Annotated in this window: 105 protein-coding genes, 5 tRNA genes, 3 rRNA genes and 1 riboswitch (2 of these 114 running past the window's edge); of the genes, 62 read left to right on the top strand and 51 right to left on the bottom strand. The window is 45.6% G+C overall.

Going from position 1 to position 115,343, the window contains the following annotated elements:
- A protein-coding gene (locus J4N40_RS22105) for a lytic polysaccharide monooxygenase (protein WP_136976759.1) crosses the window boundary here: on the top strand, window positions 1-217 show its end. The gene continues 962 nt to the left of window position 1, outside the view; only the last 217 of its 1,179 coding nucleotides appear in the window; its start codon lies off the left edge, out of view; its stop codon occupies window positions 215-217.
- 116 nt (window positions 218-333) lie between these two features.
- Here the strand turns inward: J4N40_RS22105 and J4N40_RS22100 are convergent, their stop codons facing one another.
- Genes J4N40_RS22100 through J4N40_RS22090 form a run of 3 tightly spaced genes read right to left on the bottom strand, consistent with a single transcriptional unit; the run spans window position 334 to window position 1,964 of the window.
- Window positions 334-954 carry an HAD-IB family hydrolase gene (locus J4N40_RS22100; RefSeq protein ID WP_062730856.1) on the bottom strand — a complete coding sequence of 207 codons (621 nt, stop codon included), beginning with the start codon at window positions 952-954 and terminating at the stop codon, window positions 334-336.
- Window positions 955-992: 38 nt separating this feature from the next.
- Complete coding sequence (locus J4N40_RS22095) at window positions 993-1,304, bottom strand: cupin domain-containing protein (protein ID WP_005383281.1); 312 nt, start codon at window positions 1,302-1,304, stop codon at window positions 993-995.
- 9 nt (window positions 1,305-1,313) lie between these two features.
- Entirely contained in the window at window positions 1,314-1,964 is a 651-nt protein-coding gene (locus tag J4N40_RS22090; RefSeq protein ID WP_005374358.1) for a Qnr family pentapeptide repeat protein, read from the bottom strand.
- A 495-nt stretch (window positions 1,965-2,459) separates the two neighbouring features.
- On the opposite strand from J4N40_RS22090, the gene ompW reads away from it, so the two are divergent.
- The 3 genes from ompW (at window position 2,460) to J4N40_RS22075 (ending at window position 5,831) form a co-directional block, all read left to right on the top strand.
- Window positions 2,460-3,104 carry an outer membrane protein OmpW gene (gene ompW / locus J4N40_RS22085; RefSeq protein WP_064354457.1) on the top strand — a complete coding sequence of 215 codons (645 nt, stop codon included), beginning with the start codon at window positions 2,460-2,462 and terminating at the stop codon, window positions 3,102-3,104.
- 214 nt (window positions 3,105-3,318) lie between these two features.
- Window positions 3,319-4,344, top strand: coding sequence for an HlyD family secretion protein (locus J4N40_RS22080; protein ID WP_064376359.1), 1,026 nt, complete (start codon window positions 3,319-3,321; stop codon window positions 4,342-4,344).
- Window positions 4,341-5,831, top strand: a complete 1,491-nt coding sequence (locus J4N40_RS22075; RefSeq protein ID WP_017634371.1) for an MDR family MFS transporter — start codon at window positions 4,341-4,343, stop codon at window positions 5,829-5,831. The genes J4N40_RS22080 and J4N40_RS22075 overlap by 4 nt, the downstream gene beginning before the upstream one ends.
- 96 nt (window positions 5,832-5,927) lie before the next feature.
- Here J4N40_RS22075 and J4N40_RS22070 read toward each other — a convergent pair whose 3' ends face one another.
- Window positions 5,928-6,173, bottom strand: a complete 246-nt coding sequence (locus J4N40_RS22070; RefSeq protein ID WP_005374351.1) for a Rho-binding antiterminator — start codon at window positions 6,171-6,173, stop codon at window positions 5,928-5,930.
- 181 nt (window positions 6,174-6,354) lie between these two features.
- Here J4N40_RS22070 and J4N40_RS22065 point away from each other — a divergent pair, with 181 nt between their 5' ends.
- Window positions 6,355-7,491 (top strand): MBL fold metallo-hydrolase, encoded by a 1,137-nt coding sequence (locus tag J4N40_RS22065; protein WP_054576493.1) that lies wholly within the window; start codon window positions 6,355-6,357, stop codon window positions 7,489-7,491.
- A gap of 77 nt (window positions 7,492-7,568) precedes the next feature.
- Here J4N40_RS22065 and J4N40_RS22060 read toward each other — a convergent pair whose 3' ends face one another.
- From J4N40_RS22060 to J4N40_RS22040, 5 genes are all read right to left on the bottom strand, one after another.
- Window positions 7,569-7,994 carry a VOC family protein gene (locus J4N40_RS22060; protein WP_017634369.1) on the bottom strand — a complete coding sequence of 142 codons (426 nt, stop codon included), beginning with the start codon at window positions 7,992-7,994 and terminating at the stop codon, window positions 7,569-7,571.
- 174 nt (window positions 7,995-8,168) lie between these two features.
- Window positions 8,169-8,654: a VOC family protein gene (locus tag J4N40_RS22055; protein ID WP_025768760.1), complete on the bottom strand. Its 486-nt coding sequence runs from the start codon at window positions 8,652-8,654 to the stop codon at window positions 8,169-8,171.
- Window positions 8,655-8,793: 139 nt separating this feature from the next.
- Window positions 8,794-9,123, bottom strand: a complete 330-nt coding sequence (locus tag J4N40_RS22050) for a DUF4144 domain-containing protein (RefSeq protein ID WP_033907198.1) — start codon at window positions 9,121-9,123, stop codon at window positions 8,794-8,796.
- Between the two features lie 24 nt (window positions 9,124-9,147).
- The gene (locus J4N40_RS22045; RefSeq protein WP_250654517.1) at window positions 9,148-9,684 is read right to left on the bottom strand and encodes a DUF924 family protein; all 537 of its coding nucleotides are present in this window, start codon (window positions 9,682-9,684) and stop codon (window positions 9,148-9,150) included.
- Window positions 9,685-9,753: 69 nt separating this feature from the next.
- On the bottom strand, window positions 9,754-11,601 hold the full coding sequence (locus tag J4N40_RS22040) for a M3 family metallopeptidase (RefSeq protein WP_205391299.1): 1,848 nt from the start codon (window positions 11,599-11,601) through the stop codon (window positions 9,754-9,756).
- Window positions 11,602-11,877: 276 nt separating this feature from the next.
- On the opposite strand from J4N40_RS22040, the gene J4N40_RS22035 reads away from it, so the two are divergent.
- The gene (locus J4N40_RS22035; protein ID WP_017634365.1) at window positions 11,878-12,240 is read left to right on the top strand and encodes a hypothetical protein; all 363 of its coding nucleotides are present in this window, start codon (window positions 11,878-11,880) and stop codon (window positions 12,238-12,240) included.
- A gap of 70 nt (window positions 12,241-12,310) precedes the next feature.
- Here J4N40_RS22035 and J4N40_RS22030 read toward each other — a convergent pair whose 3' ends face one another.
- Window positions 12,311-12,484 carry a hypothetical protein gene (locus tag J4N40_RS22030; RefSeq protein WP_005374332.1) on the bottom strand — a complete coding sequence of 58 codons (174 nt, stop codon included), beginning with the start codon at window positions 12,482-12,484 and terminating at the stop codon, window positions 12,311-12,313.
- A gap of 234 nt (window positions 12,485-12,718) precedes the next feature.
- Here J4N40_RS22030 and J4N40_RS22025 point away from each other — a divergent pair, with 234 nt between their 5' ends.
- The 3 genes from J4N40_RS22025 to J4N40_RS22015 all read left to right on the top strand — a co-directional run bounded on the left by J4N40_RS22025 (window position 12,719) and on the right by J4N40_RS22015 (window position 16,525).
- Window positions 12,719-13,861 (top strand): sugar diacid recognition domain-containing protein, encoded by a 1,143-nt coding sequence (locus J4N40_RS22025; protein ID WP_213904683.1) that lies wholly within the window; start codon window positions 12,719-12,721, stop codon window positions 13,859-13,861.
- A gap of 158 nt (window positions 13,862-14,019) precedes the next feature.
- Window positions 14,020-15,372: a GntP family permease gene (locus tag J4N40_RS22020; protein ID WP_005391886.1), complete on the top strand. Its 1,353-nt coding sequence runs from the start codon at window positions 14,020-14,022 to the stop codon at window positions 15,370-15,372.
- Window positions 15,373-15,388: 16 nt separating this feature from the next.
- Window positions 15,389-16,525 (top strand): glycerate kinase, encoded by a 1,137-nt coding sequence (locus J4N40_RS22015; protein ID WP_042522351.1) that lies wholly within the window; start codon window positions 15,389-15,391, stop codon window positions 16,523-16,525.
- A 95-nt stretch (window positions 16,526-16,620) separates the two neighbouring features.
- On the opposite strand, the gene J4N40_RS22010 is transcribed toward J4N40_RS22015, so the two are convergent.
- Window positions 16,621-18,057 (bottom strand): aminotransferase-like domain-containing protein, encoded by a 1,437-nt coding sequence (locus J4N40_RS22010; protein WP_250654516.1) that lies wholly within the window; start codon window positions 18,055-18,057, stop codon window positions 16,621-16,623.
- Window positions 18,058-18,149: 92 nt separating this feature from the next.
- Between J4N40_RS22010 and J4N40_RS22005 the strand changes: the two genes are divergently transcribed.
- The 3 genes from J4N40_RS22005 to J4N40_RS21995 all read left to right on the top strand — a co-directional run bounded on the left by J4N40_RS22005 (window position 18,150) and on the right by J4N40_RS21995 (window position 20,147).
- Window positions 18,150-19,049 carry a DMT family transporter gene (locus J4N40_RS22005; RefSeq protein WP_017634359.1) on the top strand — a complete coding sequence of 300 codons (900 nt, stop codon included), beginning with the start codon at window positions 18,150-18,152 and terminating at the stop codon, window positions 19,047-19,049.
- Window positions 19,050-19,115: 66 nt separating this feature from the next.
- Window positions 19,116-19,403: a hypothetical protein gene (locus J4N40_RS22000; protein WP_005374318.1), complete on the top strand. Its 288-nt coding sequence runs from the start codon at window positions 19,116-19,118 to the stop codon at window positions 19,401-19,403.
- A 216-nt stretch (window positions 19,404-19,619) separates the two neighbouring features.
- A complete protein-coding gene (locus tag J4N40_RS21995) occupies window positions 19,620-20,147 on the top strand; it encodes a hypothetical protein (RefSeq protein WP_005374316.1) in 528 nt (175 codons plus the stop codon).
- Window positions 20,148-20,184: 37 nt separating this feature from the next.
- On the opposite strand, the gene J4N40_RS21990 is transcribed toward J4N40_RS21995, so the two are convergent.
- From J4N40_RS21990 to J4N40_RS21970, 5 genes are all read right to left on the bottom strand, one after another.
- Window positions 20,185-20,712 carry a GNAT family N-acetyltransferase gene (locus J4N40_RS21990; protein WP_005374314.1) on the bottom strand — a complete coding sequence of 176 codons (528 nt, stop codon included), beginning with the start codon at window positions 20,710-20,712 and terminating at the stop codon, window positions 20,185-20,187.
- A gap of 33 nt (window positions 20,713-20,745) precedes the next feature.
- Window positions 20,746-21,213, bottom strand: a complete 468-nt coding sequence (locus tag J4N40_RS21985; protein WP_042522353.1) for an HAD family hydrolase — start codon at window positions 21,211-21,213, stop codon at window positions 20,746-20,748.
- Window positions 21,214-21,332: 119 nt separating this feature from the next.
- On the bottom strand, window positions 21,333-21,803 hold the full coding sequence (locus J4N40_RS21980) for a GNAT family N-acetyltransferase (RefSeq protein WP_250654515.1): 471 nt from the start codon (window positions 21,801-21,803) through the stop codon (window positions 21,333-21,335).
- 1 nt (window position 21,804) lies between these two features.
- The gene (locus tag J4N40_RS21975) at window positions 21,805-22,536 is read right to left on the bottom strand and encodes a glucose 1-dehydrogenase (protein WP_042522357.1); all 732 of its coding nucleotides are present in this window, start codon (window positions 22,534-22,536) and stop codon (window positions 21,805-21,807) included.
- Between the two features lie 9 nt (window positions 22,537-22,545).
- Window positions 22,546-23,061, bottom strand: a complete 516-nt coding sequence (locus tag J4N40_RS21970; protein WP_025768771.1) for a GNAT family N-acetyltransferase — start codon at window positions 23,059-23,061, stop codon at window positions 22,546-22,548.
- Window positions 23,062-23,331: 270 nt separating this feature from the next.
- Between J4N40_RS21970 and J4N40_RS21965 the strand changes: the two genes are divergently transcribed.
- Together J4N40_RS21965 and J4N40_RS21960 are read left to right on the top strand one after the other, a co-directional pair.
- Window positions 23,332-24,426: a NapC/NirT family cytochrome c gene (locus J4N40_RS21965; RefSeq protein WP_005374302.1), complete on the top strand. Its 1,095-nt coding sequence runs from the start codon at window positions 23,332-23,334 to the stop codon at window positions 24,424-24,426.
- Window positions 24,427-24,448: 22 nt separating this feature from the next.
- Window positions 24,449-26,896 carry a trimethylamine-N-oxide reductase 2 gene (locus J4N40_RS21960; protein WP_042522361.1) on the top strand — a complete coding sequence of 816 codons (2,448 nt, stop codon included), beginning with the start codon at window positions 24,449-24,451 and terminating at the stop codon, window positions 26,894-26,896.
- Between the two features lie 70 nt (window positions 26,897-26,966).
- On the opposite strand, the gene J4N40_RS21955 is transcribed toward J4N40_RS21960, so the two are convergent.
- From J4N40_RS21955 to thiD, 8 genes are all read right to left on the bottom strand, one after another.
- Entirely contained in the window at window positions 26,967-27,692 is a 726-nt protein-coding gene (locus tag J4N40_RS21955; RefSeq protein WP_005374297.1) for a phosphatase PAP2 family protein, read from the bottom strand.
- Window positions 27,693-27,902: 210 nt separating this feature from the next.
- Window positions 27,903-28,517, bottom strand: coding sequence for a thiamine phosphate synthase (thiE, locus tag J4N40_RS21950; protein ID WP_005374296.1), 615 nt, complete (start codon window positions 28,515-28,517; stop codon window positions 27,903-27,905).
- Window positions 28,518-28,578: 61 nt separating this feature from the next.
- Window positions 28,579-29,370, bottom strand: a complete 792-nt coding sequence (gene thiM / locus J4N40_RS21945) for a hydroxyethylthiazole kinase (RefSeq protein ID WP_042522363.1) — start codon at window positions 29,368-29,370, stop codon at window positions 28,579-28,581.
- A 12-nt stretch (window positions 29,371-29,382) separates the two neighbouring features.
- The gene (gene tenA, locus J4N40_RS21940) at window positions 29,383-30,051 is read right to left on the bottom strand and encodes a thiaminase II (protein WP_025768777.1); all 669 of its coding nucleotides are present in this window, start codon (window positions 30,049-30,051) and stop codon (window positions 29,383-29,385) included.
- A 54-nt stretch (window positions 30,052-30,105) separates the two neighbouring features.
- Window positions 30,106-31,056, bottom strand: coding sequence for an ABC transporter substrate-binding protein (locus J4N40_RS21935; protein WP_025768778.1), 951 nt, complete (start codon window positions 31,054-31,056; stop codon window positions 30,106-30,108).
- 47 nt (window positions 31,057-31,103) lie between these two features.
- Window positions 31,104-31,904, bottom strand: a complete 801-nt coding sequence (locus J4N40_RS21930) for an ABC transporter permease (RefSeq protein WP_009706843.1) — start codon at window positions 31,902-31,904, stop codon at window positions 31,104-31,106.
- Complete coding sequence (locus J4N40_RS21925) at window positions 31,897-32,652, bottom strand: ABC transporter ATP-binding protein (RefSeq protein WP_171345581.1); 756 nt, start codon at window positions 32,650-32,652, stop codon at window positions 31,897-31,899. The genes J4N40_RS21930 and J4N40_RS21925 overlap by 8 nt, the downstream gene beginning before the upstream one ends.
- A complete protein-coding gene (gene thiD, locus J4N40_RS21920; RefSeq protein ID WP_171345582.1) occupies window positions 32,642-33,514 on the bottom strand; it encodes a bifunctional hydroxymethylpyrimidine kinase/phosphomethylpyrimidine kinase in 873 nt (290 codons plus the stop codon). Before thiD ends, J4N40_RS21925 begins: the two co-directional genes overlap by 11 nt.
- Window positions 33,515-33,618: 104 nt before the next feature.
- Window positions 33,619-33,729, bottom strand: a riboswitch (TPP riboswitch).
- A gap of 356 nt (window positions 33,730-34,085) precedes the next feature.
- Between thiD and J4N40_RS21915 the strand changes: the two genes are divergently transcribed.
- Window positions 34,086-35,471: a TldD/PmbA family protein gene (locus tag J4N40_RS21915; RefSeq protein WP_250654514.1), complete on the top strand. Its 1,386-nt coding sequence runs from the start codon at window positions 34,086-34,088 to the stop codon at window positions 35,469-35,471.
- Complete coding sequence (locus J4N40_RS21910) at window positions 35,471-36,814, top strand: TldD/PmbA family protein (protein WP_238844245.1); 1,344 nt, start codon at window positions 35,471-35,473, stop codon at window positions 36,812-36,814. Before J4N40_RS21915 ends, J4N40_RS21910 begins: the two co-directional genes overlap by 1 nt.
- Before the next feature lie 77 nt (window positions 36,815-36,891).
- On the opposite strand, the gene trmY is transcribed toward J4N40_RS21910, so the two are convergent.
- The gene (gene trmY / locus J4N40_RS21905; protein WP_138940961.1) at window positions 36,892-37,491 is read right to left on the bottom strand and encodes a tRNA (pseudouridine(54)-N(1))-methyltransferase TrmY; all 600 of its coding nucleotides are present in this window, start codon (window positions 37,489-37,491) and stop codon (window positions 36,892-36,894) included.
- 158 nt (window positions 37,492-37,649) lie between these two features.
- On the opposite strand from trmY, the gene J4N40_RS21900 reads away from it, so the two are divergent.
- The 10 genes from J4N40_RS21900 to J4N40_RS21855 all read left to right on the top strand — a co-directional run bounded on the left by J4N40_RS21900 (window position 37,650) and on the right by J4N40_RS21855 (window position 46,379).
- A complete protein-coding gene (locus J4N40_RS21900; protein ID WP_238844247.1) occupies window positions 37,650-38,174 on the top strand; it encodes a DUF3087 domain-containing protein in 525 nt (174 codons plus the stop codon).
- A gap of 481 nt (window positions 38,175-38,655) precedes the next feature.
- Window positions 38,656-40,208, top strand: a 16S ribosomal RNA gene (locus tag J4N40_RS21895).
- Window positions 40,209-40,297: 89 nt separating this feature from the next.
- Window positions 40,298-40,373: transfer RNA gene (locus J4N40_RS21890), tRNA-Glu, on the top strand.
- Window positions 40,374-40,375: 2 nt separating this feature from the next.
- A tRNA-Lys gene (locus tag J4N40_RS21885) sits at window positions 40,376-40,451 on the top strand.
- Window positions 40,452-40,479: 28 nt separating this feature from the next.
- Window positions 40,480-40,555: transfer RNA gene (locus J4N40_RS21880), tRNA-Val, on the top strand.
- A gap of 359 nt (window positions 40,556-40,914) precedes the next feature.
- Window positions 40,915-43,804, top strand: a 23S ribosomal RNA gene (locus J4N40_RS21875).
- A gap of 94 nt (window positions 43,805-43,898) precedes the next feature.
- A 5S ribosomal RNA gene (gene rrf, locus J4N40_RS21870) occupies window positions 43,899-44,015 on the top strand.
- Together the 16S, 23S and 5S rRNA genes with 4 tRNA genes alongside form the textbook arrangement of a ribosomal RNA operon.
- A 99-nt stretch (window positions 44,016-44,114) precedes the next feature.
- A tRNA-Ser gene (locus J4N40_RS21865) sits at window positions 44,115-44,205 on the top strand.
- Between the two features lie 277 nt (window positions 44,206-44,482).
- The gene (locus J4N40_RS21860) at window positions 44,483-45,244 is read left to right on the top strand and encodes a hypothetical protein (RefSeq protein ID WP_005374276.1); all 762 of its coding nucleotides are present in this window, start codon (window positions 44,483-44,485) and stop codon (window positions 45,242-45,244) included.
- 103 nt (window positions 45,245-45,347) lie between these two features.
- Window positions 45,348-46,379 carry a hypothetical protein gene (locus tag J4N40_RS21855; protein ID WP_005374275.1) on the top strand — a complete coding sequence of 344 codons (1,032 nt, stop codon included), beginning with the start codon at window positions 45,348-45,350 and terminating at the stop codon, window positions 46,377-46,379.
- A gap of 163 nt (window positions 46,380-46,542) precedes the next feature.
- On the opposite strand, the gene J4N40_RS21850 is transcribed toward J4N40_RS21855, so the two are convergent.
- Together J4N40_RS21850 and J4N40_RS21845 are read right to left on the bottom strand one after the other, a co-directional pair.
- A complete protein-coding gene (locus tag J4N40_RS21850; protein ID WP_005374274.1) occupies window positions 46,543-46,899 on the bottom strand; it encodes a YibL family ribosome-associated protein in 357 nt (118 codons plus the stop codon).
- 85 nt (window positions 46,900-46,984) lie between these two features.
- Window positions 46,985-47,980 carry a 2-hydroxyacid dehydrogenase gene (locus J4N40_RS21845; RefSeq protein WP_054579202.1) on the bottom strand — a complete coding sequence of 332 codons (996 nt, stop codon included), beginning with the start codon at window positions 47,978-47,980 and terminating at the stop codon, window positions 46,985-46,987.
- Between the two features lie 241 nt (window positions 47,981-48,221).
- Between J4N40_RS21845 and J4N40_RS21840 the strand changes: the two genes are divergently transcribed.
- Window positions 48,222-48,704, top strand: a complete 483-nt coding sequence (locus J4N40_RS21840; RefSeq protein WP_017819702.1) for a L,D-transpeptidase family protein — start codon at window positions 48,222-48,224, stop codon at window positions 48,702-48,704.
- A gap of 35 nt (window positions 48,705-48,739) precedes the next feature.
- Here the strand turns inward: J4N40_RS21840 and J4N40_RS21835 are convergent, their stop codons facing one another.
- Entirely contained in the window at window positions 48,740-49,450 is a 711-nt protein-coding gene (locus J4N40_RS21835) for a glycerophosphodiester phosphodiesterase family protein (RefSeq protein ID WP_017819703.1), read from the bottom strand.
- 230 nt (window positions 49,451-49,680) lie between these two features.
- Here J4N40_RS21835 and J4N40_RS21830 point away from each other — a divergent pair, with 230 nt between their 5' ends.
- From J4N40_RS21830 to J4N40_RS21790, 9 genes are all read left to right on the top strand, one after another.
- Window positions 49,681-50,346, top strand: a complete 666-nt coding sequence (locus tag J4N40_RS21830; RefSeq protein WP_005386018.1) for a response regulator transcription factor — start codon at window positions 49,681-49,683, stop codon at window positions 50,344-50,346.
- Complete coding sequence (locus J4N40_RS21825) at window positions 50,346-51,719, top strand: sensor histidine kinase (RefSeq protein WP_054701940.1); 1,374 nt, start codon at window positions 50,346-50,348, stop codon at window positions 51,717-51,719. The genes J4N40_RS21830 and J4N40_RS21825 overlap by 1 nt, the downstream gene beginning before the upstream one ends.
- A gap of 207 nt (window positions 51,720-51,926) precedes the next feature.
- Window positions 51,927-54,020, top strand: coding sequence for a TonB-dependent siderophore receptor (locus tag J4N40_RS21820; protein WP_042523425.1), 2,094 nt, complete (start codon window positions 51,927-51,929; stop codon window positions 54,018-54,020).
- Window positions 54,021-54,094: 74 nt separating this feature from the next.
- Entirely contained in the window at window positions 54,095-54,862 is a 768-nt protein-coding gene (locus J4N40_RS21815; protein ID WP_005374260.1) for a DUF3450 domain-containing protein, read from the top strand.
- A complete protein-coding gene (locus J4N40_RS21810; RefSeq protein ID WP_042523423.1) occupies window positions 54,863-56,230 on the top strand; it encodes a MotA/TolQ/ExbB proton channel family protein in 1,368 nt (455 codons plus the stop codon).
- A complete protein-coding gene (locus tag J4N40_RS21805; RefSeq protein ID WP_017819708.1) occupies window positions 56,230-56,784 on the top strand; it encodes a MotA/TolQ/ExbB proton channel family protein in 555 nt (184 codons plus the stop codon). The genes J4N40_RS21810 and J4N40_RS21805 overlap by 1 nt, the downstream gene beginning before the upstream one ends.
- The gene (locus J4N40_RS21800) at window positions 56,781-57,185 is read left to right on the top strand and encodes an ExbD/TolR family protein (protein WP_005374257.1); all 405 of its coding nucleotides are present in this window, start codon (window positions 56,781-56,783) and stop codon (window positions 57,183-57,185) included. The genes J4N40_RS21805 and J4N40_RS21800 overlap by 4 nt, the downstream gene beginning before the upstream one ends.
- Complete coding sequence (locus tag J4N40_RS21795; RefSeq protein WP_005374256.1) at window positions 57,185-57,805, top strand: energy transducer TonB; 621 nt, start codon at window positions 57,185-57,187, stop codon at window positions 57,803-57,805. Before J4N40_RS21800 ends, J4N40_RS21795 begins: the two co-directional genes overlap by 1 nt.
- Window positions 57,802-58,974, top strand: coding sequence for a tetratricopeptide repeat protein (locus J4N40_RS21790; protein WP_017635539.1), 1,173 nt, complete (start codon window positions 57,802-57,804; stop codon window positions 58,972-58,974). The genes J4N40_RS21795 and J4N40_RS21790 overlap by 4 nt, the downstream gene beginning before the upstream one ends.
- A 66-nt stretch (window positions 58,975-59,040) precedes the next feature.
- Here J4N40_RS21790 and J4N40_RS21785 read toward each other — a convergent pair whose 3' ends face one another.
- Window positions 59,041-59,529: a hypothetical protein gene (locus J4N40_RS21785; RefSeq protein ID WP_042523421.1), complete on the bottom strand. Its 489-nt coding sequence runs from the start codon at window positions 59,527-59,529 to the stop codon at window positions 59,041-59,043.
- Between the two features lie 379 nt (window positions 59,530-59,908).
- On the opposite strand from J4N40_RS21785, the gene J4N40_RS21780 reads away from it, so the two are divergent.
- The 10 genes from J4N40_RS21780 (at window position 59,909) to J4N40_RS21735 (ending at window position 67,511) form a co-directional block, all read left to right on the top strand.
- Window positions 59,909-60,538, top strand: coding sequence for a PepSY-associated TM helix domain-containing protein (locus J4N40_RS21780; protein ID WP_021035904.1), 630 nt, complete (start codon window positions 59,909-59,911; stop codon window positions 60,536-60,538).
- A gap of 21 nt (window positions 60,539-60,559) precedes the next feature.
- Entirely contained in the window at window positions 60,560-61,099 is a 540-nt protein-coding gene (locus J4N40_RS21775; RefSeq protein ID WP_054576196.1) for a DUF2271 domain-containing protein, read from the top strand.
- Between the two features lie 15 nt (window positions 61,100-61,114).
- Complete coding sequence (locus J4N40_RS21770; protein ID WP_025768070.1) at window positions 61,115-61,945, top strand: DUF4198 domain-containing protein; 831 nt, start codon at window positions 61,115-61,117, stop codon at window positions 61,943-61,945.
- Window positions 61,946-61,987: 42 nt separating this feature from the next.
- Window positions 61,988-62,308: a hypothetical protein gene (locus J4N40_RS21765; RefSeq protein ID WP_005374251.1), complete on the top strand. Its 321-nt coding sequence runs from the start codon at window positions 61,988-61,990 to the stop codon at window positions 62,306-62,308.
- Window positions 62,305-62,856, top strand: coding sequence for a DUF6162 family protein (locus J4N40_RS21760; protein ID WP_250654513.1), 552 nt, complete (start codon window positions 62,305-62,307; stop codon window positions 62,854-62,856). The genes J4N40_RS21765 and J4N40_RS21760 overlap by 4 nt, the downstream gene beginning before the upstream one ends.
- A 22-nt stretch (window positions 62,857-62,878) precedes the next feature.
- Window positions 62,879-63,805 carry a metal ABC transporter solute-binding protein, Zn/Mn family gene (locus J4N40_RS21755; RefSeq protein WP_005374249.1) on the top strand — a complete coding sequence of 309 codons (927 nt, stop codon included), beginning with the start codon at window positions 62,879-62,881 and terminating at the stop codon, window positions 63,803-63,805.
- On the top strand, window positions 63,805-64,533 hold the full coding sequence (locus J4N40_RS21750) for a metal ABC transporter ATP-binding protein (RefSeq protein WP_154204146.1): 729 nt from the start codon (window positions 63,805-63,807) through the stop codon (window positions 64,531-64,533). Before J4N40_RS21755 ends, J4N40_RS21750 begins: the two co-directional genes overlap by 1 nt.
- Window positions 64,533-65,408 (top strand): metal ABC transporter permease, encoded by an 876-nt coding sequence (locus J4N40_RS21745; protein WP_250654512.1) that lies wholly within the window; start codon window positions 64,533-64,535, stop codon window positions 65,406-65,408. Before J4N40_RS21750 ends, J4N40_RS21745 begins: the two co-directional genes overlap by 1 nt.
- 22 nt (window positions 65,409-65,430) lie before the next feature.
- Entirely contained in the window at window positions 65,431-66,300 is an 870-nt protein-coding gene (locus tag J4N40_RS21740; RefSeq protein ID WP_137282878.1) for a metal ABC transporter substrate-binding protein, read from the top strand.
- A gap of 215 nt (window positions 66,301-66,515) precedes the next feature.
- The gene (locus tag J4N40_RS21735; RefSeq protein ID WP_031780879.1) at window positions 66,516-67,511 is read left to right on the top strand and encodes a porin; all 996 of its coding nucleotides are present in this window, start codon (window positions 66,516-66,518) and stop codon (window positions 67,509-67,511) included.
- A gap of 218 nt (window positions 67,512-67,729) precedes the next feature.
- Here the strand turns inward: J4N40_RS21735 and J4N40_RS21730 are convergent, their stop codons facing one another.
- From J4N40_RS21730 to speA, 4 genes are all read right to left on the bottom strand, one after another.
- On the bottom strand, window positions 67,730-69,895 hold the full coding sequence (locus J4N40_RS21730; RefSeq protein ID WP_154204148.1) for a S9 family peptidase: 2,166 nt from the start codon (window positions 69,893-69,895) through the stop codon (window positions 67,730-67,732).
- A gap of 310 nt (window positions 69,896-70,205) precedes the next feature.
- Complete coding sequence (emrD, locus tag J4N40_RS21725) at window positions 70,206-71,411, bottom strand: multidrug efflux MFS transporter EmrD (RefSeq protein ID WP_017635532.1); 1,206 nt, start codon at window positions 71,409-71,411, stop codon at window positions 70,206-70,208.
- 409 nt (window positions 71,412-71,820) lie between these two features.
- Window positions 71,821-72,741 carry an agmatinase gene (gene speB, locus J4N40_RS21720; RefSeq protein ID WP_017635531.1) on the bottom strand — a complete coding sequence of 307 codons (921 nt, stop codon included), beginning with the start codon at window positions 72,739-72,741 and terminating at the stop codon, window positions 71,821-71,823.
- A gap of 1 nt (window position 72,742) precedes the next feature.
- On the bottom strand, window positions 72,743-74,653 hold the full coding sequence (speA, locus tag J4N40_RS21715) for an arginine decarboxylase (protein WP_054701946.1): 1,911 nt from the start codon (window positions 74,651-74,653) through the stop codon (window positions 72,743-72,745).
- Window positions 74,654-74,976: 323 nt separating this feature from the next.
- On the opposite strand from speA, the gene J4N40_RS21710 reads away from it, so the two are divergent.
- Window positions 74,977-75,702 (top strand): MBL fold metallo-hydrolase, encoded by a 726-nt coding sequence (locus J4N40_RS21710; RefSeq protein WP_195723061.1) that lies wholly within the window; start codon window positions 74,977-74,979, stop codon window positions 75,700-75,702.
- Between the two features lie 66 nt (window positions 75,703-75,768).
- Here J4N40_RS21710 and J4N40_RS21705 read toward each other — a convergent pair whose 3' ends face one another.
- The 3 genes from J4N40_RS21705 to J4N40_RS21695 form a co-directional block, all read right to left on the bottom strand.
- A complete protein-coding gene (locus tag J4N40_RS21705) occupies window positions 75,769-76,197 on the bottom strand; it encodes an ATP-dependent zinc protease family protein (protein ID WP_005384193.1) in 429 nt (142 codons plus the stop codon).
- A gap of 65 nt (window positions 76,198-76,262) precedes the next feature.
- Complete coding sequence (rimK, locus tag J4N40_RS21700) at window positions 76,263-77,168, bottom strand: 30S ribosomal protein S6--L-glutamate ligase (RefSeq protein WP_005374224.1); 906 nt, start codon at window positions 77,166-77,168, stop codon at window positions 76,263-76,265.
- Between the two features lie 329 nt (window positions 77,169-77,497).
- Window positions 77,498-78,112 carry a TetR/AcrR family transcriptional regulator gene (locus J4N40_RS21695; RefSeq protein WP_154204151.1) on the bottom strand — a complete coding sequence of 205 codons (615 nt, stop codon included), beginning with the start codon at window positions 78,110-78,112 and terminating at the stop codon, window positions 77,498-77,500.
- A 155-nt stretch (window positions 78,113-78,267) separates the two neighbouring features.
- Between J4N40_RS21695 and J4N40_RS21690 the strand changes: the two genes are divergently transcribed.
- A complete protein-coding gene (locus tag J4N40_RS21690) occupies window positions 78,268-79,281 on the top strand; it encodes an MBL fold metallo-hydrolase (protein WP_213879698.1) in 1,014 nt (337 codons plus the stop codon).
- Between the two features lie 95 nt (window positions 79,282-79,376).
- The gene (locus J4N40_RS21685) at window positions 79,377-79,721 is read left to right on the top strand and encodes a DUF5329 family protein (protein ID WP_005384187.1); all 345 of its coding nucleotides are present in this window, start codon (window positions 79,377-79,379) and stop codon (window positions 79,719-79,721) included.
- On the opposite strand, the gene J4N40_RS21680 is transcribed toward J4N40_RS21685, so the two are convergent.
- Together J4N40_RS21680 and J4N40_RS21675 are read right to left on the bottom strand one after the other, a co-directional pair.
- Window positions 79,689-80,588: a LysR family transcriptional regulator gene (locus J4N40_RS21680; RefSeq protein WP_005384184.1), complete on the bottom strand. Its 900-nt coding sequence runs from the start codon at window positions 80,586-80,588 to the stop codon at window positions 79,689-79,691. The genes J4N40_RS21685 and J4N40_RS21680 overlap by 33 nt on opposite strands.
- A gap of 1,331 nt (window positions 80,589-81,919) precedes the next feature.
- Window positions 81,920-82,258, bottom strand: coding sequence for a YggL 50S ribosome-binding family protein (locus J4N40_RS21675; RefSeq protein WP_213879699.1), 339 nt, complete (start codon window positions 82,256-82,258; stop codon window positions 81,920-81,922).
- A 266-nt stretch (window positions 82,259-82,524) separates the two neighbouring features.
- Here J4N40_RS21675 and J4N40_RS21670 point away from each other — a divergent pair, with 266 nt between their 5' ends.
- Entirely contained in the window at window positions 82,525-84,561 is a 2,037-nt protein-coding gene (locus J4N40_RS21670) for a PhoX family protein (RefSeq protein ID WP_137282873.1), read from the top strand.
- Between the two features lie 99 nt (window positions 84,562-84,660).
- Here J4N40_RS21670 and J4N40_RS21665 read toward each other — a convergent pair whose 3' ends face one another.
- Complete coding sequence (locus J4N40_RS21665) at window positions 84,661-86,052, bottom strand: glycoside hydrolase family 1 protein (protein ID WP_213879701.1); 1,392 nt, start codon at window positions 86,050-86,052, stop codon at window positions 84,661-84,663.
- Between the two features lie 147 nt (window positions 86,053-86,199).
- Entirely contained in the window at window positions 86,200-88,260 is a 2,061-nt protein-coding gene (locus J4N40_RS21660; RefSeq protein WP_250654511.1) for a sensor histidine kinase, read from the bottom strand.
- A gap of 178 nt (window positions 88,261-88,438) precedes the next feature.
- On the opposite strand from J4N40_RS21660, the gene J4N40_RS21655 reads away from it, so the two are divergent.
- The gene (locus J4N40_RS21655; RefSeq protein WP_053349389.1) at window positions 88,439-89,788 is read left to right on the top strand and encodes a sigma-54-dependent transcriptional regulator; all 1,350 of its coding nucleotides are present in this window, start codon (window positions 88,439-88,441) and stop codon (window positions 89,786-89,788) included.
- Window positions 89,789-89,831: 43 nt separating this feature from the next.
- On the opposite strand, the gene J4N40_RS21650 is transcribed toward J4N40_RS21655, so the two are convergent.
- Both J4N40_RS21650 and brnQ read right to left on the bottom strand, forming a co-directional pair.
- Window positions 89,832-91,040: a GGDEF domain-containing protein gene (locus J4N40_RS21650; protein WP_005374203.1), complete on the bottom strand. Its 1,209-nt coding sequence runs from the start codon at window positions 91,038-91,040 to the stop codon at window positions 89,832-89,834.
- Window positions 91,041-91,143: 103 nt separating this feature from the next.
- Window positions 91,144-92,454, bottom strand: coding sequence for a branched-chain amino acid transport system II carrier protein (gene brnQ / locus J4N40_RS21645; protein WP_104980348.1), 1,311 nt, complete (start codon window positions 92,452-92,454; stop codon window positions 91,144-91,146).
- An 836-nt stretch (window positions 92,455-93,290) separates the two neighbouring features.
- Between brnQ and J4N40_RS21640 the strand changes: the two genes are divergently transcribed.
- From J4N40_RS21640 to J4N40_RS21620, 5 genes are all read left to right on the top strand, one after another.
- Window positions 93,291-94,301, top strand: a complete 1,011-nt coding sequence (locus tag J4N40_RS21640) for a TAXI family TRAP transporter solute-binding subunit (protein WP_017635521.1) — start codon at window positions 93,291-93,293, stop codon at window positions 94,299-94,301.
- An 88-nt stretch (window positions 94,302-94,389) separates the two neighbouring features.
- Entirely contained in the window at window positions 94,390-96,513 is a 2,124-nt protein-coding gene (locus J4N40_RS21635; protein WP_115386448.1) for a TRAP transporter permease, read from the top strand.
- Between the two features lie 8 nt (window positions 96,514-96,521).
- Window positions 96,522-97,754: an L-2-hydroxyglutarate dehydrogenase gene (gene lhgD, locus J4N40_RS21630; RefSeq protein ID WP_064354485.1), complete on the top strand. Its 1,233-nt coding sequence runs from the start codon at window positions 96,522-96,524 to the stop codon at window positions 97,752-97,754.
- 195 nt (window positions 97,755-97,949) lie between these two features.
- Window positions 97,950-98,645: a glycoside hydrolase family 19 protein gene (locus tag J4N40_RS21625; RefSeq protein WP_005374179.1), complete on the top strand. Its 696-nt coding sequence runs from the start codon at window positions 97,950-97,952 to the stop codon at window positions 98,643-98,645.
- Window positions 98,590-99,117, top strand: coding sequence for a hypothetical protein (locus tag J4N40_RS21620; protein ID WP_250155878.1), 528 nt, complete (start codon window positions 98,590-98,592; stop codon window positions 99,115-99,117). The genes J4N40_RS21625 and J4N40_RS21620 overlap by 56 nt, the downstream gene beginning before the upstream one ends.
- Before the next feature lie 46 nt (window positions 99,118-99,163).
- Here J4N40_RS21620 and J4N40_RS21615 read toward each other — a convergent pair whose 3' ends face one another.
- From J4N40_RS21615 to J4N40_RS21605, 3 genes are all read right to left on the bottom strand, one after another.
- Entirely contained in the window at window positions 99,164-99,556 is a 393-nt protein-coding gene (locus tag J4N40_RS21615; RefSeq protein WP_250654510.1) for a cystatin, read from the bottom strand.
- A gap of 174 nt (window positions 99,557-99,730) precedes the next feature.
- Window positions 99,731-100,729: a cytochrome d ubiquinol oxidase subunit II gene (gene cydB, locus J4N40_RS21610; RefSeq protein WP_005374173.1), complete on the bottom strand. Its 999-nt coding sequence runs from the start codon at window positions 100,727-100,729 to the stop codon at window positions 99,731-99,733.
- 10 nt (window positions 100,730-100,739) lie between these two features.
- Window positions 100,740-102,128, bottom strand: coding sequence for a cytochrome ubiquinol oxidase subunit I (locus J4N40_RS21605; protein ID WP_017635517.1), 1,389 nt, complete (start codon window positions 102,126-102,128; stop codon window positions 100,740-100,742).
- A gap of 159 nt (window positions 102,129-102,287) precedes the next feature.
- Between J4N40_RS21605 and J4N40_RS21600 the strand changes: the two genes are divergently transcribed.
- Both J4N40_RS21600 and J4N40_RS21595 read left to right on the top strand, forming a co-directional pair.
- Window positions 102,288-103,532, top strand: a complete 1,245-nt coding sequence (locus tag J4N40_RS21600) for an NADH:ubiquinone reductase (Na(+)-transporting) subunit B (protein WP_250654509.1) — start codon at window positions 102,288-102,290, stop codon at window positions 103,530-103,532.
- A gap of 297 nt (window positions 103,533-103,829) precedes the next feature.
- Window positions 103,830-105,230, top strand: a complete 1,401-nt coding sequence (locus tag J4N40_RS21595; protein ID WP_005384172.1) for a tryptophanase — start codon at window positions 103,830-103,832, stop codon at window positions 105,228-105,230.
- A gap of 78 nt (window positions 105,231-105,308) precedes the next feature.
- Here J4N40_RS21595 and J4N40_RS21590 read toward each other — a convergent pair whose 3' ends face one another.
- The gene (locus J4N40_RS21590; RefSeq protein ID WP_005374167.1) at window positions 105,309-105,920 is read right to left on the bottom strand and encodes a DUF2913 family protein; all 612 of its coding nucleotides are present in this window, start codon (window positions 105,918-105,920) and stop codon (window positions 105,309-105,311) included.
- Between the two features lie 32 nt (window positions 105,921-105,952).
- Window positions 105,953-106,036 (bottom strand) — tRNA-Leu (locus J4N40_RS21585).
- Between the two features lie 559 nt (window positions 106,037-106,595).
- Between J4N40_RS21585 and J4N40_RS21580 the strand changes: the two genes are divergently transcribed.
- Window positions 106,596-107,804: a NupC/NupG family nucleoside CNT transporter gene (locus J4N40_RS21580; RefSeq protein WP_171345934.1), complete on the top strand. Its 1,209-nt coding sequence runs from the start codon at window positions 106,596-106,598 to the stop codon at window positions 107,802-107,804.
- Between the two features lie 54 nt (window positions 107,805-107,858).
- Here the strand turns inward: J4N40_RS21580 and J4N40_RS21575 are convergent, their stop codons facing one another.
- Together J4N40_RS21575 and J4N40_RS21570 are read right to left on the bottom strand one after the other, a co-directional pair.
- On the bottom strand, window positions 107,859-108,947 hold the full coding sequence (locus J4N40_RS21575; RefSeq protein ID WP_250654508.1) for a DUF3541 domain-containing protein: 1,089 nt from the start codon (window positions 108,945-108,947) through the stop codon (window positions 107,859-107,861).
- Window positions 108,948-109,016: 69 nt separating this feature from the next.
- Window positions 109,017-109,622: an alpha-ketoglutarate-dependent dioxygenase AlkB family protein gene (locus tag J4N40_RS21570; protein WP_053349380.1), complete on the bottom strand. Its 606-nt coding sequence runs from the start codon at window positions 109,620-109,622 to the stop codon at window positions 109,017-109,019.
- Between the two features lie 132 nt (window positions 109,623-109,754).
- Between J4N40_RS21570 and J4N40_RS21565 the strand changes: the two genes are divergently transcribed.
- On the top strand, window positions 109,755-111,110 hold the full coding sequence (locus J4N40_RS21565; RefSeq protein WP_042523392.1) for a diguanylate cyclase: 1,356 nt from the start codon (window positions 109,755-109,757) through the stop codon (window positions 111,108-111,110).
- A 387-nt stretch (window positions 111,111-111,497) separates the two neighbouring features.
- On the opposite strand, the gene J4N40_RS21560 is transcribed toward J4N40_RS21565, so the two are convergent.
- Window positions 111,498-113,054, bottom strand: coding sequence for a DUF3612 domain-containing protein (locus J4N40_RS21560; protein ID WP_080773721.1), 1,557 nt, complete (start codon window positions 113,052-113,054; stop codon window positions 111,498-111,500).
- Window positions 113,055-113,228: 174 nt separating this feature from the next.
- Here J4N40_RS21560 and J4N40_RS21555 point away from each other — a divergent pair, with 174 nt between their 5' ends.
- The gene (locus tag J4N40_RS21555) at window positions 113,229-113,807 is read left to right on the top strand and encodes an aldolase/citrate lyase/malate synthase family protein (protein WP_250654507.1); all 579 of its coding nucleotides are present in this window, start codon (window positions 113,229-113,231) and stop codon (window positions 113,805-113,807) included.
- A 90-nt stretch (window positions 113,808-113,897) separates the two neighbouring features.
- On the opposite strand, the gene gefA is transcribed toward J4N40_RS21555, so the two are convergent.
- Window positions 113,898-114,911, bottom strand: coding sequence for a diguanylate cyclase GefA (gene gefA, locus J4N40_RS21550; RefSeq protein ID WP_047102820.1), 1,014 nt, complete (start codon window positions 114,909-114,911; stop codon window positions 113,898-113,900).
- Between the two features lie 349 nt (window positions 114,912-115,260).
- Between gefA and J4N40_RS21545 the strand changes: the two genes are divergently transcribed.
- Window positions 115,261-115,343, top strand: the 5' portion of a protein-coding gene (locus J4N40_RS21545; protein WP_250654506.1) for a DASH family cryptochrome. It continues 1,270 nt past the right edge of the window; only the first 83 of its 1,353 coding nucleotides appear in the window; its start codon is at window positions 115,261-115,263; the stop codon falls past the right edge of the window.

Raw genomic sequence — 115,343 nt, 5'->3', positions numbered from 1 at the left:
GAACCAAGTATTAGCGCCAAGTGCAGACTTCAGTTATGCGTTGTCACTGATCAAAGCGGATGTAACGCCACCAGTTGAACCAACCAACTTGTGGGACAAGACGGCCGTATACAACCAAGGTGATGTGGTGACGCACAACGGCAAAGAATGGACTGCCCAGTGGTGGACGTCTGGTGAGGAACCAGGCACAACAGGCCAATGGGGTGTATGGCGTTAAGCCAGTTATTCGGGCTCTGAACAATAAAACCCTTCTCATGTTAGAAGGGTTTGTTTTTTTAGCCTAAAACGATCACTTTGGTCGAGTGGTTGTCTTGAAAATCAGAGCACATATCGTTATTCGCTTGCTCTCCACTCGCTCCAGTTGAGCATCGCGTAGTCTGCCAGTTTTAGCATCGGAATGTCTTCGTGTGTATCACCGTAGGCATAAACAGACGCAAATTCGTCGAGCGAAAACGTGGCCCTAACGCGCGAGACTTTTTTTTCTAAACTACAATCACCTTGCTGGTAAAAGCCACTCAGTTTTGGCTGTTCTGAGATCAGTTCACTGCACAGCAAGTGGTAACCGTTCGCTTCACACCAAGGCTTGAGATACGCATTGAGTGATGCCGACACCACCACAATGGTATCGCCTCTGTGCTGATGCCACGCCAACCTTTCCATCGCTTCTGGCCGTAAGTACAGCGGGATCACTTCATGGGCAAACTGAGTGCCAATCGCTTCAATTTTCTGCGTTTCTTTCCCTGAAAATGCAATAAAACTGCTGAGAGGACGCATAACACGAGCGGGTAACACTCCGAGTTTGTACAGCGCATAAAATGGCATGATAGCGACCTTTCCTACTCGTTTGCGCAGGCCATAAGCAGAATAGTGGAGGAAAAGGCTAAACATATCCTCTCGGGTGATGGTGCCATCAAAATCAAACAGTGCCAGTGACGGCTTAGTATTATCGAGCAAATTCAGCGCCTATTTTTTGGTTTAAGATCGTTTTGTGTTTATTGATAAAACACCGCCAACCAGATGGTTTCTTGCGTTGGGTCAGTCCAGCTCACTTTGTGTTTGGTATGAGCTGGAATCGTAACGTGATCGCCTGCCTCAAGTCGTTGCACTACACCTGATTCAAAAGTCAGCTCTCCTGCTCCTTTAAGAACCAAGACCCATTCATGTTCTTCTTGATCGTACCAGCCACTTTCGGGCGAGGTTTGCCCCGTTGAGACAATGCGTTCTATACGCAGGTTTTTGTGGGTCAGCAGGTCTTCGAACACTTCCTCGTCGAGGTTATTCGGTAAGTCTTTAAACAGGTTCATGGCCTTTCCTTAGAGAATGATCAGTCCAAAAGGCGCAAGCAATTGCTCTTGTTGCCAATCACAAATTTTAACACCAAACAGAGAAACGCGGCGAACATCTAGCCCGTCTAGTTCGACATGAGTCAGATCACACTGCTCAACGTTAAAGGTTCCCCATTGTTCTGGCGAGAATTCGCAGCGAGATAAATCCGAGCCTTTGAGAGTTGCCCCTGCGAGGTTCGCACCGTTCCAACGGTTTTCAAAGAGGTCACATTTTTCTAGTAACACTCGTTCGAAGTTACAGTAGGTGAGGTTGCAGCCAGTAATAAAAGCAGAACAGAAAAACATGGTATTGCTGACGCGATTAGCAAAGTTCGCACCTTGGAAGTTTGCCCCTTTGAGATCGCACTTACGCAGCTCCAAGCCCATACAATTGGCGCCGTTAAACAGGCTCATCGCCAACATGCAGTTCGTAAAGCTAGCGTCTTTTAAGTTCGCGAAGCGAAAACTACACCCTTCTAGCGCTTTGGATTCGATAAAGCGACAGTCGATGAACTTAGCATCGCGCAGATCGGCATGGTCGAAACAGCACATATAAAAGTGGCAGTTTTTAAAGGTAGCATTCTGAAAATCGTGATGAGAAAAGTTTTCTCGTTCAAAAATGAGATCGGTTTTTAACATGTCTTCTCCTTAGCTGCGAGCAGACTAGCACTCCAAGTGACTGATTTTCCAGAAAAATAACTTCTTGTATTTCAGTGTTTTACAAACCCCTCAAATCGCGATTTTAAGGGGTCAAACGAGCGTTTTAAGTGGGTTGTTTTTTGAAAATAGAAGACGTAGAGGAAGAAAAAAGTTTTTGCTGGCTACGGATCTTAGCGAGAGGATTCGTGTTTTTGAGCATGCATAGCTTCTCACACGCACAGTTTGCATTACAGAATTGTATCCGATTTGCATAATTTGTTGATCGGTATGGCGTTTCTCCATACAAAAAACCTATATTTTTCACAAATTGATTTCCATCAAAATAGTAGGGTTTCTATGTGCTAGATTGCGCACAGCTCAAAAAGATATAGATACCCGTGTGCTTCAAGGCGCTGAGTTTACTTGAAATCTCAGATCAGTTAGCAGGCACCCCTTTGGGTACGACATAACGAAGCCCTACGAAAGGAAATAAAAATGAAAAAAACAATCTGCAGTCTAGCAGTGGTTGCTGCACTCGTGTCACCAAGTGTTTTCGCTCATAAACAAGGTGACTTCGTTCTTCGTGTTGGTGCGGCGTCTGTCGTTCCAAACGACAGCAGCGATAAGATTCTTGGTTCTCAAGAAGAATTGAAAGTGGATTCAAATACGCAGCTTGGTTTGACGTTTGGCTACATGTTTACAGACAACATCAGTTTAGAGCTTCTAGCAGCAACACCATTCAGCCACGATATTTCAACAGACTTGTTAGGTCTTGGTGATATCGCGGACACCAAACACCTTCCACCAACGCTTATGGTGCAGTACTACTTTGGCGAGCCACAAAGTAAGTTCCGTCCATACGTGGGTGCAGGTCTGAACTACACCATGTTCTTTGATGAGGGCTTCAATAGCACGGGTAAAGGCGCTGGTCTTTCAGATCTTAAGTTGGATGACTCATTCGGTCTAGCAGCGAATATTGGTGTGGACTACATGATCAACGATCAATGGTTCCTCAACGCTGCTGCGTGGTACGCAAACATTGAAACAGAAGCAACTTACAAAGCAGGTGGAGAGAAGCAAAAAACCGACGTCAAAATTAACCCTTGGGTATTTATGATCAGCGGCGGTTACAAGTTCTAAGAAAAACCAGTAGTTACACGCACATTACTATTATTGGCATGACTTTGGGGGCGGTTACGGGGACTGCCCCTCTTTTTTATCCTCGTTTTGATTGCACATCATTTACTCCACTTAGCAACATGCAAAATTGGATCTTTACCTTGCAGATCATTTTATTGTCGGAAGATCGAAAAGTCCTACACTGATCACATAATTGAACAAGTGGACAATATAAATGAGCGACGACATCGCAAAGCATTCCTCCTCCAGATCTAAGCTGGTAAAAACTCTTTTCTTTACTCTCTGTGTTATCGCATTTGGTGCGATGTATTGGTCTTGGCAGTATTCAGACAGTCACCCAAGCACAGAAGATGCCTATGTTAGGGCAAAAATTTTGTCGGTAGCGCCTCAGGTAAAAGGCCAAGTGGTTTCTGTGGATGTCAAAGACTTCCAATCTGTTAACAAAGGTGACCTACTGCTGAAGATAGATTCACGCCCATATTTGTTGGCAGTGAAGCAAGCAAAAGGGGCATACCAATTGGCGGTCCAGCAACATGACGTTGCTGATAAGCAGGTAACTGAAGCCGTTGCGGGCTTAGATGCGGCGCGATCTAACCTGACAGAAGCGCAAGTGGAGTACAAACGTACGGATTCTCTAGTGAAACGTAAACTGGCGTCAGACCAAGATTTAGATACGGCGAAAAACAAACTAGCCAATGCCCAAGCGAGCCTAGAGCAAGCGCGCGCGACGGTAGAAAAAGCCATTGCGAACCGTGGTGAAGAAGGCGCAGAGGCTGCGGTCGTTCAACAAGCTGCAGCACAGTTAGCGCAAGCGGAGCTGAACTTGAGCTACACCGACATTACGTCACCAGTGGATGGCATTGCCGGTGAAATCAATACGCACGTAGGCTCGGTCGTTAGCGTGGGTCAAACGCTGTTCCCTGTGATTTTAAAAGACAGCTATTGGGTACGCGCGAACTTTAAAGAAACCGATCTTACTCATATTAAACCTGGTATGCATGCGGATGTGGTGATTGATATGTACCCAGACGTGGTGTGGAAAGCAACGGTAGAGCAGCTGTCGCCTGCGAGTGGTACATCGTTCTCCTTGATGCCACCAGAAAACGCAACGGGTAACTGGGTTAAAATCAAACAGCGTTTCCCTGTACGTTTGGCATTAGAAGTACCGGCCGATGCGCCGCAACTTCGCGTGGGTGCGAGCTCAGAAGTCACCATTGATTTGCAAAGTAGCGTGCAATGAGCCATCAAATTACGGCAGACAAACGGGGGATTGCCACCGTCGCCGTGATGCTTTCTGCCATCATGGTGTTAATCGATATGACCGTTGCGAACGTGTCGCTATCGCACATGATGGGCGCGTTGGGCGCAACGGCAGACCAAATTACGTGGGTGCTGACGGGTTACAGCATGGCGGAAGCGATCTTCATTCCGATGACCAGTTTCTGGGTGTCGCGCTTTGGTGAACGCAAAGTCATGCTGGTTGCCGTGGTCGGTTTTGTGATTGCCAGTGCGCTTTGTGGGCAAGCACAGTCTCTTGAAGAGATGGTGCTATTTCGCATTATCCAAGGCGCTTTCGGCGCGTCGGTGATTCCATTGGCGCAGTCGACGTTAGTGCAGATTTATCCGTATGAGCAAAAAGGCAAAGCGATGGCGATTTTCTCCATCGGCATTTTGCTTGGTCCTATTTTGGGCCCAGTTGTGGGTGGTGTGATCACCGACAACATTAACTGGCGCTGGATTTTTTACATCAACTTGCCATTCGGTTTGATCTGTACCTCTTTGATTTATCGCTATATCCACATCGACAACAAATCCAAACCTAACTTTGACTGGTGGATCATCGGTTACATGGCGTTAGGTGTGGGCGCGTTGCAGTTTGTGTTGGATAAAGGGAATGAAGAAGACTGGCTCGACTCACGCATGATTCAGACGGCGATATTGCTCGCAGTCATGGGATTGGTGATGTGGATCTATCGCAGTTGGAAAACCAAAAGTCCAATAGCGCCATTGTGGCTGCTGAAAGACCGAAACCTTATGGTCTCGTCATTGATGATTGCCGTGGTGTCGATGGCGATGTTTGGCCTGACGACTCAACAACCAATGCTGTTGGAAAGCTTGCTGGATTATCCGGTCTCAACCACTGGTTTATTAATGGCACCGCGTGGGTTGGCGTCAGCGGCGATGTTGATTTTGGTGATTAAGCTCAATCCGCAATTCGATCCCAGAATCAAAATAGTCTTTGGCTTGAGCTGCATCGGGATTGGTAGCTATTTGATGACGCAGTACTCACTGCAGATCGATACATTTTGGATTGTGATGCCGAGTATGATTCAGGGGATGGGGCTTGGTTTAACCTTCTCGACGCTATCCACCTTGGCGTATTTAACGATTCCGAAAGAGCAATCTGTTGCGGCGGCGAGTATTTACAATCTGTTCCGTACCATTGGTAGCTCGTTTGGTATTTCTATCGCCACCACGTTCCAATATCGTGATAGTCAGCAGCAATGGCATGCGCTGGGAGAGGGTATTAATCCTTATAATCCTAACTTGCATGACTGGGCGGCCAATCAGGGGCTTTCTATTACCGACCCGGTTGCGTTAGACCAATACCAACAGATGTTGCAGCAGCAATCGCAAATGGTCGCGTTTGTGCACACCTTCCAGCTTGTGGGAGTGATGTTCGTGATCATGATGCCGATGCTGGTTTTCATTCGGTCGCGTGAATAACATGAAGTTCCGGTGAATAGTGTAAGAGAACGCCTCTCAAGTTGTGTCAGCTTGAGAGGCGTTTTTTATTGGACAGTGCCAGTGAAAGAAGGACGTTTACTCAAATGTCACTTCGTCAAAATGCGGATTGGTTTTGAGCGCGCGCATTGCGACTAATTGTTCAGTCGGGAAGGCGGTGTGCTCACCATCCATATCTAAAAACAAGCACTCTTGTCGCTGCATGTCGTAGCCTGTGTCGAACGCGTTGCCCTGATGAGTTTCACCATTTTTTAGTGTGATCTCGATAGGGAGCTTAAACATACAGGCGATTTCAATAAAATCGTATTGGCTGCAAGTCACCATAGCTTTCTCCTTTCAAACCGACGCAGTATTCAGAAGGTTTGAGAACCGCTTCCTTAATATAGAAAACGTTTGATTGAAACTGAATCTTCATCTTACACCTCATTTTGGTCACGAAATAGACATACACGCACGTTTTAATAAACCTACTGTTGAGCGTTCGCAAGCGAGACAAAACTACGATATGTCTGAAACGATACTTAAGCGCACATACCTAACGAGTGAACAAAAGACACAAAAGCCAAGTTCACTGATTTCCCCTCAAACCTACCATGCGCAGTTGGCGCACCGTGTTCACCACTCGCCTCAATTTGAAAACGGCCGCGTTAAAAACGAGATGCCAAATATCCCTAGCCCGCAATCATTCTGGCAGGTGTGTTGGAGCTATCTTGGTGGTAGAACGCCATTGAGTCCTAACGAACATCTGCCACATTTCCCAATTCAACCTACGCAGTTTGCGCAGAGAAGTGAATCGATGCGCGTTACTTGGCTGGGCCATTCCACCATGCTGGTGGAGGTCGATGGCATTCGAATTCTGACTGATCCGGTATTTGATTACGCTTCTCCGTTCATCGCAAAAGCGTGGTTTGAACGCAATATTCCCAATACCCATGCCAGAGATTGTTTGCCGATTCCTGAAATTATCGTGATTTCGCACGATCATTACGACCATTTAGAAGCATCGACCATACGTTTCTACGCCGATAAACCCGTGACTTTTTATGTACCCTTAGGGGTTGGCAAGCATCTGATAAAGTGGGGCGTTTGCGCAGACAACATCGTGGAATTCGATTGGTGGGATAGCGTGCACTATGCCGGAATCGAACTGATTTGTACGCCTGCTAACCATAATTCGGGTCGTACTTATTTCGATAAAAACTCGACCCTGTGGGCTTCTTGGGTCATCAAAGGCAAAGAAGAGACGCTCTATTTTAGTGGCGATTCAGCTTACGATTCGCACTTTTCCGAGATCGCACTGCGATGTGGACCAATCGACATTGCCTGTTTGGAAGTGGCTGCTGATGTGAAAGGCCAAGGTTATCCGGTCGAAAACTGGGGGCACATGCAGGCTCATCATACCGTGCAAGCGTTTCGCGATTTAAATGCGAAAAAACTGTTGCCCGTGCATTGGGCTACATACGAGCTATTTACTCACCGCTGGGACGAACCGATTTTAGATTTGCTTACCCATTGTCAAAAAGAACATATAACGCTGCTGACGCCAATGCCGGGGGAGAGTTTTTACGTTCATCAAGAACATATAAATAAACAATGGTGGCGAGAAAAAGAAATAGGTGAGCCAGATATAATTTTGACTTAATAATATGTTCTTACTTCAATAATTATTTTAGAAGTTAACCTTGTTATTTTCAGAATATAACAAGGTTTTTTACTCGCTTACTCATCAATCACTTGAGGTTTTAACTCGACGACATTTCCTTCCGGATCATGTATATAGAGTGATCTACCGAACCCTTGTGCGCCATACCGCTTCGCAAACTCTTCGGTTTCAATGCCGCGCGCACGCAGATATTCCAGTAATTCATCCTCGGAAAAAGGCGCCAATTGCAGGCAAAAATGGTCAATATTACGACCATTTTGAACTGGTGGCTTACCGCCGAGTTGGCCCAATTCGCTGTCTACCGTCACTACATCAATCAATGCGTTACCTGCCCTAAGTTGAGTTAAACCAAGTTCCGTTACTTCGCGTTCGACAGGGCAGCCCAAAATGTCTCGATAGAAATGCAACATAGCATCGAGGTTACAGGTCCTTAAAACAACATGATCAAGCGCTTTGATGGCGATTGGATTTTTGGTGGGCATGCTTCACTCCTTTTTGCATTGTGTTGAGGTAAGTATAAAGTGACCTTAAAAGTGGTGAGAGAAATGATCAAATTCCAGATGTTTTTTTGCTAGAGCGAGTGCAGAAACACTGCAACTCAAAGCAAACAAAAAAGGCTAGCGTATTGCTAGCCTTTTGGGATATGGATGGGGCTATTACTCGTAATCAGAAGCGTAAGTTTCTTCGTAAGAGTGTGAGTAAAGCTCGAATAGGTTGCCGAATGGGTCTTCTAGGTAAACCATTTTCGCAGGCTTATTATCGTCTTCTGGGTGGTAACGCATGATGTCCATGCGAACTTTGCCACCTAGTGCTTCGGTGCGTTTGATAGCACCTTCAAAATCGTCTGTCTGTAAACAGAAATGGAATATACCGATGCGAGAAAAATCCACTTCATGGCGCTCTTGACGTTCTTTCATTTCGAATAACTCAAGGCCGATGCCATCACTTGTCACAAGGTGCGCAATGTTGAAGCCTTTAAAGCCTTCCCCAAAGACCGCAATACACATTCTGCCAATTGCCGTTTCGCGTTCTTCAATCACTTTCGTGTTGCCCATAACGACTTTTAGACCTAGCGCTTGCGTGTAAAACTCAACCGCTTTGTCCATATCTCCGACCATAATACCGACATGATTCATTTTCATTTGTTTGCTCCCAACATGTGTGTTTGAACGTTGTCTTGTTTCGATGTGGGAGAGTATATGGCGTGATATTGATTACATGAAATTATCATAAATTATAAAAATGATAATTTTATTTAATGATGTGCGTATTGGGATTGATTTAGTGAGCTAAGGCCTCAACAGCTTGCCTCACCGAGGTGAAATGAATCTTGATAATGCACCGTTGCGCGAGGCTGAATTCATGCGATTGGATTAATGACGTAACCTCTTCTACGGACAGCGTTCGTTCTTTTGGGTGTAAAAGAGTGGTGTTCGAACCATTGTTTTTCAATTCGAACGTGTTGCCATTTGAGTCAATAACGTAATCATCTTGCCCAAAAATGAGGGCTTCGCATTCAGAGTCTAAGTCGGACTGGGAATGCGTGTAGATCAGCTCATCGTCGCCGTCTAGTTTTAGCAAGCATGGCCAGCATACTGCGTGGTCTCTCATGGTTAACTCATTATTCATTGTTATTTAGAAACTTGACCCAGGTTGTTGCAAAAACGCTAACTCTTCGGGAGTGCTCTTTCTTCCCAGTATCGCATTGCGATGAGGATAGCGCCCAAACTGGTCGATGATGGCTTTGTGTTTTAGCTCAAAATCGTAGTTATTTTCAAGCCCTGATGCGCGAAACAATTTTTCAGCTTCGACATGAATGAGGCGAGATTCGCTATGCATAAATGGCATGTACAAAAAACTTAGCTGCTCAGGCGCTAATTCTTTGTCGTGACCTAACCGAATTGCCTCTTGAGCCAATGCTAATGCGAGTTGGTCTTGTGCAAACGCTTTTGGGGTGTTGCGATACACATTACGTGAAAACTGGTCGAGGACGATGATTTCGGCCAATCGTCCTTGTGCGCTGTTACGCCAATTAAACAGTTCACAACGAGCGGCTTGTTCTAATACCGAGGCAAATCGCGATGCAATACGCTTGTCCAGTTCTGGGTTGTTTTCAAACCAATTTTGGGGCGATAGCTCCTCGAACCAAAATTTGATGACTTCTTGGTACATGGATCTTCCTTCCTATTGCATTAGCTAAAGAATAAAAAGCCAGAAGGCGAGCTCCTGGCTTTCTGCGTGTTATCGACCGTAAGTCTCTACGATGTAACGTTCAAAATCGTCACACATTTGTTCGTCAGAGATGGCGTTGCTTGCCAGCTCTTTACTGCCGTCGACGACTTTAATCGCGGCGTTCAGTGAAGCGACTGATGCTCGCTCTCGCGTCGCAAGTGAGTCGATTTTCTTCTGCTGCACTTCCCATGCCTGTTCTGGCGACAGGTTACACACGTCTGCAAGGTATTTGGCATTGAAGCCTTCGCCAGTCAGGCTGACAATGGTTTCGTTGTGCGACAAGTGATTACCTGCGTGCCAGTAGTGTTTTGCCAGCAGTGGGCCAATTTCTGGGTTATCCGTCAGGTAACCAAACTTCTCAAGGAAGTATGCACGGGTCTGATACACCGCCATGTGCGCGAGTAGATAACCTTGATACGCACAAGCTGCTTCGTCGGATAGCAAATGTGGAATCGCCATCAGTGGGCGAGGGCTGCATTCCAAACCAAGGATCTGCTTTTCACAATCGCGAGCGAGCTTAGTGATGCGCTCTGGCGTTAACTCGTCATCGCTCAATTGATACAACGCGCGCTCAAAATATGGTACAACCAAGATGCTACGTTCTTCATAAGCTTTGAATGGCTGACGGCTGTTGATCATTGCTTGAATAATCTCATCAGGAACAGAATTCCCTTCATCATCCAGTGCGTACTGTTTTAGCCAATCGGCATCGGTTAACAGGCTATCACAGAACATCGACTGAGTTTCTGCATAAGCCATTGACGTCGGCGAAAACTCCTGCGAGAAACAAGGCGCGTTCATTTTTACGTTCGCAAAGTGTGCTGCGTGGCCGCCTTCGTGGAACAGCGTGTTAATGCCATCGTAGCCGCTTCCCACTTGGTCTGGTTTGGCATTACTGGTGAAGTTCACCTGCGCTGCGACCCATTCGCCTTGATTATAGAAAGAAGGGATAGGGCCGTGGCAGAACCCATTCGGGTACTTACCTTTGCGATCTAGTAAATCCAGCGTTAGCGTCGCGCCAGAGTAATCAATATTTAGGCGACCAAATGATTCTACCCAGCGTCTCAGAGATTTTGAGAACGGCACGTATGGGTCAAGGTCACGCATAACGTCACCCGCGAATGAGTAAACAAAGTTGTAGCCTGCTAGTGCGCTTGCGCCTTTCTCTTTCGCCAAGTTTTCTAAGCTGTTTAGGTGTGCATCTCGCGTGCGTTGTTCGAAATCTTCCAAAATCTCGAATAGCTGCTCAGTGCTCATCTTTTCCGTTTTTTGCACGGAGTAATCAAAGAAAGTCGCATAACCCAGTGAGCGAGCGAACTGGTTGCGCAGTTTGATCAGTTCAATAAAGCCGTTTTGCAGTAGCCATTGTTCAAGGTTCAGCAACGCTTGATGAGCCGATTGGCGAACTTCTTCATGATTGCTGGTGCGAATGGTTGAGCTTAATACTGGAAGTGAACCTTCTACTTGCTCGCCGTTCTCATCGGTAAATGTTTGTACGTGGTTCTGTTTTTTCTTGAAGAGCTCAGCTTCAAAGGCAATGAGCTGATTTTTCAACGCTTGTGCTTTTTCGCCCTCGATAGCGTGAGATTCAAACATCGCCAGCCAACCAGATAGACCCGTAATGGTTTGTTGTTTCTCTTGTGGGTCGGTAATTGAGTCCGCGGCTTCAAGCTGTTGTTTGATGTCAGTAATTTGCTCGGCGTTGCTTAAAAAGCTTGTCCATGCCGTTTGTGCTTGCGTCGAGCCATCATGGTCATCGCTGATCCCCATGTAAGTTTCCCAAAAGAAATCTTCTTTGGTGCGGTGAATCGCAAGGTAACGTTTATTGAGGTCGTTGAGATAATCCGTTGCGGTCATTTTGATCCTTCAAATGGTTTCGTTATGTAGACAGTTGATTATTGCACGCTTGGTCGCGAGAAAGGAACGCTAATCTCATTTGTCGATTTTGCATCGCGTAAAGGTGATTTTACTATTTGTTTACATTTGGGTGAGTTAATAGGAGTTATGAGCTTGCAGTGTTAAGACTGGTATGGAGTTTACAGTTTATTAAGTAATTAATCTGCAGTGCGCTATCGATGATCCTTATCAGGTGTAATAAGATTTCCATATCGTGGCGATACAGTTGGAAACGATATGATAAATAAGACAAAAGTTACGTTATTGGCGGTAGGTACGATTTTAGTTGGATGTTCCACAGTCGCGCCACCAAGAAATGATGCGGTTGAAAGCATTCAACAAAAGTGCTCTGTGATTTTAAGCAATGATGTTGCGGGCGATCAGCGCTGGCAGACGTACAACGGCTTGCTTGTAGAATATGCCGTGCATGGCGTTAAGAGTCAGGCACAACTGGAACGTTTTGAAGCGTTTGTGCAGAGAGTGCAAGATGATGAGTCTGGACAGTTAGTTACTGAGTTGATTGAGGTCACCGACTGGGGATGCTCAAACGGCAATTATCTTGAAGAGATGAGCTTGTTTATTCAAGAAGTTCAAAAGTAAAAAACCGAGCGTTAAGTCGCTCGGTTTTTCTGTTTGTGGAACGCTTTTGTACGCCGGTTCGTCAGGACGTTTACTCCTCTGGATACTCGCCCATACCTTGCGTTTTACCTTCCGCTTTCCAATGCTCTCCAGGAGCAAATGCTTCATCGCATAAATCTACGGTGTAGCCCATTTCTGTGATTTCCTTCAAAGTGAGGTTATCAGCAATATTTGCAACTTCCCCCGATTTATTCCGTAACTCCATGTTGATCTCTCCTCTGTAGGTAGACGAGTGGCATCAATGCACAGTGAAGAATGCATTGCTAACCTTTGTTCTAAGTATATAACCCTCTGCTAAAAATGAAGGTTTAATCCACTTTTTAAATGTGGTTAATTGGATAATGCTTTGAGCTGCTTCCGTTATTTAGAACCGCAGCATCGCGATAGTTTGCCATTTGTGATTTATTGAGTGATTAAACGGTCAATTTGGAAACTCGAAATGGTGATTCTCGACCACGCTTTAGCACAACAAATTGTTGATCGAACCATGTCCATCATTGGTCACAATGTGAATGTGATGAACTCGGCAGGCATCATCATTGGCAGTGGCGACCCTAAACGTGTTGGGCAAGTGCATGATGGCGCGGTACTGGCGCTGAATCATGGCGATTCGCTAGAGCTTAATGAGCAGCAATGTTTGACGTTGCAGGGTGTCAAACCCGGTATCAATATGTTGTTGAAATTACATGGCGACGTGGTCGGTATTGTTGGCGTCACAGGAGAGCCGGAGAAAATCCGAGATTTTGCAAAACTGGTTAAAATGACCGCTGAACTAACAATCGAGCAAGCTGCGCTGGTGGAAAAATTTCAGTGGGACAGACGTCATCGTGAAGAGTTTATTCTGGCTTGGATCAATGGCAAATTGACCGATGAAGAGCTGAAAGATTGGGCGATGCGTCTTTCTATCGATGTTACTCAACCACGGGTGGCAACGGTGATTGAAGTCTCGACGCCGTCGGCCTCGAAAAGCATGAAGAGTGTGCGCAATATTGTTGAGCTGCTTGAATACCCAGAGCGTAACAACCTAGTTGCGATTGTCTCAGTGAATGAAATTGTGGTGTTGAAACCGTGTCATTCCGCCAAGCAGTGGGATAGCCAAGTTGAAAGTGAGCGCATTGATAAGTTGATGTCGCGTTTAAGCGATCACGATTCGCATACGTTTCACATTGCGCTAGGGCAGCTGTTTAATGAGCCTAAAGATGTCGCGTTGTCATACCAAAGCGCGAAGCAGGTATTAGCCATTGGCAAGCAGTTCTACCCAGAGAAACGTAAGTACCTGTTCGATGAACTTCGTTTGCCTGTTTTGTTAGCGCCGTTGGCGGATATTTGGCAAGGTGAACAAATTATTGATGGTGTGAAACGGTTGAAAGAGAAAGACAAATCTGAGCAATTATTGAAAACCCTAGATGCACTGTTTGAATGCAATGGCAATGTAACAGAATGCTCTAAAATGCTGTTTATTCACCGGAACACTCTGCGCTATCGGTTAGAGAAAATCACCGAGATAACAGGGCTACCAACTACCAATTTTGTGGGGTTAGCGGAGCTTTATATTGCGACTCGGCTCTCAAAAATGTCGTGATATTGTGCATCTGCACAATACGCGTCATTTTTTGACCACATCATTTGTCACTCCGCCTAAAGGAATTCTAAAGCAAACGATTAATAATTCATGCGTCCCTACATGTTGAGTGAGCCAACACGGACTCGCTCAGCAAAATAAGAATAAATGGAGTTATCATGAACCTTATATTAATCCTGCTCGGGGTGATCGCATTTATTGTGCTCACGACCACCAAATTCAAATTACATCCCTTTTTAGCGCTGATCATCGCGGCGTTCCTTGCGGCATTTGCTTACGGCTTACCGGCAGATAGCATTGCCAAAACCATTGCTTCTGGCTTTGGCGGCATCCTTGGTTACATTGGTTTGGTTATCGTTTTAGGTACTATCATTGGTGTTATTTTGGAAAAAAGTGGTGCGGCGATCACCATGGCCGATACGGTCATCAAAGTGTTGGGTGAGCGTTTCCCAACATTGACCATGAGTATCATAGGTTACATCGTTTCTGTTCCGGTATTTTGTGATTCAGGCTTTGTCATTCTGAACTCGCTCAAAGAATCACTCGCGAAGCGTTTAAAAACCTCAAGCGTTGCGATGAGTGTGGCGTTGGCAACTGGCCTATACGCAACGCACACGTTTGTGCCGCCAACTCCTGGCCCGATTGCCGCTGCGGGTAACTTAGGCCTGGAATCTAACCTTGGTTTAGTGATTGGTGTGGGTGTGTTTGTTGCAGCGGTTGCGGCGTTAGCGGGGATGTTGTGGGCGAACCGATTCCAACATGTTGAACCAGATGGCATTGAAGCCGTAGAAGAAATTCAGCAAGACTGGCAAGCACTCAAAGCGTCTTACGGCAAATTGCCAACGGCGAGCCAAGCATTCGCTCCTATTTTTGTTCCTATCTTATTGATCTGTTTTGGCTCTATCGCGAAATTCCCAAGCCTACCGCTGGGCGAAGGTTTTGTGTTTGATGTTCTGACTTTCTTAGGACAGCCACTAACGGCATTGGTGATTGGCCTGTTCCTTTCTGTTCGCCTACTCAAGTCAGACAACAAGATTGAAGAATTTGGCGAGCGAATCAGCCAAGGTATTACGGCTGCTGCGCCTATTCTTTTGATTACCGGTGCGGGTGGTGCATTTGGCGCGGTATTAAAAGCAACGCCGCTAGGTGAATACTTAGGTACGACGCTATCGGCGCTGGGCGTGGGTATTTTCATGCCATTTATCGTTGCGGCTGCGCTAAAGTCGGCGCAAGGTTCATCAACGGTTGCATTGGTGACCACATCGGCTTTGGTTGCGCCTATGCTTACGCAATTGGGGCTCGATTCAGAAATGGGCCGCGTATTAACGGTGATGGCGATCGGTGCTGGTGCGATGACGGTTTCTCATGCAAACGACAGTTTCTTCTGGGTAGTTTCGCAGTTTAGCCGCATGTCGGTGGGCTTAGCGTACCGCGCGCAAACCATGGCTACGCTCGTTCAAGGTGTCACGGCAATGGCATTGGTGTACATTTTGAGCCTCGTTCTCTTATAAGTCTCTGGAAATACGTATGAAAGTGGTAATTGCACCTGATTCATTTAAAGAAAGCTTAACCGCCAAACAAGTGAGCGAGGCGATAAAAACGGGTCTTGCTCGCGTATGGCATGATGCTGAGTTTGTTACGGTTCCGGTCGCAGACGGTGGCGAAGGCACGGTTCAATCTTTGATAGATGCAACTCAAGGCGAACAAGTCTTCACAACAGTGACTGCGCCATTAGGGAATGATGTTGAAGCGTTTTATGGCATCCTCGGCGACGGCGAAACTGCGGTTATTGAAATGGCGGAGGCCAGTGGGCTACACCTTGTGCCGAGTGACGCTCGCGACCCAAAACTGACCAGTAGCATTGGTACCGGACAGCTGATCAAACACGCGCTAGACAGAGGCATTCAACGTTTAATCATTGGTTTGGGCGGCAGCGCTACCAATGATGGTGGCGTGGGCATGTTGACCGCGTTGGGGGTGGCGTTTCTTGATGAATCTGGTCATGCAATTACCCCAAATGGAGGCGGGTTAGCGGCGCTTGCGTCCATCGATATTTCTGGTCTTGACCCTCGTTTAGCAACTTGCGAAGTGTTGGTAGCGTGCGATGTTGATAACCCACTCTGTGGTGACAAAGGCGCGTCGGCTATCTTTGGCCCGCAAAAGGGAGCGACCGTATCAGACGTTACTCTGCTCGATAACGCATTGCGCAAGTTTGGCGAGTTGACGGAACAAGCGACGGGTAAGCATGTACTGACTCGTGAAGGGGCGGGTGCTGCTGGTGGTATGGGCGCGGCCTTGCTCGGGTACACGCCAGCACGTTTGCAACCGGGAATTGAGATTGTGCTTGAAACGGTCAAACTTGCTCAGCATGTTGCGGATGCGGATATCGTATTTACAGGCGAGGGTCGAATCGATCATCAAACCGCACATGGCAAAACGCCGATGGGCGTTGCTCAGGTCGCCAAGCAGTGTAATTTACCAGTCATTGCATTAGCAGGCTGTGTGGGCGACAACTATCAGGCGGTTTATGAGTGCGGCATTGATGCGGTGTTTGCTTGTGTACCAAGGGCGATGAGCTTACCTGAGGCCATGAAAGAGGCCGACGTCAACGTTGCTAACTTAGCCGAAAACGTCGCGAGAATGTGGCAAATTAAGTCGCACTGAAGGCGATGACGATACGAAAAACTCCACCTTTGCGTGGAGTTTTTTGTTGTTACGTGTTTGCGTGTGTAGGCATAAGTTCATTTAGCAAGAGCGAGTTAACAGGCATGCTTTGCTATCAATTTTGCCAGTGTTTGCATCGCGTGACTCCAATCGGTTTCATGACCAAAGTTTGCCACGCTGAGGCGTACGCAATGCCGATATTGCCCTTGAGTGCCAAATACGGTGCCGGGAAGTAGGCTGATTCTGTGCTTATTGCATGCTTGATACAACGCATAGCTGTCCGTGTCTTCGGGCAGTCGCAACCAAAGTAAGAACGAGCCTTGTACGGCGTTGATCTGGTATCGATTTTTTAGAGGTTCGTATTCATCCAAGTATTGATGAAGCATCTGGATAAATCGTCGCATGTTGTTTTGATAAACCCGACCCATTCGCGCAGTATGCGTTCGATACTTGCCTGACGTTAGAAACGTTGCCACGGCGGATTGCATTAGGTTCAAACTGCCCATGTTTTCACACAGTAGATATTGCTCAATTTGATCTCGATATCGCCCCGCCAACATCCAACCAATTCTCAAACGCGAATCGAGCGTTTTGGATAACGAATTTACGTAAATTACGCGTTGCTTGTCATCGAGCAATCTCAAGCTTGGCAACGGCTTGTCATAGCTTAACCCGCCAAACACATCGTCTTCGATAATAGGAACATTGCCGGACGCCAATAGCAATTGCTGGCGCTTTTCTAACGGCATCATGGCACCAGTAGGATTGGTGAAGTTTGGCGTTACGATGATCGCTTTTATGTCCCATGTCGACATCGCTTTTGCTAAGGCTTCGGGGCACATACCGTCTCGTGGGCAACTCGGGATTTCCACCACTTTGAGGCCGAGTGATTCGAGCATCAATAAGTTACCAAAATAACAAGGAGACTCCACCGCGACGATATCGCCTTTTTGTGTCGTTGCGCGCAGCGCTAGGCTTATTGCTTGTTGAGCGCCGTGCGTTACCATGATCTCATCCAACTTGGCTGGTGTGCCCAAATCTTGCGTGATTTTCGCTAGTTGTTTGATTAAGAGGTGATCACCGGGTGGTAATTGGTAATGGCTCGGTACATGCGTTTGCTGGCGGCTGTGGCGGCCGATCTCGGCGTACAAGCTTTTGATCGCGGGGGAGTCAATGTTTGGGTGGGCAGAACCGGTAGGCAAACGCTCTTGGTATTCAGGATAAGTAAGGATTTCTTTGCAGATCGAGAGCAAATCCACGCGAGTCGGATCCGGAATTGAGCGAGAGGTCGGCAAGGCGACTTTAACTCGATAACCCGATTTGGGAACCGAGTAAACCAAGTTTTGTGCTTCCAGCTCTTGATACGCACGAATCACGGTATTTTTACTGACGTTTAATTCTTGGCTCAACGAGCGAATGGAGGGCAGTCGATCATCCGCCTGATAAACGCCACCATTGATGGCTTGTTTGAGGTGTTTTTCCACCACGAGGTACTTATTCCCTTCACCGCTTTCCAATAAATCTGTACCCATAAAAACACTTCCATCTGTCACTTTTTGAAAACACTGTACCTAATTACATTAGCAGTATCTCAAAACATAAAACAAGCGTGAGTGAGGCGATCATGTTAATCCGAGCCATCCCTTTTGTATTTGTCATCCTTTGGGCTTCTGGATTCGTTGGTGCGCGTTTTGGTTTGCAATATGCCGAGCCAGCGACACTACTTTCTATCCGTATGGCATTCAATGTCTTATTGTTTCTGGTTCTTGTGGCGGTATTGCGTAGAAGGTTGCCGACAGGAAAAGATTTTTGGCACAGCTGTGTGGTTGGGGCGTTAATCCACGGTTTCTATCTGGGCGGTACTTATTTCGCTATCGCTTTGGGTATGCCAGCGGGGTTGAGTTCGTTGCTGGTGGGCATTCAGCCGATTTTAACCGCGGCTTTGCTGGTGGCGTTTGTTCGTGAGGAATTTAAACCCTCGCAATGGCTGGGTTTGGCTCTTGGTTTTGTCGGTATCGCTATGGTGTTGATGGGCAAAATGGAGTGGCAATCCGAGCAGCACAAAGTGTTGGCCATTGGTTTGTGTTTATTGGCTTTGGTTGGTATCACGCTAGGGACGCTGTATCAGAAAAAACATTGCCAACAAGTGGATATGGTGGGTGGTGCGACGGTGCAATATTTGGCCGCGCTCGTCATGTTTCTGCCCGTTGCGATGCAGTTTGAAACCATGCAAGTGCAGTGGGAACTGGAGTTTATTTTGACTGTGTTGTGGTTGGTCGTCGTGCTCTCTTGTGTAGCTATTCTACTGCTGCTGTACATGGTTAAGAACGGTGCTGCATCGAGCGTAGCTTCTGTATTCTACCTGGTGCCGCCAACGACGGCGATTCAGGCTTGGCTCGCGTTTGGAGAGTCATTTGATTGGATGGGGATTTCTGGTTTCGTACTGGCAGCTACGGCGGTGTATTTGGTGGTTAAAAAGCCGGATCTGACGATAAAGAAATCGATTCAAACAGAATATACCTAAATTGGGTAGGGACATTTGCGTATCAGTGGGTACAATCTGCTTCATCTTAATCCGTGGAGCAGAATGATGAAGGTAAAGCCAGATCGAATGACCGCCATGCGTAGCATCATCGAGCAAGTAAAAGCGGAACTACCAATTTATGAACCAGAAACGTTTGTATGTGGACCAGAAGGGCAGTGCATTGGCTGTCCGAAGAAATTGTTGGAAATGGTCGATTCAGAAGTCACTTATTGGGAGTCAGCCATGGAGCGCGGCATTGTTCCGCAGTTCGATGAGATTCGTCGTTTTGGCAAAATGTGCACGAATGTTCGTCGTGGTCTGGTGCGAAATAATGTGCCTTTACTCAGTAACTAGAGAGTAAAAACCGTCTAATATCTGACACATAGCGTCGTTTTGTTACACTGCTCTTTGGCTGCTGTTCTCAAGTTTGAGTGGTGTTTGTCTCTTCTTACCCCTTAAGCCTTTAATCGTAAGAAATTGGCGATATATTGGCTCGGTCTCACATGGATGTGGGGCTATTGTCTTGGGCTAGTTGAGATAAGAAACGTGAAATCAAAGGGATTTACGCTGATGGAAATCACCATAGTGCTTACCACTTTGGCTTTCATCGCATTAGCTGCTTTACCAGTACTACTCGATATTCATCGCCAAGCATACGCTGCGATGCTGCACAGTTCTCAGTCTTCTTTGGGTACGGCTCTCAAATTCTTTCATGCTCAATCAGTGATTGATAACGCTTACGGCCAAGAGCACGTTCACTACATTGACCGACATGTCAAAACACGCAAAGGCATGCCAGAAGCGAGTGCCGATAGTATTCGAGCTTTGTTAGAAATCGATCTACCAGCCAGAGGTTATTCGAAAATTGACGTGCCGTGCAAAGGCAGTGATTTTTGCATCATCGGTCAGCAGCACCCAAACAGTGCTCATTTTGTCGCTATTCCTGATTATCAGTTCTTAGATAAATCGGGTGTTGATCGCGTGGTGTACATTTGGCCGCAAGGTTACACACTGGCAGAAGAAGCATGCTATTTCTACTACGTGAATCAAGCCTCTAACGATTCAATTGTTCGAGGGTATGTGACGCAAGGGTGTTAATCCCGAATAAGTGTTGCGAACAACGGTTATCGTGAGTCTACAAATCGGGGTTTTTCGAAGGGCTTTGCGCTTTATACAATACCATTTTTTGACTCATCAAGACTTTACCATTTGGCAAGGTCACTTCCCCAAGTTCCCCCTGATGTTCAAATCCAAACCGTTCATATAAAGCAATCGCTGGTGTGTTGGTTGTGTATACGTAGAGTGCGATTTGGTCGTAACCAAATTCCCAACCACGTGCGATCGCGACTGCCAATAGTTTCCGCCCCAATCCTTTGCCTCGGTAGTTTTTGTCGATGTGAATACCAAGAATACCGACGCGAAGGCGTTGCCCTCTTTCGTAACCGCACATCTCAGCTGGGTAGATTTCAACACTACCGATAAGTTTTTGGCGGTCAAACGCGACAAACTGAGGGATGGACTCGTTTTCCACACGTTGCAGGATTCTGCGAAGCGTTGCGTTATCGGGTGCAGGAGAAATCAAAAATTCCCCTTCGGAGTACACTCGATTCCACAGCGCGGTGAAGCGCGCGATATCGCTCACCTTGATGGATCTGATTTGCATTCATCTTCCTTGATTAGTGCAGGTTAGTAACGGTTAGGGGATAAGCTCAGATAAACAACGAATTTGGTTAGGAATGGCTTCGGCTGGTGCATCAGCGCCCGTTGGGTTAAACCAAATTGTGTTTACGCCCGCTTTCATCGCAGGGTAAATATCTTTGTGAGGTAAATCGCCAACCATGGTTATTCCACTCACGTTAACCCCTAACTGTTTTGCGATGGCGAGATAAAACTCAGGTTGGTGTTTAGCGATACCGAGGTTGGCAAAACAAAAATAGCCATTTAAGTATTGGTCTAAGTCGACGCGAACAAATGCACGCTGAACCTCTTCCATGTTGGAATCAGATGCACTGGTCGCAATGTAGATGGGATGATTTTGGGAAAGTATTGCCAGTGTTTTTCTGGCTTGAGGAACTGCTTCTACGTGTTCCCAATCGCACATTTTTCCTTGTGCGTGAGGGAAATCTACCATCAAGGTGTTCCCCCAATCGAAAAGATAAATCATGTTCGAATCTCCTTATCCGCACATCATATCGTCTTTTTCTAAAATCAGGGGGGTAAATTGCATCGATAAATGCGATTTAGGTGGGTTTAGCCGTGAAAAGCGCTTAATTGTCGTTATCGTTACAAATGTTTCAGCATAATGCGTGAGTTAGTTTTAAAACCTTGACTATCGTAAAAGCGCTGTGCTGGCTGATTGAATTCCATCACTTCCAATCGAACTTGTGTGGCATTGGCATCGCGCGCCCATTGCTCACAGGCTTGGAGCAGTTGGCGGCCGATTCCTTGCTGCTTTTGCGCTTCATCGACAACAATTGTTCCCACGCGACAAATTGGGTCTTTGATCAGAAAACTGACGGTGTCGTTTTGGGTGATCATCGCGGTTAAGAAGCCGAGAATTTGCTGTTCGCGTTCGGCAATCAAAAAGAGTCGCTCTTTGTTCTCTAGTGCTTGTGCAAGAAATTCACGGTCAGCTTCTGAAGGCGCAACAAAGGCTTCTGGCGCATTCGCAAAATGCAGTGAATTAATTTGAAAATTAAGCTGAAAAATTTCGTCTAAATCATCGGGAATCGCTTGTCGGATATGGACTTGCATTCTATCTGCCCCCTGCAATATCGATAAATGATCCTGTGATGTAAGAGGCTTCGTCACTTAATAGCCAAGCGATCGCATTTGCCACTTCTTCTACCGTGCCACCGCGTTTAAGAGGAATTTGAGGGCTGAGTCTATCTACTCGGTTTGGTTCTCCGCCGTCGGCATGCATATCAGTGTAGATGAAACCAGGTCGAACGCCATTGACGCGAATATTGCGCTCTGCCAACTCTAGCGAGAGCCCTTTAGTTAAGGTATCCATCGCGCCTTTTGATGTGGCGTAATCGACATACTCAAATGGCGCGCCTGAGCGCGACGCTCCAGAGGAGACATTCACAATTGCACCGCCTGCACTGAATCGCTTCGCCGCTTCTCGACAGCAGAGAAAACAGCTATTCACATTGGTGTTCATTACTTTCTGAAAGCGTTCCAAGCTGATTTCTGACAAAGGCGATTGAGTAAATAGGATGCCAACGTTGTTGACCAAGTGCGTCACTGCACCAAATTCACGTTCTGTTTCATCAAACAAGGAGAGCACTTGCTTCTCATCGGCTACGTCTGCGGCGATGGCAATCGCTTTGCCACCGTTTGCTTGTATTTCTGCCACAACTTGGTCGGCGGCCTCTTGCTGAGTGCGGTAATTAACGCAAACGCGATAGCCTTGCCCGGCCAGCTTTTTCGCCGCTGCGGCTCCAATGCCTCGGCTTGCGCCGGTAATGATGACTACTTTATTCAAAATACGTCCTTATTTTTGTAGTGAGTAGATTTTATCGGCGTAGGGTTTGCCACCAATTTGGTATGCGTCTGGAATGACCTCAATGAGTTCGAAACCACATTTTATCAGGACACGTTCTGACGCAATATTGCCTTCAGTGACCGTCGCGGAAAAGTGGTTGATGTTATGTGTCGAGGTTGCCCAATATAGAAGCGCTTGAAGAGTTTCTGTTCCAAACTGTTGGCCATGAAATTCCGGCAAAAGTAAGTAACCTACCTCTGCCTTACCGTTTTCAATAGCAAAGCCAGTGATGCCGATGGGTTGTTCAGATTGCTTATCGAGTATTACAAGGCAAAGCCAATGCTGGCTATTTGGGGTCCATGGTAATAATCGCGAAGCAAATTTTTCTCTTATTTCTGTTTCGCTGGGACGATCGAAACAGAGCGCAATAACCTCTTGTTCGGAGAGTAATCGTTGAAAGAGTTCCCAGTCACTGGCTTTGATGGGTCTTAATTGGCTTCTGTGCGTCTCGATGTAAACTGACATGCGTGTCCTTACTGCATCAATGTGGAGATTCAGTCTCTCATCCTTTTATCTGTTTAATCAAATAGTTGCATTCATAAAAGTGATTTATGTGGTGAATAGTTGGTTGGGTAATGGATTATTGCCATATATTCATCTTTGAGATGTAAATAACAAAATTTCATACTTGAGGCATACAGAGCAACACGGAAATGATGTGGATCAAGAGAGGACTACCCATAAAGTAGTAATTTGCGACCTATAATTACATTTTATTTGGAAGTGTTGCTAATTATGTCAATAAAAAAACGATATGTTGCACTGCTGGTTGCTGCCGGCATTGGTGTGGGCTGGTTAACTTTGGGGGGGAGTGCGGCAGTAATGCATTACACCTCAGATACTGAATTTTGTCTCTCGTGCCACTCTATGGAAACCCCTTACAAAGAGTACCAAGGCTCAGTGCACTTCAGTAATGCGAAAGGCATTCGCGCGGAATGTTCTGACTGTCATATTCCTCAAGAACCAATGGATTACCTGATCACCAAAATTCGCGCGTCGAAAGACATCTACCATGAATTTGTGACAGGTAAGATCGACACGCCAGAGAAATATGAAGCACATCGTAAAGATATGGCTGAAACGGTATGGGCTCAGTTCCGTGAAAATGATTCAGCGACGTGTCGTTCGTGTCATGATTTCGATGCAATGGAAGAGTTTGAGCAATCACGTGATGCGGCGAAGATGCACGCTTACGCGAAAGCAAACGATCAAACGTGTATCGATTGTCATAAAGGTGTGGCGCACTTTGCACCAGAAGCAGAGCTAGACAGCAAGGCATTTGAAACGTTGATGAGCTTCACCACAAAAACATCACCTAATGCCAAGGTTGTTTACCCTGTGACTGAAATCGCAATGGGTGAGATGGGTAAAATTAACCCAACGACGAAGTTGGAAGTAATCAGCTCTGAAGGCGACAACCGCACTGTTAAGTTGAACGCATTCCAAATGAAAGGCGCAGAGCAAGTGCTTTACATGGGAGAAGGTCAACGTGCCATCGTAGCAACGCTAACAGAGCAAGGCCAACAAGCGCTTGAAACTGGTGAATTTGAGGCAGATGTTTACGGCAACGAATGGCGCGCGGTTTCTCTAACTGGCGCTATTGATTCTCCAGTTGTTGACACGCTTGAACCAGTATGGTCATACGCAGAAGAGTTGGACAACGTTTACTGTGCAACTTGTCACGCGAAAATTCCTTCAAATCACTTCACAGTGAATGCATGGGGACCGGTAGCGAAAAGTATGGGTGATCGAACTGATATTTCAGCCGAGAACCTAGAAATTCTAACCAAGTTCTTCCAGCACCACGCGAAAGATGTGGTTGGTCACTAACGATAAATAGAAGGATAAGATTATGACTAATATGACCCGTCGCGGATTTCTAAAAGGCACTGGTATGGCGGCTGGTGCAATGGCATTCACTTCATTTGCACCTATGTCTGTTGCGTCTTCAAACCAGCGTGGCAAGGGCATTTTGACAGCGGGCCGCATGGGCCCAATGTTATGTGAAGTGAAAGATGGTAAGTTGGCTTCGACTACTAATGCTCTTCCACAAACTGTACCAAATAGTCTACAAACTACTGGGCCTGACCAAGTGCATACCAAGGCGCGTGTGAAGTACCCAATGGTACGTAAAGGCTACTTGGCAAACCCATCGTCGCCAGAAGGTGTGCGCGGTAGTGATGAGTTTGTACGTGTGTCTTGGGATGAGGCTTACAAGCTGATCCACGAACAGCACATGCGAATTCGCAAAGAATACGGCCCGGCTTCTGTGTTTGCAGGCTCTTACGGCTGGCGTTCAAGTGGCGTGCTGCACAAAGCACAAACCTTGCTGCAACGTTACATGAGCATGGCGGGCGGCTATTCAGGCCACTTGGGTGACTACTCAACGGGTGCTGCGCAGGTCATCATGCCGCACGTTGTGGGCTCTATCGAAGTGTACGAGCAACAAACTACGTACCCAGTGGTATTAGAGCACAGCGATGTGGTTGTGCTTTGGGGCTTAAACCCGATCAACACTCTAAAAATCGCGTGGAGCTCAACAGACTGTGCTGGTCTTGAGTTCTTCCATCAATTGAAAAAATCAGGCAAGACGGTCATTGCGATTGACCCTATTCGTTCTGAAACCATCGAGTTCTTTGGTGAGAATGCGGAGTGGATTGCTCCTCACCCAATGACCGACGTGGCAATGATGATGGGCATCGCACACACCTTAGTGAAACAAGGTAAGCACGATAAAGCCTTCCTCGATAAATACACCGCAGGTTACGACAAGTTTGAAGCGTACCTGATGGGCGAAGAAGACGGCGTAGAAAAATCAGCAGAATGGGCATCACAAATCTGTGGCGTACCTGCGAAGCAACTTGAGCTACTGGCTGACATCTTCAGTAAAAACCGCACCATGCTGATGGCGGGTTGGGGCATGCAGCGCCAACAATACGGTGAGCAGCGTCACTGGATGCTGGTTACACTGGCAACGATGTTGGGTCAAATCGGTTTACCGGGCGGTGGTTTTGGTTTCTCTTACCACTACTCAAACGGTGGTAACCCTGCTCGTGATGCTGGCGTACTTCCTGCGATTTCGGCATCGCTGGGTGGCGGCTCTTCTGCGGGGAACGACTGGGCGGTGTCTGGCGCGGTGCAAAGCTTCCCTGTAGCGCGTATTGTCGAGGCGTTGGAAAACCCAGGTCAATCCTACCATCATAACGGTCATGAACTGACGTTCCCGGACATCAAGATGATTTGGTGGGCCGGTGGTGCGAACTTTACTCACCACCAAGATACCAACCGCTTGATTAAAGCATGGCAAAAGCCTGAACTGATCGTGATTTCAGAGCCTTACTGGACGGCGGCTGCGAAGCACGCGGACATTGTTCTGCCAATCACCACATCGTTCGAGCGTAACGACTTAACGATGACGGGTGACTACAGTAACCAACACTTGGTGCCAATGAAGCAAGTGGTTGAGCCGCAAGGTGAAGCGCGTAATGACTTCGATGTATTCGCGGACATGGCAGAGATGCTAGCTCCGGGTGGCCGTGACGTATACACTGAAGGTAAAACCGAAATGGAATGGCTGTACGGCTTCTACAAGGCGGCGCAACAAGGTGGCCGTGGCTCTCGCGTAGCAATGCCGAACTTCAGCAAGTTCTGGGAAGATAACCAACTGATCGAGATGAAGTGGAACGAGAAGAACGCACAGTTTGTTCGTTACGCAGATTTCCGTGAAGACCCGATCATGAATCCACTCGGTACACCAAGTGGTAAGATCGAAATCTTCTCGAAAACCATTGAAGGTTATCAGTTGGAAGACTGTCCTCCACACCCAACGTGGATGGCACCAACCGAGTACACTGGCAATGCAAAAGACGGCGAGTTGCAGCTAATGACCGCGCACGCAGCGCATCGTCTACACAGCCAGTTTAACTACGCGAAGATTCGCGAAGAGTACGCAATTGCAAACCGTGAACCTATTTGGATTCACCCTGAAGATGCGAAAGCGCGTGGTATTAAAACGGGCGATTTAGTTCGTGCGTTTAACAACCGTGGCCAAGTATTGGTAGGTGCAGAAGTGACTGACCGAATCAAGCAAGGTTCAGTGTGTATTCATGAAGGCGGCTGGCCGGATCTGGATCCGAAAACCGGCATTTGTAAGAACGGCGGTTGTAACGTGTTAACGTTGGATATTCCGACCTCTCGACTTGCAAACGGCTGTGCGGCGAACTCGGCGCTGGTTCGTATTGAAAAATACACTGGCCCAGAATTAGAACTAACAGCGTTTGAACCACCAAGAAATGGTTAGAAAAAAGTAGCGTTTTAAAGCAAGAAGCCAGCGAATCGCTGGCTTCTTTTTTATCTAGTAATCGTTCAAATTAGCGCGAAGCGAGAGAAACAAATGGCATCTGTTTCTTAATTTGAAATGTCGGGAGTAAAGTAAATACAATCGCGACAAACAAGACTGAGCCTATTAAATCTTCAGGGCGATGCATCCCCAGCCATAAGCGGCTATATGCGACGCTCATTCCCCACATCCATAATGACAGTGCAGAGATATAGCACTTGTTCTGTAAGAACAACCCGCCAAAGAAAGCCAAACAAATCGAAACGAAAATCGTATGGCCGGATGGGAAAGAATAGTCTTTCTCGCCTTGCCAATGGCGCGTTCGCCAATCACTGACGTGTTCAGAAATCTGGTTAATTACGTTGGCTTGCTGCTTTGTATCCAACTGATAAAACGCGTCTGGGTGCTCAATCAATTGTTCTGCTGCGAGCAATTCCGTGTAGGGACGCGGGCTTTCTGTCATCAGTTTTAGCCCCGTTTTGCTGGCAAAACCAATCACCAGTAACAACCCTAACATTGAGAGTTTTTGTATCCACTCAATGCGACTTGGTTTAAAGCGAAATAAAGAAAGCAGTAGCAGTGTTAACGTAATTAAAAAGCCTTTGCTACCAGCAGAATCTGTGAGCAAAGTAAAAGTAATACCCAGACTTTCCGGCACCTGTGAAGTGAGATTGTGATAAGAGCCAAACAGCGACATTGGGATGATGCCAAGAACAAACAAGGCGAGCATCATCAATCCATATTTTTTGGTTTTCATTGAGAGCGTTTTGTTTTTATTGAGGGTTATTCAACCACGTGAAAATAAGGGGCTTATCTTACGTTATCTGGCGTGAAAAACTTATCAACGCTCTGTCAATTCGAGCGTGAAAGTGACATTGCAGCTCTTCGTTGTGAAAGGAGAGGTTGTTGAAAGTACTGAAAGGCAAACGCGCTCATCCATAAGCGCTTTGTTCAGGCGTGAGCAAGGTTAGCTCATCAACCCTAATAAATATTCCGATGCGGCTTTTGGATCTTCTGCGTGGCAAATCGCTGAAACCAAAGCTAAGCCATGAACACCAGTGGCGCTGAGTTGCGGAATGTTACTTTCGTTAATGCCGCCAATGGCAACAATCGGCAGTGAAGTCGTCTCTAACGCCATCTTCAAGCCATCAATACCCCAGAACTTCTTGGTGTTGGTTTTGGTCGGCGTCGCGAAGATTGCGCTCAAGCCGATGTAATCAATCGGAAGAGAGTCCGCTTCTGCAAGCTGCTCTTCATTTTCGATGGATAAGCCGAGGATTTTGTTTGGTCCAATCAACTCACGAGCGATAGTTGCGGGCATGTCTGATTGCCCGAGGTGAACCCCATCGGCATCAACTGCCAGTGCAACATCAACGCGGTCATTGATGATCAAAGGCACATTGGTATCTTTAAGGATGTCTTTCACGGCTTGAGCACGTTCGATAAACGCACGCACATCGCCGTGTTTTTCGCGGACTTGTACCATGGTCACGCCACCTTCCACGGCTTTTCTCACAACACGCTTTAGTGTGGCTAAATCTTGTTGGTCATCGGTGACCAAATATAAACGATAGGCGTTCATTTTGTTTCCTTTGGGCCTCTCATCTACAGGGAGTGAGAGGCCGGTATTTGTTAGAGAAAGCTTAACTCACTTGGAGTTTTAGGCGTTTTGCCAGTGTTTCTTCATCCAGTTGGTAAAGCTCATCCAACAGGTTCATTTGCAGACTGCCTGGCCCTCGCGCTTGCTCAGCCGCAATTTCACCCACAACGCCCAGTACCGCCGCGGCAGCAAGTCCGGAGTGATCACCAACAGCAGCGAAAGCACCCGTCAGTGCCGTGAGCGTACAGCCCATTCCGGTTACGTATGGCATCATCTCGTGACCATTGTTCAGTTGCACGGTTTGCCCTTTCGTGACGATGTAATCAGTCTCGCCAGAAATCACCACACTTGCACCATACTCTGAAACTAAGAAGTTCGCTGCGCCAAGTGCTGCGTCGCTGCTGTCTAACGCATCGACGCCTTTGCTTTGTGCTTGCTCGCCAGCGAGTGCAATGATTTCTGAAGCGTTACCTCGGATGATGAGTTTGTCTGCAAGGCGTGCGATTTCACGTGATGTCTCGGTACGTAGTGAGCTTGCTCCGCAACCGACAGGATCGAGCACAACGATTTTACCATTGGCATTGGCTTGCTCTACGGCATAGCTCATACGCGGTGTCCAAATGCTGTCTAGGGTACCGATGTTGATAACCAGTGCGCCAGCGAACGACATCATCTCTGCCATTTCCTGCTTGGAGTGCGCCATGATTGGAGAAGCACCAATAGCCAATAGGGCGTTTGCCGTGTTGTTCATCACCACGTAGTTAGTGATGTTGACGACTAATGGCTTTTGTTGGCGTACTGCGGTTAATGCTTGGGTGATTTGTTCAATTAACATGAGACTCTCCGATTAACCTTGCTGAGCGTTCAGACCTTGTTGCCAGAATGCCACTTCCATACGCGTTGCGGTTTTGAATACCTGAATCAGGTTTTGACCACGCTGGCTATTGATATCGATTTCCGCCAATAACTGGTTAAAGTGTTCTGCACCTTTTGCGACACCAGATTGGAATTCCTCACCACCGTAGAGGTTGATCCAACTTGCGTATGGATTGCCTTCGATTACCGTGTTCTCACTTTCAATCAGCATCTTACCGATTACGGCATAACCGATAGAACATGGTGCCAGTGCCGCGTATAGATCAACAAGATCGCCCGTCATTCCTGCATCCAACACGTAGCGGGTGTAAGCCACAGTGCCGAAATCTTCTGGCTCGTTTTCTAGGTCGGATTCCGTCAGTCCCCATTGCTCACAGTAAGTCACGTGATGGGCAATTTCAGAATCGAGCAATGCATGTACGCTTGGTAGGGCGCGGCGCATGTCATCCAAAGTACGCGCTTTGTAGATCGCTAATGCGTAAGCTCGCGCGTACTGTTTTAGGAAAAGAAAATCCTGCTTTAGGTAATGCAGAAAACAAGGCTGAGCCAGAGTGCCTTGCGCTAATTGCTGCACGAAAGCATGCTCAGTGTATTCTTGCCAATCTTGGCGGCAAGCGTCGATCAAATCTTGGTATTTCATTATGGGTATCTCGTTATCAAAAGACCCTAGGCTTAGATCCTAAGGTCAGTAGAATTAGTCAAAGTTCGGTACGTAATCTTTCGCTTTTGGCAGTGTTTCGATGATTTTTTGTGAATACATGAACTGCGCGTAATCATCGTAGCGCTTCAGATCTACAGCAGATGGACGAAGAGCGAAACGAGTTAGCGTGTCGTTCCAAGCGCGTTGGTTAAGCTCGTTGTTGAGGGTGTCTGGTGAATAAGCCACGAACTCTTTCCACGACTCTTTTGGATGGTTAACGATGTAAGTGGTTGCTTGCTCTAGTGCTTTGTTGAATGCTTTGATGGCTTCTTTGTTGTAGGTTTTCGCATTAGCTACGAAAACTAACTCATCATACGCTGGCACGCCGTGTTCTTCAGGGAAGAAGGCTTTAGCTTTATAACCTTCTAATGCCAGTTGGTTGGTTTCGAAGTTACGTAGACCGCCCCAAATCGCATCCACCTTGCCAGACGCAAGAGACGAAGACAGCGCCCAACCTACGTTGATGATTTGTACGTCAGAAAACTTCACGTTCTCTTGCGCAAGCATAGTGCCGATTGTCGCTTCTTCGTTGCCTGCGATCGCAATACCGATCTTCTTGCCTTTCAAGTCGCCAAGCTTTTCATTCTTACCGTTATCTAGCACCATCAGCGTGTTGAGTGGCGTAGCAATCAACGTCGCAGAGCGGATTAGTGGTAAACCAGCCGCGACATCGATAGTTAGGCTTGGTTGGTAAGAAATCGCCATGTCGACTTTACCCGCAGCGACCAACTTAGGTGGTGTGCTTGGATCTGCAGGCTCTTGAATATTGACCTTCAAACCTTGCTCTTTGAAGTAACCACGCTCTTTGGCAATCACGATAGGACCATGATTTGGATTGACGAACCAATCCAACATCAGTGTCATCTCTTTTTCTGCTGCAAGCACATTGGTTGATACCACTGAAGCGAGTAGAGCAGCAGCGCTCATAAGTTTGTTTTTATTCACGGGGTTCTTCCTTTTCTTTCCCAATTTTCTTTGGTTATTTTCTGTAATTACTTGCTTTCCCAAGGGATGGCTTTTTTCAATAATTTATCGGTGATGAAGTAGAGTGAGATAGACAGCACGGCGAGGATAAACAGCGCCGCAAACATCTCGTCAATGATCATGCGAGCGTTAGCTTGGAGCATCAGATAACCCAAGCCTTCACTTGAACCTACCCACTCACCGACCACTGCTCCAATTGGCGCAATAACGACGGCAACACGAATACCTGAAGCTAACGTTGGTAGCGCGGCTGGCAATTGAATATGACGAAGTAGCTGCCATTTAGACGCGCCCATGGTCTTGGCAAGATCGAGGTAACCTGTTGGTGTATTGCGTAAGCCGTCGTAGCAACATGTCGTGACGGGGAAAAAGATGATGATTGCCGCCATAACAACTTTTGAAGCAATGCCGTAACCCAACCAAAGCATGAGCACTGGCGCGATGGCGAACACAGGGATCGCTTGGCTAGCAATCAGAATGGGCAGTAACCAACGCTTCAGCGGTTCGAACATCAGCATTTGCAATGCGAACAGCAAACCCATTGATAATCCAAGCGCCAAACCAAGTAAAATCTCTTGCGCGGTAACCCAAGTATGTTTGAGCAAGACATCGTAACGAGTGACCAATCTATCCAGCACTTCAATTGGTGAAGGTAAGATGAAGCTTGGCATGTCGAATACCACAACAACCAACTGCCACAATCCCAAGATCACCGCTGTGCTAATGACCAAGCGCAGAGCCGGATGGGTCACGCGTTCTTTTTTACTAATGCGTGCCGAAACGGAGTTGTACTGAGTCATATCACTCATAGTCTTTCTCCAGTTGATCCAAAATCGCTTGTTGTAACGCCGCGCACTCTCCATCGAGAACTCGGGGCGGCTTGGAGTCTGGAACGACCAAGTGCTGAGCTTGCGCAGGTGTGCCTTGCAACACATAGAGTTGGTGAGCTAATCGCACCGCTTCTTGTGGGTCGTGGGTAATCAGAACAACCGTCTTATCTTTCAATAATTCGGCAGACAAGGTTTGCAACTTATGGCGAGTAACCGCGTCCAGTGCAGAGAAAGGCTCATCCATCAAAACCAGAGGTTTGTCTTGCATCAGAGTGCGAGCAAGAGCAACACGCTGTCTCATGCCGCCAGATAGTTGAGCTGGCTTAGCATCCGCGCAATCGGCGAGTCCCACTTGGTTGAGTAAAGCCAGTGCACGTTGTTTAATTTGCTCTGGTGATTTGTCCTGAGAAAATCGAGTGCTGAGGCAGACGTTGTCCAACACATTTAGCCATGGTAGCAACAAGTCTTGTTGTGCCATGTACGCGATACGTTCGTGCAGAGCGAATCCATCCGTTGTGGTTAATTCACCATGCCATTCGACTTTGTCGTCTAACAACCCAGCTAGATAACGAAGGATCGTCGTTTTTCCGCAACCACTGCGGCCAAGTAACACAGTCCATTGATTAGCAGGGATTGTCATACTCAACCCTGCTAATGTTGACGTTTGGCTGTCTTTGTATTGCAGACTTGCTTCGGTAAGCTGAATGCCGAGTGCGTTAGCGCACATGCGTGTGACCTGCAAAAAAGTGGTTCACAGGACCGTGACCTTTACCGACATCCAATTCGTCAGCGTGCGCGATAGCTTGGCTGATGTACTGCTTACCAAGGTGCACCGCTTTGTGCAGGTTGTTGCCTTGGCCAAGGTAAGACGCGATAGCAGAAGACAGCGTGCAGCCTGTGCCATGGGTGTTTTTGGTTGGAAAGCGTTTAGCGCTGATTAACTCGGCGCTGTCTTGCATGATCAGCAGATCGTTGCTGTTTTCATCTTTTTCCAAGTGGCCGCCTTTTAACAGCACCGCTTTTGCACCGAGCGCGCGTAAATCAGCAATCATATCGTTCATTTCAGATTCTGATTGAGGCACTGGATTACCCGTCAATGCTGCGCCTTCGGGTAGGTTAGGGGTAATGATGTCTGCGAGCGGAATCAATTCTTTTTTTAAAGTGCTGATTGCTGACTGTTCCAGTAATAGATCGCCGCTGGTGGCCACCATTACAGGGTCAATCACGAGGTGTTTTGGCTGGTATTGCTTAATTTTGTTGGCAACAACTTTGATGATGTTGGAATCTGCCAGCATGCCTACTTTGACTGCAACGATGTTGAGGTCGGTGAATACCGCATCGAGTTGGCTCTCTACATGGTCGAGAGGAATGGGGAAAATCGCAGAAACGCCCTGGGTATTTTGCGAAGTAATCGCCGTGATTACCGAGCAAGCAAAGCTGCCAGTCGCGGACATCGCTTTAATATCTGCTTGAATGCCTGCGCCGCCGCCGCTGTCAGAACCTGCAATCGTCAACACGATCGGTGTGTCTGTTGAAGCTGCTGCTTGTGGCTGTGTTGATGGTTTTTCTTGGCTTGACTGCTGCGCCATGGTCGCTCCTATTACAGACGTAAAGGAACTGACTTGGCCATTGAAGATCGGTGTATGGATCCGTTGAGGCTAGCTGCGTCGATACAGGTTTGAGGCAGGCTAGTGGCAAAGTGATGATAGTTCCCTACGTCAGTGCTAACTGAATCAGGTTCAACGGGTCTCGAATTTCGATCTCAGCCGACGCATTCACTGCATGGGCCCCCCGACTATTTCGTCAAGATAATAGCAGTTCACTCAGTTACGGTGCACGTGTTTTTTCCGGCCAAGAGGGGGCAATCGATTAAATATGAGACTTGAGAGCAGTAAAGATAGACCAGAATTTAGCGTAAATAACGTGCTGCATTGAAACTGGCAGTTCAAGACACTATCTAATAGTGAGATGTCGACATAATACGTAACGAATCGTTCTTTGACTTAGCAAGGATTAGCATAAAACAAGGTTAAAAAAGTGTTAATATTTAACGCATTGCCAATATGCTTTTGAGTCATCCAATTTAGGTTGTGACTGTTATAAACAGGGTCTAACTCAAAGGTGGGGAAGGCTAGGACGATCAACGAGCAAGGAGATTTCATGCTTAATTCTGTAACAGCGAAAGCGGTGATCGATCATGCGCTCTTTTTGGGGGCTGATTTCGCTGAACTATTCGTTGAACATCACCAAACCAACACTGTCCAGATCGCATCTGGTGAAGTGGATAAGGTTAACTCGGGTATCGATTTTGGTATCGGTATTCGTCTTTTTTTCGGTCATAAGGTGCTTTACGGTTACACCAACAGCACAGATGAAGCCGAACTAAAGCGCGTAACCTCGCTGCTTGCTGCAAAAGACAAGCGTGAGCAAATCGCGTCAGCGGGTTCTTTGAATTTGAACCGCTACCCAATCCAACATGGTTGCCGCATGCCACTAAGTAAGGATGCTAACCTAGATTCAAAAATCGCGTTTCTATTGAAAGTTGACCAAGCCGCACGTGCTGAGAGTGAGCATATCAGCCAGTTTATTGGCAGCGTGCTTCAGCGTGAACAACAAGTGTCTATCTTCAACTCAGAAGGTCTACACGTTGACGATACTCGTCATTACATCCGAGTTGCTGGTAATACCGTCGCTCAAAAAGGTAATGAGCAGTCTTCTGGTATGGAAGGTCCTGGCGCTCTTGCTGGTTGGGAATTCAGTGAACAGCTTGATGCCAAAGAGCTAGGTCAAACTATCGCGCAACAAGCGTTGGTAAAACTTGGCGCGGATGCTTGTCCATCGGGTGAAATGCCAGTGGTAATTGGTAACGGCTTTGGCGGCGTAATCTTCCACGAAGCGTGTGGTCACTTGCTAGAAACCACTTCAGTTGCGAAGAAAGCTTCAGTATTCCACGACAAGATGGGCGAAATGGTTGCTCACACCGCGGTGAACGCAGTCGATGATGGCACCATGACCAACGAATGGGGCTCGATTCACGTTGATGATGAAGGTATGAAGACTCAGCGCACTCAGTTGATCAAAGACGGTAAGCTAACCAGCTTTATGGTCGATAAAATGGGTGGCATGAAGACAGGTTACGAACCTACGGGGTCTGGTCGTCGTCAAAACTACAAGTTTGCACCAACCTCGCGTATGCGTAACACCTTTATCGAAGAAGGCGAGCATTCACTTGATGACATGCTGGCAGGCATCGAGCGTGGTATCTATGCGAAGAAGATGGGTGGTGGTTCGGTTCAACCGGGTACGGGTGAGTTTAACTTTGCTGTTCGTGAAGCTTACCTCATTGAAAATGGCAAAATCACCAAACCTCTGAAAACAGCAACGCTGATCAGCACGGGTCCAAAAGTGTTGAAAGAAATCAGCATGGTCGGCAGAGACATGGCGCTTGCGCCGGGCATGTGTGGTTCAGTAAGTGGTTCAGTACCAACAACAGTCGGTCAGCCAACGCTGAAAGTCGATAACATTCTGGTAGGAGGCGGTAACTAATGAGCCAAGAACAACAACTTCTTAATGCGGTTGATTACGTCCTATCAGAAGCAAAACGCCAAGGTGCAGAAGCGGACGTTATTGTAAACCGCAACAGCAGCTTTTCTCTGAAAGCGAACCAAGGAAAGCTGGATGAGTACAAAGTAAGCTCAAGTCAAGTTCTGGGTGTTCGTGTTGTGAAAGATGCGCGTGTTGCAACAAGCTATTCTGAGTCGTTAGAGCAACCAAGCTTGGATTTGATGCTGACCAACGCACTGCAAAGCGCTCGCTTTTCCAAGCAAGATGAACATCAGACGATTAGTTGCGTGAACAGCCAAATCACGACTGATGTTGCTGAGATTGTGCAAGAAGATACCACTTCTGTTGACGAAAAAATCGAACTGTCTCTCGCACTTGAGCAAGGCGTAGTGGCTCTGCCTCACGCTTCTAGCGCACCTTACAATGGTTACAGCGATGGCGAAACACAACTGATCATTGCCAATACTCAAGGCACATTGTGTCAACACTTCGAGCGCTCGTTCACTTGTTACGCGTATACCTTGTTTGAAAAAGACGGCAAACAGTCAATGGCGGGTAGAATGTCACTGGGTCGCCGTTTTGATGAGTTGAATCCAGCTTACTGTATAGAAGGTGGCTACAACCTTGCTCGTGATCTTCTGGAAGGCGCTCCGGTTGCGACAGGTAACTACCCTGCTATTTTCCACATCAATGCGCTAGCAAGTTTATTCGGTGCTTTCGGCAGTGCTTTCTCTGGCGTAAGCGCGATGAAAGGCATTACGCCACTGGGTGACAAGCTTGGTCAACGTGTTGCGAGTGATTTAATTACCTTTACTGATACGGCTTACATGCCAAATGGTACGGCAATCGCGAGTTTTGATAGTGAAGGCTTCGCTACTCAAGATAATGTCATGATTGCTAATGGTGAGTTGAAAACCTTGCTACACAACAGCCAGACCGCAAGTTACTTGGGCGCAGTCTCGACAGCAAGTGCCGCTCGCGGTGCAAAATCGAGCCTAGACGTATCAGCGAATCACAAAGTGATTGCGACAGGTAACAGCAGTGCGTCAGAAGTAAAAGCGGGTGAGTACCTAGAGTTAGTCGAACTTCAAGGTGTCCATTCTGGTGCGGATGCAGTGAGTGGTGATTTCTCATTTGGTGCGAGTGGCTTCTTGTGCCGTGATGGTGAGCGCGTTCAACCAGTGCGTGGTATCACTGTAGCGGGTAACTTCTACAAGATGCTGCAAGAAGTTGAGGCAGTGGGTGATACTCAGCTAATTAACGATAGCCGAACTTTCTTCTCGCCAGACGTTCGTTTTGCTCGTTTGAGCATTGGTGGTAAGTAAACTTAGCATTACTATAGAAACAAAAAGAGGACTCAATGGAGTCCTCTTTCTTTTATCGAATGATTAACTCGCGAGAATTAAAATTCGCGAATGTCCAACTCATTGTGGATCAATACCACACACTGAGAAGCGAAAAGCATCTTAGGACCTAAGCTGATTTTCTCTGTGCCAAGGCGCTTCAAGCTGTTAAAAGACTTCTTCGGCATCGGAATATGGTCAGTTAGCAAGAAACATGGGTTTCCACCGATTTCTGCATCACGAACAAATTCGCCTTTTTTATCCAACATATATAGTTGGTGATCTTCTGCCAGTTCTTGCACTAGGCGTTCAAAACTGACGGTACGAACGGTGATACCAGGTTCGACTTCACGAAGTTGCTCTTTGCCCATACCAACCGAAGTATCCAAAGCGCGAGCAACTGCTGCAATCAAGGTTGACTCATGGAAGCCGCCAATGTTGGTGATGTCGTTAGAGCGAATAGTAATGGTGCGTGAGAAATCTTTTGTGCTTTCTAAAACCAAGTGAACAACCACATCTTCACGGTGTGATTGAGCAACGAACATAGTGTTCATCATGGTATGAGCAAGAATCTCTGTATGCGCTTCATTACCAACACCTTCTAACAGTGCTTTGCTGGTGGTTGGCGCCGCGCGAGCTCGTAAAACAAAAGAGCGCATGAATTTAGCCTCTATATAGGAAGAGTGAATGCGCGGAAGTATATACCCAAGCAGGGAAGGGATGCGAGTTTAATAGCAAATGTGAACTTACTTACAAAGCTTCGATTGTCGTGCGGAGTGAGCTGGTTAAAATAGAGGTAACCTGTTAGGGGCGGTATATGGAAATCAAACAGATAAATAAAGACATTTATAAAAAGAAAGTAAACCTTGTGATTGGCGGTTTTGTTGCGTTGCTCGCCATCTCCTCTCTTGCCTTTAGTACCTTGCTGATTGTTTTGTTTGGCAACACTGAAGTCGTACCAGAACAATCAACGGGCAATTTCCATTGGAATTTGATTGGTGTCGTTCTCGCAGTTGCAACTTCCCTCTCTTTATTGAATCAAATTAAAACTCGACCATACATGGAAGAAGTGCTGTACGTTTGGAAACTCAAGCAACTGCACAACAAGATCTTTCGTAAACTAAAAAGTATTAAAGCAGCCGCGAGCAATGATGATGTAAAAGCGCTCACTACGCTTAAGTTCTATTACACAACGCAACAACAAGTGTTTGAGTTAGACAACAACACACTGACGATGAGCAGTGTAAATAAAGAATTGGAGGCTATCGAGCAAATCGAAGCGGCGCAATCACTGAGTCTCGATATCACAGGCTTTGAAGAGTCTTGGCTAGACACATATTGATTGCCTATTTGCTACTTGAAGTTAACAACTGAGTGCTAAAAATAAGCGTTTGAGTGAGATTTAATCATTCGACGCTTTTTTTGAATTTTTTTCTGAAAAGGGGTTGCCAAGAAAAATCATCTCCCTATAATGCGCCTCCGTTGTCAGGGCAAAGCGGAAACGTAAAAGCGGTTGGCAACAAGGCGAAAGAAAACTTCTAAAAATTAATTTAAAAAGTGTTTGACACTGAAAATTATTTCCTTAGAATACGCCTCCGCTTCGATAGCAAAGCTTACGAAGCAAGCTCTTTAACAATATAGACCTATCAATCTGTGTGGGCACTCGTTGATGATAATCCAATTAGAAGCTTCGGCTTCAAATTAGGTTTCAATGAAACGAAGTGACCATTGAATCGAAAGATTCAGCACAGTCAATTCAAACATTACTTCTGCTATTTATTAGCGAAAGAAATGTTCAGTATTCATTGAGCCGACAAAATCTTAAATTGAAGAGTTTGATCATGGCTCAGATTGAACGCTGGCGGCAGGCTTAACACATGCAAGTCGAGCGGAAACGAGTTATCTGAACCTTCGGGGAACGATAACGGCGTCGAGCGGCGGACGGGTGAGTAATGCCTAGGAAATTGCCCTGATGTGGGGGATAACCATTGGAAACGATGGCTAATACCGCATGATGCCTACGGGCCAAAGAGGGGGACCTTCGGGCCTCTCGCGTCAGGATATGCCTAGGTGGGATTAGCTAGTTGGTGAGGTAAGGGCTCACCAAGGCGACGATCCCTAGCTGGTCTGAGAGGATGATCAGCCACACTGGAACTGAGACACGGTCCAGACTCCTACGGGAGGCAGCAGTGGGGAATATTGCACAATGGGCGCAAGCCTGATGCAGCCATGCCGCGTGTGTGAAGAAGGCCTTCGGGTTGTAAAGCACTTTCAGTCGTGAGGAAGGTGGTGTAGTTAATAGCTGCATCATTTGACGTTAGCGACAGAAGAAGCACCGGCTAACTCCGTGCCAGCAGCCGCGGTAATACGGAGGGTGCGAGCGTTAATCGGAATTACTGGGCGTAAAGCGCATGCAGGTGGTTTGTTAAGTCAGATGTGAAAGCCCGGGGCTCAACCTCGGAATAGCATTTGAAACTGGCAGACTAGAGTACTGTAGAGGGGGGTAGAATTTCAGGTGTAGCGGTGAAATGCGTAGAGATCTGAAGGAATACCGGTGGCGAAGGCGGCCCCCTGGACAGATACTGACACTCAGATGCGAAAGCGTGGGGAGCAAACAGGATTAGATACCCTGGTAGTCCACGCCGTAAACGATGTCTACTTGGAGGTTGTGGCCTTGAGCCGTGGCTTTCGGAGCTAACGCGTTAAGTAGACCGCCTGGGGAGTACGGTCGCAAGATTAAAACTCAAATGAATTGACGGGGGCCCGCACAAGCGGTGGAGCATGTGGTTTAATTCGATGCAACGCGAAGAACCTTACCTACTCTTGACATCCAGAGAACTTTCCAGAGATGGATTGGTGCCTTCGGGAACTCTGAGACAGGTGCTGCATGGCTGTCGTCAGCTCGTGTTGTGAAATGTTGGGTTAAGTCCCGCAACGAGCGCAACCCTTATCCTTGTTTGCCAGCGAGTAATGTCGGGAACTCCAGGGAGACTGCCGGTGATAAACCGGAGGAAGGTGGGGACGACGTCAAGTCATCATGGCCCTTACGAGTAGGGCTACACACGTGCTACAATGGCGCATACAGAGGGCAGCCAACTTGCGAAAGTGAGCGAATCCCAAAAAGTGCGTCGTAGTCCGGATTGGAGTCTGCAACTCGACTCCATGAAGTCGGAATCGCTAGTAATCGTGGATCAGAATGCCACGGTGAATACGTTCCCGGGCCTTGTACACACCGCCCGTCACACCATGGGAGTGGGCTGCAAAAGAAGTAGGTAGTTTAACCTTCGGGGGGACGCTTACCACTTTGTGGTTCATGACTGGGGTGAAGTCGTAACAAGGTAGCGCTAGGGGAACCTGGCGCTGGATCACCTCCTTATACGATGATTATTGCGATGAGTGTTCACACAGATTGATACGGTTTATGAAGTTTAAGAGATAGAACATCCCCCAAGATGTTCACTTAGTGTCCCGTTCGTCTAGAGGCCTAGGACACCGCCCTTTCACGGCGGTAACAGGGGTTCGACTCCCCTACGGGATACCATTGGGTCGTTAGCTCAGTTGGTAGAGCAGTTGACTTTTAATCAATTGGTCGCAGGTTCGAATCCTGCACGACCCACCATTTCCTTCCACGGAAATCAAAACAATGTGGGCGATTAGCTCAGTTGGGAGAGCACCTGCCTTACAAGCAGGGGGTCACTGGTTCGAGCCCGGTATCGCCCACCATTCTCTAAGTATTTTTGGAATAAAACGTCCAAACCAGAACAAGCAATTGATACTGGTTGGTGTTTTTGACTCTGAAAGTCTTTAGAAAATGTAACTTCCTTGTGAAGCAACATAGCTCTTTAACAATTTGGAAAGCTGACAAAACAAACTTTTAAGTTTGTTTGTAAAGTTCTCAATGTTTATCGAAAGATAAACACCAAAAAACACATTCAAGTGTTCTTGGCTTTTTGTTTTCATTTTTTCTAAAAATGAAGGTAAAGAGATGAGTCCGGCAAAATCGATATGTCTCTCGCTCATTCAAATAATGAGAGACAACTTTGGTGATTTGAACATCAACTCGAAACTCCTTCGGGTTGTATGGTTAAGTGACTAAGCGTACACGGTGGATGCCTTGGCAGTCAGAGGCGATGAAGGACGTATTAACTTGCGATAAGCCCAGATTAGGTAGTAAAAACCATTTGAGTCTGGGATTTCCGAATGGGGAAACCCAATACCATAAGGTATTACTGTTGAGTGAATACATAGCTCAACAGGGCGAACCGGGGGAACTGAAACATCTAAGTACCCCGAGGAAAAGAAATCAACCGAGATTCCGAAAGTAGCGGCGAGCGAAATTGGACTAGCCCTTAAGCTTTACACGCGTTAGACGAACAGCCTGGAAAGGCCGACGATACAGGGTGATAGTCCCGTAGTTGACGACGTGTGTTCAGTGAAATCGAGTAGGGCGGGACACGTGATATCCTGTCTGAATATGGGGGGACCATCCTCCAAGGCTAAATACTACTGACTGACCGATAGTGAACCAGTACCGTGAGGGAAAGGCGAAAAGAACCCCTGTGAGGGGAGTGAAATAGAACCTGAAACCGTGTACGTACAAGCAGTAGGAGCAGGCTTGTCCTGTGACTGCGTACCTTTTGTATAATGGGTCAGCGACTTATATTCAGTGGCAAGGTTAACCATCTAGGGGAGCCGTAGGGAAACCGAGTCTTAACTGGGCGTTCAGTCTCTGGATATAGACCCGAAACCAGGTGATCTAGCCATGGGCAGGTTGAAGGTTGAGTAACATCAACTGGAGGACCGAACCGACTAATGTTGAAAAATTAGCGGATGACTTGTGGCTAGGGGTGAAAGGCCAATCAAACCTGGAGATAGCTGGTTCTCCCCGAAAGCTATTTAGGTAGCGCCTCGGACGAATACTACTGGGGGTAGAGCACTGTTAAGGCTAGGGGGTCATCCCGACTTACCAACCCTTTGCAAACTCCGAATACCAGTAAGTACTATCCGGGAGACACACGGCGGGTGCTAACGTCCGTCGTGGAGAGGGAAACAACCCAGACCGCCAGCTAAGGTCCCAAATTACTACTAAGTGGGAAACGATGTGGGAAGGCTCAGACAGCCAGGATGTTGGCTTAGAAGCAGCCATCATTTAAAGAAAGCGTAATAGCTCACTGGTCGAGTCGGCCTGCGCGGAAGATGTAACGGGGCTAAGTAGTAAACCGAAGCTGCGGCAATGCACTTTAGTGCATTGGGTAGGGGAGCGTTCTGTAAGCGGTTGAAGGTGTGTGGTAACGCATGCTGGACGTATCAGAAGTGCGAATGCTGACATGAGTAACGATAAAGGGGGTGAAAAACCTCCTCGCCGGAAGACCAAGGGTTCCTGTCCAACGTTAATCGGGGCAGGGTAAGTCGACCCCTAAGGCGAGGCCGAAAGGCGTAGTCGATGGGAAACGGGTTAATATTCCCGTACTTCTTACAATTGCGATGGGGGGACGGAGAAGGCTAGGTGGGCCTGGCGACGGTTGTCCAGGTTCAAGTGCGTAGGCTGAGAAATTAGGTAAATCCGGTTTCTCTTAAGGCTGAGACACGACGTCGAGCATCTACGGATGTGAAGTCATTGATGCCATGCTTCCAGGAAAAGCCTCTAAGCTTCAGATTGTAAGGAATCGTACCCCAAACCGACACAGGTGGTCGGGTAGAGAATACCAAGGCGCTTGAGAGAACTCGGGTGAAGGAACTAGGCAAAATGGTACCGTAACTTCGGGAGAAGGTACGCTCTCGACGGTGAAGTCCCTCGCGGATGGAGCTATTGAGAGTCGCAGATACCAGGTGGCTGCAACTGTTTATTAAAAACACAGCACTGTGCAAAATCGCAAGATGACGTATACGGTGTGACGCCTGCCCGGTGCCGGAAGGTTAATTGATGGGGTTAGACTTCGGTCGAAGCTCTTGATCGAAGCCCCGGTAAACGGCGGCCGTAACTATAACGGTCCTAAGGTAGCGAAATTCCTTGTCGGGTAAGTTCCGACCTGCACGAATGGCGTAATGATGGCCACGCTGTCTCCACCCGAGACTCAGTGAAATTGAAATCGCTGTGAAGATGCAGTGTACCCGCGGCTAGACGGAAAGACCCCGTGAACCTTTACTACAGCTTGGCACTGAACATTGACCCTACATGTGTAGGATAGGTGGGAGGCTTTGAAGCGCAGTCGCTAGATTGCGTGGAGCCGTCCTTGAAATACCACCCTTGTAGTGTTGATGTTCTAACGTCGACCCCTTATCGGGGTTGCGGACAGTGCCTGGTGGGTAGTTTGACTGGGGCGGTCTCCTCCCAAAGCGTAACGGAGGAGCACGAAGGTGGGCTAATCACGGTTGGACATCGTGAGGTTAGTGCAATGGCATAAGCCCGCTTGACTGCGAGAATGACAATTCGAGCAGGTGCGAAAGCAGGTCATAGTGATCCGGTGGTTCTGAATGGAAGGGCCATCGCTCAACGGATAAAAGGTACTCCGGGGATAACAGGCTGATACCGCCCAAGAGTTCATATCGACGGCGGTGTTTGGCACCTCGATGTCGGCTCATCACATCCTGGGGCTGAAGTCGGTCCCAAGGGTATGGCTGTTCGCCATTTAAAGTGGTACGCGAGCTGGGTTTAGAACGTCGTGAGACAGTTCGGTCCCTATCTGCCGTGGGCGTTGGAGAATTGAAAGGGGCTGCTCCTAGTACGAGAGGACCGGAGTGGACGAACCTCTGGTGTTCGGGTTGTGTCGCCAGACGCATTGCCCGGTAGCTAAGTTCGGGATCGATAACCGCTGAAAGCATCTAAGCGGGAAGCGAGCCTTGAGATGAGTTCTCCCTGATACTTTAAGTATCCTAAAGGGTTGTCGTAGACTACGACGTTGATAGGCAGGGTGTGTAAGCGTTGTGAGGCGTTGAGCTAACCTGTACTAATTGCCCGTGAGGCTTAACCATACAACACCCAAGGGGTTTTGATGGACTCAATGTAAGAACATTGAATGTGTAAGAACGAGAATTAAAAAAACAGCTTTCCGAATTAAAGAATTTGCTTGGCGACCATAGCGTTTTGGACCCACCTGATTTCCATGCCGAACTCAGAAGTGAAACGAAATAGCGTCGATGGTAGTGTGGGGCTTCCCCATGTGAGAGTAGAACATCGCCAGGCTTTAAACATCGCTTTCAAGTTCTCTTTAATTGAGATAACTGAAGGCAAAACTAAAAATTAGCATCAATAGTATAAGACTAAGTTTTAGTGACAATTTGTGGAGAGATGGCTGAGTGGTTGAAAGCACCGGTCTTGAAAACCGGCATACGTTAATAGCGTATCTAGGGTTCAAATCCCTATCTCTCCGCCACTTTTAAAAAAACCGCTGTTCTTACAGCGGTTTTTTTGTATCTGCTGTTTTTTAACCGCTGTTATCGAAACTTCTAATTGATTTTTCTCTAGCTCTTTCTCCAAGTTTTTGCGTACCTACTTTGGGTTTAGTTTACGCAGTAATACCTTCAATCGAAGACATTTCCATACGTCTCATTTGGGCTTCAAATAGAGCTTTCTTAAGTCTCAACGTGGGATGCTTAAACGCATTTTGATAGAGTTCCAGTCTAAATACTGCGGATGCACTTGGAGAAAAAATGAAGCTACTTTACTGGTTAGATGAATGGCAAGCTCTTACTCAACAAGAACAAGAGATGGCTTTACCTATCTCTGGCTACGATTTACTTGATGATGTGTTTGTGAAGTATGAACTCGTCGATCTTAACAAGCCATTGTTGTTTACATTTTCTCCTTCCGGTACTGATGTGCAGGTACAAGATTTAACTCCGGATTTTTCTCCTTGGGGCTACGAGCTCGGAATACAACAACAAGTAAACATTATTGCCTTTCAACATTTAGGACAAAGTAATTGGTTCCGTAGTCGGAATTTGATTTTCTTTCTGGAGCAGCTATCTGAGTTGCTTCATCCCTTCAAATGTCGTTTGGGTTATGGGCAAAGTCGAGGTGGCTTTGCAATTGGCGCGTTCGCTAACTTGCTGAAACTAGAACATCTTTTGTTGTTTTATCCTGTTAGCACTAAAAATAAAGCGTTAGTGCCTTGGGATGATCGGCCGAGTACTGAGCTTGCTCAGCAGTTTGCTTGGGAAAGCGGCTACCATGATCGAGATTTGGGCAATGCCAAAGGTTATATTATTTATGACCCATCCAATCGCATTGATCGTCTTCATGCTGAACGTTATCCAGAGCTTACCCATTTAAAAGTCGTCGGTATGGGACACGGCACTCAATCCACACAATTAGATAAATTAGAATTTTTTAATCTGGTGGCGCAGGAGTTTGTTCGCCATCAAACCTTAGATATTGACCAATTTAATAAGCAAATTCACGCTTTGTTTTAAAAGAGGACTGATATCAGAGTCCCCTGTAACCAGGGGGAGATGATCACACACTAAAAACTAGATTTTTAACACAATTGCTAGGCGCAATTTAGATGGAGGATTAATGAAGTTACTGTACTGGTTGGATGAATGGCTGGCTCTTTCTCGTGAAGAACAGCAAACCAGGCTACCGATGTCCGGGGAGGACTTACTTGATGATGTATTTGTTAAGTATGAGTTTGTCGACCGCAATAAACCGTTGTTGTTCACCTTTTCCCCTGCTGGTACGAATCTACAAGTACAGGACTTACACTCAGACTTTGCGCCTTGGGGTTATCGCTTAGCCCAGAAACAAAAAGTAAATATTATTTCATTTCAGCATCTTGGGAAAAGTAACTGGTTTCGCAGCCGTAATTTGATTTTCTTTCTAGAGCAACTGTCGACTTTACTTGAGCCCTTTGAATGTCGTTTAGGCTATGGACTTAGCCGCGGTGGTTTTGCTATTGGTGCCTTTTCTAATCTATTAAAGTTGGATCAAGTATTGATGTTTCACCCGGTCAGCACAAAAAACAAAGTTTTGGTGCCATGGGATGATAGGCCAAGTACTGAACTTGCCCAACAATTTGATTGGGAAGGAAAGTATCACGACCTCGACCTTGGCGATGCAAAAGGCTATATCATTTATGATCCAACTAATGAAATCGACCGCCTTCACGCCAAACGCTACCCAGAGCTCACTCACTTAAGAGTCTTCGGGATGGGACATGGTACCCACGCGACGTATTTGAATAAATTCGGTTTTTATAAGCAAGTGGCCGTAGACTTTATACGTTATCAGAAGATAGATATAGCGCAGTTTCGTCATCAGACCAAAACGCTGCGCTTAAAAGAAGATTACTATCAGTGCCTTAACAAGGCGAATGCGAGCTCACAGCATCGTTTAAACTTACTGAGCACCGCTCATAATGTACTAATTGAAGAAAAGAAAGAACATGTGAAGGAGCATCAAGCGCAAATCGATATTCAGCCACTTGTTGATATTGCACTTAAGCATGAGTATGACAACCCGCAAGATGCGGTACAGCTTTTGGAAGTCGCTCAGCAGTTGGTTCCGAATGATCCCGTTGTGGAGCACAAGTTGCAGCAACTGTCGTAACGTTGAGATGTAATGCGGACGATATTGGTCGAAATAGGTCAGTGGCTTTTGTCGCTGGCCTTTTTAATAGCTTATGGATTGATATTTCGATGAAATCTAATGAAGCAGTACAAAATAAAAAGCCCAAGCAAATGCTTAGGCTCCATAAATGTTAATGCGAGTTTTAAAACTCTTTTGGCGCAAAGCCTGTCATCACATCAAGGCGAAGTTCTTTACCAACTTTTGTTAATGGGTGAACGATTACTAAGCCGCGTACGCGTTTTTTTAGTTTGCCTATGTCCGCTTGTTCTGCTTTGGTGATTTCACGAGAGAAAGGCATATCAAGTAAGCTTTTACGTTCTTTGTTCAGCTCATAGTTTTGCTTGTGCTTTAACTGGTTAAGCTTTTTGGTCAGCTGTTCTACTTCATCCGTGAACTTTGTAATCATTTCGTGATCACCACGAGAACGTGCCGCATCAAGTTTACGTTGGCATGTATCTAAACGGTTGTGCAGCTTTTGAATATCAGTTTTTATGCTCATGGTAATTTGGCTCAAATTTTAAATAGTCGAGGAGTATAGCATAGCTGAGATCACACGCTCTACTATACTTCTCGATTGTCTGGCTTTAGTTAATCAGTTCATTGCCCGATACGTTACCAGAGAAAAAGGCTTCGACGTTATCAAGCGTCACAGAGGCAATATTATTAAGTGCTTCGTGAGTCAAGAATGCTTGGTGGCCAGTAAACAGCACGTTATGACAAGCCGATAAACGGCGGAAAACATCATCTACAATGACATCGTTAGATTTATCTTGGAAGAATAAGTCTTTTTCATTGTCATACACGTCTAGGCCAAGCGCACCAATCTTACCTTGTTTCAACGCTTCTATCGCCGCTAGTGAATCTAGCAACTCGCCTCGACTGGTGTTAATGATCATTACACCATCTTTCATTTGCGCGAAGGCTTTTTCGTTCAATAAGTGATAGTTTTCTTCACTCATTGGACAATGGAGAGAGATAATATCCGCATTAGCGTAGATTTCTTCAAGCGAACAGTAACGGGCTCCCATTTCTAGCGCTAATGGGTTTTCGTAGGGGTCGTAGCAAAGCAGTTCCATGCCAAGCCCTTTGAAGATACGCATCGTCGCGATACCAATCTTACCCGTACCAATAACACCAACGGTTTTTCCGAAAAAGTTAAAGCCAACAAGACCCTCTAGCGAGAAGTTGGCGTCACGTGTGCGTTGGTAGGCCTTGTGAAGACGGCGGTTTAGGCACATCATTAAACCAACCGTGTGCTCTGCCACTGCTTCTGGTGAGTAAGCAGGAACTCGAACCACTTGTAAGCCTAGTTCTTTGGCTGCTTGTTGATCAACTTTATCATATCCCGCGCAGCGCATAGCAATAAGCTTGGTCCCGCCCAGAGAAAGCTGTTTAAGGACAGGAGCTGAAAGATCATCATTAACAAACGCACATACGACATCACTGCCGTGCGCCATCTTGGCTGTTTTTTCGGTTAGTCGGAAGTCGTGATAGTGAAATTCAAAATCGCGGTTATTTTTAATTTTATTAAAAGAGGCTTCGTCGTAGGATTTTGCACTAAAAAAAGCAATGTTAATCATGGTTCCCTCTCAAAAAGTGCGGACTTTATAAATAAATATGCTTATAAAGTAATGCAACTTAGCCGCAATGAATAGAGAAATCTTCTCTTTGACTTTTGTTGTATCAAATAACGATAAGAAGTACGCCTTTCAGCGAGTCTATCTTATGGTTCCGCATTAGATACTGTTTGCTTTACGAGCATTAACTGACTAGCATTATCGCTCTTTTCTTGTTCACTTTATTAGCTTAGGCGTTACGACAATGTCAGTAAAATGGTGCTCTATGTTCTTGTGTTGTGTGTTTGCTTCTGGCACTCACGCAGCTGTTGACCTCGTTAAAGTCGACAAGTCTAAGCGTCGAATGTATTTGATGGAACAAGGAGCAGTGCTAAAAGAATACCGAATTGCTTTAGGAGCGAACCCTCAAGGACATAAACAAGAAGAGGGAGACAATCGCACACCAGAGGGCGAATACACTCTAGATTATGTTATAGAGGACTCTGCTTTTTATCGTTCTGTGCATATCAGTTACCCTGATGCGATTGATACGTTGGAAGCGAAGCGCCGAGGTGTGTCCCCTGGAGGGAACATCAAAATTCATGGCTTAAAAAACGGTGAGAGTCAGTTGCCGATTTACATCCAAAGTTTTGATTGGACTAATGGGTGTATTGCGATTACCAACGAGGAGATGGACGAATTTATCCAGCTTGTCGAGATGGGGACACCAATTCAGATTGAGTGGTAACAAAAGGTCCCCTTTAATGTTCTGGCTCTTATAGGCTATGGCATAAAGCGCTGTGGATGATCACTAAAAATACCGTCTAACTGAGGCAGGTATTTCAGTTTATTTGGATTGTTCACCGTATAGCACATCACTTTGTAACCGGCTTGTTGGAGTTTGTTTATCTGGCGAGTACGAACCCAGTTAATATTTAGGTTGCAGCTATAGGCACTAACTTCTTCCAAAAGGCGTTTATCTTTTCTCGTAAAGAATTCACTTAACACACCCAATCGGTAGCCACTGCAGTATTTGTGCATCGCTCTAATGACGTCATGACTAAAGCTCGATAGGAGTACATTCTCTTGCGGCATTGGACTTTTTGTTAACGCATTGGCGAGAGTCTGCGCCACTTCTTCCGCTGGATGGTTGTCTACTTTAACTTCGATATTCAAGTTAAGCTTATTCTCAGTAGCTAAAGTGAGCAGTTCATCTAGTGTCACGATCTTCTCGCCTGAAAAGTCTGTGCTAAACCAACTACCGAAATCTAATGCTTTTAAGTCTTCCAGGGTGAGCTCATCAACACGCCCTTGTCCATTGCTGCATCGATTGACGGTATGATCATGGCAAACCACTAAAACATTATCTTTGGTAGGCTGTATATCCACTTCCACCCACTTCAACCCCAGGTCAATGGCTGCCTGAATGCTTATTTTTGTATTCTCAGGGTATGAACCTGCCACGCCACGGTGACCAATTAATAACGTTTCCATTCGCTTTATCTTTTGCTTTGCGGTTGCCTGATTGTACTCGTTTTTTCTATGAAGATATATCTAGGTGCATATTGTTAGGAACCTTTAGTACAAGTGAACATTAAACTCTAATAGTACGTTGCTGCTTCTTGGACTGAGTCCTGTGGACTTAAAGCCTTAGAGTGTGTAGTTGTTTAATTGGTAAATGAGTAATAAAATGCGAACCATTTTTATTTGAATGGTGAATGGTAATGTCACGAGTTTTGATAGTCGATGATGACGTTCCTTTGTGTGAGCTGTTAGAAGCGGTTTTGCAAGAGGAGGGCTACATCGTATCTTCTGTGCATTGCGGTGAAAGTGCGCTGCAATATATGGAAAAAACGCCTGTAGATCTTGTATTGCTTGATGTCATGTTACCAAACCTTAACGGCATGCAAGTTGCTCGTAGGATCTGTCAGCGCTTCGCGACACCTATTCTAATGCTTACCGCTCTCAACGATGAAAACTCGATGCTTGATGGTTACCAAGCGGGGGCCGATCAGTATATCGGAAAGCCCTTTAATGTCGCTGAGCTTCTAATGCGCATCAAAGCGATTCTTCGTCGTGTTGGCTTGGAACGTCAACGTCAGACGATGTGTAGTACCGTTCAAACGATCAGCGACCAGCTTAATAGCTTACCCCTCACAAGTACGGAAGCTGAACTATTGAGCTACTTGGTAAAAAACCAAGGAGTCGTGATTTCAAAAGCAGAGCTTCAAACTGAAGTGTTAAAGAAAGAGCTGAGTCCTTTTGATCGCAACCTTGATATGCACATCAGTAACATACGTCGCAAGTTAGTTGAAGCGGGGCTTTCCAAGCAACATATCAAAACCTTCCGTGGCAAAGGTTACAGTTATTTAGAGGCTGTAAACCGTTAATGAAGCTCCGATGTCCACCTTTTATTGCAAAACGTAAAGATAGCTTAGCGTTCAAGTTATTTAGTTGCATGACCGCAATTGTCATTAGTATTTTGGTCGTGCAATCCTTAGCGGAACAAGCTCTGGTGAAAGCCATGTTGAAAGTGCCCGATAGTGTGCGAGAAGAAATGCTAGACCTTGCACATCAAGCCAATGTATTGATTGAGCACGGAGACATGGACGAACTTGCTGACTGGGCAAATGCGCAAAACTTTTATTTATTTGTGTTGAATGAACATCAGCAACCAGTTACGCACCGTCTGATGCATCCGCACTTCGAGTTCAAACTTCAATTTAAGAGAAGCATTGATGATCAACTTGAGGGGAAAGTGAATCGCCCCATCATCAATATTCCTTTAGTTCATGGCAATACTTTAGTGATTCAATTGCCACATCGACTGCACCCTGCAAATGACTTCATTCTGTATTTCTCTATTCTCAAAGTCGTGATTGCAGTGGTTATTTTGGCGCTCTTTTCGCTGCTAATGGCACGTAACTTACAGCAACCATTGGATCGATTGAGAGAAGCAAGCAAAAAGCTATCTAATGGCGATTTTAATGTCAGTGTCGTGAAAGAGCTGAAGTCGAGCACGCGTGAGTTTAACGAGTTAGCGCAAGATTTCGATCACATGACGCAACAGATTCATTCTCTCGCTGAAAAGCAGCGACTGCTTATAAGAGATGTCTCTCACGAATTGAGAACGCCGTTAGCGAGGCAGAACTTGGTTCTGCATCTTTTGCGAAAGCGTGTTGGAGAAAGTGAGCAAAGTCTAGTGACAAGGCTAGAAGATGAAGCAAAAGAGCTAAACCATTTGATCAGCGATATATTGGAGTTCAGTCGCTTGGAAAATGCGCGTTTCGACAAAGCCACGAAACGCTGTGATTTAGAAGTTTTGGTCTCCCCGCAAGTAGAGCGTTGCAAAATAGATTTGAAGTCAGAACAGACGTTGTCTTTCCGCTCAGAAGCTGTATGTGCTAAAGCTTTTTGTGAAGAAACGCTCGTCATTCGTTGTTTGAACAATCTTATTGGTAATGCCATTAAATATTCAGGACAAGCATCTCAGATAGAAGTTTCTCTGGAAAATTATGTCAAAGAAGGGCAGCAGTTCACCACCATGTCAGTATCTGATGATGGGCCTGGTATTCCAGATAACAAGCTGGTCGATATTTTTGATCCGTTTACGCGCTTAGATGCTTCTAGAGATAAAAAGCTTGGTGGCTACGGTTTAGGTCTTGCGATTGTCAAAGAATCCATGCGTATTATGGGTGGAGCAGTTACGGCGAAAAACCGTGAGCAAGGTGGTCTGAGGGTTACTTTAGTGTTCAAGCAATAAGTATGATTAAGTCGTAATTTTTGTGATTAATATCACATTATCATGGCGCATCATCAGAGAGTACTTTACAAAAGTTTGCAAATGCAAAGAATGTAAATTTAATGCAAATGGTAATACTTATCACTTATATTCACCCGCGAAATAATTAAGAGGGAATCGCATTCAACAAGTATGTGACCCGAAAAATAATAATCGGAGTGAAAGGATATGTTTACTAAGAGCCATTTGGCGTTAGTGATCGGTGCAGTGTTAGCAACACCTGCAGTGGCGGAAGTTCAAACAGACGAACATGTAGTTGTAGAAGGTCGAGAGTTCGGCTACAAGGCAGATACAAACAGTACAGCAATGCGCATGGAAATGACGCAGCTGGAAACGCCGGGACAAGTAGCGGTTATCGATGAAACGGTAATTGATGAGCAGCGTGCAAGTACACTTGGTGAAGTGCTACGTAACGATGCAAGTGTTAGCGCGGGTGGTACAAGCCGTAACCGCGAACGTTTCTCTCTACGTGGTTTTGAACTTAGCAGTTCAGACGGTTTTCTTCGTGATGGTCGTCAACACTGGTCACACTACCGTCAGCCAATTGAGCTTTTAGAGCGTGTTGAAGTGCTTAAAGGTCCATCAGGTCTGCTATACGGTAAATCTGAGCCGGGTGGTTTGGTAAACATGGTTTCGAAAAAACCAACAACTCAAACACAAGCAAGTTTGAGTCAAGATCTAGGTTCGAATGATCACTCACGCACTGTGCTTGATGTGAGTGGCGCGCTAAATGATGCAGAGACACTGCGTGCGCGCGCAATTTTTGCCAAAGAAAGCTACGGCTCTTGGCGCAGATACGGCGATGGTACAGAGCCAGAAACGGATCGTACGGTAGCGGGCCTAGTGGTTGAGTACGACATCACCGACAACTTTATGGTGTCAGCGCATTACGATCGCACGAAAGACGATGGTAGCGTAGACTCTGGCGCATACATTGTTGATGGCAAAGCGGTTCGCGGTGATAAGTACATTTGGGATGCGCAGTGGTCTGAAATTGATAACGAAGTAGAAAACTACGGTGTCGATATTAATGCGCAAGTCACGGATAACGTGAACGTAAAAGCAGGTTACAACCGCCAAGACTTTAAGCGTTTTGATGTAGAGTCTTACCCTAAGTTTGATCAGTATGAAGAGTTAAATACGATTAAGCATCGAGGCAACGATCGCTCCGATAATTGGGTATTTGATACTGCATATATAGATGTGACGACGGACTTTACTTTGTTCGGTACGGAAAACACGTTGTTAGTGGGCGCTAACTACTTGGATTACAGTTATGATCGCTTTATGGCATTTCATAATGAGGCGAGTATTGCGCCAGGAGAAACGGTGCCTAAGCCTAGCTATAGTAGTTCGAGGAAATCACCAACAGCTGAGTACGATACTTGGGGTATCTACGCGCAAAATATGATGACGATTAATGATTACTGGCAAGTGCTTGCAGGTGTTCGTTATGACGAAAAGCGCGATGATGAACTGACCGAAAACCAAGTTTCTCCAAAGTTAGGTGTGATATTCCACCCATCGACGAATGGCTCGGTTTACGTTCAGTATTCTGAAAGCTTCATGCCTCAAGGTGAAGTCAGCAACGGTAGTCGTACCTACATCAATGAAGGTGAGAAACTCGACGCTGAGCGTGGTATCTCTTATGAAATCGGTACGAAGTGGGAACTGTTTGATCAGCGTTTATTTGTATCTGGTGCTGTGTTTGATATCACGTTAGAGAACATCTCGCTGGATGTTGAAAGCGGCAAAGACGCGGGCGGCAATCTCCTACACAAGAAAACGCAAGGTGGTGAGCAAGTTCATAAAGGCGCTGAGTTAATGGCTCAAGGTTTTGTGACCCCAGAGTTGTCGCTAACCGCTTCTGCAATGTATTTGGATGCAGAGCTTAAGAAGGCAGAAAGATATGAAGGTAACCGCCCTGTAGACGTGCCAGAGTTCTCGGCAAGTCTATGGTCTAGCTACAAGGTTCAAGACAACACTAACTTAAACCTTGGTTTGATTTATGAAGGTGATCGCTACGGTGATGCAAAGAACACCTTCAAGAAAGATGGCTACGCTCGCGTTGATATGGGCGTGTCATACAAACATAAGTACGATGAAAACTTGGATATCATTGCTCGATTCAATGTCGAGAATTTATTCGATACCGACTACTTCGCAGGTGGTGGTAGCACGAATGGCGAGCAAAAAGGTGCGAGTGGGGTTGTGGTTGGAGAAAGCCGCAACTACATGGCAACAATCCAGTTCAAGTACTGATAACAATTTGATTATTAAAGGGGAAGGGTAGTCTTCCCCTTTGGTCGTTTTTGGAACACAGAAATATAACTCGTATGAATCTAATGAAATCAAGTATCGCTCTGTTGATATCATCGGTTTTGATTCCCGCTCACGCGGCGAACTTAAACGATGCACAAGCTGTGCAGAGTAAAACAAACCAGTCGTCGGCGGTAAGCCAAAAACGTATTGATGCAAGCGCAGAAAAATCACTTACTCTAGAAGCTGAAATTGAGCAGCTGCAAGAAGAAGTCGGTAACTTGAAGATTTATCGCGATCATCTTGCAAGCCTTGTTGAGAGCCAAAATCAAGAAGTTGATAGCTTGAACGAGCAAATTGAACAGATTGCTCAAACTCGTCAAGGTGTCGTGCCTTTAATGTATCACATGCTTGAGGGCTTAAAAGTGCTCGTCGCTAACGACAAGCCTATACGCAAAGCGCAACGTGAGGAGCGAATTGCAAAGCTGGATTCCATGATGACGCGTGCAGACGTTGCGGATGCAGAGAAGTTTCGTCGTATTTTAGAAGCGTACCAAATTGAAATGGATTACGGCACCAAGCTTGGCGTTTACCAAGGCAAGATTAACCTGGGTGACAATGAAGCTGTGGAGGCGGACATTCTCTATTTAGGGCGTTTGTCTTTGGTAGCGCGTAGCTTATCTGGTGACACATTTTGGAGCTGGTCACAGCAACAACAAGCATGGCAACAAGTGGGTTCTGAGCAAAAATCAGAGCTAGACAAAGCGTTCGCTATGGCGAATAAACAGATCGCGCCGAGCATGTTAACTCTACCAGTGTCGTTAACCGCTGCGGAGGGCAAATAAATGATGAAAAAATGGTTATCGGTTGCATTAATCTCGACAGCCGCATTAATGCCTTATACAACTTTTGCTAGTGATGCGTTGTTACAAAAGGCGCAGCAAGAAAATCGTCAACAGCAATCGCACAATGTCGCGCGTGAATCAGGTTTTAAGCAAACAGAGCAAGACCTACAGGCTATAAAGAATAAATTGGTGGCAGAGCGTGCTGCTCTTCAAGCAGAGGCGGACTCATTAAGTGTTACCTTCGGTGAAAATGAAGCAGAACTGGCACAGCTAGAAGAAAAGTTGCGTCTAGAAACCGGGAGCCTAGGTGAGTTATTTGGCGTCGTTCGCCAGAACGCAAAAGAGCTAGAGTCTGAGCTAAAAAGCTCAGTAACCGGTGTAGATGCAAACTCATATCAGAAAGATATCGATGCTATTGTTGCGGCTAAATCACTGCCAACGTTGACCCAACTTCAGGCGATGTGGCGCAGCATGGAAGAACAAATCAAAGCAAGCGGTGAAATGGCAAACGTCTCTTTCACACTGCTAAATGGCGAGGGTCGTGAACAAACGGTTAGTGGTGTTCGTCTTGGTTCTATGGCGCTGCTGGATGACACTGGCTACGTTAAGTGGAATGGTCAACGCGGAGATGCGGTAAACTATCTTCGTCAGCCTGAAAGCGGTCCAACAGCGAATACTATTTCCTCTGGTGACATTGATGCGCTTGTCATAGATCCGTCACGTGGCATTCTTCTTGAGCAGCTCGCAAACTCACCGACTTTGGCTGATCGCCTAAATGCGGGTGGCGTTGTCGGCAAAATCATCCTTGGTTTATTGGCTATCGGCCTATTGATTGCGCTCGTACGTGGTGCATCTCTGATGATTTCGCGCCAGAAAATCATGAAGCAACTGAAAACCCCAGCGCAGCCAGGAAACAACCCTTTGGGTCGCGTGCTTGCGGTATACCAGAAAGACAAGCATCGCAGCGTAGAAGCGTTAGAACTACGTCTTTTGGAAGCCGTTGTTGATGAGCAAACCCACCTAGAAAAAGGGTTGTCGATGCTTAAGCTTCTTGCTGCTCTAGCTCCTATGCTTGGCCTACTAGGCACGGTAACGGGTATGATCGAAACCTTCCAAGTCATCACTCAATTTGGTAATGGTGATCCGAAAGTAATGGCGGGTGGCATTTCGATGGCACTTGTGACTACCGTACTTGGCCTTGTTTCAGCCATGCCTTTGCTATTAGCGCACAACGTATTGAGCTCTCAAGCAGAAAATATTCGCAGTATCTTAGAAAAACAAGGCATCGGTTTAGTTGCAGAACAAGCTGAGCGTGATATGCCGAATAACAAAAGTCACTCTAACACCTTAGCGGAGAACGCAGCGTAATGGAGCAGATCCTACTCAGCACATTGGGTTTGATCAGTGAGGATTGGGCCACAACCTTGATGAGCTTTATGCAGCAAGGTGGTCAAATCCTATGGTGGCTGGCCGCCGTCGTGGCGGTGTGCTGGCTGTTGGTTATGGAGCGAGTTATTTATCTCACAACGGTTTTCCCTGGGGTAAAAAAACAGCTTTGTGAGCAGTGGCACGCAAGATCAGAGCACCACTCTTGGTACGCGCATCAAATCCGTGAAGGATGGATTGCAAAAGCGCAAATCGAACTACGCCAAAACCTATCGACTATTAAGCTACTTGTGGCGGTTTGCCCAATGCTAGGGTTGTTAGGGACGGTGACAGGCATGATTACGGTGTTTGACGTAATGGCATCGCAAGGCAGCAGCAATCCGAAATTGATGGCTTCTGGTATCTCACTTGCTACGCTGCCAACCATGGCAGGTATGGTAGCAGCGCTTGCGGGCATGTTTATTCATGCTCGCCTTAGCAAAGTGTGTGAACGAAAAGCTATCCAGTTAGAACAATCTTTAAGGAGTCAAAAGTGAGACTCGGACGCAGACCTAACCAACAAGATGAAGCTCAAGTCGATTTAACCTCGATGCTTGATATCGTCTTCATCATGTTGATCTTCTTCATTGTGACCAGTTCGTTTGTACGTGAATCCGGTGTAGAAGTGAATCGCCCCCAGGCTTCTAATGTAGTAAGTCAAAAAGACGCGGGCATTTTTATCGCAGTAACGGCAGCGAATGATGTGTACATTGACAAACGAGTGGTTGATATTGAGCGTGTTGAGGCCTCTATTGAGCACCTGTTACTTGATCAACCTGATGCCTCGTTAGTTATCCAAGCTGACGAGCATGCTTACAATGGCACTGTCGTGAAAGTGATGGACGCTGCAAAGGCGGCGGGTGTGAAGAACATTGCATTGGCGGCGGAGAAACCTTAATGGGCAGGCTGTTACTTGCACTACCAGCATCACTGTTAATTTCTGTGAGCTTGTTTAGCTTTATGGCGTGGATGGTTGATAAAGGCAACCAGCGTGCACCAGAAGCTTCAGAAGCCGTTCGTTTTGATATGGTGATGGTAGAGAATGAAGCAGACGTGCAGCGTCGTCAACGTTCAGTGCCGGAGCAACCAGAACCACCTCAAGCGCCGGAGCCAATGGATCTGTCTCAAGCTGACACTCAAATGGAACCAATGAGTCAGATGACGCCAGTCAGTGCTTTAGGTTTAAACACAGCCCTTGAAGGCATCGCGATTAGCGCCCCAAACTTGAAGGGAACAATGGGCAACCAGCAAGCACTGCCGTTGTATCGTGTTGATCCTCGTTATCCAAGTAAGGCGCTGAAACGTAGAGTGGAAGGTTATGTCATTATGCGTTTCACGATCGATGCAACTGGACGACCAAAAGATATTGAAGTGATCGAGGCTGAGCCCGAGCGCATGTTTGAAAGGGAAGCAATCCGTGCGCTTAAAAAATGGAAGTATCAGCCAAAAGTTGAGGATGGTGTGTCAATTGAGCAGTTCGGACAAACCGCTAAAGTGGAGTTCAAGTTAGCCAAATGATGAAAAAATTCTTAATCGGTACGGTATTAAGCCTGAGTGCACTCTCAACCATTGCCAGTGAGTTAAGCCAATACACCGCAGCGAGAGTTCAACGAGCACACAACTTGGCTCAAGAGGAGAAACTAAAAGAAGCGATTTCATCTCTTGAAGCTATGGAGCTTTCTCGTGGATATGACCAAGCTTATGTCGCTCGAATGTTGGGTATTTTTTACTGGCAGAACGAGCAAACTCAAGCGGCGATTAAGCAACTTGAGTTGGCAGTCAATAGTGGTTTGCTACAAGATGAGCAAGCATGGCAAACCCGAAAAATGTTGGCTGATATACTGCTGAACGAGCAACGTTTTTCTAAGGCTTTACCTCATTACTATGCCTTGAGCAAAAACATTCCTAAAGGTCAAAAAGCGCATGAACTATGGCTGCGTATTTCCCAATCTCATTATCAACTGAGTCAGTGGCAAAAAGTGCTTTCAGCAATGGCTCGTTATGAGAAGTTTGGTCAGCCAGACAAGCTTGGCGCATTGTCGATAAAGCTTTCTGCTGAGCTAGAACTGAAAAAGTGGAAGCCGGCAATCTCGACCATCAAACGCTTAATAGTGATTGAACCTGAGCGAATTGAATGGTGGCGTCAGCTTGTTGCTCTATACCTACGGGTTGATGACAACAAACGTGCCCTAGACTCTTTGGCGTTGGCAAAACTGAAAGGGTTACAACTTAGCCAAGATGACTTAAAGCTGCTGGCACAATTGTACGCGAAACGAGGTATTCCTGAGAGAGCTGCGTTGGTGATGAACGAGCTAGAGGATGTAAACTCGAATAGTAAGCTAAAAGCTCAGCAAGCAACGTATTGGCAAATGGCAAAAGAGTGGGAAGAGTCTATTGATAGCTGGCGTATTGCAGCTCAGCTAGATAGGCAGTATTACTGGAACTATTCTCAACTGTTGGTGCAAGAAGGCCATTATAAAGATGCCATTGCCGCGCTCGATAAGGTCAGAGGTCGTAAAGCGGATGTTGCACTTATCAAAACTCGCGCTTACTACAAACTTAAGCGGTTTGACGATGCGCTCGCTAATGCCAAAAGAGCGAATGAGATTAAGCCATCGAATCAGGCAAAGAGTTGGGTTAAGTATCTATCACAGCTACGCAAAGTAGAATCGACGCAGAACTCATAGCGAACATTTTTATTAAATACCCGAGCTCAGTCTCGGGTATTTTTTGTCTAAAGTCATAAAGGCTATTTATTGTATGAGCTTTTCATAAAAAGCTAATGCATCAAATGGTCGGGAGAAAAAAGGGCTTTTCTCTATATATTCTTGATGTACCTTGCTCAGTGTTTCAAACTTTTCTCTCGATGTAGGTTCGATATGAAAAGTTAGGCTTTCAGTCGATTCTACAAGCTTTAATGTTGAGGTTCTTGAAGCGTTATTTTTTGCTATTAATAGATAATATGCTAGCTCTTGCTTCTCTTTTAATACACAAGCCTCAAAAGCTTTCTCGCTTAAAAACGGCAGAACAGGAGTTAATGCTTCTATATGCTTCTTTGAATACTCTAGGGTTTGTTTGTCAGGTGTATTCTGGTCTGCCATAGATTCGCACAGCTTTATCTTAGCACCATAATTATCGATAGATTGGCTTACGTTGTTAAACAAACTGGCTTCAAACTTTTCACTTGCGAAAGTGACACTTGAGAAAAGTGATAAGAGAATTATTCCAACATTCTTGTTCATATTTTTCCTTCTGAACTACACCATAACGTTTGGCTAGCATCAGAAAATCTTCTCTATCTAACCCTACACTAACTTCTTAGCTTACCTTTTTTATCTAGTTTATGGATAGCTTTTAAGCTTTTCATTAAATATACATAAAGGCGCATTTTGGTGGAGTCTATCCCACTTTTTAGTATTGGAAATATCATTAAATTTTGAGTCATTAAAATTGATAGGGTTATTATCTAGAGGGTAGGCAATCGGTAACTCGCATTGGGCCAAATAGCTAAAACATGTGCAAGCCAAGCTGAATTGAAAAAGTAAACAATGTAAATTAAATGCCAATACGAATGATTATCACCTAAATTATGCCCCACATTTATTGGTGATGATTGTTTCTATGTTGCTTAAAAGCAAAGGTGTTCAAACTTGGGCTCGCCGCCTACATATCTATATTTCGATGGCTCTTCTCTTAGTTACGCTGTTTTTTGCAGTAACTGGTATTACCCTCAATCGCCCCGAATTGTTTGAACGCAGTGAACCTATCATTCAACAACATACTCTGACGGTTCCGCACTCAGTTCTATTCTCACATTCAGATACCTTTCAACCTAATCGTGAAGAACTGGTAGCTTTCTTGACTAAAGAAACCGAGCTTCGCGGCACTCCCTCCGCACTAGATGTGTATACCGAAGTTGAGCAAGGTGAGTTGTTACTCGGAGAGCTTTCTATGGATTTTAAAGGCCCGGGTTATAACGCTACGGTCTTTATTGATATGACTACTGGTGCAGCAGACGTCGAAACGACGCACTACGGTATTGTTGCGCTGCTGAACGATCTACATAAAGGACGCAACAGTGGTGGGATTTGGAAGTGGTTTATCGACGTCACTGCGCTTTTGATGGTGTTTTTTGTTCTTACAGGCGTGTGCTTGTTACTGCCTAAGAAGAAGACGCTCAGAACGTCAATGCAATGGATGAGCTTTGGTACGTTACTGTCGCTCGTAATTTATTTTGTTGCTGTTCCATAACAGCTTTTTTAGAGAACACTTATGTTGAACACAGGAAGATTTTTCCGCCGTAATCACTTTTGTAAAGCCGCTTTGATCGCGGCTTTTACTCCTTTCTCTCTTTCCGCGGCGCCTCTACCAGATAACGCGAAGGTCGACTTCGAACTCGAACTTCCAAAGATAGATACCTCAATGTATGCACGCCCTTATGTGGCGGTTTGGGTTGAAAACGATCAGCGTAAACCGGTTAAAACCATTCAGTTATGGGTAGGGAAAGACGAATGGTTAAAAGATCTACGCAGCTGGTGGAGAAAAGCGGGTCGTTATGATCGTGAACTTGTTGATGCGGTGACTTCTGCAACACGTCCTGCTGGTCAATACCGCTTTGTCTGGGATGGAACCAATGACTCAGGGGAGCGTTTGGAACAAGGAAATTACACGTTGTACGTCGAAGTCGTTCGTGAACACGGTGGGCGAAACTACTTACGTCAAAAAATAACGCTAGCGGACAGTGACGTGCGCTATGAGCTTAAACCAACACAAGAGACGGGTGTCATCACCGTCAATTATCAAGTTAAGTGATTAAAGGACACAACAATGAAAACCAAAATGAAAGCAGTGGCATTGGCGAGTGTAATGGCAATGGGATTGGCTGTAACCACCACCGCACAAGCACATCCACGTTGGGTTCTGCCCTCTCACTTTACGGTTTCTAAAGAAGGCGGTGACTGGCTGACATTTGATGTTACTGCCTCTCACGGAACGTTTGTTTTTGATAAGCCTGCGGGTAGTGACCAGGCGTTTGTGGTGATGCCGGATGGCCGCTCTGAGCGTCCTAACTTTGTTGTTCGTGGCAAGCGTCGCTCTATGTTTGATTTCTTTTTTACAGAAGAAGGCACGCACAAAGTTGCGATTAATAATCAGCCGAGCTACTACACACAATACAAAGCGGGCCGTCGTGATACGGTGAAATGGGCGCGAGCAAGCAAAGCTGAGCGTGGTGATGTGCTTCCCGAGCAAGCGCGTGATGTGGTTACTCAACTAAGTTACACCCGAGCAGAAAGCTACATTACGGTTGGTATGCCAACGGACAAAGCGTTGGAGATTGAAGGCAAAATGCTAGAGATGAAACCGATCACGCATCCATCGGACATCATTGAAGGTGAGCCTGTGACTTTCCAGTTTTTCTTTAACGGAGAGCCACAAGAGGGCGTTACTGCTGAGATTACACGTGAAGGGACCATGTACCGAAACCATCAAGAACAAATCGATGTGGTGAGCGATAAAGATGGCAAAGTGATTTTCACGCCAGAAGTCGCCGGGCGCTACTTAATGAAAGCGAACTACAAAGGTGAATTGAAAGATAATCCATTGGCGGATAAAGCGAGTGCCAATGTTCACCTAACGTTTGAAACTCAACTTAACTAATCGAATTAGGCTCAGCAATTGCTGGGCCATTTTGGAATTATCATGAATAACACTTCTCTTCTAAAAGCGGTTTTGCTTTTTTCTGGATTTGCGTCCTTTCACGCTGCTGCACATTTTCCTCTGATGAGCTGTCACTTGGCGCAAGATAAAGTGATTTGTGAAGCGGGCTACTCGGATGGATCCACAGCGGTCGACTACGATGTCGAAATGTACGATTACGACGACAATCTGATCGCCAAAGAAAAAACAGATAAGCGTTCCATCGCAGAATTTACTCACCCTGAAACAGATTTCTATTTGGTATTTGATGCCGGACATGAAAGCCCGGTGGAAGTGGATATCGTTGAGCTGAAAGAGAAATGAGTGTACAGAAAGTTCGCCCTGATGATGGTAACCGAGAAGGAAAGTGGGTCGCACTGACAATCGCAGCAATTCTCAGTTCAGCAGCCATACTTATGCCCTACCATCAGGTCGCGACTGAAAAGCCAGACATGCAGTCTCATCAAGTGTTAATCACGGATTTACATCAAAATGAGTTGGGGTTGATCGCTGAACTTAAGCTCGCTCATGAAGAGATTCGTGATTTGCAGTTAGATACCGGAACTTGGCCTGAGATCTCTGATATGGAGGCGCTTTGGATTGCTCCTTTCGTGAAAGACCAAAATTGGAAGCGTAAAGGTTCTCATCAGTGGCAACGAATTGATGACGGTGTCTACATTGGCGTGAAGACCAGTGCCCAAGGCTCTGCTTCCATGCTGTTGGATAGCCGCAGTTCTCAAGCTGATATTTGGTTTAATGATTCTAGCCGTTCGTTAAATGTGGAGGGACTAAGCGAGCTAGCAAAACGCCACGATTTCGGGTGGAAACAAATCGTTCTGTCAGACTCTTCCTCTCACTCTCACGCCCATTAAGACAACATAATTGATAAGTACTATGATCAAACGCTCTCTTTTACGTCGTATTCTTACAGCCACCGCGTTATTAACGGTGTCTTCTACTGGCTTTGCTGCCGATAAACTCAGTATTGGTATTACGCTTCAACCTTATTACAGCTATGTTAAAGCCGTTGTTGGTGAGAAGGCGGACATCGTTCCTTTGGTTGATGCCGGTTTTAATCCTCACAACTATTTGCCACAACCTAATGATCTTAAACGCTTAAATGAAATGGACGTAATAGTGATCAATGGTATTGGTCATGACGATTTTGCACTGAAAGTGATCAAGGCTTCTCAGCGTGATGATCTCGTGGTTATCGAAGCGAACAAAGAAGTGCCTTTATTGCCAGCTATGGGGCAGTCTGTTGGTCAAGGAGCAGTGAACCCTCACACCTTTGTCGGTCTATCAACAACCATTCAAAAGGTTTACACCATCGCGAGTGAGCTAAGCCAATTGGACCCAGACAATGCTACGTTCTATCGCCAAAATGCTCGTAAATACGCGAAAACATTTCGCCTGATGAAGCGTGATGCAATGTTGTCTCTTGGTGAGTTGGACACGGCTGGTATGAAGGTGGCGACAACCCACAATGCTTACGGATATATCCTTCAGGAGTTTGGTGTTGACGTTGCCGCTGTCATTGAGCCTGCTCATGGCGTTGAACCAAGTGCAAGTCAGCTACAGGAAACGATAGAGAAAATTCGTGAATCGGGCATTGATGTGCTGTTTTATGAGCTCAATATGCCGAATCGCTTTGTTGATACCATCGAAGAGGCGACTGGGGTGCAGCTTTATCGCTTTTCTCACATGACTCACGGTGAGTATGAGGCTGATAAAGTCGAGGTTGAGATGCGAGATAATGTGGAAACACTAATCGAAGCCATGAAATTTGTGGCGAGTAAGCGAGCAGGGGAAAAGGCGTAATGACTGGACCTTCCGTTTCCTTAAGTAACGTGGGCCTAAAATACGCCGACAATATCATTTTGCAGAACATCAGCGCCGAATTCGAGAACGCGAAATGTCACGTGATTATGGGACCGAACGGCGGTGGTAAAACCTCTTTGCTTCGTTCGGTACTTGGACTCACGCCATTTTCGGGAAACATAGCGCTCAATTGGCCAGAACCATCAGCTGCATCGGGGAAGATAGGGTATGTGCCACAAAAAGCGATGTTTGAAGCAAGCCTCCCGTTAACCGTGATGGATTTTGTACTGCTTAACCAAACTCGTATCCCTCTATTTTGGCGACGTAAAACGAAACAAACTCAACATGCCCTGGCCCAGCTGGAACGCGTGGGTATGGCAACGCGTTGCGATCGTCGTATGGGGCAACTCTCTGGCGGTGAGCAACAGCGTGTTTTGTTTGCGCAAGCTTTACTGGATGAGCCCAATTTATTGGTTTTAGACGAACCTACAACTGGCATGGATGAGCAAGGTGTTCGATATCTTGAAGGTTTGATTCATGAAGTCGTTGGAGAAGGCAAAACGGTACTGGCAGTGCACCATGACGTGACCGCAGTGCGCCGTTTAGATGCGCAGGTCCATGTTGTAAATCGTCAAATTGTGGCGTCAGGGCACCATTCAGATGTGCTAAGTCCTGATCGTATAGAAACATTATTCAAGCACTACACAGCAAAAGTGGAGGCTGCATAATGGATTGGTTGCGAGAGTTAGCGGTTAGCGGCGTTGAATCTGGATGGTTAAGCGATAGCTTTTCTTATGCTTTCATGGTGAACGCAATCGTGGCAGCGCTGATATTAGGACCATTACTTGGTGGTCTTGGTACATTAGTCATCGCCAAGCGACTGGCTTTTTTCTCTGAAGCGGTTGGGCACGCTGCGCTTACCGGAATCGCGATTGGTGTGTTGCTCGGTGAGCCGCCAGAGAATCCGATCATCGGATTGTTTAGCTTTTGTATGATTTTTGCGCTGTTGCTTCACTTTGTTCGTAATCGTACGAATGTACCTTACGACACACTGGTTGGGGTTTTTCTTGCACTAGCGTTAGCGGTTGGTGCTGCACTGTTAATGTACGTTGCTCGCAAGATCAACATTCACATGTTGGAGAACGTGTTGTTTGGCTCGATCTTGACTGTGACGGACAACGATATCCTTATTTTAGCGATCAGTTGTTTGATCATATTACTGCTTCTTATTCCAACGTTTAACCGCATTTTGCTAACTTGTATCAGCCCGGATATTGCACGTGTACGCGGCTTTAATACCAGCTTTTATGATTACTTATTTGTCATGATGATCACCTTGGTCACCATCGCCGCGGTAAAGATTATTGGCGCGGTATTGGTTGGTGCATTGCTACTGATTCCTGGTGCAACGGCTAGGTTATTGACTAAACGCATGGGCTGTTTCGTTCTCCTTTCTTCTTTATTGGCAACCATTGCGTGTTTAGTAGGAACCATACTGCCGATGGAGCTTGAGCTACCAGTGCCATCAGGCGCATCCATCATCATTGTTTCTGCGGCATTTTTCCTAACAGCAACGGTTTACCGAATTATCCAAAAAGCGTAACCCTTTTTATAAAGTAATGAACATGAAGATAAAAAAATTAGCGATAACTTTTGGTTTGGTTGTAGCGACGACACTTCCATCGTGGGCAAGCGCCAAAGACATTTTAACCAGCACTCCCGTCACGTACATGTTGTCTGAGCAACTCATGAAAGGTACAGGGATAGAGACTCAGTATCTGCCTCCAAAGCGTTACGGCGTTGAGCGTCTTGAGAACTGGTTCGCAAATAAAGGTACAGAGCAAGTTAAGCAAGCGGGTCAAGCCGCGACGGTTGCTGTTACTCTTGGTGCGATTTGGAAACAAGACCCGACTTATGTTTACGCTCGACAGGGCAACATTCACTTGATTGAAATCGATGCATCGCAGGCCATTTCTCCTAGAGCTCAAGGAGTTGCAGTACTGACATTGGAAAACGGGTCAACATCGAAGTACGCATGGCTGAACCCTACAAACTTAATCCGAATGGCGGGCATTGTTGGAGAGGATCTACAACGTGTATATCCTGAACACCAAAAGGCTATTCAAACGAATCAACAGGCTCTTATGCTCAATGTGCGTGAACTGATCAACCAACAACAGGCAGAGATCTTCGATAAAGGCATCGATTCAGTGGTACTGATGAGTGAGTCATTAGAGGACTTTGCCTCTGGCAACCAATTGTTTGTGGTTGGGCGCGAATTTAAGCCGGAACTCGAGTGGACAGAAGAAGACAAATTATCTTTAAAAGCTCAGTTTGAACAAGATAAAACGCTATGGTTAGTGACGGATAAACGACCGTCGAAAACCTTGACATCGCTTATTAAACCGAGCCGCATACTGCAAATTGATGTTATTGACCGCTGGGGCAGTAAGGGTATCAAAACTGAGAAGCCACTCGCACGTTGGGAGATGTGACACGTAAAAAGCCACAGATTTTATGATGGGGAATGAAAAGTTCCCTATTTTTTTGTGACTCAGTTCAAAATGTGAGCATTAATACCACTGGTTGCATAAGAAAGTGTTTGTTTCATTTCTATTTCATTACTACTTTGTTATGTGTTCGTTGCGATTGATTCGGATTTAATCTGTTTCTAAGCGAACCGGTACAAACAACTATACGGATGTTAACAATGAAAATGAAAACTCTAGCCGTTGCAGTGGCGGCACTAGCATGTGGTTCACAGGCCTTCGCAGCAGAAGTTTACAACAGCGATGGTACATCTTTATCGATCGGCGGTCACGTTTCAGTTGGCGTGGGTGAGTATTTCGAAGAAGATGTAAAAGTTCACCAAGTGTCTCCACGTATTAACGTTGCGGGTAAGAAAGACATTGGCAACGGTATTACTATCGACGCTAAAGGTGAATGGGCGCTTAACTACCTAAACGGTGGCGAGCAATCGTTCAAAACTCGTCTAGGTTACATCGGTGCTACTCATGAGCAGTTTGGCCGTTTAGTAGCAGGTACTCAATGGTCACCTTACTACGATGTCGCTGGCGTTGCGGATCTACCAATCGCGTTTGCGAACGACTTTTTGTACGACAACCACGGCAACCTAGGCTCAGCTCGTGCTGATAAAATGCTTAGCTACCGTAAAGGTTTTGAATTTGGTGAAGGTTTTGCTTTCAACCTAGGTCTAGGTTGGCAAGGTGAGCAAACTTCAGATGCAACAACATACGAGCAACGTGGTCAAGTTGCATTGAGCGGTTCTGTAGCTGGCTTTGGTCTAGGCTACGTATACAGCGGCGGTGATGTTAAAAACGCGACTCTAGGTACTAAGAATGCTGAATCACACCTATTCTCTGTAAACTACGGTCAGTACGGTTCAGGTCTATACGCAGCAGTAGTATACGGTATGAACGAGTACTTCTACCAAATGCGTAAAGACACTTCTCAACTTGAAGCTCTTTTGGCATACGGCGTAAACGATTGGACATTCAGCGTTAACTACGAAGGCGTAGAAGACGAAGAAGACAACAAGACACTTTCAAGCGAAACTGCGCTACAAGCAGAGTACGCTGTAACTCCTGCTTTCGTAACGTTTGCAGCTTACCAGTTTGATCTAGGTAACGACTACAACAATGAAGAGAACGACTACTGGACTCTAGGTGCTCGTTACTACTTCTAATAAATAGGCCAGTTTCTACTGCCTAAACACATTTATTGTGTTAACGCCTACTCGTTGTGAGTAGGCGTTTTTCTTTCTGCTATCCTTTGGCTATAAGAGACGCTAGTCATTCTGTGCTTAGGTAACCCCACTCTTTGTTTAGAGAGTGCGTCTATAAAAAATGCCCGCAACTTGCGGGCATTTTTGTTGTTAGAAGAGATGCAGTTCTATTAATACGCTTATTTTTTATCGAGTAAATCGAGGAAGAAGGCATACTCTAGCGCATCTTCTTTTAAGCGCTTAAATCGACCAGATGCGCCGCCGTGTCCGGCTTCCATATCGGTTTTGAACAACAAGACGTTATCGTCTGTCTTCATTTCACGAAGTTTGGCGACCCACTTCATTGGTTCAAAGTACTGTACTTGAGAGTCGTGCAAGCCAGTCGTTACCAACATGTTCGGGTAGTTTTGCGCCTTGATGTTGTCGTAAGGCGAGTAACTCAACATATAGTCATAGTATGTTTTGTTATTTGGGTTACCCCATTCATCATACTCATTGGTGGTCAATGGAATCGATTCATCGAGCATGGTGGTTACCACGTCCACAAACGGAACATGTGCACCGATACCGCGGTACAGTTCTGGTGCTTGGTTGATGATAGCCCCCATTAAGAGACCTCCTGCAGAGCCACCAACAGCGAAGACTTTATCTTTCGCGCCGTAGCCTTGTTCAACCAAACCTTTAGTCACATCAATAAAGTCGTTGAATGTGTTTTGCTTGGTTAGTTTTTTACCGTCTTCATACCAAGGGCGGCCAAGCATTTCAGATCCACGAATATGAGCAATGGCGTAAACAAAGCCGCGATCCAATAGACTCAAACGTGTCGAGCGGAAAGTTGGCTCAATGGTTGCGCCATAAGATCCATAACCATATTGGTAGAGTGGATTCGTACCATCTTTCTTAAATAAGTCTTTACGATACACCAAAGAAACGGGTACTTCTTTACCGTCACGGGCTGTGACCATGATGCGTTCTGATTGGTAATTGTCAGGATTAAAATCACCAAGTACAGGTGTTTGCTTCATGATTTCTGACCCGCCCGTTTTTAGATCGAAATCGTAGTAGGTTCCTGGAGTGGTTAAACTGCTGTAATAAATACGAACTTTCTCGTTATCCAGCTCTAGGTTACCTGTCAAATAGGCAGCAAACGCATCGTCATTAAATGTGAGGGGGAATTCTTTTCCTGTTGAAAGCTGACGTACAGTGACGCTTGCTAGGCCGTTAGAGCGCTGCTCATAGACGATGTGATCATCGAATAACTCGAAGTCGACAAGTTGAGTGTTGTCGTCTGCGGCAATCACATCTTGCCATTTAGAGCGGTCATGCATGTCATTTTGATGAACTTTCATCAAACGGAAGTTGACGGCTTGATAGTTAGTATAAATGTAGTACCAATCGCCTAGCTTAGAAATACTGTATTCAATGCCATCTTCACGAGGATAGAACGGTTTCGCCTTTGCTTTAGGGTTGTTCGCATCAATGATAGAGACCCCACTGGTTTCTGTACTCGAATGCCAGATATAAATATCTTCGCCATCTTTGCTTTTGCTTAGTGAGGTGTAATAGGCGCTGTCGGTTTCCTCAAAAATCAGCTCATCGCTGCTTTGTGGTGTGCCCAATACATGACGATAAACTTGGTAGCCCAATAAGGTCTGTGGATCTTTTTTGATGTAGTAAAAGGCGTTGTTATCGTTCTGCCATGCGACAGCGCTTGAGGCCCCTTCGATTTCATCTTGTAGGTAATTGCCTGTTGTCAGGTCTTTGATCTTAAGGGTGTACACGCGGCGGCTTAATGTGTCTTCGCCATACGCCAATAAGTTTTCATTCGGACTAACGTATAGGCCGCCGATACTGAAAAATTCATGTTCTTTTGCTAGTTCATTGACATCTAAAATGATTTGTTTGTCTTTGCCTGCAAAGTCTTTAGCTCGCAAATGGACTTCGTACTCGTTATCTCCGGTCACTTCACTGGAGTAGAAGTAGTTGCCTTTACGAACCGGTACTGAGTTGTCGTCTTTTGCGACGCGCCCTTTAATTTCTTCAAATAGCGTATCTTGAAGTGTTTCAGTGTGCTTTAGAACGGTTTCTGCGTACTGATTTTCTTTCTCTAGGTGCTGTAAAATTTCAGGGTCTTTACGTTCGTCGTCACGCATCCAGTAGTAGTTATCAACGCGGGTATCGCCATGAATAGTCATCGCGTGAGGGACTTTTTTCGCAACCGGAGCTTGAGTTTGTTGAGCAACGATCTGTGTTTGGGAGTATTGAGTCATGCTGGGGATTCCTTGATTGCTGCATCCGGCGACAAGCGCGACCGAGACGGCCAACGTAGTTAAAGTGAAACGCATCTGATTTTATCCTTATTGTACACCCAAGTGGCCTCATCCTGAGGGCTGGGCTTTCATTTTGTTAGTGGTTTTCAGTTGTCCATTCTTTGTTATGGGGTATACCGAAAAAGTGAGAATCCTCAATATTTCGAGTTGGATACTCAATTTGAAGGGAGCTGAAAACACATTGTGTAAGCAGCTGTTATTTTTAACAAATATCAATTCGAAAGTTAAATCATTCTCATCGGGAAATCGATATAGTGTGATATGAAAAAAGGGACACACTTGTTGAGTGTGTCCCTTTTGGACTTTGAAAGTAAGCTGATAATGATCAGATAACTTGCGGTACTTCGTTTGAGTGATTGTGTGCTCGATTCACCCACATTAACCCAAGCATTGCAATTACCGACATTGCCATCATCAAAATGCCCAAAGGCATCTGGTTATGCGCTGGAAATAGTGACGCGAGCAAAGTTGCGACACCTGCCCCCAAGTTTTGCATGCCACCCAATGTCGCGCCTGCTGTTCCTGCATGGTATGGGAATGGCGCAATCGCTCCAGTTGTTGCTGCTGGGAAGAGAATACCTGCACCCAAAAAGTACACGGTTGCGCCTCCAACCAGCGTTAATGCAGTGGTTAAACCAAACAAGCCTGGGATGAGCACAATAGCAGAGCCCACAAAAATAGAGACCAAGCCTACATTTAAAGCACGACGCTCAGAGCGACGTCTTGCGATGTAGCTAGATAAGCCTGCACCCACCAAGTAACCTGGGATCGGCAATATAAACAGCAAACTTACCGTTGTTGCTGGTAATTCTAATACCCCACCTAACAACACCCCAGCCGCCGCTTCGAATACACCCACACCAGCGAATGTTGCAACCAGGCAAATCAAAAAGCCTTGAAAGCGACGGTCAGACAAAACGTGTTTGTAGCTTTTGGCTACTGGTTCGAATTTGCGTTTCTCTTTTGGTAGCGTCTCCATCATGCTTGTCATCATGGTGATCACAACCGCGATAGCAAATAGCGCTAAGAACAAGTAGCTCGACCGCCATCCGAAAGCTTCTGTTAGGTAGCCGCCTAATACTGGTGCCATTAATGGTGAGAAAATCACACACATGCTAATTAAGCTGTTTGCTCTGTGTAGATCAGAGCCTTCAAAGCAATCGCGAGTCAGAGTGCGTGACATCGCACCGCCGCAGCCAATACCTAAGCCTTGGATAAAGCTACCAATCAAGAACCATTCAAATTGATGTGCAAATAATGCTACCAGTGTACCCACGATGTAGATAAGCAGCCCGACGATGATGATCGGTTTGCGTCCCAAGCGGTCCGATAGTGTGCCATACGCAAATTGCGACAAGCCATATGGGATTAGGTAACAAGCCATCACAGCTTGAAGTGATGACGCAGATACCAAAAACTCGCCCGCCATATGACCGATTGAAGGCACGTACATTGTCTGGGTCATTTGACCCACGGCAGTCAATATAGCGATTAAAAAGGTAAGTTTCGCTAATGGAAACGAAGCAGACATTTGCGTATCTCTCCAAAAAATTTAAGACGTAAAAACCCTTAGCGCTCTTTTATAGAGTGTCAACTGAATTCTTGTGTTGCGGGGGTATTTGCGCGAGATAATAGTGCTTGCTTGTATAATTAGCAATCGAAAAGTGTGAAGTTGAGCAAGATAAAAATCTATGATTTCAATTAGAAAAACTAATCCGATTTTGTATTCAAAAAGCGGTGCATTTCTTTGTCTAATTACGTTAAACCTTTTACTTTTCGTGAATAGAATGAGCCTTATAGGTAACTGGTTTTAATGGTTAAAGTGCAAAAATAAAGCGTCTGCTCGGTTGATCTGAGTTCAAGATGAAACGAGTGAATAAAAGGTAGAGGAAGGCATCAGAAAGAAAAGGGAGCCGAAGCTCCCTTAGAAATGATTATGTCTATTCGCGCTCAGATGCGTATGCGTAAAGCATTTCTAGTGCGATGGTTGCTCCCGCTAGTGCGGTAACATCACTGTGGTCGTATGGAGGCGATACTTCGACAACATCCATACCCACGATATTCATGCCGGCTAAACCACGAATAATTTTCAGCGCTTTGTCTGAGTTCAAGCCACCACAAACTGGTGTACCAGTTCCCGGTGCGAAGGCCGGGTCTAAGCAGTCGATGTCAAAAGTAACATACACTGGCTTGTCTGCGACGGTGCGACGAATTTCTTCTAGGATCTCGTTCACAGGCATGTCATTCGCTTGCATCGCATTAATCACATTGAAGCCGTGATCTTGCTGTTTGTACTCCGTACGAATGCCGATTTGTATTGAGTTCTTCGCTGAGATCAAACCTTCTTTCGGCGCATGGTAGAACATCGTACCGTGGTCGTATGAACTGCCATTTGCATAGGTGTCCGTATGAGCATCAAAGTGAATCAAAGCCATTTGGCCATGATGCTTCGCATAGGCACGCAGGATAGGTAGCGTAATGAAGTGGTCACCGCCCAATCCCAACATGGTTTTACCACTTTTTAGAATTTCACTGGTTGCCGCTTCAAGGCGGTAAGTAAAATCTTCCGCATCACCGCAATCGAACACGAGATCACCTGCGTCGATCACTTTCAGTTTATCCAATACGTTGAAGCTCCACGGGAACTTCTTACCTTCCCATGCCAAGTTGACTGAGGCACGGCGAATTGCATCTGGACCCATACGCGCACCTGGACGCCCAGATGTTGCCATGTCCAGAGGGACTCCCAACACCACAACGTCTGCGTCTGCCGATACCGGGTTACGAATGTACGGCAGACGTAAAAACGACATAGAGTTGGAGTAAAGCGAATAATCAGTTTTAGTAAACAAATCATTCATATCAGAAGTCCTCTAAATAGGTGTATCCTGCTAGACCTTGTTCTAGTTCTGCTAGGATTTGTGCTTGTTCATTGGCTTCAACTCGATGTGAAACCAATTGTTTATAATTGTCACGAATCGCATCCACGTCGATATGAACGTAGCGCATCATGTCTTCTACACTATCACCTTCGTTGATGTAACTGATCTCAAATTGACCGTGTTCATCAACATTGACTACAGCACTGTGGGTATCACCAAATAGGTTGTGCATGTCACCAAGGATTTCTTGGTATGCGCCTACTAGGAAAAAGCCCATTAAGTACGGTTTGTCTTTGCTCCAAGCTGGTACAGGTAGCGTGCTCTCGATGCCTTGACCATCAACGTAGTGATCGATCGCGCCATCAGAGTCACATGTGATGTCCAACATCACTGCACGACGCTCTTCCGCCTCGCCCAGACCAGAAAGTGGCAGAACAGGGAACACCTGATCAATACCCCAAGCATCTGGTAGAGATTGGAAGAGAGAGAAGTTCACGAAGAACTTATCCGCAAGACGTTCGCTCAACTCGTCCAGAATCGGACGGTGGAAGCGATTCTTAGTGCTCATCTTGCGGCTTAATTCGAAGTAAATGCGCAGTGACAATTGTTCTGCCCACGCACGTTGTTCCAAGTTAAGCACGCCTGTAGCAAATTGAGAGTGCACTTCTGCCAAATCACTTTGGGTATCATTGTAAATCTCAATTAACGCACGAGCGTCTGTACCATCTTGTAAGTTTTCCCAGTTTCGCCACATGTTTTGTAGCAAAAGCGGAGCGTCATCATCAAGCTCATGTACTTCTTCCGGTAGGTACGATTCGGTACCAATTACGTTAGAAATCAATACAGCGTGGTGCGCTGTTAGCGAGCGACCCGATTCCGAAATGATCACTGGCATTGGTTGTTCGTATTGCAGACACACATCGCCCACTGTGTTGACGATATTACGTGCGTATTCTGCAAGGCCGTAGTTCATCGAATTCGATGATTGGCTGCGTGTGCCGTCATAATCCACTGCCAAGCCGCCGCCCACATCGAAGTACTCGATGTTTGCACCGAGTGCGCGTAGTTCGCAGTAGAAACGTGCAGACTCGTTCACACCATTGCGTACATCACGGATGTTTGCCATCTGTGAACCAAGGTGGAAGTGAACCAGTTGCATCGCGTCTAGATTGCCTTCGCGTTTAAGACGTTCAATAACGCTAAGCACTTGCGATGCTGATAAACCAAACTTCGATTTTTCACCGCCACTTGCTTGCCATTTCCCTGCGCCTTGAGAGGCGAGGCGAATGCGTAAACCAAGGCGCGGCTTTACGCCCAAACTTTTCGCTTCTTCTAGTACCAGATCCAGCTCAGAAAGCTTCTCTAGTACGATGAATACCTTGTGACCCAGCTTTTCACCGATCAGTGCAAGACGCACATACTCACGGTCTTTGTAGCCATTACACACGATCACGGAGCTACCTTGTTGAGCCAATGCAAGTACCGCCAACAATTCTGGCTTGCTACCCGCTTCAAGACCAAGCTGCTTGGTTTCTAGTTGAGCTTGGCTCGCTAGAATTTCATCCACCACTTCACGTTGTTGGTTTACTTTAATTGGGTACACCAACAAGTATTTGTTTGGATATTGGTATTCTTCAATTGCTTGGTTGAATGCGTGGCAAATACCATGCACACGTTGGTGCACGATTTGCGGGAAGCGTACTAATACAGGCAGATTTAACTGCTGCGCTTCTAGCTCATTTACAATAGCGCTGAAAGGGATTTGATGTGCACGATCACTACGTGGTGATACATATACTTCGCCTTGGTCATCAATGCCGTAGAAACCTTGGCTCCAGTAGTGAACGTTGTAGTCCGCGCGGATGCGGTCTAATTTAGTTGCTTTTTCCAACTCGATTCTCACAAAAATGTACTTAACTTCTTAATTAATTAGAAGGAAAAGTACAAAAAAGCAAATCATGAGGCATTTACCTCATACCCTGACACGAACTCCGTGTGCGCGCATTAACGGATAAAAGGGCCCTTGAGTCTAATGATTAAAATCTATCATCTCGATTATGATTTGTTGTCGTCGCTACGTGTGAATATTTGTTTACCGAAGCGTCCATTCTGCTGTTATAGTTGGTCTGACCAGTAAGGGTTCGGTCATGAAGCATCTCACTAAAATAAGGACATATTTTGCAGCTGCACAGAGTTCAGGGGTACATTCAGACCATGTATCTCGCCGAATATCCCGATAAATTATTGTTGCTTGATGGTGCCAGTCGAGCAGACATCCCTCATCTTAAAGACTTTATTGAACATCAACTCCATCGTCCTTTTTCTGACCTAAAGTTGGTTGTTGTGACCCACATGCATCCAGACCATGCTGGTGGTGCGCACAAACTACGTGATTTAACAGGATGTAAGCTATTGGCCGCAAAGCGAGAGAGCCAGTGGTATAGCGGTGTAGACGGTTGGCTAATGCATTTGACCGATTTGATGTTAGCACGCTGGATGGCGAATCGGATGCGTAAACCAAAGCAAAACCTGTGGTATTCCCGCAAGCTAAAGCCAGATATTGAACTTATTGATGGACAGTTTATTCCTGGATTTGATGATTGGCAGGTGCTAGAAACGCTAGGGCATACCGACCGAGATCTGTCGGTTTATCATTCTGAACAAGATGTGTTGTATGTGGCGGATTTAATGGTGCAGGTGAAAAAGCATCTGATTGCGCCGTTTCCTATATTTCATCCGAATCAATATCGGCAATCATTAAAGCGTGTGTTTGAGATGAATCCGCAATGTTTGCTTTTGGCACATGGGGGAGAGGTGACTTTGGATGAAAAAGCGTATCAGCACATTTTGAATACAGCGCCGACTAAACCAATGACGCACTGGCGAGTGACAAAAGTTAAAGCGAAGGGATTGTTGTTTGCGTTATTTCGTAGGAAGTAGGCGAAGATAAAGCCAGACGAGTGATGCTCAACAAAAACGTTCGATCACTCATCTGAAGCTACGGGGTTAAGATGCCAATAAGTGAGATTGGCTAGGATCAACGAGCACCTTGTCTGCCATGCCCTGACGACCTAACAACATCATGTAAGTCATTTTTTCACGGTTAGTCAACGTAATGTCGATTGGCCATTGTTGGTCGCCCATACGCAGCATCGTCGTGATCACGCAGCGGTGCTCAAAAGTACCGTTAGAAGATTTAACCTTACGGTTTGCTTTTAGTTTCGCTGTGCAGCGAACCACTTGTTCTAAATGGTATACATCTGGGTGCAAATCGAATGCAACATAAGACTGACCATCTTTTTCAAAGCAATCAATATTGTCTACATGTAATGAAGAGGTTTGAGCGCCTGTATCAATACGCGCTTCAAGGTGAGTAATCCCTAACTCTGGCAAGCAAATAGCTTCGGCATTCCCAATGATCATTTTCTGATTCATAGTGTCATCCTAGCGACGAGTAACAAGAGAGCCGGTTTTTGGCTCTCTTGTGCGTTAAACAAAAATCAACCTTTACCGCGAGTACGGTTTGAATTTGGCTTAGCGTTTTTCTCGATAAAATCGAAGATCATACCTGCAATGTTTTTACCCGTTGCTAGTTCGATGCCTTCTAGACCAGGAGAAGAGTTCACTTCCATTACCACTGGGCCATTTTTAGATTGAAGGATATCCACACCACAAAGGTTCAAGCCCATCACTTTCGCTGCATTTACAGCGGTCGCACGCTCTTCTTTGCTCAAACGCACGAGTTGTGCAGAGCCGCCACGGTGAAGGTTAGAACGGAACTCGCCTTCTTTTGCTTGGCGCTTCATTGCGGCGATTACTTTATTTCCGACAACAAAACAACGGATGTCCGCGCCTTTTGCTTCTTCGATAAATTCTTGCACCATGATGTTAGCTTTCAAACCCATGAAAGCTTCAATCACGCTTTCTGCCGCTTTATTTGTTTCAGCAAGTACAACACCAATGCCTTGAGTGCCTTCTAGCAATTTAATCACTAGAGGTGCGCCACCAACGTTTTTGATCACGTCCTGAATATTGTCAGGATGGTGAGCAAAGCCAGTGCGTGGCAAACCGATGCCTTTACGTGATAGCAGTTGTAATGAGCGCAACTTGTCACGAGAGCGGCTGATCGCGACAGATTCGTTGACACAAAATGTACCCATCATTTCAAACTGACGTACAACAGCAGTGCCGTAAAACGTAATAGATGCCCCAATACGCGGAATAACAGCATCGTATTGCGGTAATTCTTCACCCTTGTAGCGGATCTTAGGGTTGTTGCTCGTAATGTCCATATAACAGTGAAGCGTGTCGATCACATCGATTTGATGCCCACGTTCTTCACCCGCCTGTTTTAGGCGCATGGTTGAATATAAATTCTCATTACGAGAGAGAATAGCAATACGCATGGCAATTCCTTAGTAAGTCAGTACCAAATTAAAATATAAGTATAGAGCATAGAATGCAGTAGGCAGGTGATCATGTTATGACATAACCTACTTACTTCAACGATTTAGAATTGTGGTTGAACAACCACGTCGTCAGAGGTGCGCACCTTAGGGCGTTTTTTTGTGAGATGAAAACGAAAAAGCATCGTCGACACGACAAAAATATTTTATCGAACGATCACGCCTTGCGGTATGAGACTGTCAAGGGTGAGATAAATAAAATTGAGCAAAAATTTCATCGCTTTGTCACGAATTATCGCTTAAAAAAGCGGCCAATTTGACCGCTGTTTTTAGCTGTTTTGATAGTGACTTAAAAAAAGTTCCGCCGTTTGGGTAGCTAACAGCCTAGATTCTTCATTCGACAAAGAGGGGCGAATTCCCATTAACTGCGGCCAGAATGCACTGCCTTTAAGTAAGTTGTGCAATTGAGTGCTCGCTATATGTACATCATCAATTTGCAAAGCGCCAATGTTCGATTTCTCAGTAAGCCAGCGGTACAGGGCGGTTTCCTGTTTCGACATTTGTTCTGCTTGTTCTTTGAGATCTTCCGGCTTAAATAAGAAGTGCCCGAATGCCACTTTTGCCAGCTCAATATAGTTTGGTTCCGTCACCACAATGATCTCGCTGTAGAGTAATTCAATCAATTGATCTTTTAGCGGGAGTGTTGGTAAACGTTCAATGTCGCTATCCATCATTGAAGAACGCCATAGTTCGGTTAGTAACTCTGTCACGATCGCTTCTTTAGAAGGGAAATGGTTGTAGACCGTGCGCTTAGAGACTTGCGCGATTGAAGAGAGCTTATCCATGCTGGTGTTTTGCACCCCAAACTCTTGGAACGCTTGCTTTGCTGCGCACAGGATGGCTTCTCTTTTGGTTTCGCTACGACTTTTTCTTTTTACATTCATAAGCTTGCTAAGTTAAGAAGATCATTTCTTGATCTATTTTACACTAAGTAGTTTACTTTTGATAATTAGAATGTAAACTGCACCGTGTAGTTTACTTTTGTTCGGGTTAACTTTTTATGAAAAAAACTTTGCTAGCCACAGTAGGAGCGTTCACGATGGGTACATCCATGATTTCTTGTTCTAATGTTGATACTGAAAAAGCGCCAACATACCCGGACAAATTTGCAAATACAGAGTTGGAATACAAAAGCGGTTTGGGCGACATGTTCGAAATCATGAAAGCGTATTTTACGACTGAGCGCCTTAACCCAACACCAACGATTGAAATTCCAGTGCATGCGATCACAGCGCGGCAACTGTTAGAAGAGCAAGATGACGTCATCTATCGTCTGGGTCACTCAAGCGTATTAATGAAGCTCGACGGAAAACTGGTGATGACCGACCCTGTATTCAGTGATCGCGCGTCTCCTGTACAATGGGCAGGGCCAAAACGCTTTCACCAAACCCCCATCACGATAGAAGATTTGCCAACTATCGATGTGGTGGTGATCAGTCATGACCATTACGATCACCTAGATAAAGCTTCTATCAAAGTGCTAGGCGACAAGGTGGGCACTTTCTTGGTGCCGTTAAAAGTTGGCCAATTGCTGGTGAATTGGGGTGTACCCAAAGAAAAAGTGATCGAACTAGACTGGTGGGAGTCACACTCTGTTGACGGCATTGAATATACACTAACTCCGACTCAGCATTTCTCTGGTCGAGGTTTGACAGACCGCGATACGACGCTGTGGGGCAGTTGGGTTATCAATGCACAACAACACAAAGTGTTCTTCAGTGGTGACTCTGGTTACTTCAATGGCTTTAAAGAGATTGGCGAAAAGTACGGTCCATTTGACTTCACCATGATTGAAACAGGTGCGTACAATGAACTCTGGTCAGACATTCACATGTTCCCAGAGCAAAGCGTTCAAGCACACATCGATGTGCAGGGCAAAGTTATGATGCCGATCCATAACAGCACGTTTGATTTATCGATGCACGATTGGAATGAACCGATGCAACGCGCGTTAGACATCAGTGAAGAGCGCGGTGTAACGTTAGTTAGCCCTGAGATCGGTCAACGCTTGGCGATTGCGGAGCCTCAGCCTGCTCAGGCATGGTGGCAATAATTGCTGAACTAAACAGCCAAACACCAGAATAGTTAAGTCACTTATCAGTAGTTACTATTAGTAGTTACGTGGTCAGGGATAAGGATAAAGGTGCGATGAAAGCAAAGTGGACGTTGTTACTTACATTAAGCATTCTGCCGACCTTTGCACTAGCAGGGGTAGAGCAAGATATCTCGACGTTGATAAAACGATTTGAGCAATCCTCTTGCACCTTTATCCGCAACGGCAAGGCGTACACTAATCAAGAAGCGGCAGAACACATGCGCAATAAATGGGATTACGCCAAAGATGACGTTGATTCCGTGGATGTGTTTATAAAAGAGGTCGCGTCAAAGAGCTGGTTATCTGGCAAACCATATTGGGTGGATTGCCAAGAGGAACGCATTACCAGCGAAGAGTGGCTAACATCATTGATGCGCGCCACCGATCACATCCAATAACACTTCTTTGATGGTCTGATAGCGCAGAGGTAGAGCACGACTGCGCTTACGAACTAGAAATAGCTCTTCACATACAGTGTTTTTCAATTGAGCAATGTGTAACGTGTCTTTTAGCGGAAAATTGTCGACCGCACTTTGAGGCAGCACGGTGAAGCCAAGTCCTTTGCTGACAGGTAGCAAAATTTGGCTCAATTGATTTACGTAGCCGGATAATGGTAAATCGCTCATCTTAATTTCTTGGAGCTGTGGTTCTTCACACTGGTCAAAAAACAGCGTCATGTAATGCTCTGCATCAGGGTGGCTAATGACACCACAGTCATGCAAGAGTTGTGGCGTTATCTGCTTATTTTGATAATGCTTTGGCAGAACCAAGCACAACCTCTCTTTACCAATTCGCTCACTGTGAAACAGACCTTTGTTGGGAACATCAGTCACGATACCAATATCGATGTGCCCTTGCGTTATGGCGTTGAGAATAGATTGATTTGGCGCGGCTTCTAAATGTAACGATAAGCTCGGGTGCTGTTTTTGCTTCTCCAAAATGGGCCCATACAACATTAACGCCATTGCACCAGAACAAGCCAGTTTACAGTGGCCTGAAAACGCATCATCAAAACTGAGCTCTTCGAGCAGCTTCTTCTCTCTATCTTCTAACTCGAGCGCATATGCGTAGACAATCCTGCCTTGCTCGGTTAATTCGAAGCTCTTGTTTTCGCGCTTGATCAAGGCATGCTGACAACTTTGCTCTAATTTTTTGATGTGTTGGCTGACGCCAGGCTGAGTCATAAAAAGTTTTTCTGCCGTTTGCGTAAAATGACCGACTTCAATCAATGTCTTAAATGTATGTAACCAAACAGGATTAAGCATAGTGTGTGATTTTCTGAGAGCTTTGTTGGGAGACGTAAAGAAAATGATAGCACGGTGTTTTATGAAAACAGAGAAGACTTAAACGATAAAGATGAATCGTTATCAATACATTACAGACAAAATAAAACCCCGCCTGGTTTCCCAGACGGGGCTTATTCTTTTTCGCAGCAATCCAGCTACTAATAGGTGCTCCCTGCATCTATCCTTGATTGTGGCTAAGTCCTTTAACCGAGTTCCTTGTTCATCGCCTTCCTAGCGGTGTCCATTCTTGCCTATCATCCTGACGGGCGAACTCTATCCTAGAGCTTAACTACATCCTTGCTGACAACTCATCCTAAGCTATCAAATCTTCATCCTGAAGATACCCAATCCTTTAGGCTTTTTTCCTGTTCCCGCCAACATCCTGTCGACAAATTGAGTATTGATGTTTTGCTGATTTGACTCAATTAACTTTTCTAAATTATTTTTACTTATTATTTTAAGTGAATTTAAATATTACTTTTAAATCATATATTTAATGTTTTTTCTGGCATTGCTCTTAGAGGTGATTAATCTATTTGCTTACAACTCTTGTAAGAGATCTCGCACAAGTTTGGTGGTGAATGTATTAATGAGCGCTTTTTGCTCCGAGTTCTGTGGATTGAACTGGATCACAATGCGTTAAAAGGGAGACGATAAAGATGAAAGTGAATTGATCTTGAGTAGAGATTTGTTTGAAAAGAAATAAAAATTCTTGCGGTTTTTATAAACAGTATGGTAGATCTGAAATGCCCACCTTGTTAATCCTTATTAAGATTCAATGACAGTATAAGTAGGGAACTTGATTGCCATTTTTCTGTCATATCTGGTGAGTAAGTTAACTGTGTCAGATAGATAATATGCCGTTTGCCAGTAAAAACAGGCTGCAAGAAATCGGTAATTATCATTATGTTGTGAAATTGGTCACGGTTAAATGATTGATTCCCTTATAGATTGAAGGGGATACGACCTTAGACAATAAGCTCCATGAGGAGCGTTACTTATATAAGATGAGGGACTTTACTATGAAAAAGACTAGAAGAGCTCAGCTACATCGTGTGCGTATTCAATACTGGAAAGACACGAAAGACGCCCCAGCTAAAAAATCATAGTTAATTATACCTAAAGGCACGAGCTGGCTGTGGAACGCAGTTTCCCGTTGATTGCCAGCTCAAAAACGCCACAATCACTCCGCGCAACTTCCCAAGCACCCTATTTTTAATATCGCATTCTTCCAAAAATAAAAAAGCCAGTCTTAAGACCAGCTTTCTCTACCATTTACTGAGCTCTGCGTATTACAGGTTGCCCTTTAGTTACAGGTAGTTGGCGTCAACTAGTTCGCCCGCTTGCGCGCTTTTCACTTCTGGGCGTGCTTCTAACCATTTGATAACTTGCGCTTTCTGTTCTTCAGTCGCACTGCCGTAACGGTCAGTAGAACATAGGAAGCCTTCAAACAGTTCTAGACCACCGCCACCGAAGCAAAGACCAAGCTCGTCAATGTAGTCGATAAAGTCATCAACGAATGCATCGTAACGGTCGAAGTCGTTAATGTCTGTTTCACAGCTGATCTCGAAACCTAGGATTACGAACTCACCTAAGAACAGCTTTTTACGGATACGACGGCTCTTGTTATCGATCTTGTCTAATTTCATGATTATCTCTCGTAGATGATTTGATTTCGTACACCTTATACCTTCTATCACACTTTAGCCCAAGTAAAATCAGAATGAAGCGATACAGTTGGTTATTATGTGACCATGATTTAATTGCTTCGTTAGCTGTGTTGGTTGGTTCGCAGTATTGTTGAAACACAAGTTTCATATGTTTTAAGCACTTTTGTCATTTTTCTTATCCAAACTTCTTGCCGTTCAACTAATCACTTATTTATTAATTAAACTATAAGATCGGGAAAGTAAAAATGAGCAAGGAAACCTTTGACGCGACGCGTTATAACCAAAGTGAAAACAAACCATTTGAAGAAGTATTAGAAGCGAGCCTATCTCGACGCAGCATTCTGAAAGGTGGTTTAGGTATCAGTGCGATGACAGCGTTTGGTGCTTTCGGATTGGCTGGTTGTAACTCGTCTGACTCAGGGAGTACAGTAAGCAGTGGTTCGGGCGCATCTAAAGCCGTTCTTAACTTTGAATCTATCCCTGGCTCACTCACTGACGCAGTTTCAATTCCACAAGGCTACACCGCACAAGTACTAGTACCTTGGGGAACACCACTTAATGCACAAGGCAGCGCATGGCAAAATGATGGTACCAACACCAGTACCGATCAGTTAAATGCGCTAGGCATGCACCATGACGGCATGCATTTTTTCCCATTAAACGATAGCACTACAGATGGCTTGCTATGTATTAACCACGAGTACATCGACACATCAGCACTGCATCCAAACGGTCCGACGGTTGAAAATGGCGTACGTACCATTGTAGATGAAGTGCGCAAAGAGATTAACGCGCACGGTGTATCAGTGGTTCGCATTCAACTGGAAGATAACATGTGGAAGTTGGTTGATACCGACCCACTAAACCGTCGTTATACTGGTGCGACAGTCATGGATTTGTCTGGCCCGGTAGCCCACACATCTTTAACTGTCACTCGTTTCTCACCAGATGGCAGCCAAGCGCGTGGTACGTTAAACAACTGTGGCAACGGCTACACGCCGTGGGGCACGTACTTAACGTGTGAAGAGAACTGGCCTGGTTACTTTGTTAACGCCGGGACTCGTACAGAAGAGCAAGATCGCATTGGTGTTGATGACCAAAGCACACGCTACTTGTGGGAGACATTAGCAGGTAATGCAGAAGAGCGTCTTGATGAGTTCTCTCGCTTTAATGTGGCTCCAACAGGAGCAAGTGCGATGGATGATTACCGTAATGAAGCCAATGGTCACGGTTACATTGTCGAGATTGACCCTTACACGCAAAACTCACGTGCGAAGAAACGTACTGCGCTAGGTCGTTTTCGTCACGAGGGCTGTACTTTCGGTAAGCTTGAAGAAGGCAAACCAGTGGTATTTTATTCTGGCCACGATTCTCGCTTTGAATACCTATACAAATTTGAATCTGCGGCAGCGTGGGATCCAGCAGATGCTAACCCTGATAATCGCTTGGCGATGGGTGACAAGTACATGGACGAAGGCACACTGTATGTGGCGCGCTTCAATGAAGACAGCACAGGTACTTGGTTACCATTAACGCTTGATAGCGTAACAACCGCTGGTGGTACGTTAGCGGATCACTTTGATTCACTGGCTGAAATTATCATCAATACTGCGGGTGCGGCGGATTTAGTTGGGGCAACACCAATGGATCGACCAGAGTGGTGTACGGTTGATCCATTCACGGGTTCAGTATATTTAACATTGACGAACAATACGCGCCGTACAGATGAAACCAATCCTGCGAATCCACGTTTGAATAATAAGTTTGGTCATGTTATCCGTTGGGATGAAGGTGCTGCAGCAACTGACTTTACTTGGGATATCTTTGTGTTTGGTTCTCCAGCAAATGGTGATGCAGATACCAACCGTTCTGGCTTGAATGAGTTAAACCAGTTTGCGAGCCCAGACGGATTAGCGTTTGATGGCCGTGGTATTTTGTGGATTCAGACTGATAACGGCGCAGATGAAGTCACGTCTTACACCAATGATCAAATGTTGGCTGTTGTTCCATCTAAGCTAACAGATGAGAATGGTGATCAAGCTGTGATTGGTGCGGATAATCAAGCTGAATTGAAACGCTTCTTTGTCGGACCAAATGGTTGTGAAGTAACAGGCTTTACCATCAGCCCTGATTACAAATCATTGTTTGTGAATATTCAGCACCCAGGCAACTGGCCATACAGTGAAGATGCAGCCGAAGAAACGCCTGCTGGTGTTTCTGTGCGCCCACGAGCGGCGACAGTGGTTATTCGCCGTGAAGACGGTGGAGAGATTGCAGTTTAATCTCTAAATGAATAAACACCTTAAAATTCAAGCCCTGCAATTGCAGGGCTTGATGGTTTAGGCGAATGCCTAGTTGCACTTTGTACCTAGACAACAGGCTTAGCTTTTCAATGAACCGCCTGAAGTACGAATCACGTCTTGATACCAGAAAAAGCTTTTCTTACGTTTACGTTCTAGCGTTCCTTGCCCATCATCATAACGATCGACATAGATAAAGCCGTAACGTTTGCTCATCTCAGCGGTTGAGTTCGCGACCAAATCGATTGGCCCCCAGCTGGTAAAGCCCATCAACTCAACGCCATCCAGAATCGCTTCGTGTGCTTGCACAAGGTGGTCGTTCAAGTAAGCGACGCGGTAATCATCTTGAATCTCACCGTTTTCATCGATTTCATCACGTGCACCTAAGCCGTTTTCTACGACAAACAGTGGTTTTTGGTAGCGATCGTGAAGGAAGTTCAGCAGAATGCGCAGGCCTTTTGGATCGATCAACCAGCCCCATTGGCTCTTCTCAAGATATGGGTTTGGTACGCTATCGACAATGTTACCCACTTCCTTCTGTTTCGGGTCTGCACTTGCACAGCCACTTGCGTAGTAGCTGAATGAGATGAAGTCGACACTCGCAGACGCAATTTCTTCTAAGTCGCCTGCTTCCATCTGAATTTCAATGCCGTTTTCGCGGAAGTAACGCTTCATGTAGCCAGGGTACTGACCACGTGTTTGCACATCACCGAAGAACAACCACTTGTTGTTTTCATGCATTGCAGCAAGCACGTCATCAGGGTTACAGGTATATGGGTAGTTGATTGCGCCAAGCAGCATGTTACCAATCTTGCCGTTTGGTACGATTTGCTGACACAGTTTTACCGCTTTTGCGTTGGCGACTAGTTGGTGGTGAATCGCTTGGTAAATCTCTTGTTCACTGGCGTCTTCTTGCAAACCAACACCAGTAAATGGTGCGTGTAGAGACATGTTGATTTCGTTGAACGTTAACCACAGCTTCACTTTGTCTTTGTAGCGTTCCAGCACGGTGCGAGCATAACGTTCGAAGAATTCGATGACGCGACGATCGCCCCAACCACCGTAGTTCTCGACCAGTGCGTAAGGCATTTCGTAGTGAGATAATGTCACGAAAGGTTGGATGTTGTGCTCGGCAAGTTCGTCAAAAATTTTATCGTAGAACGCCAAACCTTCTTCGTTAGGTTCTAGTTCGTCCCCGTTCGGGAAGATGCGGCTCCATGCCAAAGAGAGACGCAGACAGTTAAAGCCCATCTCTTTGAACAGCGCGATGTCTTCTGGGTAGCGATTGTAGAAGTCGATCGCCACGTCTTTGATACCCGGTGTACGCTCTTCACGGGTTTGATGCGGACTCAAAATACCGTTTGGCAGCATGTCTGATGTCGATAACCCTTTACCCCCAAGGTTGTACGCCCCTTCTACTTGGTTTGCAGCAATGGCACCGCCCCAAAGAAAATGTTCAGGAAACTTAATCATGTTTCTCACTCTTTATCGTTCGGAAGTTATTCGTCTTATTTGCTTGAGAATAGTGTAGGTCAAGGAGGGATTCTTGTATCGAGATCGTGTTTTTCTCAAACAGCGGGGATGCCTAGTTCTAATGATGATTTTGTAATCAATATCACCTTAGGCTGATTTGAACAATAAAGTGAAAGTCAGCCCATTTTGTTCATTCTTATGCACAGTAATTTGTCCGTTCATATCACGCATATTGTTGGCCGTAATCGCTAAACCCAGCCCCAATCCTTCACCAATTTTCTTTGAGGTTTGGAAGGGTTCGAACATGGATTCAAGCATCTCATCCGACACGCCGCAGCCATTATCACTGATGATCAGTTCGACCTGATTGCTGGTTGGGTTGACGATCAAGCTGAGCTGCGGGTTGGTGGTATTGTTCATTGCGTCTAGCGCATTCGAGACAAGATTACCGAGCACCTGAAGCAGTCGTTGTTCTTCACCCATGATATTAGGTAAATCATGAGGAACGCGCACACGCACATCCACCTTGTCTAATTGGGATTGATAAACGCGTAAGGTCTCTTCGAGTGCGGAGGTAAGAGAAATCGCCTGTAGGCTTTCTGGTTTGTTGTAGGCGAACGTCTTTAACTGACTGGTCATGCTTGCCATGCGATCAATCAGCTTCTGCACCAATACGTTGTTGGCTTTCATCATCTCGGTTTCACCGCGTTCCGCTAGTAGCTCGTTCGTGGTGAGCAGGGTGCGCAAGCCCGTCAGTGGCTGATTGAGCTCATGAGTGATCGCGCTCGACATGCGACCCAAGGCGGCCATTTTGCTCGATTCAATCAACTGGCTTTGTGCTTCTTTTAGCGCTTGAGTTCGCTCTTCAACTCGCTGCGCCAGTTCTTGGTTGACCTGTTGCAGTGATTGCTCGGCTTTTTTCCGCTTGCTGATGTCGATGATCGTCGCAAGGAAATACTGCTCGCCATGCCAAGGGAAACTGGTCAGTGAGAACAAGACAGGGAAGACGCTACCGTCACTGCGTCTGGCAATGGTTTCGACCGTGCTGATCTCTGCGAGCTCTTTATGCTTAGGCAGGTCCTTTAGTAACTTAAGTGTTGTGGAATTGGGATTGCCAGCGTCGAATAACTCCCAAGCAAAAGCGTGTCGATTGACGCTTTCTGGTAAACAGAACAAACGTTTCGCCATTGGGTTGAGGTCGAACAGTTGCCCTTGTTCATCAATCAATAGCAAACCAACGTGGGTTTTATTGATCATCTGTTTCAAGCGGCGTTGGGACTCTTCCAACAGAGCTTGAATTCGTTGTTGATTGATGTGCTTTTGTCGTCGTTGTAAGCCAATGATGACGAGCAATACAACCAATAAGAGCAGCGCTGCTACGCTCCAACCAATCACATTGATAGTTTGTTGAATCGGCTTAGAAGGGGTGAGGTAGCTGACGTACCAATTCAAATCATCTAATTTAACGGTGTGTGCAAAATAACGCTGTTGGTTGAGCGTCCACACACTGATATTGGTGTTGTCGTATAAGCGTTGCGTTTCTAACTGAACGGTGTTGCTCGGTTCGTTAAACCAGTCAGCGTTATAAAGCGCGCTACTCGATAGGAAAAAGCGTTGTTGACGATTCTGCAACGTGATGATGTCTTGGCTAGTAATGGTCTGTTCGGTCAACAAGCTAAGGTTGATTTGCACCACCACAATGCCAGCGATATCCAGACCATCGTAGATAGGGGCTGCAAGATAATACAATGGGCTCGAACCTTTGGTTTTGTTCACCAAGGAAACACCGCCGCCTTGGTTGTGAATTTGTTCCACAATGGCTTTTCGGTCAGACAGGCTAAAGCGCTCTTCGATTAAACTCGAGACCAATACTTCGCCAGAGTTAGACAGGATTAGCCAACCTTCCGTATTGGCGGCTTTATCTAGCTGAGTCAGTTGGGTTTGCAATGGCTCGTAATAAGTCAGATTCCCTTTCACAAACGCGATGGTTTCTGGGTTATTGGTTACGAGGTAAGGTAAGTGGTAGAAGCGTTTGAGTGCACGGCGAACTTCACCAATATAGTCGAGTAGTTTTTGTTGAGCTTCGGTTTGAGTTTGTACACTCAACCACTGACGGGCAACCTCTCTGCTGGCGCTATAGCAAGACAACATCAGCACTGCCGCAATTGCGACCACAAGCCATGTTTTGCCATTCCTTTTGCGCTGCATACCGACTCCATTCAGCTAGTGCGTTCTCACCAACAGTCATTAAAGAGTGCGCCTAACTGGTTGGATGTTAAAGACTTGTAAGCAAGAAGTGAGATCTAGCTCCTTTTCTCCTCAGTGGTTTTTGCTACCGTTAATAAAGATCGATTTCTTTCCCACCCCACAAAGCAGGCAGTAACTCATGGCTTTTGACGACATCCCTAAAATTGCACTTATCGAAGACGATGACATTGTTCGTCAGGCTACCAGCCAATGGCTGCAACTGGCGGGGTTCGATGTGACCTCATTCAGTTTAGGCGAAGAGGGCAAAGCGGCCATTCTGAGCCAAGAATTTGATGCGATTGTCAGTGACGTTCGCCTGCCAGACACCGATGGTTTGTCGATACTAGAAAGCCTGATTGCCAATCACGTCCCAACGCCAGTTATCTTGATCACCGGACATGGTGACGTCGATATGGCAGTAGGGGCGTTACAAAACGGTGCGTTCGATTTTATTGAGAAACCTTTCCAACCTGAGCGTTTATCCCAACGAGTAACCGAAGCGGTCGAGAGCTATCGCGCACAAACGTCTACTCAAGATCGCCAAGAGTACCTATCTAGCGTTAGCGGCTTAGAAGAGGTGTTGATTGGGCGAAGCCGAGTGATGCAACAGCTTAGAGAACAAGTAGCCAAGTTAGCACGCATTGATACTAACGTGATCATTTACGGCGAAACAGGTTGTGGTAAAGAGCTGGTGGCGACCAGTTTGCATAATGAAAGCCAACGCAGATCCTATCATTTTGTGCCAATCAACTGTGGCGCTATTCCTGAGAACCTGTTTGAAAGTGAGCTGTTTGGGCATGAAGCAGGGGCATTTACCGGAGCGGGTAAAAAGCGCATTGGTAAGTTGGAATACGCGGATAAAGGCACTTTATTCTTTGATGAAATCGAGAGTATGCCGCTGTCCATGCAGGTGAAAGTGTTGCGTTCATTACAGGAACATACGGTAGAGCGCGTTGGGGGCAACCAACAGATCTCAGTTGATTTGAGAGTGATCGCCGCCGCGAAAGAAGATCTCAATGATCATGACGAGTTTCGTCAGGATTTGTACTATCGTCTTAATGTGGCGCAGATCTATTTGCCACCGCTACGTGAGCGAGAAGAAGATGCGTTGATCTTGTTCGAACACTTTGCTCTGAAAAGTAATCCTGAGAGTCGTCTGCTGAGTGAAGCCGATAGAAAGGCCATTCTTGCTTACTCTTGGCCCGGTAACGTACGTGAGCTTAGGAATGTAGCGATGCGTTTTGCATTGGATGAAACCGTCTCCGTGATGGAAATTCTCTCCAGTCGACCATCCTCAACAACCGAAGAGACGCATGCGGGCGTGCCGCTGGCGATTCAGCTACATAACTTTGAACGTAAGGTGCTACATGATTCTTTAGTCAGGCATCATGGACGCATCAATGAGGTGATGCAGGAGTTGGATTTACCACGTCGAACCCTTAACCAAAAGATGCAGAAGTTTGGTTTGAATCGCTCCGACTATACTTAGTGCGATTTCTAGCTAATTCGAAATTACTGGCATAACAAACACGTTATGCGCTTTTGGCTGGAGCTGGGACAAACTTATAATTTAGGTCTTTACCTTCTCCAAACAAGGTAACGAGGTTCCTTCCAGTATGTTTAGAGCTATATAGCGCTTCGTCTGCTTCAGCAAGCGCCTCTTGAAGTGATTGCCCCTCAGATAACTGACTGATACCAAAGCTCATGGTCACTTCAGTTTTAAATGATTGCAAAGCGGTTTCAGTTTCGACCGCAAGGCGAATTTGCTCTGCGACAATTTTGGCTTGCTGTGCTTTTTCGAGCAAAACAATCATGAACTCGTCACCACCAAATCGCACAATGCAGGCGGACTCAGGAAGATGCTTTTTAAAAATAGTGGAGATCGTTGCCATGACGGAGTCGCCAACCGTGTGACCATAGTGATCATTAATCGCTTTGAACTTGTCGACATCAGTCATAATAATGCTGATTGCTTGGCTTTTTTTATGTGCTTTACTAACCAAGTTTGGAACGATTTCTTCCATGGCTCGACGATTATATAGCCCTGTGAGTGCATCTAAATGAGAGAGATCATTAATGGATTGCACCAAGCGTCCGTTAATTAACCACAGCATACTAAAGCTCAAAGCAACGATCAGGCAGATGCTAAATAAGAAAGTCAGCTGATGGATAAGGCCTGCGACCATAAAGCTTGGTAACTCACCTGAAAAAGTACTCCAAAGCGCCCTAAATCCCATAAAAAAACTAAATCCAAAGAAAGAGTAAGCCATTGCTTTAACAGGGAGCTTTAAGTCCTTTTGGGTACCTTTAAGCATAGCGACACCACTAAAGAAGGTGACGATACAAATATACATGCTCAGATAAATAATGCGGCTTTTGATAGAAGGATCATGGAAGGTGAAATAGTAAAATGAACCACTGAAAACAGGTGTTAACAAGGTGAGACAGTGAGCCAATTTTAAAGGGTATTGACGAAAAATGCTTACGCTATATAGCGTAAGCAAGAAGCCGACTAATATGAGAGTGTTGGCTATGACGATGGTCAGCCAGTCTGGCGCAGAGCCTCTAAAGCCAAGTAAAAAAGGACCTAAACCAATAAACAGTAGTGATATCGAGAAGGTTTTTAGGCCTTTGACTCTACCCTGAGTGTATTGATAACAAAGCAGACTAATAGAGTAAATGCAAGAGAACAGAATAACGATAAAGTTCAGTGTTCTGATGTCTAGATACTGATTATCCATAGGCGACCCATATCAATCTTTCATTCAGGCAACTCCTTTGCCTGATATCAATAAGCGAGCTACATAGTAACGCACTTATTGAGCGATGTCTTATGTTAAACGGCTATTCATTCACCAGCTCGAATTGTTCGGTTTGGTTGGTTTTCGTCGTAAACAGCAGACCAACAATCATCATAAATACGCTAGGCACAATCCAGCTAGCAAAGTCATTGTACAGAGGCATGTAATTACCCATCCACTCATCAGTGGAACTTGGCATGTAACCTAGGATGTGCAGCGCATCAACACAACCAAACATTAGAGCAGTGAACGCGGTTGCGACGACCATGATTTGCGACATCTTGTCGCGCACTGGTGCCATGATCATCAATGCAATCGCTACTGGGTGAAGCGCCACAACCGCTGGTAATGTGATAGCCAATAGTTGCTCTAGACCTACGTTGGCGATCAAACCAGCCAATACCATGGTCGTGATAACGCAGCCTTTGTAGTTCACTTTGCTGAAAGTGTTGTCGTAAAACTCACTGCCTGCTGTGGTTACGCCGATAGCAGTAGTCAAACACGCCAATACCATCACGGCACCTAGTAATAGTGAGCCAAATGCGCCGAAGTGGCTGAAGGTGAATGCCGTTAAAATGTCGCCACCATTGCTGAACTCAGAACCCAAGTATGAGCTTGTCGAACCAATGTAAGCCAATGAGATGTAAACAAACGCCATGGCAACCGCGTACATCAAAGCTGCGATTAGCGTGTATTTTGCGGTGGCTTTCGGGCAATCCACACCCATGCTGCGAATCGCGCGGAAGATAATCCAACCAAAACCGATAGAACCTAATGCATCCATGGTCATGTAACCTTGGGTTAAGCCTTCAGCAAATGCGCCAGATACGTATGGTCCCGTTGCGGCAGTTAGCTCACCTGCAGGAGAAACCAAAGCCGTCACAGACATGATGATCAAGATTGCCATCAAGGCAGGCGTTAAGATCTTGCCTAGGTTGTCGACCAACTTACCCGGATATAGAGCAAATAGAATGGTGATAGCACAGAAGGCAATAGTGAAAGGCACCAAAGCGGCATCACCAAACATTGGCGCAAAGCTGAATTGATAAGCGACGGTAATCGCACGTGGGATTACGAACGCAGGGCCAATCACAATAAATACCATCACCCAAAAACTTGTCGCCAAAGGTTTAGGCAGGGCAGCGGTTAATTTGTCTGAACCGTTTACGATAGCCACCATCACCAGTGCCATCGCAGGCAGACCAACACCCGTTAAGAGGAAGCCAGACATCCCGCTCAGAAAGTTTTCACCTGCTTGGTAACCCAAAAATGGAGGGAAGATCAGGTTACCTGCGCCTAAGTACATGGCGAAAGTCATGAAGCCCAAAGCGGCGATATTGCGTGCGCTTAACATTGTTATTCCTCTTATGTTTCGCTTGGAAGAAACTGAAAGGAATGGGAGGAGTATGTGGTGTTCCCGTCAGCTTCTTCTCAAGCTGACAGAAAGTTTAGATATAGCCTGTCAGCTCTGAATCAGTTTCAGAGAGAGCAGGAGGATCGCAGCAGCAACGCCAGATGGGCGTTTTAAAGCGAATTGTAATTGCGCAGTTGCTGACATGGGTGATCCTTAATGACGAAAAAATACCAAGGAATACGTTTGCCTTGGTGTGTTGTTACCCTAACGAACATAGGGCCATTGGCACAACCCCGAAGTAGAAAATAAGTTGATACGGTCAATGTTTGTTTCTGAACTGGTGGATCGAGCTGCTTTTTAAATTCAAAATTAGAATAAATGACTTTTCATTTCTGTAACATGGCTTGCTTTGCTGTATTTTTGTGCTATTTGTAGTCGTTTAGGCTATAAACCTCAGCTGATAAAGTGAGCAGTTTAGAATGATGCGCTTTTTCTTCTTATTGTTAAGACGCTCATTAGTTGCAGTTCAATCCAAAATTGCATCGGCAAAATATTGCTTATTAGTGAATCGTGCATTTATTTTGTCTTGATCACATTTTATTAACCTTTTGCGATCTAGGCGTGCAACCTTCTTCTCTTGAATAAGCAAGATCTTGCTCATTACTTTGCTATCAAATCAGCATGATTTTGCTCATTTTTGATGTCCTTCAGCACTTAGTTCAATAAATACAAAGAGTTAAAAGTTGGCATTTCAATTGCTCTAGGGAATTTGTTGTTAATAAAGATTTAACATGATGTAAATCCCCAATCGTGAAACGACTACACGGAGAGTAATAATGAAAATGAACAAGCTGGTAAAAGCTTTGGCTGTCGCTGTGACTTCTTTTGGTATTGCTGCTAACGCTGCGGCAGAAGATCGTAGCTACATTCTTGCAACGGCATCGACAGGTGGTACTTACTACCCTGTGGGCGTAGCGCTGGCGACGTTAAGCAAAGTGAAATTGGCACCAAAGCACCACTTCTCCCTTTCTGCAATCAGCTCTGCGGGCTCTGGTGAAAACGTCAAACTGCTGAACGAAAATGAAGCACAGTTCGCGATTCTACAAGGTCTTTACGGTGCATGGGCTTGGTCTGGTGAAGGTCCTTATGAGAAGAGCGGTCGCCAAGAGCAGCTGCGTTCGGTCTCTATGCTGTGGCAAAACGTTGAGCACTTTATTGTTCGCTCGGATCTAGCAAAAACGGGCACAGTGACTGACCTGAACAACCTAGATGGCAAGAAGTTTTCTATCGGTAAGAAGAACTCAGGTACTGAAAACTCTGGTCGCCAAATCATGAAAGGTCTGAAAGTAGATCCTGATAAATTCAATCTTGCTTACATGGGTTACGGCGGCAGTGCGAGCGCACTTCAAAACGGCACCATTGACGGCATGAACACGCCTGCGGGTGTACCTGTTGGTGCGGTCACTCAAGCTTTTGCTGCGCTGGGTAAAGACATTTCGATTCTTTCGTTTACTGACGAACAAATCAAAGAGGCGAACGGCAATTACAACCTATGGACGAAGTACGAGATCCCTGCGAACACGTATCCAGGTCTAGATAAGCCGATCACCACCATTGCACAGCCAAACTTCTTGGCTGTTCGTGAAGATATCTCGGAAGAAGACGTTTACCAGCTAACCAAAGCGATCTACGAGAACCTGCCTTTCCTACAAGGTATTCATAAAGCAACCAAAGCAATGGCAATTGAGAAAGCAATTGCAGGCTTGCCAGTGCCTCTTCACCCAGGTGCGGTGCGTTACTACAAAGAAATGGGCATCGAAATCCCATCAGACCTAATGGCGAAATAACGCCAACTTCGCCCCGAGTTTCGGCTCGGGGCATTTTATCCCTACCGATTTCTAAGATGGAAAAAGCCGCCAGAGCTTGGAGTATGAGATGAGCGACTCAATAGAAAAGGAATTGCAGAAGTTTGAGCTGCCCACGCGCACTGATTTTCCGTGGGTAACCACCACAATCACAGTGTTTGGCGTGGTGTTGTCTGCTTTGCACATTTGGTTTAATACCTTATCGACGTTACCAGAGTTATGGATTTCCGCGACCCACTTTGCTGGCTTTGCGGTGATTTGTGCGCTTTGGTATCCGGCTCATATCTCTCTCAAGCAGAGTAAGATTGCACTCGGTATCGATGTGTTAATTGCCATGGGCGCGGTCGCGTGTTTGCTCTACATTCCCTATGCCGAAGATGCGCTATATGAACGCGGTGTGAAGTTCGTGACCAGCGATTGGGTCTTCGCCATCATGGCAATTTTGATTGTTATCGAACTGATTCGACGCACCATGGGCTGGTTTATTCCAGTGTTGATTGTGGTGTGTTTAAGCTACGTTGTGCTTTGGGGTAAGTGGGCGACAGGTATTTTCCACTTCCCGGGTTTGAGCATGGAAACCTTGCTCTACCGCAGCTTCTATTCTTCTGAGGGCATGTTTGGCTCTATCTCACGCATCAGTTGGACTTTCGTATTCATGTTCATTCTGTTCGGTGCGTTTCTTGTTCGCTCTGGTGTCGGTGATTACATCATCAATGTGGCACGTGCTGCGGCTGGCAAAATCATTGGTGGTCCGGGTTTTATCGCAGTGATTGGCTCCGGTTTGATGGGCTCAGTATCGGGCTCTAGTGTGGCAAATACGGTTTCCACCGGTGTTATCAGTATTCCTTTGATGCAAAAAGCAGGTTTCCCTTCGCGCTTTGCAGCGGGGGTTGAAGCTGCGGCGTCAACAGGTGGTCAGTTGATGCCACCTGTGATGGGAGCGGGTGCTTTCATAATGGCGTCTTACACGCAAATTCCTTATGTTGATATTATTGCCGTTTCTTTCATTCCTGCTCTTATCTATTTCTTGTCTGTGGCGTTCTTTGTGCGTATCGAAGCCAAACGCAGCGGCGTTCAAAAAATCACGACCAGTGATGAGTCTCTACTGAAAGTGTTGATCAGCGGTTGGCACAATCTTATCCCGCTGGCGGTGTTGGTTACTTTGTTGGTTCAAGGCTTTACGCCAACTTACGCTGCGGGCTTGTCGATCATTTCTGTGGTGGTGGCTTCTTGGTTCTCGAAAGATCATAAGATGGGACCAAAAGCGATCATCGAAGCGCTATCACAAGGTGCGAAAAATATGGCGACAACTGCGGTATTGCTGGTGGGTATTGGTTTGGTGATCAACGTGATCAGCACCACGGGCATCGGCAACACGTTCTCACTGATGATCGACGGTTGGGCGAATGGCGACCTGTTCATCATGATCATTCTGATTGCGCTCGCTTCTCTTGTTTTAGGTATGGGTTTACCCGTGACAGCGGCGTATATTGTATTGGGTACACTGTCTGCCCCTGCGCTTTACAAATTGATTGCGGAAAACCAATTGCTTGAATTGATGGTGTCGGGTCAATTGCCTGAACAAGCAAAAGCGATCTTCATGTTGGCGGCGCCAGAAAAGTTGGAACTGCTTAATGCACCAATGGCGTTGGAAACCGCGAAAGAAATGGTGGCGCTAGTACCTGCGGACTTTATGGAAACCCTACTAGAGCAAAGTTTGGGTATGGAAGCGGTAGGCTTGGCGTTGCTGGCTGCTCACCTCATCATCTTCTGGTTATCGCAAGACAGCAACGTTACGCCTCCAGTGTGTTTGACCGCATTTGCAGCAGCGACCATCGCTAAAACACCGCCAATGCGCACTGGTTTGATGGCATGGAAAATTGCCAAAGGTTTGTATCTTGTACCGCTGTTGATTGCTTATACAGGCTTAGTCAGTTGGGATGTGACGTTAGTGATTACCGTGGGCTTCTTTGCCATCATCGGTACCTATGCATTGATTGGTGCGATTGAAGGCTACTTGGAAGGTCCTCTAAACATTCTGACGCGTCTCTTGTTGGTAGTGGTAGGTACATTGCTAGTTTGGCACGACATCCCAATGTTGGTTCGTGTGGCAAGCTGCGCGGTATTTGTCGCGGTGTTCATTTACAGTGGTCGCAAGTTCAAATTGCAACAATCTCAACTATCGGTTTTATAAGAGGTCGTATGAAATCAGTCTATGACTACATCATTGTTGGTGGCGGTATCGTTGGTGTGTCGACAGCATGGCAACTACAGCAACGTCATCCAGACAAATCCATTTTATTGGTTGAGAAAGAGTCCGGTTTTGCCCAGCACCAAACCGGACACAATAGCGGCGTGATTCATGCCGGGGTGTACTACGCACCGGGCAGCTTAAAAGCGGATTTTTGTAAGCGTGGGGTAGAGCGAACCATTTCGTTTTGTGCCGAGCACGATATTCCGGTGGAGAACTGTGGCAAGTTACTGGTTGCGACCAATGAGCAAGAAATCGAACGCATGAATGCCCTCTATGAGCGCTGCCATGTCAACGGCATCGACGTAAAGCTACTCGATGAAGTCCAACTCAAGCTGGCTGAGCCAAACATCACAGGCTTGGGTGCGATTTATGTCAAAACCACCAGTATTGTCGATTATCGTTTGGTCACAGAGCAGATGGCGGAAGAGTTTAAAAAGCTTGGCGGTCAAATCAGTCTGAGAACCAAAGTGGTGGCTGCCGAAGAGAAGGATGAAGAAGTTCAACTGACCTGCATTTCAGACGGGCAAACCATGCAACTTAATACCAAGTTCTTGGTTACTTGCAGCGGCTTGATGGCGGATCGCATGACCAAGATGATGGGTATTCCAACTAACTTTCAGATCATCCCTTATCGTGGTGAATACTACCGCTTAGATAGCAAACACGACCAAGTGGTGAATCATCTTATTTATCCAATTCCCGACCCTGATTTGCCATTCTTAGGTGTCCACCTGACTCGCATGATTGATGGCAGTGTGACCGTTGGTCCAAATGCGGTGCAAGGCTGGAAGCGAGAAGGGTACGACAAGGTTAACTTCAGCTTGCAAGATACCATGCAAATGCTCAGTTTCTCCGGCTTTTGGAAGGTGACACAAAAGCATCTAAAAACCGGACTGGGTGAGTTTAAGAACTCGTGGTGGAAGCCGGGCTACCTCAAGTTGGTCAACAAATATTGCCCAAGCATCAAGGTAGAAGATCTCAAACCATATCCTGCGGGTATTCGTGCGCAAGCAGTGTTATCCGATGGCACCTTGGTTCATGACTTTTTGTTTGCCGAGAGCGCAAGAAGCCTGCACGTTTGCAACGCCCCCTCTCCTGCAGCGACATCTGCAATGCCTATTGGAGAGTACATTTGCGATAAAGTGAATGAGAAGATAGAGGCGAAAACCGAGACGGTTTAACAGTAAAAAGCCATGTTAAAATATATGAGCGAAAAGAATGCTTTTCTAGAATATTGACTGGTATGTTATTTGCCGCACAATAATGTAATTAGTATGTAAGAAATGGTTTTAAAGTGTCGTAATACAATGTCAACTTCAAATTTTATAGGTGATTTTTTGTTCTTTCAGTTTTAATCTTCATCAGATGGAGGGACTATGATTACAAAACAGCACCTTAGAAAAGTATGGAAGAATGAAACTAAAGTTTCAGAAGACTATTTAGTGATTATAAGCAAAGAACTTTCTATGAAGATCTCTGAATGTAAGTTAGATAGTGAACTGAGACTGTCACACTTTGTCGCTCAATTAGCAAAAGAGGTTGGTCCTGGAATGAGAATGGAGGAAAACCTGAATTATTCAGTTCAAGGATTGAAAAGCACTTTCAGAGTCTATCGGAATAGGCCGGCGTTAGCTGAAAAGCACGGGAGAAAAAATGCCATCAATCAAAAAGCAAACCAAGAAGCGATAGCAAATAATGCCTATGCCATGAAAATAGGCAATGGTGATGCAAGTACCGGAGATGGATGGAAATATCGCGGTAGAGGAATGATACAGTTAACAGGGAAAGGAAACTATTTAGCGACAGAAAGCATACACGCAAATATTTGGAACGAAAATACGAGTTTCTCTTCTTCGCCCCAGTTAGTTGCTCAACCTAAATATGCCATCAGGACTGCTATGATTTTTTGGCTGAAGAATAAACTATATTTAAAAGCCGATAAGGGAGCATCTAGAACGGTTACTGATAGTATTACTAGGGTTATTAATAAAAATACAGATTCATATGGACAACGACATGAGATATTTACCGAACTGTATAAAAAAGGTATTTTCAAAGAAATTTTTAAGTAGGGCTTTTGGAGCTTGTTTGATAGTACATTACCCTGCATTTTCCTTTCAGTTAACTAGTGTCGACGATGGTTATTTTCTGACTGATAATAAGTTTGAATCGGATTATATGGTATATACTCCGGGCGCGAAGGAAGCGGAAATTACTGATGCATATGACTTCACTTGTGTTGGTAGCAAAATCGAAGTGGTTAAAATTAGAAGTGAAATTAACAATGCCGTGACTCATGGAGAGCAGCTCCAATATTACTTTTTTCTTGTTACTGAGAATAAAGCTTACTGGCCACTTAGAATTGTTGAATCTTTCCAGACCGTGGACAAAGATTCCCAGGAATTAGTGTCAGAACATTTACCTTTCACAAAAAATGATGACCTTGGGTTAGCTTGTGATTTAGTTAGGCCTCAGGTTGAAAGCTATTACTTTTCCCAAGCTTTTGAAGCGATACCTAAACATACCAACAATAAAGGCGACTGAATCAGTCGACTTTATTGTGTCGGCTGTAGAGTCGTAGTGTCTATTGCTATTTAGGGCAGAGTTCGCCTTTCTTTGCGTGTCTTTCGATCATGTAATCGCCTCGGGCACAGTGCAATACAATTGCATTCCAGACTTGACCATCTTGCAACTCGAACTCAAACGCATAATGGGTGCCGCCGACCATTTTCGTTCTCACCTCATGAATTGCTTTCAATTTATCATCGGCATTCATTTGATAAAGCACCATGTTGAGTGAGCGTCTGGCGTCAGGAGTTGCTTCAGCAAGTTGCCAATGGCCCTGCTCGTCTGTTGCGGAGCAAATAGACCGCATTTTACTTTTCATGGCGGATGACATCTGCTTGTCTACGGCCAATGCATTTGGTGAAAACAGTGGAACCGTCAAAGGAATCAAAGTTACCAGAAACCGCTTTAAGGTCATAAAAACACTCCGTTGTTTTACTCTTGCTTGAGTATAGACCTCAATGGCTTCAGATGTGGTGCAGTCGACTCTGGGCCTACAATATCGCAGTTCGTATCAACGAACTGATGATAAACAAGGCGACCACGCTTGCCAGCCAAATGCCAATGAACCACAAAATGGGCTTTAGTTTCATCAGTGATATCCTTCTCCACGTTTCATCTTGCCGCGGAACACCCAGTACGAATAAGCCGTGTAGGCTATGATCAGAGGAAGTAATACCACCGCACCGGCAAGTAAAAATGCCAAACTTTTGTCTGGCGCGGCGACGTCTTGATAAGTGAGTGCGAATGGGACCAAGTAAGGGAATGTACTGACACCGAAACCCATCGCGGACACAAGAAACAGGCCGATCGCAAGAACGTAGGCTCGGACGGCTTTGTGGTCGAGTAAGGCTTTGAATAACTGCCAAATAAGTGCCGCTGCAATAATTGGTAAAATGAAAAACAGTAGCGAGTTTGGTAATGAGAACCAACGTTCAAAGACGATATTTTGGCTCAATGGCAGCCACAAACTGGCGATAAATATACAGGCTACCATCGCTAGCCCCCATCGTCGCGCGACCACGTAATAGCGCCCCATCAGCTCTTCTGGAAGCTTGATTAATAACCAGCATGAACCGAGCAGAATATAAGCACAAACAAGCGCCAGGCCACAAAATACGCTAAATGGCGAAAGCCAATCAAACCATCCACCTGCGTATGCTCGTTCACTAACCTCTATACCTTGGAGCAGGGTTCCGAGCATAATGCCTTGCATCAATGCCGCGGTGAGTGAACCAATGAAAAAAGCGCTATCCCATAAAAACTTTCCGCGTTGTGTTCGGAAGCGATACTCAAAAGAAACCCCGCGCAGAATTAACCCGAGCAGCATTAAAATCAGGGGAGCATAGAGTGCTGGCATAATGACCGCGTAGGCGAGGGGGAACACGGCAAAAAGCCCACCACCGCCAAGAACTAGCCAAGTTTCATTCCCATCCCAAACAGGAGCGATGCTATTCATCATCATGTCGCGCTCTTCATCGTCATTAGCGCTGAGGAATAGGATACCAATACCGAGATCAAAGCCATCTAACACGACATAAATCAGAACGGCGAGCCCAATCAAAGCGTACCAAATTAATGCGTAATCCATGAGTTAGCTCCTAGGTTAGATGGTTAGAATGTGTGATGGCATCAGTTTTCGTGCCATCAGGAAGTCGGCTATCTAGACCTTCTTCATATCGAGTTGGAGACTTGCGCATCAAACGTAGGAGATAGAAGAAGCCAGCTCCAAAAACCACAAAGTAAACCACGATGAACGCCGTCAGGGAGACGCTCACCGCGGCGGCATCAATAGGCGATGCCGAATTGGCTGTGGTTAAAAGACCGTATACGGTGTAAGGCTGTCGACCGACTTCGGTAGTTATCCAGCCTGCTAAAACTGCAATAAACCCCGCTGGGGCAAACAGGACACAAATACGTTGAAGTGCCCTTGAATCAAAAAGTTTGCGACGTTTTCTTAGCCAAAGGCTCCACAAACCAATAACAAGCATGCCAAAACCAAGCGCGACCATTACTCGGAAAGACCAGAAAACGATAGATACAGGAGGGTGTTCCTCCTCTGGAAAAGCATCTAACCCCTTCACTTCACCGTTGAGGTCATGAGTTAAAATCAAACTACCGAGTTTGGGGATTTCCAGTGCGTATTCCATACGTTTTTCTTCATCGTTAGGGATACCGAAGAGGATCAATGGCGCGCCTTGGTGAGACTCATAGTGCCCTTCCATCGCGGCGACTTTGGCGGGTTGATGTTCAAGGGTGTTTAATCCATGCATGTCTCCAGCAACGATTTGAATTGGTGTCACGATGGCAGCCATCCACATTGCCATCGAGAACATAATTCTGGCTAGAGGGTTATGGTTTGCTTTTAGTAAGTGGTAAGCGGCAACGCCAGCTACAACAAAGGCAGTAGTAAGGTAAGCGGCGAGCAACATATGAACGAGCCGGTAAGGAAAAGAAGGGTTGAAGACAATCGCCCACCAGTCTTCTGGGATAAACTGTCCGGCTTCGTTGATACTATAGCCCGCTGGTGTTTGCATCCAACTATTAACCGAAAGTATCCAAAACGCAGACAAAAACGTCCCGAATGCAACAATGCAAGTCGCGGCGAAGTGAAGCTTCTTACCCACCTTATCCATACCGAAAAGCATCACGCCTAAAAACCCCGCTTCGAGGAAAAACGCAGTAAAAACTTCATAACCCATCAGCGGGCCTAGGATTGGGCCTGTTTTGTCGGCAAACACGCTCCAGTTAGTACCGAATTGATAGCTCAACACGATGCCACTCACCACACCCATACCAAAACTGATGGCAAAGATTTTGAGCCAGTACTTATAGATTTGCATGTACTGTTTGTTGCCCGTTTTTAGGTACAAGCCCTCTAATACAGCGAGATAACTTGCCAAACCAATCGTAAAAGCTGGAAAAATAATGTGGAAAGAGACAGTAAAGGCAAATTGGAATCTAGCTAGGTCAATGGCGAGTGTGTCCATGAGCGGTCCCTTTTTCGTTGGATAAACTGTTCGCCGGATTTAAAGAGGAGACAGAAGAGTGGCGAACAAGGTGAAGTACGAAGAAGGAAGACGAAGAGATTAAAAAACGATCGCTTTTTACACATGTGCGTACCATCTTTTAGATAAAGGAGGAGCGTTATGAGCCTTAAACATTACTTTGAGAAAGCGACACCTAAGTTTGGTCCAGGTGGGAAGTATCACAAGTTCTACCCACTTTTCGAAGCTGTCGAAACCATTTTTTACACGCATGGTAAGGTAAACCAGGGCATGACTCACGTTCGAGATAGCATCGATTTAAAACGTATTATGATCATGGTGTGGTTGGCGGTCTTCCCTGCCATGTTCTGGGGTATGTACAACGTAGGCCAGCAAGCGAGTGATGCCTTGTTGTATGGAATGGATCAAGCCTCAGCTCAGCAAGCGCTTGTTTCTTCATGGCAACTGAGTTGGGTATGGGGCTCGTTAGATGCGGTTTCACAAGCGGGGTGGGGAAGTAAAATGTGGCTTGGTGCTACTTACTTTCTCCCGGTTTATGCGACGGTGTTTATCGTTGGTGGTTTCTGGGAAGTTCTGTTTGCTATTGTGCGAAAGCATGAGGTAAATGAAGGTTTTTTTGTCAGCTCTATACTCTTTGCGCTGATTCTTCCTCCGACAATTCCACTATGGCAAGCGGCTTTAGGTATCACTTTCGGTATTGTTGTGGCGAAGGAGATTTTCGGTGGTACTGGACGAAACTTCCTAAATCCAGCTTTAGCAGGGCGAGCGTTCTTATACTTTGCCTATCCTGCCAACATGTCCGGTGGTGCTGTGTGGGTCGCGGCTGATGGTTACTCTGGCGCTACTCCACTTAGTCAATGGTATGAAGGCGGGCAAAGTGCTTTGATAAATAATATGACAGGACAAACAATTTCATGGGGAGATGCTTTTGTTGGTAATTTACCAGGCTCGATGGGTGAAGTCTCCACGTTGTTGATCGCACTAACAGGCTTGGTTCTCATCTTTATGAAGATTGCATCGTGGAGAATTGTTGCGGGCGTGTTGGTCGGTTTAATCGGAGCTTCATTACTATTGAATGCGATCGGTTCAGACTCTAACCCCATGTTCTCCATGCCGTTCTACTGGCACTTCGTGATTGGTGGGGTTGCGTTTGGTACCTTCTTTATGGCGACAGACCCTGTCTCGGCAGCTTTTACCAATAACGGGAAATGGGCATACGGACTATTAATCGGTGTGATGACGATTTTTATCCGAGTGCTGAACCCGGCTTATCCAGAAGGCATCATGTTAGCGATTCTATTTGCTAACTTATTCGCGCCACTTTTCGATTACTTAGTCAAAGAAAGTAATATCAAACGCAGAATGAAAAGGGCGAGACCTTCTTAAAATGAGGGTGACCTCACTGAAAATTGATTGAAAACTACACTATATTGAAAAGGTCAGAGACATGGGGTTTCTGACTTTTTATTTTTATCAGGAGGACGAAGACGATGAGAATAAAGGATATTCTCGATAGCCGTTTGGTGCTGTCGTTCTGGTATAACCTAGACTACTGCTTGTCTCTTCTTAGTAAAATCTCTTCTCATTGATTTCCTCAATGCAATTGCATGAAAAGCATTCTATCTATTTGTTTTTTAGTCTTACGTGAAACTGCGTAGGGCAATGCGTATAAGGAAATTAACAATGAAACGTATTCCAGAACCTTTCCGTATCAAAATGGTTGAGCCAATCAAAATGACGACTTTGGCAGACCGTGAAGTCGCGTTAAAAGAAGCGGGCTATAATCCATTTCTTCTTCGTAGTGATGATGTTTATATCGATTTGCTGACTGACTCTGGCACTGGTGCCATGAGTGATAATCAGTGGGCTGGCATCATGATGGGGGATGAATCCTATGCGGGGAGTCGAAATTACTACAACCTGTGTGATGCAGTGGAGCACTTCTTCGGTTATAAGCTCACCGTGCCTGCACACCAAGGGCGTGGTGCCGAGCAAATTTTGTTCCCCGCTTTGATTGAGCGTATGCGTCAGGTGCGTGGTGGCGAAACGCCAGTATTTATCTCGAACTACCATTTTGATACCACAGCGGGTCACATTGAACTCAATGGCGGTAAAGCGATTAACGTGGTAACGGAAGAAGCATTCGACACCACTACGCCTTATGATTGGAAGGGCAATTTTGATATCGATAAGCTGGTGGCAACAATTGAAGCGCACGGTTCGCATAACATCTGTGCAATTATCACCACGATTACTTGTAATAGCTCCGGTGGTCAGCCTGTGTCGATGGAAAACATGCGCAGTGTGTACGAGATTGCAACCAAGTACGATATTCCAGTGGTGATTGACTCGGCTCGTTACTGTGAGAACGCCTACTTTATCAAGCAGCGTGAAGCGGGTTACGAGAATAAATCGATTCTGGAAATCATCCGTGAGATGTACCAGTACGGTGATATGCTCACCATGTCAGCTAAGAAAGACCCGATGGTAAACATTGGTGGCATGTGTTGTATTCGTGATCATAAGGAGTTGTTCCAGGCGGTGCAGACACGCTGCGTACCCATGGAAGGATTTGTAACATACGGTGGCATGGCTGGGCGTGATATGGAAGCGCTCGCTCGCGGTTTGTATGAAGCCGCGGACGAGGATTTTCTTCATTATAGAATTAGCCAAGTTCAATACTTAGGTGAGCGCTTACGTGAAGGCGGGATTCCGATTCAATACCCAACGGGTGGTCATGCGGTGTTTGTGGATGCCGCTAAGATTTTGCCACATATTCCAGCGGATCAGTTTCCTGCGCAAGTATTGTGTAATGCTTTGTACTTGGAAGCGGGTATTCGAGCAGTAGAGATAGGATCGTTGCTGCTTGGTCGAGATCCGGAAACGGGTAAACAAAAAGCGTCAGAGCTTGAGTTGATGCGTTTGACCATTCCACGTCGTGTCTACACAAACGATCATATGGATTACATTGCGGATGCGATTATCGAACTGAAAAATCGTGCACATGAGTTAAAAGGGCTCACTTTCGAGTACGAGCCACCAGTGCTGCGCCACTTTACTGCTCGATTTAAAGAGATCGATTAACTCAAGTTTAAATCTAGATAATCAAAAGGCCGCGAGTTTCGCGGCCTTTTTCGATTCGTTTATTTCTTAGCGTTACAGTTACGCTAACTCTAATGTGATGCGAACGAACTGGTCGTCTTGATACTGCACTTCATAATTGAAGGTACCACTGGCGTAAATGCTGCCAAGGAAAAGTGAACGTTGACTCATTGGTCCGCGGAACAGCATCGAAATAGGAGCGATTAGGGCGTTATTATCATCGAAGTGCTGATTTAAGTTCTCAGAAAGCACACACAGCAAACAGCCGTGTTGGTCGTGAGATAAGTCGACGTCTTCCGGTCGAGATAATAACACGGTAGTCCCCAGTTTCTTCTCAATCTCGTTGATCAGCAGCAAGTAGCTATCTAGATCGGGTTGAGGGTTGCTGGGTTTGTCTGCACCGACGCAGCGCTCGAGTAATGCTTCCAGATTTCCGTTCTCACCTTTTGCCTGCTGAGTCAAAGATTTTAACGGCTTTTTAATCAGCTTATAGCGATTACTCTTCAGTTTTGGTTTCAGCCATTTCTGAAGTAAGTCATTACGTTCTTTAAGGGAGAGGCCATGCGAGGACGCGTGAATTTTAAAGTGCAGGTGTAATAAAGCGTGAACCGCAAGCTCACTCAGAAGTTGATTAGCATCTGTAGACTGTCTTGCCTGCTTAGAACTTTGCATTACACTCGAACAAAATTAGGGAAGAAGGATAATGGTGCCGAGAGAGGGACTCGAACCCTCACACCAAAGGCACTAGCACCTCATGCTAGCGTGTCTACCAATTTCACCATCTCGGCATCATGATGCTCTGAATACTCAGAGGCCTCGAAAGAAGCAACGCGAATTATAACCAAAATCCACCTGTTGGCGAGAGCAAAATGACGAATTTTGGCTCTTTCGAGTTTGATTGCATATTTATTGGTCACTTTTATGTTTTTTACCATCAACGTCTATCCTTATTCCCTTACTTTTATTAATAGTATGACGACAAAAGAGTACTTTTGTCTAAATTTTGAACGCTTGAACGTTTGCGTAAATAAATGTGATGAATATCTCTTTTTGTTGGCTATACTTGCGTCCCGTTTAAGCGGGAATTAGGGTTTAGTTGTTCAGGACCCTTACCCATACAAGCCGTCACATGGAGCAGGCCAAGCAACATGCTCGCCAGCAGTGAATGACCCCACGGACCGGACCAGCTACGTTCAATTGCTTGTATAAGGTAAAAATAAGATGTCGAACTATTCGTTCTGTCTACATTCTGGATCTAAAAGTGAGTTATCGCTCGCTGCGTTGTCCCTTTCTTCTGCCAATTCCTTTGGCTCTTTTTTCTTTTTCAACGTTTAGTAGGTCCAGCTCATGAGTGTTCTATTTAGTCTATTTGGTATTGTTGCACTGCTAGGTTGTGCTTTCCTACTTTCTGAGGGTCGTTCTTCCATTAATTGGAAAACTGTATCTCGCGCCTTGATGCTACAAATGGGGTTTGCTGCGTTAGTGCTCTATTTCCCGTTGGGTCAAGCGGCGCTGACGAGTTTAAGTAATGGTGTCGCGGGGCTACTCAGCTTTGCTGATGAAGGGATTAAATTCCTCTTTGGTGACCTCGCTTCTTCTGGCTTTATCTTCGCTATTCGTGTCCTTCCTATCATCATCTTCTTCAGTGCTCTTATCTCCGCCCTTTACTATTTGGGCATTATGCAAAAAGTGATTCAATTTATTGGCGGCGCTATCCAGAAGTTCTTGGGTACGAGTAAAGCAGAGTCTTTGGTTGCAACAGGGAACATCTTCTTATCTCAAGGCGAGTCACCACTTCTTATTCGTCCATTTCTTTCTAACATGACTCGCTCTGAACTGTTTGCTGTGATGGCTGGTGGTATGGCTTCAGTGGCGGGCAGTGTGCTTGGTGGTTATGCTGGTTTAGGGGTCGACCTCAAATACTTGATCGCGGCAAGCTTTATGGCAGCACCAGGTAGTTTGATGATGGCAAAAATCATCGTTCCTGAGCGTCAAACGCCAAGCGATTACAACAATATTGAGCTAGATAAATCAGAAGAAAGCAACGTAATTGATGCGCTAGCAAGCGGTGCCATGGGCGGTATGAAAGTTGCCGTTGCTGTTGGTACCATGCTTATCGCTTTCGTGAGTGTTATCGCGATGGTGAACACGGGGCTAGAAAACTTGGGTGAGATACTTGGTTTCTCTGGCGTAACGCTACAAGCGATTTTTGGTTATTTGTTTGCACCTCTAGCGTGGTTGATTGGTGTGCCAAGCCACGAAATTCTAGCTGCGGGTTCATACATTGGTCAGAAAGTGGTGATGAATGAGTTTGTTGCGTTTATCGATTTTGTGCAGCACAAAGCGACACTGTCTGAGCATACTCAAATTATTATCACTTTTGCGTTGTGTGGTTTTGCGAACATTGGCTCAATTGCGATTCAGTTGGGCTCTATCGGCGTGATGGCACCTGAGCGCCGCAAAGATGTTGCAAGTCTAGGCCTAAAAGCGGTTGCTGCTGGTACACTCGCTAACCTGATGAGTGCTTGCTTAGCGGGAATTTTTATCTCTCTCTAATTTAGATTGAAGATCCACACTCAAAACCCGCCTAAATGGCGGGTTTTGTTATTTCTAAGGCTTGGGCATTAAGCCGTAAGGTATCGATTTAAAAGCCTCTGGGTGCTCTTGATAAGTTGGCGCTTTATGTACCCCTTTCCAATCGAGCAGCATGATGGCTAGCACGTTACGGTGTTCGCCGTACTTGAGATCAAAGTTACCGTCGACCGACGGAATCATCCCTTTTTCTGCGTTGATTGCATGACGAATGGCTTGGCGGGTCTTCTTTACGACCGGATCATGGTCCAAGCCTGCTAACAAAAACGAAATGCCGACTTCCGCAATCACGTCTTCTTTGGCGCGCAGTAGGATAGTGTCGATGTTGTTGCGAAAGTAATCATAAATCCATTGGTGTTTCTTCTCGCTTACTCGCTCCTGATAATACTGTGAATCGGCAAAGATGATGTGCGTCATACCATAGAGTTTGTTCCAATACTGCTGAGCTGAAAGCATCTTATCTTTATCGTCGGGGTAGGTGTTCCGGAAGGTTTGAGTGAATTCCTCGACCACATCTTGCTCTCCTAGCTGACGAAGCCAGTAGACTTGGTTTGCAAGCTGAGCTGCCCATGCCTCTATCATCTCTTTGTCCGTAACGTAACGCGAGAAATCGTAGAGCCTAATAATTTTTCTCAGCGTTTTGTCTTGTTTATGCTTTAGGCCATACTCGTTTGCTCTTGCCATTGCGCCAAGCAAATCCACACCAAGATAAAGGTACTCAGGATGGTGTTTAGTCACGGTATAGCGTCGCTGACCTCGTTCGGTTTCTTTCTCTTGATACGTGGTCAGCCTTTGAGATGAATAGAGAATGATGTCTTCTGGTTCAACGACTTCATTAGCAAATTGGTTTAACCGGCTGGCTACTTGTGCCATGTCGGTCCAAATGGCAGCGTGATATTTCTCATCTAATGTTTGGCGGTACATGCGCAAGCCAAAATGGCCCTCTTTAAACGCCGGGAAAGTGAACAGTTCTTGTTCGTAGGTACTACGAATCAACTGCGCTGATTGAGTATTATCGAGAAGCGGTACGTCTTCCTGTGATGCCTGAGCAGCAAAGGTAAGTGAGTAAAAGAGTAAGACCGCTAAGCTAAGAGGTTTAATACGCATAAATCCATTCCCTATGAAGTCCTGAACCTAAACCTACCATCAATATTAATTGAGAATGTAAAAGCTGAGTCAATAGTTAAAAATTTGCCTAAAAGTCAGGTTGATACGTTCATCTTTGGTTTTCGCGGTTTTTGGTACGCAGTGCTTCCAGTGATGCTGTAGCTCGCCAGCCATAATCAGTAAGGAGCCGTGAGAAAGCTCGTATTCAATCTCAGTTTTACAATGTAAATTTCTAAGCAAAAATCGACGTGTTTCACCTAAGTTCAAAGATGCGATAACAGGGTTTCTACCTAACTCTGGTTCATTATCTTGGTGCCAGCCCATTGAGTCTTGGCCGTGTCGATATAAGTTAGCGAGAACAGAATTAAAAGTGACATCAGCAACTGATTCACAACGCACTTTGAGCTGAGTTAACTCAGGAGTCCAAGGGTGAGGCTGCATGGTTAAGCCTGAGTAAGTATATGCTGCATCACCGTGCCACGCTTGTAAGCGAGGTTGAAGTACTGACTTGCCGAACATAGTAATGTGTTCTTGGTGCCATGGCAGTGTCTTTCGAAGTTGGTCAAAGTAATTATCCGCCTCAAGATGGTTAAGAAATTGAGGATCATAATAAAGTTTTCCTCTTTCTACTTCTTGCCATAGATCGCCGCCAAATAAATCGCCTTGTTGATGCATCATCTCACACCTAAAACATAAAAGTTGTCAATCACTGTTACCTTTCTGATTATGATTGGTTATTCTTGTGATAATAAGAATTTTAACAATAAATAAAAAATCTCGTAGTTGTATACGAGTTGTGGGGAGAAAATGCGTTATTTACCCAGAAAACGATGCTATTTTGCATTGTTCTTCCTCACCTTTTTCGCTTTGTGTATTGGGGTTATCGAGCTGTTAAATCGAAACCAGCAAGAGCTTCACAAAGAGCGAGTTCAAGTTGAGGCCAAAGAACAACTTTCCATTCTCCGTTCCAATTTGGAAGCGGTACTTATGGCGGATATCTACAAAGCCAGTACTTTAGCGACACTCATTACGTTACTTCCTAAAAACCAAGAAGAAGAATTGAGTATCGCCGCTCACCGAATCCTAAATAAAAGTAAACATATTACAATCATCGGTATCGCGAAAAATGATGTAATTAGTCATGTATTTCCACGCCAAGGTAATGAGCGCCTAATCGGCCTTGATTACCGCGCAGTGCCACAGCAGTGGGTACAGGTGCAAAAAGCCAAGGATGTACAAGAAATTTTCATCGCAGGGCCAGTGACTTTGATTCAAGGTGGCCGAGGTTTGATCGTGCGTGTGCCTGTTTTTCTTGATCCTCCAATGAATCAGGACTACTGGGGAGTGATCAGTGCGGTGATTGATTTCGATGCTCTGATGAGAGAAACCGGCGTAATTGATTTCTCGTATCGTTACCCTTTAATGATCCGTGGTTACGATAGCGGTGGCTCATTTGGTGATGCTTTCTTTGGCGCGCAAAGTGTAAATAGCATGGCATATGCAAAAGAGATGGTTCATTTTCCTTATGGTGGGTGGAGTATGGTGGTTTTCTCTGGAGGCAAAGCTGATCGCCAAATCTCTTGGCATCAGTTGCATTTAGCTAGAGTAATCGGCTATCCCATTATATTCGCACTTAGCCTCGCGCTGTTCGCCATTTATCGACTGTATACCATTGCAGATGACAGAGCTTTACACGATGAACTCACGCGTTTACCAAACCGTCGCTATTTTATGAAGTTTTACAAGCAGCAGTTTGAAATAGCGAAACGTTATAAAAAGCGTTATAGCTTCGCCTTAATTAATATTGACCTAGATAGGTTTAAACACATTAACGACACCTATGGTCACGACGCAGGTGACAAAGTTTTAATCGCTACGGCTGAAAGGGTAAAAAGCTCTCTGCGTAAATCAGACATCGTGGCCAGAATGGGCGGTGATGAGTTCTTAGTTGTAGTTCATCACCCAGGAACGGAAGAAAATGTTCAGTCTCTTCTACAAAAACTTCGATTAGCGCTATGCTCTACGCCCGTCATTTACGATGAAACGCTTATCTATTTGAAAGCCAGTATTGGGTACGCGATATTTGACCCGCAAATGTCATCTCCTGAGCAAATGATGAAAATAGCCGATGAGAGAATGTATCAACAAAAGCATGGCGGATGAGCCTGAACCCAGTTTCAATAAGGGGTTAGAGGAATGGTAAAGTTGGGAGCCCGAAATCTCATCATCATTGAGGTGCAAGAATATGTGACTTCATATGTTCACAGACACTTTGCTGAGAGAGTCGTTATTAGCAGTGCATTCAGTGGCATATTTGCATAATGTTGCATTTTGCAAATGCAGTTTGCGAAATTAATGGTTAATAAAGCAACGATATGCATCTGGATCTACTAAAAAACGGCTTTTTTAAAGTTGGCACGCATCGTGCTTTACTTAGAGTGACCCTTATTAAGCCGAGGGTCACCTAGCCAACTGACGTTGTTAGTGAATACAAATTGTTCACAAGTATATACCGCCAATCACGTTTATTGTGATTGGCGTTTTTTCTTTCTAAAGCCCGATGATATTCACGTCGCTGCCCGTCTCATCAGCTTCTCCGCACTTGCTGTAACAACTAGGTTGTCTTGGACAAACCGCCCCTCTGGAGCAGATCAACCTTGCTTGGGTTTGAATCCCGCGCTCTATCCAGTTGATGTTTAATATCTTAGCGATAGTCGTTAAGTCTTTTTTGATGTGGGGAGGAATAACACTACTTCCGCCGGAAGCGACACAAAGGGACTTAAGTTCTTCCGCTATGGAAACGGCATCGCCACCTTGTGCAGAAATAGCAGGGTTAAGATCAATACCGGCACATAGCACGCGATTATTTCCCGCAGGATCAAATACGTTGACCGATTCGCAGCAGTAGATACGTGGCTCGTCACCAACATTTAAAATCGAAATTTGCGCTGAACTTGTATCCAAAGGCTGGGAAAGGCGTCGGAATACGGCCCAGTGCTGGCAAGGGTCGTTCACTTTGCGCATGTTGCCCCAAGGCAATGGAATACCATTTCCGCGATACACGGCTTTTAACTTGCCAGGGCCATAGGCATCAAAATAGTGCCAATGAGGGTAAGGCGAGACCACCGTCATGCGACGCATTGCAACGGAAGGAGAAACGCCGGCCTTTTTGTGAACATCAATCTCGTAACCAGAACGGTCAAGCAACTGACGAAAGGGTACTTTGGGGCAGAGTAGGGCACCGGCAAAGAAGCTGGACTCAAAATCACGCCAAGCTTGCAGGATATCTTGCGAATTGAGTTCAGAGTTCGACACAGGGCTGTCCATTTGCTCCCAATTGTTTTGATGCCCGATAGATAAAACGTTATTCATTGCATCGCTGCTATGGAGCACTCGATGACCAATATATACCGCCAAGTCATACTTCAATCGGGTTGGATAGTCACGCATTCGTTTATTGAGATAAATAGTCCCAGGTGGCTCCATGAAAGACGTAATCAACTGTTTGGCGCTGACGCCCAGTTCATCAATCACATCTTGTGGCGCTCGATCTACCCAGCGGATATCCAATCCCATACTCTTTGCAATGTCTACGAGATCTTCTACAGATAGATTCAGCCGCTTCAAGCCGACCTCTTCGGCGGCGCGCTCTAAATCAGGAAAATGGTTTTGATGGTTTTCTTGGTGTGCGCGGATCAGTAAGTGGGCGAATTGACGCCCCGTGATACCTGTTTGGGAGAGCATTTCTGGTATCGCGATTTGAAGAATATCATTGGAGAACAGGAAGCTCGGCTCCAGCGCCATGCCACTAATCCCACCACGATTCCCTTTGTTGGGTGTGATGGCTTCTAATTCGGGTTCATCATCTAAAAACCACGCAGGATCTTTTTGAAAAACTTCCGCGATCACTTCGAGCATATCGATACTCGGTACGCGTTTTCCGCGCTCAATCATCGAAAGGTAAGAAACCGAAGGAGCGTACTCTGGATTAATTCTTACGCAACGGGCAGATAAATCTTCCATCGTTAAATGGTTGTTTTTTCTTAGATTACGAATTTTCGTACCAAGAAAATGAGACTGACGAATAAGGCTTTTTGACACAGACATTTTGTAAAATTCACATTGTAAAATTTTTGTTGTGAAATTGTAGTCAATATTTCGCTAGTCTACATAATGAGCAGGCAAGGAAATTAACCATCCACTTCACAGAATTGCCTGAAACTTAAATAAAGGATTTAAGTTTTTACTCTAGGACGAGTTTTTAAGTGCGAGGATATGACGATGAATATGCTGAACTTCGATAAAAAAGAGATGCAACAACAACAACGCCCATTTATCGCTGAAGCCGTATTTGCCGTCGAAGCGGTAAGTGCTGAGCAGCAGAGTGAGAAACAAGTAAAAGCGAAGCAACTGCTTGACCGCATGTTCCCATTGGAGAACGGGTCGCACCAAGACGTATCAAGTTACGTAATTGATTATCGCCATGTATTGGCTTATTTCAAAGACGGTTCGCATAGCGGCCTGAAAAGCCCGAAACATTTTGTGGCGTACACTGGTGAAAAGGAAGATCCAAAGTCGATTTTGTTTAAAGATGATTCGGGCAATCATGTAGAAGTGCTGTTTGGCTGTCACAAAGGCACTGGTTGCGTGGAATTAGTGGACATTGACGATATTCAATTAGAAACTCGCACGACGTTTCATCCTGAACTAACTGGCAATGCACCAACTGCGATGCGCCATTGGATAAGTCTAATCAAAGGCGACAAAAAAGGTAAGCCGATGGCATGCAGTGAAGATAAAGAATATACCGCAAAAAATGGTGACGACTACATTCTAAGTTACTGTTACAGCGTCGATTAAGATACTCATGATTGGATACAAAAACCCCGCACTTTACAGCGCGGGGTTTTCTTTTTCATCATAAAAGTCGTTTTCGCTTAGCCAGTTTATTTAAATTGGCATCACGCGGTTACGACCGAGTTGTTTTGCTTCATAAAGCTGTTTATCGGCTTTATTGATTAAGGCTTCAGGTGTATCACCCGGCTCAAACTCTGCTACCCCAAAAGAAGCGGTAATACTGTGAACTTGTGTGCCTGAGCGCTTATCTCTGATACGCAGTTTTTCTATCATGCGGCGTAGTGTGTCTGCATATTGGCGAGCAATTCGCAGTGATTTGTTAGGTACAATTAACGCGAATTCTTCACCACCAAAACGGTACGCACATATCCCATCTCGACAGCTTTGTTGTAGCCGGCGGGCAATGGCTTTTAACACTGTATCGCCAAAAAGGTGCCCGTAATTGTCGTTAAATGATTTGAAATGATCGATATCAAGCATGATCAAGGTCATTGCCTGATTTGATGCGATAAGTGAAGAGAGATCTTTGTCAAATGCTCGGCGGTTGTATAGGTTTGACAAACCATCGAACAACGCATCTTGCTGTACTTCAGCCAGTTGGTTTTTGAGGCGAGAAATTTCTTCACTCGCGTTAGTCAATTGGCTATTCAAAAACTTTGTTGAGTGACGAATTTCGTGTGACTCTGCGACAAGTTGACGAATCACCACCATCACTTCTTCAATGCTTAGGCTATTGTCCTCAACTTTTTCCAGTTTATTAAAGCTTTTGTCTACCATCTCAGAAAAGGAGGAAGTATCTGAAATCGTATCGCTCATTGAACTGGATACTTCATGTAGCAGAACTTCTACATTGGTTCTAAGATCTTCAAGGCTGGTTTCTGCTTTGCTGGCCACATAGTTGTTGTAAAGCTGTTTATTGGTTGCTGGCGGGCAAATACCGTAGTTTTCTAACACCATGTCTAACTCAAAGTTGAGTTCTGGAATGGTCTTGTCAACGTAGGTATACCAAAGCGCGTAGTTGGCTGGCGTGGCAGCAACATGGTTTTTGATCATCAGTGGGACCGCTTTTTTTAAATTAGCGGTTGATTTCTTAAACTCGTCGGTCATTTCTGCGATGGTACTAGCAAAATGGGATTGGGCTTAGATTAACGGATATTAACTAATGTCGCTTTAATTTTTATCACTTTTGCATGGTTTATATAGAAAATGAGTGATTAAGATCGTGATCAATACCGTTGGATTCAAATTTTATAAAATATCAGTATGAAACATGTACAGGAATTTGGTGGTATTGCGTGTTTTGATATATCCAGCAAATGGATTCCGTGTAAACGTCAGTAACCTAATGATCGTCAAACTCTCGTTTTCGTATAAAAGCAAGTAAATCAAAAGGCTTAACGTCAGGGTCTCCGTGAAAAGAACTCGTAGACGAAGAATTAACATCTGAGGGTGCGAATTGAAAAAGAAAATAGGACTTTATTGGTTCACGAACGACTTGCGATTGCACGACAACCCACTGTTGAAAAGCGCCAGTGTAGA

Source organism: Vibrio sp. SCSIO 43097 (genome assembly GCF_023650755.1).
GTDB classification, from domain to species: Bacteria; Pseudomonadota; Gammaproteobacteria; order Enterobacterales; family Vibrionaceae; genus Vibrio; species Vibrio alginolyticus.
Note: the sequence above shows the minus strand (reverse complement) of the source record. Positions and strands in the feature narration are given on the sequence as shown.

Coding starts and splice junctions, on each gene's coding strand:
- J4N40_RS22095 (WP_005383281.1), bottom strand. CDS start 1,304: ATGAACCTGTTTAAAGACTTACCGAATAACCTCGACGAGGAAGTGTTC.
- J4N40_RS22090 (WP_005374358.1), bottom strand. CDS start 1,964: ATGTTAAAAACCGATCTCATTTTTGAACGAGAAAACTTTTCTCATCAC.
- ompW (WP_064354457.1), top strand. CDS start 2,460: ATGAAAAAAACAATCTGCAGTCTAGCAGTGGTTGCTGCACTCGTGTCA.
- J4N40_RS22080 (WP_064376359.1), top strand. CDS start 3,319: ATGAGCGACGACATCGCAAAGCATTCCTCCTCCAGATCTAAGCTGGTA.
- J4N40_RS22075 (WP_017634371.1), top strand. CDS start 4,341: ATGAGCCATCAAATTACGGCAGACAAACGGGGGATTGCCACCGTCGCC.
- J4N40_RS22070 (WP_005374351.1), bottom strand. CDS start 6,173: ATGGTGACTTGCAGCCAATACGATTTTATTGAAATCGCCTGTATGTTT.
- J4N40_RS22065 (WP_054576493.1), top strand. CDS start 6,355: ATGTCTGAAACGATACTTAAGCGCACATACCTAACGAGTGAACAAAAG.
- J4N40_RS22060 (WP_017634369.1), bottom strand. CDS start 7,994: ATGCCCACCAAAAATCCAATCGCCATCAAAGCGCTTGATCATGTTGTT.
- J4N40_RS22055 (WP_025768760.1), bottom strand. CDS start 8,654: ATGAAAATGAATCATGTCGGTATTATGGTCGGAGATATGGACAAAGCG.
- J4N40_RS22050 (WP_033907198.1), bottom strand. CDS start 9,123: ATGAGAGACCACGCAGTATGCTGGCCATGCTTGCTAAAACTAGACGGC.
- J4N40_RS22045 (WP_250654517.1), bottom strand. CDS start 9,684: ATGTACCAAGAAGTCATCAAATTTTGGTTCGAGGAGCTATCGCCCCAA.
- J4N40_RS22040 (WP_205391299.1), bottom strand. CDS start 11,601: ATGACCGCAACGGATTATCTCAACGACCTCAATAAACGTTACCTTGCG.
- J4N40_RS22035 (WP_017634365.1), top strand. CDS start 11,878: ATGATAAATAAGACAAAAGTTACGTTATTGGCGGTAGGTACGATTTTA.
- J4N40_RS22030 (WP_005374332.1), bottom strand. CDS start 12,484: ATGGAGTTACGGAATAAATCGGGGGAAGTTGCAAATATTGCTGATAAC.
- J4N40_RS22025 (WP_213904683.1), top strand. CDS start 12,719: ATGGTGATTCTCGACCACGCTTTAGCACAACAAATTGTTGATCGAACC.
- J4N40_RS22020 (WP_005391886.1), top strand. CDS start 14,020: ATGAACCTTATATTAATCCTGCTCGGGGTGATCGCATTTATTGTGCTC.
- J4N40_RS22015 (WP_042522351.1), top strand. CDS start 15,389: ATGAAAGTGGTAATTGCACCTGATTCATTTAAAGAAAGCTTAACCGCC.
- J4N40_RS22010 (WP_250654516.1), bottom strand. CDS start 18,057: ATGGGTACAGATTTATTGGAAAGCGGTGAAGGGAATAAGTACCTCGTG.
- J4N40_RS22005 (WP_017634359.1), top strand. CDS start 18,150: ATGTTAATCCGAGCCATCCCTTTTGTATTTGTCATCCTTTGGGCTTCT.
- J4N40_RS22000 (WP_005374318.1), top strand. CDS start 19,116: ATGAAGGTAAAGCCAGATCGAATGACCGCCATGCGTAGCATCATCGAG.
- J4N40_RS21995 (WP_005374316.1), top strand. CDS start 19,620: ATGGAAATCACCATAGTGCTTACCACTTTGGCTTTCATCGCATTAGCT.
- J4N40_RS21990 (WP_005374314.1), bottom strand. CDS start 20,712: ATGCAAATCAGATCCATCAAGGTGAGCGATATCGCGCGCTTCACCGCG.
- J4N40_RS21985 (WP_042522353.1), bottom strand. CDS start 21,213: ATGATTTATCTTTTCGATTGGGGGAACACCTTGATGGTAGATTTCCCT.
- J4N40_RS21980 (WP_250654515.1), bottom strand. CDS start 21,803: ATGCAAGTCCATATCCGACAAGCGATTCCCGATGATTTAGACGAAATT.
- J4N40_RS21970 (WP_025768771.1), bottom strand. CDS start 23,061: ATGTCAGTTTACATCGAGACGCACAGAAGCCAATTAAGACCCATCAAA.
- J4N40_RS21965 (WP_005374302.1), top strand. CDS start 23,332: ATGTCAATAAAAAAACGATATGTTGCACTGCTGGTTGCTGCCGGCATT.
- J4N40_RS21960 (WP_042522361.1), top strand. CDS start 24,449: ATGACTAATATGACCCGTCGCGGATTTCTAAAAGGCACTGGTATGGCG.
- J4N40_RS21955 (WP_005374297.1), bottom strand. CDS start 27,692: ATGAAAACCAAAAAATATGGATTGATGATGCTCGCCTTGTTTGTTCTT.
- thiE (WP_005374296.1), bottom strand. CDS start 28,517: ATGAACGCCTATCGTTTATATTTGGTCACCGATGACCAACAAGATTTA.
- thiM (WP_042522363.1), bottom strand. CDS start 29,370: ATGTTAATTGAACAAATCACCCAAGCATTAACCGCAGTACGCCAACAA.
- tenA (WP_025768777.1), bottom strand. CDS start 30,051: ATGAAATACCAAGATTTGATCGACGCTTGCCGCCAAGATTGGCAAGAA.
- J4N40_RS21930 (WP_009706843.1), bottom strand. CDS start 31,904: ATGAGTGATATGACTCAGTACAACTCCGTTTCGGCACGCATTAGTAAA.
- J4N40_RS21925 (WP_171345581.1), bottom strand. CDS start 32,652: ATGTGCGCTAACGCACTCGGCATTCAGCTTACCGAAGCAAGTCTGCAA.
- thiD (WP_171345582.1), bottom strand. CDS start 33,514: ATGGCGCAGCAGTCAAGCCAAGAAAAACCATCAACACAGCCACAAGCA.
- J4N40_RS21915 (WP_250654514.1), top strand. CDS start 34,086: ATGCTTAATTCTGTAACAGCGAAAGCGGTGATCGATCATGCGCTCTTT.
- J4N40_RS21910 (WP_238844245.1), top strand. CDS start 35,471: ATGAGCCAAGAACAACAACTTCTTAATGCGGTTGATTACGTCCTATCA.
- trmY (WP_138940961.1), bottom strand. CDS start 37,491: ATGCGCTCTTTTGTTTTACGAGCTCGCGCGGCGCCAACCACCAGCAAA.
- J4N40_RS21900 (WP_238844247.1), top strand. CDS start 37,650: ATGGAAATCAAACAGATAAATAAAGACATTTATAAAAAGAAAGTAAAC.
- J4N40_RS21860 (WP_005374276.1), top strand. CDS start 44,483: ATGAAGCTACTTTACTGGTTAGATGAATGGCAAGCTCTTACTCAACAA.
- J4N40_RS21855 (WP_005374275.1), top strand. CDS start 45,348: ATGAAGTTACTGTACTGGTTGGATGAATGGCTGGCTCTTTCTCGTGAA.
- J4N40_RS21850 (WP_005374274.1), bottom strand. CDS start 46,899: ATGAGCATAAAAACTGATATTCAAAAGCTGCACAACCGTTTAGATACA.
- J4N40_RS21845 (WP_054579202.1), bottom strand. CDS start 47,980: ATGATTAACATTGCTTTTTTTAGTGCAAAATCCTACGACGAAGCCTCT.
- J4N40_RS21840 (WP_017819702.1), top strand. CDS start 48,222: ATGTCAGTAAAATGGTGCTCTATGTTCTTGTGTTGTGTGTTTGCTTCT.
- J4N40_RS21835 (WP_017819703.1), bottom strand. CDS start 49,450: ATGGAAACGTTATTAATTGGTCACCGTGGCGTGGCAGGTTCATACCCT.
- J4N40_RS21830 (WP_005386018.1), top strand. CDS start 49,681: ATGTCACGAGTTTTGATAGTCGATGATGACGTTCCTTTGTGTGAGCTG.
- J4N40_RS21825 (WP_054701940.1), top strand. CDS start 50,346: ATGAAGCTCCGATGTCCACCTTTTATTGCAAAACGTAAAGATAGCTTA.
- J4N40_RS21820 (WP_042523425.1), top strand. CDS start 51,927: ATGTTTACTAAGAGCCATTTGGCGTTAGTGATCGGTGCAGTGTTAGCA.
- J4N40_RS21815 (WP_005374260.1), top strand. CDS start 54,095: ATGAATCTAATGAAATCAAGTATCGCTCTGTTGATATCATCGGTTTTG.
- J4N40_RS21810 (WP_042523423.1), top strand. CDS start 54,863: ATGATGAAAAAATGGTTATCGGTTGCATTAATCTCGACAGCCGCATTA.
- J4N40_RS21805 (WP_017819708.1), top strand. CDS start 56,230: ATGGAGCAGATCCTACTCAGCACATTGGGTTTGATCAGTGAGGATTGG.
- J4N40_RS21795 (WP_005374256.1), top strand. CDS start 57,185: ATGGGCAGGCTGTTACTTGCACTACCAGCATCACTGTTAATTTCTGTG.
- J4N40_RS21790 (WP_017635539.1), top strand. CDS start 57,802: ATGATGAAAAAATTCTTAATCGGTACGGTATTAAGCCTGAGTGCACTC.
- J4N40_RS21785 (WP_042523421.1), bottom strand. CDS start 59,529: ATGAACAAGAATGTTGGAATAATTCTCTTATCACTTTTCTCAAGTGTC.
- J4N40_RS21780 (WP_021035904.1), top strand. CDS start 59,909: ATGTTGCTTAAAAGCAAAGGTGTTCAAACTTGGGCTCGCCGCCTACAT.
- J4N40_RS21775 (WP_054576196.1), top strand. CDS start 60,560: ATGTTGAACACAGGAAGATTTTTCCGCCGTAATCACTTTTGTAAAGCC.
- J4N40_RS21770 (WP_025768070.1), top strand. CDS start 61,115: ATGAAAACCAAAATGAAAGCAGTGGCATTGGCGAGTGTAATGGCAATG.
- J4N40_RS21765 (WP_005374251.1), top strand. CDS start 61,988: ATGAATAACACTTCTCTTCTAAAAGCGGTTTTGCTTTTTTCTGGATTT.
- J4N40_RS21760 (WP_250654513.1), top strand. CDS start 62,305: ATGAGTGTACAGAAAGTTCGCCCTGATGATGGTAACCGAGAAGGAAAG.
- J4N40_RS21755 (WP_005374249.1), top strand. CDS start 62,879: ATGATCAAACGCTCTCTTTTACGTCGTATTCTTACAGCCACCGCGTTA.
- J4N40_RS21750 (WP_154204146.1), top strand. CDS start 63,805: ATGACTGGACCTTCCGTTTCCTTAAGTAACGTGGGCCTAAAATACGCC.
- J4N40_RS21745 (WP_250654512.1), top strand. CDS start 64,533: ATGGATTGGTTGCGAGAGTTAGCGGTTAGCGGCGTTGAATCTGGATGG.
- J4N40_RS21740 (WP_137282878.1), top strand. CDS start 65,431: ATGAAGATAAAAAAATTAGCGATAACTTTTGGTTTGGTTGTAGCGACG.
- J4N40_RS21735 (WP_031780879.1), top strand. CDS start 66,516: ATGAAAATGAAAACTCTAGCCGTTGCAGTGGCGGCACTAGCATGTGGT.
- J4N40_RS21730 (WP_154204148.1), bottom strand. CDS start 69,895: ATGCGTTTCACTTTAACTACGTTGGCCGTCTCGGTCGCGCTTGTCGCC.
- emrD (WP_017635532.1), bottom strand. CDS start 71,411: ATGTCTGCTTCGTTTCCATTAGCGAAACTTACCTTTTTAATCGCTATA.
- speB (WP_017635531.1), bottom strand. CDS start 72,741: ATGAATGATTTGTTTACTAAAACTGATTATTCGCTTTACTCCAACTCT.
- J4N40_RS21710 (WP_195723061.1), top strand. CDS start 74,977: ATGTATCTCGCCGAATATCCCGATAAATTATTGTTGCTTGATGGTGCC.
- J4N40_RS21705 (WP_005384193.1), bottom strand. CDS start 76,197: ATGAATCAGAAAATGATCATTGGGAATGCCGAAGCTATTTGCTTGCCA.
- rimK (WP_005374224.1), bottom strand. CDS start 77,168: ATGCGTATTGCTATTCTCTCTCGTAATGAGAATTTATATTCAACCATG.
- J4N40_RS21695 (WP_154204151.1), bottom strand. CDS start 78,112: ATGAATGTAAAAAGAAAAAGTCGTAGCGAAACCAAAAGAGAAGCCATC.
- J4N40_RS21690 (WP_213879698.1), top strand. CDS start 78,268: ATGGGTACATCCATGATTTCTTGTTCTAATGTTGATACTGAAAAAGCG.
- J4N40_RS21685 (WP_005384187.1), top strand. CDS start 79,377: ATGAAAGCAAAGTGGACGTTGTTACTTACATTAAGCATTCTGCCGACC.
- J4N40_RS21680 (WP_005384184.1), bottom strand. CDS start 80,588: ATGCTTAATCCTGTTTGGTTACATACATTTAAGACATTGATTGAAGTC.
- J4N40_RS21675 (WP_213879699.1), bottom strand. CDS start 82,258: ATGAAATTAGACAAGATCGATAACAAGAGCCGTCGTATCCGTAAAAAG.
- J4N40_RS21670 (WP_137282873.1), top strand. CDS start 82,525: ATGAGCAAGGAAACCTTTGACGCGACGCGTTATAACCAAAGTGAAAAC.
- J4N40_RS21665 (WP_213879701.1), bottom strand. CDS start 86,052: ATGATTAAGTTTCCTGAACATTTTCTTTGGGGCGGTGCCATTGCTGCA.
- J4N40_RS21660 (WP_250654511.1), bottom strand. CDS start 88,260: ATGCAGCGCAAAAGGAATGGCAAAACATGGCTTGTGGTCGCAATTGCG.
- J4N40_RS21655 (WP_053349389.1), top strand. CDS start 88,439: ATGGCTTTTGACGACATCCCTAAAATTGCACTTATCGAAGACGATGAC.
- J4N40_RS21650 (WP_005374203.1), bottom strand. CDS start 91,040: ATGGATAATCAGTATCTAGACATCAGAACACTGAACTTTATCGTTATT.
- brnQ (WP_104980348.1), bottom strand. CDS start 92,454: ATGTTAAGCGCACGCAATATCGCCGCTTTGGGCTTCATGACTTTCGCC.
- J4N40_RS21640 (WP_017635521.1), top strand. CDS start 93,291: ATGAAAATGAACAAGCTGGTAAAAGCTTTGGCTGTCGCTGTGACTTCT.
- J4N40_RS21635 (WP_115386448.1), top strand. CDS start 94,390: ATGAGCGACTCAATAGAAAAGGAATTGCAGAAGTTTGAGCTGCCCACG.
- lhgD (WP_064354485.1), top strand. CDS start 96,522: ATGAAATCAGTCTATGACTACATCATTGTTGGTGGCGGTATCGTTGGT.
- J4N40_RS21625 (WP_005374179.1), top strand. CDS start 97,950: ATGATTACAAAACAGCACCTTAGAAAAGTATGGAAGAATGAAACTAAA.
- J4N40_RS21620 (WP_250155878.1), top strand. CDS start 98,590: ATGAGATATTTACCGAACTGTATAAAAAAGGTATTTTCAAAGAAATTT.
- J4N40_RS21615 (WP_250654510.1), bottom strand. CDS start 99,556: ATGACCTTAAAGCGGTTTCTGGTAACTTTGATTCCTTTGACGGTTCCA.
- cydB (WP_005374173.1), bottom strand. CDS start 100,729: ATGGATTACGCATTAATTTGGTACGCTTTGATTGGGCTCGCCGTTCTG.
- J4N40_RS21605 (WP_017635517.1), bottom strand. CDS start 102,128: ATGGACACACTCGCCATTGACCTAGCTAGATTCCAATTTGCCTTTACT.
- J4N40_RS21600 (WP_250654509.1), top strand. CDS start 102,288: ATGAGCCTTAAACATTACTTTGAGAAAGCGACACCTAAGTTTGGTCCA.
- J4N40_RS21595 (WP_005384172.1), top strand. CDS start 103,830: ATGAAACGTATTCCAGAACCTTTCCGTATCAAAATGGTTGAGCCAATC.
- J4N40_RS21590 (WP_005374167.1), bottom strand. CDS start 105,920: ATGCAAAGTTCTAAGCAGGCAAGACAGTCTACAGATGCTAATCAACTT.
- J4N40_RS21580 (WP_171345934.1), top strand. CDS start 106,596: ATGAGTGTTCTATTTAGTCTATTTGGTATTGTTGCACTGCTAGGTTGT.
- J4N40_RS21575 (WP_250654508.1), bottom strand. CDS start 108,947: ATGCGTATTAAACCTCTTAGCTTAGCGGTCTTACTCTTTTACTCACTT.
- J4N40_RS21570 (WP_053349380.1), bottom strand. CDS start 109,622: ATGCATCAACAAGGCGATTTATTTGGCGGCGATCTATGGCAAGAAGTA.
- J4N40_RS21565 (WP_042523392.1), top strand. CDS start 109,755: ATGCGTTATTTACCCAGAAAACGATGCTATTTTGCATTGTTCTTCCTC.
- J4N40_RS21560 (WP_080773721.1), bottom strand. CDS start 113,054: ATGTCTGTGTCAAAAAGCCTTATTCGTCAGTCTCATTTTCTTGGTACG.
- J4N40_RS21555 (WP_250654507.1), top strand. CDS start 113,229: ATGAATATGCTGAACTTCGATAAAAAAGAGATGCAACAACAACAACGC.
- gefA (WP_047102820.1), bottom strand. CDS start 114,911: ATGACCGACGAGTTTAAGAAATCAACCGCTAATTTAAAAAAAGCGGTC.